This window comes from Streptomyces sp. Je 1-4 4N24 (assembly GCF_026239515.1).
Taxonomy (GTDB): domain Bacteria; phylum Actinomycetota; class Actinomycetes; order Streptomycetales; family Streptomycetaceae; genus Streptomyces; species Streptomyces nigrescens.
In genome coordinates this window covers 459,195-574,537 of record NZ_CP110836.1, presented here as the reverse complement: position 1 = coordinate 574,537, position 115,343 = coordinate 459,195, and the positions used below count along the sequence as shown (strand labels likewise).

The 115,343-nt window shown below is 71.5% G+C and carries 58 protein-coding genes and 2 pseudogenes (2 of these 60 cut by a window edge); 40 read left to right on the top strand and 20 right to left on the bottom strand.

Translation table 11 applies throughout. The annotated features are described in order from the left end of the window. The 9 genes from SLV14N_RS02395 to SLV14N_RS02355 all read left to right on the top strand — a co-directional run. Positions 1 to 19,039, top strand: the 3' portion of a protein-coding gene (locus SLV14N_RS02395; protein ID WP_265872753.1) for a type I polyketide synthase. Its footprint begins 6,398 nt before the window's first position; only the last 19,039 of its 25,437 coding nucleotides appear in the window; the start codon falls outside the window, past its left edge; its stop codon occupies positions 19,037 to 19,039. A 69-nt stretch (positions 19,040 to 19,108) separates the two neighbouring features. Then, a complete protein-coding gene (locus SLV14N_RS02390; RefSeq protein WP_369292827.1) occupies positions 19,109 to 34,894 on the top strand; it encodes a type I polyketide synthase in 15,786 nt (5,261 codons plus the stop codon). A gap of 61 nt (positions 34,895 to 34,955) precedes the next feature. Next, positions 34,956 to 45,881: a type I polyketide synthase gene (locus SLV14N_RS02385; protein ID WP_263267803.1), complete on the top strand. Its 10,926-nt coding sequence runs from the start codon at positions 34,956 to 34,958 to the stop codon at positions 45,879 to 45,881. Positions 45,882 to 46,039: 158 nt separating this feature from the next. Continuing rightward, on the top strand, positions 46,040 to 46,243 hold the full coding sequence (locus SLV14N_RS02380) for a ferredoxin (RefSeq protein ID WP_208679499.1): 204 nt from the start codon (positions 46,040 to 46,042) through the stop codon (positions 46,241 to 46,243). Positions 46,244 to 46,415: 172 nt separating this feature from the next. Continuing rightward, positions 46,416 to 47,663 carry an activator-dependent family glycosyltransferase gene (locus SLV14N_RS02375; RefSeq protein WP_208679498.1) on the top strand — a complete coding sequence of 416 codons (1,248 nt, stop codon included), beginning with the start codon at positions 46,416 to 46,418 and terminating at the stop codon, positions 47,661 to 47,663. Between the two features lie 66 nt (positions 47,664 to 47,729). Then, the gene (locus SLV14N_RS02370; protein ID WP_127149272.1) at positions 47,730 to 48,797 is read left to right on the top strand and encodes a glucose-1-phosphate thymidylyltransferase; all 1,068 of its coding nucleotides are present in this window, start codon (positions 47,730 to 47,732) and stop codon (positions 48,795 to 48,797) included. Positions 48,798 to 48,901: 104 nt separating this feature from the next. Continuing rightward, on the top strand, positions 48,902 to 49,903 hold the full coding sequence (gene rfbB / locus SLV14N_RS02365; protein WP_208679497.1) for a dTDP-glucose 4,6-dehydratase: 1,002 nt from the start codon (positions 48,902 to 48,904) through the stop codon (positions 49,901 to 49,903). 14 nt (positions 49,904 to 49,917) lie between these two features. Continuing rightward, on the top strand, positions 49,918 to 51,018 hold the full coding sequence (locus SLV14N_RS02360) for an NAD(P)-dependent oxidoreductase (RefSeq protein ID WP_259670070.1): 1,101 nt from the start codon (positions 49,918 to 49,920) through the stop codon (positions 51,016 to 51,018). Between the two features lie 10 nt (positions 51,019 to 51,028). Then, entirely contained in the window at positions 51,029 to 52,255 is a 1,227-nt protein-coding gene (locus tag SLV14N_RS02355; RefSeq protein ID WP_208679496.1) for a macrolide family glycosyltransferase, read from the top strand. Between the two features lie 85 nt (positions 52,256 to 52,340). On the opposite strand, the gene rfbH is transcribed toward SLV14N_RS02355, so the two are convergent. Further along, positions 52,341 to 53,642, bottom strand: coding sequence for a lipopolysaccharide biosynthesis protein RfbH (gene rfbH, locus SLV14N_RS02350; protein ID WP_208679495.1), 1,302 nt, complete (start codon positions 53,640 to 53,642; stop codon positions 52,341 to 52,343). A gap of 519 nt (positions 53,643 to 54,161) precedes the next feature. Here rfbH and SLV14N_RS02345 point away from each other — a divergent pair. The 5 genes from SLV14N_RS02345 (at position 54,162) to SLV14N_RS02325 (ending at position 62,054) form a co-directional block, all read left to right on the top strand. Further along, complete coding sequence (locus SLV14N_RS02345) at positions 54,162 to 57,491, top strand: SDR family NAD(P)-dependent oxidoreductase (RefSeq protein WP_263267800.1); 3,330 nt, start codon at positions 54,162 to 54,164, stop codon at positions 57,489 to 57,491. 36 nt (positions 57,492 to 57,527) lie between these two features. After that, positions 57,528 to 58,562, top strand: a complete 1,035-nt coding sequence (locus tag SLV14N_RS02340) for a ketoacyl-ACP synthase III family protein (RefSeq protein WP_259670069.1) — start codon at positions 57,528 to 57,530, stop codon at positions 58,560 to 58,562. A gap of 126 nt (positions 58,563 to 58,688) precedes the next feature. Then, entirely contained in the window at positions 58,689 to 59,108 is a 420-nt protein-coding gene (locus SLV14N_RS02335; RefSeq protein WP_259670068.1) for a cold shock domain-containing protein, read from the top strand. 311 nt (positions 59,109 to 59,419) lie between these two features. After that, positions 59,420 to 60,628 carry a macrolide family glycosyltransferase gene (locus SLV14N_RS02330; RefSeq protein WP_263267798.1) on the top strand — a complete coding sequence of 403 codons (1,209 nt, stop codon included), beginning with the start codon at positions 59,420 to 59,422 and terminating at the stop codon, positions 60,626 to 60,628. Positions 60,629 to 61,016: 388 nt separating this feature from the next. Continuing rightward, positions 61,017 to 62,054 (top strand): methyltransferase, encoded by a 1,038-nt coding sequence (locus tag SLV14N_RS02325; RefSeq protein WP_208679490.1) that lies wholly within the window; start codon positions 61,017 to 61,019, stop codon positions 62,052 to 62,054. Between the two features lie 108 nt (positions 62,055 to 62,162). Here SLV14N_RS02325 and SLV14N_RS02320 read toward each other — a convergent pair whose 3' ends face one another. The 7 genes from SLV14N_RS02320 to SLV14N_RS02290 form a co-directional block, all read right to left on the bottom strand. After that, positions 62,163 to 63,197, bottom strand: coding sequence for a ketoacyl-ACP synthase III family protein (locus tag SLV14N_RS02320; protein ID WP_263267797.1), 1,035 nt, complete (start codon positions 63,195 to 63,197; stop codon positions 62,163 to 62,165). A gap of 39 nt (positions 63,198 to 63,236) precedes the next feature. Continuing rightward, positions 63,237 to 70,469, bottom strand: coding sequence for a type I polyketide synthase (locus SLV14N_RS02315; protein ID WP_263267796.1), 7,233 nt, complete (start codon positions 70,467 to 70,469; stop codon positions 63,237 to 63,239). Between the two features lie 219 nt (positions 70,470 to 70,688). Then, positions 70,689 to 71,444 (bottom strand): ABC transporter permease, encoded by a 756-nt coding sequence (locus SLV14N_RS02310; RefSeq protein ID WP_208687647.1) that lies wholly within the window; start codon positions 71,442 to 71,444, stop codon positions 70,689 to 70,691. Positions 71,445 to 71,574: 130 nt separating this feature from the next. Then, entirely contained in the window at positions 71,575 to 72,357 is a 783-nt protein-coding gene (locus SLV14N_RS02305) for an ABC transporter ATP-binding protein (RefSeq protein WP_263267795.1), read from the bottom strand. A 114-nt stretch (positions 72,358 to 72,471) separates the two neighbouring features. Further along, the gene (locus SLV14N_RS02300; protein WP_263267794.1) at positions 72,472 to 73,431 is read right to left on the bottom strand and encodes an NAD(P)-dependent oxidoreductase; all 960 of its coding nucleotides are present in this window, start codon (positions 73,429 to 73,431) and stop codon (positions 72,472 to 72,474) included. Between the two features lie 13 nt (positions 73,432 to 73,444). Next, positions 73,445 to 74,083, bottom strand: coding sequence for a dTDP-4-dehydrorhamnose 3,5-epimerase family protein (locus SLV14N_RS02295; protein WP_263267793.1), 639 nt, complete (start codon positions 74,081 to 74,083; stop codon positions 73,445 to 73,447). A gap of 300 nt (positions 74,084 to 74,383) precedes the next feature. Then, entirely contained in the window at positions 74,384 to 75,616 is a 1,233-nt protein-coding gene (locus tag SLV14N_RS02290; protein ID WP_208679485.1) for a class I SAM-dependent methyltransferase, read from the bottom strand. A 408-nt stretch (positions 75,617 to 76,024) separates the two neighbouring features. On the opposite strand from SLV14N_RS02290, the gene SLV14N_RS02285 reads away from it, so the two are divergent. From SLV14N_RS02285 to mqnC, 4 genes are all read left to right on the top strand, one after another. Further along, on the top strand, positions 76,025 to 76,759 hold the full coding sequence (locus tag SLV14N_RS02285) for a VC0807 family protein (RefSeq protein ID WP_263267791.1): 735 nt from the start codon (positions 76,025 to 76,027) through the stop codon (positions 76,757 to 76,759). 270 nt (positions 76,760 to 77,029) lie between these two features. Continuing rightward, entirely contained in the window at positions 77,030 to 77,800 is a 771-nt protein-coding gene (locus tag SLV14N_RS02280; RefSeq protein WP_263267790.1) for a thioesterase II family protein, read from the top strand. Between the two features lie 47 nt (positions 77,801 to 77,847). Next, positions 77,848 to 78,753, top strand: a complete 906-nt coding sequence (locus SLV14N_RS02275; protein ID WP_263267789.1) for a menaquinone biosynthetic enzyme MqnA/MqnD family protein — start codon at positions 77,848 to 77,850, stop codon at positions 78,751 to 78,753. Between the two features lie 45 nt (positions 78,754 to 78,798). Continuing rightward, a complete protein-coding gene (gene mqnC / locus SLV14N_RS02270; RefSeq protein WP_263267787.1) occupies positions 78,799 to 80,022 on the top strand; it encodes a cyclic dehypoxanthinyl futalosine synthase in 1,224 nt (407 codons plus the stop codon). Positions 80,023 to 80,316: 294 nt separating this feature from the next. Here mqnC and SLV14N_RS02265 read toward each other — a convergent pair whose 3' ends face one another. Together SLV14N_RS02265 and mqnE are read right to left on the bottom strand one after the other, a co-directional pair. Beyond that, positions 80,317 to 80,622 (bottom strand): ferredoxin, encoded by a 306-nt coding sequence (locus SLV14N_RS02265; RefSeq protein ID WP_208679478.1) that lies wholly within the window; start codon positions 80,620 to 80,622, stop codon positions 80,317 to 80,319. A 72-nt stretch (positions 80,623 to 80,694) separates the two neighbouring features. Next, positions 80,695 to 81,858, bottom strand: coding sequence for an aminofutalosine synthase MqnE (mqnE, locus tag SLV14N_RS02260; RefSeq protein WP_263267785.1), 1,164 nt, complete (start codon positions 81,856 to 81,858; stop codon positions 80,695 to 80,697). 367 nt (positions 81,859 to 82,225) lie between these two features. Between mqnE and SLV14N_RS02255 the strand changes: the two genes are divergently transcribed. Continuing rightward, complete coding sequence (locus SLV14N_RS02255; protein WP_263267784.1) at positions 82,226 to 83,101, top strand: menaquinone biosynthesis family protein; 876 nt, start codon at positions 82,226 to 82,228, stop codon at positions 83,099 to 83,101. A 36-nt stretch (positions 83,102 to 83,137) separates the two neighbouring features. Here SLV14N_RS02255 and SLV14N_RS02250 read toward each other — a convergent pair whose 3' ends face one another. From SLV14N_RS02250 to SLV14N_RS02240, 3 genes are all read right to left on the bottom strand, one after another. Further along, complete coding sequence (locus SLV14N_RS02250; protein ID WP_263267782.1) at positions 83,138 to 84,220, bottom strand: Gfo/Idh/MocA family protein; 1,083 nt, start codon at positions 84,218 to 84,220, stop codon at positions 83,138 to 83,140. A gap of 119 nt (positions 84,221 to 84,339) precedes the next feature. Then, positions 84,340 to 85,557: a cytochrome P450 gene (locus SLV14N_RS02245; protein WP_208679476.1), complete on the bottom strand. Its 1,218-nt coding sequence runs from the start codon at positions 85,555 to 85,557 to the stop codon at positions 84,340 to 84,342. A 487-nt stretch (positions 85,558 to 86,044) separates the two neighbouring features. Beyond that, positions 86,045 to 87,031: a class I adenylate-forming enzyme family protein gene (locus SLV14N_RS02240; RefSeq protein WP_263267781.1), complete on the bottom strand. Its 987-nt coding sequence runs from the start codon at positions 87,029 to 87,031 to the stop codon at positions 86,045 to 86,047. A gap of 694 nt (positions 87,032 to 87,725) precedes the next feature. On the opposite strand from SLV14N_RS02240, the gene SLV14N_RS02235 reads away from it, so the two are divergent. The 8 genes from SLV14N_RS02235 to SLV14N_RS02200 all read left to right on the top strand — a co-directional run bounded on the left by SLV14N_RS02235 (position 87,726) and on the right by SLV14N_RS02200 (position 96,915). Continuing rightward, positions 87,726 to 88,508, top strand: coding sequence for a thioesterase II family protein (locus SLV14N_RS02235; protein ID WP_208679474.1), 783 nt, complete (start codon positions 87,726 to 87,728; stop codon positions 88,506 to 88,508). Further along, positions 88,505 to 90,127, top strand: a complete 1,623-nt coding sequence (locus tag SLV14N_RS02230; RefSeq protein WP_259670063.1) for an MFS transporter — start codon at positions 88,505 to 88,507, stop codon at positions 90,125 to 90,127. The genes SLV14N_RS02235 and SLV14N_RS02230 overlap by 4 nt, the downstream gene beginning before the upstream one ends. A gap of 359 nt (positions 90,128 to 90,486) precedes the next feature. Beyond that, positions 90,487 to 90,750, top strand: coding sequence for an acyl carrier protein (locus tag SLV14N_RS02225; RefSeq protein ID WP_208679473.1), 264 nt, complete (start codon positions 90,487 to 90,489; stop codon positions 90,748 to 90,750). After that, complete coding sequence (locus tag SLV14N_RS02220; protein ID WP_263267779.1) at positions 90,750 to 91,979, top strand: beta-ketoacyl synthase; 1,230 nt, start codon at positions 90,750 to 90,752, stop codon at positions 91,977 to 91,979. Before SLV14N_RS02225 ends, SLV14N_RS02220 begins: the two co-directional genes overlap by 1 nt. A 121-nt stretch (positions 91,980 to 92,100) precedes the next feature. Beyond that, positions 92,101 to 93,387: a polyprenyl synthetase family protein gene (locus tag SLV14N_RS02215; protein WP_208679471.1), complete on the top strand. Its 1,287-nt coding sequence runs from the start codon at positions 92,101 to 92,103 to the stop codon at positions 93,385 to 93,387. Then, positions 93,384 to 94,919, top strand: a complete 1,536-nt coding sequence (gene crtI / locus SLV14N_RS02210) for a phytoene desaturase family protein (RefSeq protein WP_263267777.1) — start codon at positions 93,384 to 93,386, stop codon at positions 94,917 to 94,919. The genes SLV14N_RS02215 and crtI overlap by 4 nt, the downstream gene beginning before the upstream one ends. Continuing rightward, entirely contained in the window at positions 94,916 to 95,905 is a 990-nt protein-coding gene (locus SLV14N_RS02205) for a phytoene/squalene synthase family protein (RefSeq protein WP_263267775.1), read from the top strand. The genes crtI and SLV14N_RS02205 overlap by 4 nt, the downstream gene beginning before the upstream one ends. Beyond that, a complete protein-coding gene (locus SLV14N_RS02200) occupies positions 95,902 to 96,915 on the top strand; it encodes a Rieske (2Fe-2S) protein (RefSeq protein WP_263267774.1) in 1,014 nt (337 codons plus the stop codon). Before SLV14N_RS02205 ends, SLV14N_RS02200 begins: the two co-directional genes overlap by 4 nt. A gap of 54 nt (positions 96,916 to 96,969) precedes the next feature. Here SLV14N_RS02200 and SLV14N_RS02195 read toward each other — a convergent pair whose 3' ends face one another. From SLV14N_RS02195 to SLV14N_RS02185, 3 genes are read right to left on the bottom strand one after another with little or no spacing between them, the layout of a single operon-like run. After that, positions 96,970 to 98,529, bottom strand: a complete 1,560-nt coding sequence (locus tag SLV14N_RS02195) for an NAD(P)/FAD-dependent oxidoreductase (protein ID WP_263267772.1) — start codon at positions 98,527 to 98,529, stop codon at positions 96,970 to 96,972. Further along, a complete protein-coding gene (locus SLV14N_RS02190; protein ID WP_263267771.1) occupies positions 98,526 to 99,254 on the bottom strand; it encodes a class I SAM-dependent methyltransferase in 729 nt (242 codons plus the stop codon). Before SLV14N_RS02190 ends, SLV14N_RS02195 begins: the two co-directional genes overlap by 4 nt. Before the next feature lie 41 nt (positions 99,255 to 99,295). After that, positions 99,296 to 100,486, bottom strand: coding sequence for a lycopene cyclase family protein (locus SLV14N_RS02185; protein WP_263267769.1), 1,191 nt, complete (start codon positions 100,484 to 100,486; stop codon positions 99,296 to 99,298). Positions 100,487 to 100,712: 226 nt separating this feature from the next. Here SLV14N_RS02185 and sigK point away from each other — a divergent pair, with 226 nt between their 5' ends. The 7 genes and pseudogenes from sigK (at position 100,713) to tgmB (ending at position 104,923) form a co-directional block, all read left to right on the top strand. After that, entirely contained in the window at positions 100,713 to 101,300 is a 588-nt protein-coding gene (gene sigK, locus SLV14N_RS02180; RefSeq protein ID WP_208679464.1) for an ECF RNA polymerase sigma factor SigK, read from the top strand. Then, positions 101,297 to 102,049, top strand: coding sequence for an anti-sigma factor (locus SLV14N_RS02175; RefSeq protein ID WP_208679463.1), 753 nt, complete (start codon positions 101,297 to 101,299; stop codon positions 102,047 to 102,049). Before sigK ends, SLV14N_RS02175 begins: the two co-directional genes overlap by 4 nt. 232 nt (positions 102,050 to 102,281) lie before the next feature. Continuing rightward, positions 102,282 to 102,467: pseudogene (locus SLV14N_RS02170) on the top strand (amine oxidase); the annotation flags it as partial. Positions 102,468 to 102,470: 3 nt separating this feature from the next. After that, positions 102,471 to 102,818, top strand: a pseudogene (locus SLV14N_RS02165) (DUF1295 domain-containing protein); the annotation flags it as partial. Further along, positions 102,815 to 103,525 (top strand): alpha/beta hydrolase, encoded by a 711-nt coding sequence (locus SLV14N_RS02160; protein ID WP_263267767.1) that lies wholly within the window; start codon positions 102,815 to 102,817, stop codon positions 103,523 to 103,525. The pseudogene SLV14N_RS02165 and the gene SLV14N_RS02160, both read left to right, overlap by 4 nt. A gap of 277 nt (positions 103,526 to 103,802) precedes the next feature. Beyond that, the gene (tgmA, locus tag SLV14N_RS02155) at positions 103,803 to 103,994 is read left to right on the top strand and encodes a putative ATP-grasp-modified RiPP (RefSeq protein ID WP_026169961.1); all 192 of its coding nucleotides are present in this window, start codon (positions 103,803 to 103,805) and stop codon (positions 103,992 to 103,994) included. 5 nt (positions 103,995 to 103,999) lie between these two features. Beyond that, a complete protein-coding gene (gene tgmB / locus SLV14N_RS02150; protein WP_208679461.1) occupies positions 104,000 to 104,923 on the top strand; it encodes an ATP-grasp ribosomal peptide maturase in 924 nt (307 codons plus the stop codon). Between the two features lie 49 nt (positions 104,924 to 104,972). Here tgmB and SLV14N_RS02145 read toward each other — a convergent pair whose 3' ends face one another. The 3 genes from SLV14N_RS02145 to SLV14N_RS02135 all read right to left on the bottom strand — a co-directional run bounded on the left by SLV14N_RS02145 (position 104,973) and on the right by SLV14N_RS02135 (position 107,657). After that, entirely contained in the window at positions 104,973 to 105,440 is a 468-nt protein-coding gene (locus SLV14N_RS02145; protein ID WP_208679460.1) for a hypothetical protein, read from the bottom strand. Positions 105,441 to 105,671: 231 nt separating this feature from the next. After that, positions 105,672 to 107,027 (bottom strand): acyl-CoA dehydrogenase, encoded by a 1,356-nt coding sequence (locus tag SLV14N_RS02140; RefSeq protein WP_263267765.1) that lies wholly within the window; start codon positions 107,025 to 107,027, stop codon positions 105,672 to 105,674. A gap of 171 nt (positions 107,028 to 107,198) precedes the next feature. After that, the gene (locus SLV14N_RS02135) at positions 107,199 to 107,657 is read right to left on the bottom strand and encodes an Rrf2 family transcriptional regulator (protein ID WP_208679458.1); all 459 of its coding nucleotides are present in this window, start codon (positions 107,655 to 107,657) and stop codon (positions 107,199 to 107,201) included. Between the two features lie 144 nt (positions 107,658 to 107,801). Here SLV14N_RS02135 and SLV14N_RS02130 point away from each other — a divergent pair, with 144 nt between their 5' ends. Genes SLV14N_RS02130 through SLV14N_RS02115 form a run of 4 tightly spaced genes read left to right on the top strand, consistent with a single transcriptional unit; the run spans position 107,802 to position 112,282 of the window. Continuing rightward, positions 107,802 to 108,338: a (2Fe-2S)-binding protein gene (locus SLV14N_RS02130; protein ID WP_263267764.1), complete on the top strand. Its 537-nt coding sequence runs from the start codon at positions 107,802 to 107,804 to the stop codon at positions 108,336 to 108,338. Position 108,339: 1 nt separating this feature from the next. Next, a complete protein-coding gene (locus SLV14N_RS02125) occupies positions 108,340 to 109,338 on the top strand; it encodes a xanthine dehydrogenase family protein subunit M (protein WP_263267763.1) in 999 nt (332 codons plus the stop codon). Then, positions 109,335 to 111,584: a xanthine dehydrogenase family protein molybdopterin-binding subunit gene (locus SLV14N_RS02120; RefSeq protein WP_263267762.1), complete on the top strand. Its 2,250-nt coding sequence runs from the start codon at positions 109,335 to 109,337 to the stop codon at positions 111,582 to 111,584. Before SLV14N_RS02125 ends, SLV14N_RS02120 begins: the two co-directional genes overlap by 4 nt. A 38-nt stretch (positions 111,585 to 111,622) precedes the next feature. Then, complete coding sequence (locus SLV14N_RS02115) at positions 111,623 to 112,282, top strand: NADPH-dependent FMN reductase (protein WP_263267760.1); 660 nt, start codon at positions 111,623 to 111,625, stop codon at positions 112,280 to 112,282. Positions 112,283 to 112,425: 143 nt separating this feature from the next. On the opposite strand, the gene SLV14N_RS02110 is transcribed toward SLV14N_RS02115, so the two are convergent. Further along, on the bottom strand, positions 112,426 to 112,683 hold the full coding sequence (locus SLV14N_RS02110; RefSeq protein ID WP_018091550.1) for a WhiB family transcriptional regulator: 258 nt from the start codon (positions 112,681 to 112,683) through the stop codon (positions 112,426 to 112,428). Positions 112,684 to 113,030: 347 nt separating this feature from the next. Between SLV14N_RS02110 and SLV14N_RS02105 the strand changes: the two genes are divergently transcribed. Further along, positions 113,031 to 114,359, top strand: coding sequence for a serine hydrolase (locus SLV14N_RS02105; RefSeq protein WP_263267758.1), 1,329 nt, complete (start codon positions 113,031 to 113,033; stop codon positions 114,357 to 114,359). 181 nt (positions 114,360 to 114,540) lie between these two features. Continuing rightward, a protein-coding gene (locus SLV14N_RS02100) for an ornithine cyclodeaminase family protein (RefSeq protein ID WP_208679452.1) crosses the window boundary here: on the top strand, positions 114,541 to 115,343 show its 5' portion. 187 nt of this gene lie beyond the right edge of the window; the window shows 803 of its 990 coding nt (coding positions 1-803); it begins with the start codon at positions 114,541 to 114,543; the stop codon falls past the right edge of the window.

Genomic DNA, 115,343 nt, shown 5'->3' with positions numbered 1-115,343 from the left:
GGAGTCTTCGCTGCGGGGTGTGGTGTTCGGTGACGAGGCGCTTGCAGAGGCGGATTCGGATGCGGAGGCCCTGAACCGGACCGGTTTCACTCAGCCGGCGTTGTTTGCGGTGGAGGTGGCGCTGTTCCGGCTCGTCGAGTCCTTCGGCATCCGTCCCGACTACCTCATGGGCCATTCCATTGGTGAGTTGGTGGCTGCGTATGTGGCGGGGGTGTGGTCGCTGGAGGATGCGTGTCGTTTGGTGGCGGCGCGTGGGCGGTTGATGCAGGCGTTGCCGGCGGGTGGGGCGATGGTGTCGCTTCAGGCGTCGGAGGACGAGGTGTTGCCGCTGTTGGAGGGCCAGGAGCAGCGGGTGAGTATCGCCGCGGTGAACGGTCCGCGCTCGGTCGTGGTCTCCGGTGAGGAATCCGCCGTGGCGGAGATCGCGGGGCGTTTCGAGTCCGAGGGCCGGAAGGTGAAGCCGCTGCAGGTGAGTCATGCTTTCCATTCGCCGTTGATGGAGCCGATGTTGGACGAGTTCCGGGCGGTTGCGGAGAGCGTGGTGTACGCGGAGCCGCGTATCCCCGTGGTCTCGAATGTGACCGGTGAGTTCGCTGCGGCGGAGGAATTGACGTCCCCTGATTACTGGGTGCGGCATGTGCGTGAGGCCGTCCGTTTCGCTGACGGTGTGCGGTGGTTGGAGGTGCACGGGGCGACCCGGTTCCTGGAAATGGGCCCGGACGGCACCCTGACCGCCATGGCAGATCTCTGCCTCTCGGCACCTGATCTCTCTCTGCTTCCCGCGATGCGTAAGGACCGCTCCGAGGCCGAGGCCCTGCTGACCGCTGTATCGCATGCGTTCGTGCTCGGCATGGATGTGGATTGGCGTATGTGCTTCCCCGCCGCCCGGCGAGTGGATCTGCCCACGTACGCGTTCCAGCGCGAGCGCTACTGGCCGACGCCTGCACCTGGTTCCGACCCGAGTGAGAACTGGCGGTATCGGGTGGAGTGGAAGCCGCTCGCTGCGCAGTCCGGTGGGGTGCCGGATGGTCGCTGGCTTGCGGTGGTGGCAGCGGGGGATCCGTACGCCGAGGCTGTGGTGGAGGGGTTGGCGGCGTGTGGTGTAACGGTTGAGCGGGTGGAGTGTGCCGCGGGGGAGTGGGACCGGAGGCTGTTGGCTGAGCGTGTGGGTGAGGTGGCCGGTGCGGAGCCGGTTGCTGGTGTGCTGGTGGTGGGTGCGGCGGATGTGGTGCGTACTGCGGTGGTGGTGCAGGCGTTGGGTGATGCGTGTGTGGGTGGGCGTGTGTGGGTGGTGACGCGGGGGGCTGTTGCCACCGGCCAGTTCGATGGTGGTCCGGATCCGGCGGGGGCGGCGGTGTGGGGTTTGGGTCGGGTGGCGGCTTTGGAGTTGCCGGATCGTTGGGGCGGTTTGGTGGATCTTCCGGAGGCTGTGGACCGTGGGGTGCTCTACCGCCTGGTCGGGGTTCTCGCTGATGGTGGTGAGGATCAGGTGGCGGTGCGGGCGTCCGGTGTCTTCGGGCGGAGGCTGGCGCACGCCCCGGCTCCTGCTGGGGATGCGGCTGATGGTTGGCGGCCGCGGGGGACGGTGTTGATTACGGGTGGTACGGGTGCGTTGGGTGCGCGTGTGGCGCGCTGGGTGGCCGAACGCGGTGCCGAGCATGTGATCCTCACCAGCCGTCGGGGCCTGGAGGCCCCTGGCGCGTCGGAGTTGGAGTTGGAGCTGTCTGCCCTTGGGGTTCGGGTGACGGTGGCGGCCTGCGATGTGGCGGACCGGGATGCGGTTGAGGAGTTGTTGTCGGGCTGTGCGGCGGTGGATGCCGTGGTTCATGCGGCGGGTGTGGTGGATTCCGTGTCGTTGGGGGAGGCGGATGCGGAGCATTTTGGTGAGGTGATGGGGGCGAAGGTTACCGGTGCTGTGGTGCTGGATGAGGTGCTGCGGGATCGGGTGCTGGATGCGTTTGTGGTGTTTTCGTCGGTTGCTGGTGTGTGGGGGAGTGGTGGTCAGGGGGCGTATGCGGCGGGGAACGCCTTTGTGGAGGGGTTGGTTGAGGCGCGTCGTGCGCGGGGTGTGGTGGGTTGTGCGGTGGCGTGGGGTCCGTGGGCCGGTGGCGGTATGGCTGGTGTGGAGGGTGCGGAGGAGCATCTGCTGCGGCGTGGGTTGAGGGCGTTGGATCCGGCGTTGGCGGTGTCGGCGTTGGAGGCGGCGGTTGGTGCGGGTGAGGGTTCGGTGGTGGTGGCGGATGTGGAGTGGGAACGCTTCGCTCCGGCGTTCACCAGTGCCCGTCCGAGTCCGTTGCTGGAGGATCTGCCGGAGGTGCGGACGGCGTTGGCTGCCGGGGCCACTGGTGAGGGTTCTGGTGTAGTGCGGGGGCGGTTGGCGGGGCTGTCGGTTGTGGAGCGGGAGCGGGCGCTGCTGGAGCTGGTGCGTACTCACGCCGCGGCAGTCCTCGGCTACGCCAAATCCATGGATCTCGAAATCGGCGCATTCCGGGACTTGGGGTTCGACTCGCTCACTGCCGTCGAGCTGCGCAACGCGCTGAATGCCGAGACCGGCCTTCGGCTGCCCGCCACTTTGGTCTTCGACTATCCGACGCCGGCTGACCTGGCGCGTTTCTTGGACGGTGAGCTGTTCGGGACCAGGACGGACGTGGTATCTGGTTTGCCGGCGCCGGCGTCCACCTCGGACGATCCGGTGGTCATCGTTGGGATGAGCTGCAGGCTTCCCGGTGGGGTGGCAAGTCCTGAGGACCTGTGGCGGCTGGTGGCCGGAGCCGAGGACGCGATCTCCGGATTCCCGACGGATCGTGGCTGGGACCTCGATGCCCTCTTCGGGAACGACACCGGCCAGGCAGGTGCGAGCCGAACGCGCTCGGGCGGTTTCCTGCATGATGCCGCCCAGTTCGATCCGGCGTTCTTCGGTATCAGTCCGCGTGAAGCCGTCGCGATCGACCCGCAGCAGCGGCTGCTGCTGGAAACCTCCTGGGAAGCCCTCGAACGCTCGGGCGTCAGCCCCACTTCGGCCAAGGGCAGCCGTACCGGTGTCTTCGTTGGTGCCAGCAGTTCGGGCTACGGGTCCGGGCTGCGGGAGGCTCCGGAAGGGCTCGGGGGGCACTTGCTCACCGGAAGCTCGGGCGCTGTGGTGTCGGGTCGCGTGTCGTATGCGCTGGGTCTGGAGGGGCCGGCGGTGACGGTGGACACGGCGTGTTCGTCGTCGCTGGTTGCCTTGCATCTGGCGGTGCAGTCCCTGCGCTCGGGCGAATGCGACCTTGCCCTCGCCGGTGGTGTGACGGTCATGGGCAACCCTGGAGCCTTTGTCGAGTTCAGTCTTCAGGGCGGTCTTGCCGCTGATGGTCGGTGCAAGGCGTTTTCGGATGCTGCGGATGGCACCGGTTGGGCTGAGGGCGCCGGTGTGCTGGTGGTGGAGCGGCTGTCGGATGCGCGGCGGAATGGTCATCGGGTGTTGGCGGTGGTGCGTGGCAGTGCGGTGAATCAGGATGGTGCGTCGAATGGTCTGACGGCGCCGAATGGTCCCTCCCAACAGCGGGTGATCCGCCAGGCGCTGGCGGGTGCGGGACTCTCGCCGTCGGATGTGGATGTGGTCGAGGCGCACGGTACGGGGACGTCCCTGGGTGACCCGATCGAGGCACAGGCGCTGCTGGCGACGTACGGCCAGGACCGCCCGGCTGACCGGCCGTTGTGGCTGGGTTCGGTGAAGTCGAACATCGGGCATACGCAGGCGGCTGCGGGTGCGGCGGGTGTCATCAAGATGGTGCTGGCGTTGCAGCACGGCATCCTTCCGCAGACTCTTCACGCTGATGAGCCGTCGTCGCATGTGGACTGGTCGGCCGGCAACGTGCGTCTGCTGACCGAAGCCGTGGGATGGCCGGACAGCGGTCGACCGGGGCGGGGTGCAGTTTCTGCCTTTGGCGTCAGTGGGACCAATGCGCATGTGGTGATCGAGCAGGCTCCGGTGGAGGAGGGCTCGGAGGCCGGGCCGGTGGGTGTGGTCGGGGGCGTGGTGCCGTGGGTGGTGTCGGCGCGGAGTCGGGAGGGGCTGCGGGCGCAGGCGCAGCGGTTGTTGGCGCATGTGGAGGCCCGGCCTGAACTCGGCGCGCCCGAGGTGGGGTTTGCCCTGGCCACGACACGTGCGGCGTTTGAACACCGAGCCGTCGTCCTCGGCACCGAGCGCGCGGCACTCCTCGAAGGCCTTACCGCTGTGGCAGAGGGACCTGCTGCGGTCCATGCGGTAACGGGTGCGGTGAACACCGGAGGCCGGCTGGCCCTGCTCTTCACGGGGCAGGGTGCGCAGCGGCTGGGGATGGGCCGGGAGCTGTATGACGCGTTCCCGGTGTTCGCGGACGCCTTTGATGCGGTGTGTGCGCACTTCGACGGTGAGTTGGCGTCGCCGTTGCGGGGTGTGGTGTTCGGTACGGATGAGGACGCGGATGCGGAGCGGCTGAACCAGACTGGTTTCACTCAGCCGGCGTTGTTTGCGGTGGAGGTGGCGCTGTTCCGGCTCGTCGAGTCTTTCGGGGTTCGCCCCGACTACCTCATGGGTCATTCCATTGGTGAGTTGGTGGCTGCCCATGTGGCGGGCGTCCTGTCGCTGGAGGATGCCTGTCGTCTGGTGGAGGCGCGCGGCCGGTTGATGCAGGCGTTGCCGGCGGGTGGGGCGATGGTGTCTCTCCAGGCCACCGAGGCCGAGGTGGTGCCGCTGCTGGAAGGCCGTGAGCGGTGGGTGAGTATTGCCGCGGTGAACGGCCCGAACTCGCTCGTCATAGCCGGTGAGGAGTCCGCGGTGGCGGACATCGCCGGGCGTTTCGAGTCCGAGGGGCGGAAGGTGAAGCGGCTGCGGGTGAGCCATGCCTTCCACTCGCCGCTGATGGAGCCGATGCTCGACGATTTCCGGGCGGTGGCGGAGAGCGTCACGTACGAGCAGCCACGTATTCCGGTGGTCTCGAACGTCACCGGCGCTCTCGCCACGCCGCAGGAGTTGACGTCTCCCGACTACTGGGTACGACATGTCCGTGAGGCCGTCCGCTTCGCCGATGGTGTCCGGTGGCTGGAGGAGCACGAGGTCACGCGGTTCCTGGAGATCGGGCCCGACGGCACCCTGACCGCCATGGCGCAGGGGTGCCTCGACGGTGACGTGGATGCGGATCAGGTCCTTATTCCTGTTCTTCGTGGCGATGACCGCGGTGAGGTGTCCGCGGTGCTGTCGGCCGCCGGGCGGGCGTTCGTCCACGGCATCGGCATCGACTGGCAGACGTTCTTCACTGCCACTGCCACTGCCACTGCCACTGCCACTGCCACTGCCACTGCCACTGCCACTGCCACCACCCCCGCCCACACGCCCGTCGACCTGCCCACCTACGCCTTCCAACACCAGCGCTACTGGCTGGAGATACCGCCCACCACCGCGGACGCCTCGTCGATCGGCCTTGCCGCCGCCGGACACCCGCTCCTGGGCGCGACGGTGTCTCTGGCCGGTGGCCATGAGGTGGTGCTGACCGGGCGGCTCTCCGCCCGGACGCAGCCGTGGCTTGCCGAGCACCGCGTGGCGGGCGCGATCGTCGTACCGAGTACGGCTTTCCTGGAGCTCGCGGTGCGTGCGGGGGATGAGGTCGGCTGCTCCCACATCAGGGAACTCGCCCTCGAAGCACCGCTTGTGCTCACCGAGGACGGTGCGGTGCAGTTGCAGCTGCGTATCGAGGACCCGGATGCCTCCGGTGACCGGGCACTTGGCGTGTATGCGCGTCCTGCGGTGGCGTCGGCCGATGTGCCGTGGACGCGGCATGCGAGCGGCGTCCTGGCGGAGAGCGGTTCGTCGCAGCCCTTCGACTTTGCGGTATGGCCGCCCGCCGGCGCGGAGCCCGTGGACATCGACGACTTGTACGACGGGCTGGCGGCAGCCGGATTCGACTACGGCTCAGCCTTCCGCGGCGTGCGAAACGTCTGGCAGGCCGCCGACGGTGTGTATGCCGAGGCCGAGCTGCCGGAGTCCGGAGCCGAGGGATTCTCTCTGCATCCGGCGCTGTTGGACGCGGCGCTCCATCCCCTCGGCCTCGGTGTCCTGGACGGTGTGGCGACGGAGGCCATGCTGTTCGCGTGGCGTGGTGTGTCCTTGCAGGCGACCGGCGCGACCGCACTGCGCATCCGGCTGACCCGCCGCGGGCCTGACGAGGTGTCCCTCCAGGCGGCTGATGGCTCCGGGCAGCCGGTGGTCGCGGTCGATTCGATGCTGATGCGCAAGACCGGCGAGCTGCCGGACGACCGTACGCCTGCGCTGCCGGCTTCGCTGCTCCGTCTCCACTGGGCACCGATCGCCGTGGAAGCCGTGGAAGCCGTGGAAGCCGTGAAAGCCCTGGAAGGGGCCGTGGACTCGGACATGGTCCGGGACCTGGCAGCGGATGCCCCTGCGCCGCGGCTAACCGTAGTGGGGAGCGACCGCTGGGGCTTGGCCGAAGCACTGGGCACCAACACAGCCGAGGCCGCCGATTCCACGACTGCCGACACGGTGTTCGTGACCGGTGTCGTCACTGCGGCCGAAGCGCACACCACCCTCATGGCGCTGGGCGAACGGCTGGTCCAGGAGCCGGCGGCCCGTCTGGTGTGCGTCACCCGAGGTGCCGTCGCCATCGGTGACGGGGCACCGGACGCCGAGGCCGCCGCCCTCTGGGACGAGCTCCGCGTTGTCCAGGCCGAACACCCGGGCCGCATGGTGCTCGTGGACATCGACAATGACCTCGACAACGACCTCGACAACGACCTCGACTCCCTCCGTGTCCTGCCCGCCGCGGTTGCCACGGGCGAGTCCGAGATCGCTGTTCGTGGGGGTGAGGTGTCGGCGCCGCGACTGGTGAGGTGCGCGCCGACCGCCCTCACCGTGCTGGATGTGGATCCCGCCGGAACGGTCCTGGTCACCGGACCGTTCGCCGAGCAGGTCGCCGGTGCCCTTGAGGTCCAGGCGCAGGTGGAGACCGTTGCGTACCAGGACCAGGACCAGGACCAGGACCAGGAAGACGGGGAAGACGGGGAAGACGGGGACGGGGAAGGGGGCCGGGGCCCGGATGTCCTGGAGGCGGCGATTGCCGCGATCCAGGCGGCCGCACGACCGGTCAGTGCGGTCGTGCACACCGCCGATCTCGGCCGGAGCCGCGACATCGATACGGCACGGCGCCTGGACGAGCTGACCCGCGGGACCGACGGGGACGGTGCGCCGTCCGCGTTCGTCCTCATCGGCATCGGTCCGGCCAACGCTCCGGGGTGCGGGCAGCTGGCCGCGCTCGCTCACCGGCGTGCCGCCGCCGGCCTGCCCGCCCTGGCACTGCTCCCGCCGCCCGGTGCCGGTACCCCGGGGCTTTCCGCGGTGCCGGTGGAGGAGACTGCGGCGCTGGTGGGCGCCGCTCGGGCGACGGGCCGGAGCGTGCTGCTTCCCGCGCGGGTGGACCGCGCCGCACTGCGCAGCTCCGCGGCCCCGCTGCCGGCGGTCCTCAGCACCTTGGTGCAGGGCTCCGGGCGACGGATCGCCACACGCGAGCAGGCGACGGCGGCCTCCCGCATGGCGCGGCAGCTCGCCGGGAAGGGGACGGCCGAGCGCGGCCGAGTGCTGCTGACTCTCGTCCGTACCCGGATCGCCCATGTCCTCGGCTATGCCGGCCCCGACGAGGTCGAGCCCTCCCGGAGCTTCACCGAACTCGGATTCACCTCCCTCACCGCCGTCGAGCTGCGCAACCAGCTCAGGGAAGCGACGGGTATGGCGTTGCCCGCCACGCTCGTGTTCGACTACCCGACCCCGGTGGCACTCGCCCGCTACATGGACGGTGAACTCACCGGAGAAACGGGCGTCTTGGCACCCACGCCGTCCGGTGCGCCCCTCGGCAACGACCCGGTTGTCATCGTCGGGATGAGCTGTCGCTACCCGGGCGGAATTCGCACCCCCGAGGAGTTGTGGGAGCTGGTCGCCGCGGGTGGCGACGGGATCTCCCCGTTCCCCGACGACCGTGGCTGGGACCTCGGCGGCCTGTACCACCCGGACCCGGATCACCCGGGCACGTGCTACACCCGCGAAGGCGGTTTCCTGCACGACGCCGGCCACTTCGACCCGGGCTTCTTCGGCATCAGCCCCCGCGAGGCGCTGTCGATGGACCCGCAGCAGCGGCTGCTCCTCGAAGCGTCGTGGGAGGCCCTGGAACGCTCCGGGATCGACCCCGCGGCCGCGCGCGGCACCCTCACCGGCGTCTTCGCGGGCGTCACCTACCAGGACTACATCGGCATCCTCGGCGGAGCGCAGGAGAGCTTCGAGGGATACGTCGGCACCGGCAACTCGCCCAGTGTGCTGTCCGGGCGGATCGCCTACACCCTCGGCCTCGAAGGGCCGGCGGTGAGCGTCGACACCGCCTGCTCGTCATCCCTGGTCGCCCTGCATCTGGCCGTCCAGTCGCTCCGTCAGGGCGAGTGCGATCTCGCGCTCGCGGGCGGTGTCACGGTGATGTCCACCCCCGGTTCGCTCATCGAGTTCAGCAGGCAGCGGGCGCTCGCCGAGGACGGCCGGTGCAAGCCGTTCTCGGCCGGTGCCGACGGCGCGAGCTGGGCCGAGGGTGTCGGCATGGTGGCCGTCGAGCGGCTGTCCGACGCCCGGCGCAACGGGCATCCCGTACTGGCCGTCATCCGCGGCAGCGCCCTCAACCAGGACGGTGCCTCCAACGGCCTCACCGCCCCCAACGGCCCCTCCCAGCAGCGGGTCATCCGCCGGGCACTGGCCGCCGCCGGCCTCGGCCCGCAGCAGGTGGACGCCGTCGAGGCGCACGGCACGGGCACCACCCTCGGCGACCCGATCGAAGCCCAGGCCCTGATCGCTGCCTACGGACAGGACCGCGACGACGACCGCCCGCTGTGGCTCGGCTCGCTCAAGTCGAACATCGGACACAGCCAGGCCGCCGCCGGCGTGGGCGGCGTCATCAAGATGGTGATGGCGCTGCGCAACCGACTGCTGCCCCGGACGCTGCATGCCGACGAGCCCAGCCCGCACGTCGACTGGACGGCAGGCAACGTACGGCTGCTCACCGACGCCGTCGCATGGCCGGACGGGAACGAGCCCCGCCGGGCCGGTGTCTCCTCGTTCGGAATGAGTGGCACCAACGCGCATGTCATCGTCGAGGAGGCACCCCGGCAGCGGACACAGCCGGAAACCTCCGCGGAAACCGCTCTCCCCGTTGTGCCGGTGCCCTTGTCGGCGCGTACCGAGGATGCGCTGCGCGACCAGGCCGCACGTCTGCGTTCCCACCTGCTCGCCCGGCCGGACGAGTGCGACCTCACCCGGGTCGGCTTCTCGCTCGCCACCACGCGCTCCGCCTTCGAGCACCGGGCGGTGCTCGTCGTGGCCGACCGGGAGGACCTCGACCGGGGCCTGCGGGAGATCGCCGAGGGCGCGATGGTCTCCGACGTGCCCCGGGGCGTCGCCCGCGACGGAAGCGCCCGCCCCGTCCTGGTCTTCCCCGGCCAGGGCAGCCAGTGGGCGGGCATGGCACGCGAACTGCTCGACAGCTCACCGGTGTTCGCCGATCGACTGGCCGACTGCGCACGCGCCCTTGCCCCCTTCGTCGACTGGTCACTGACGGCCGTCCTGCGCGGTGACGCCGATGCACCGGACCTCGAACGGGTCGACGTCATCCAGCCCGCACTGTGGGCCGTCATGGTGTCGCTCGCCGAGCTGTGGCGCTCGTACGGAGTGGAGCCCGACGCGGTCGTCGGACACAGCCAGGGGGAGATCGCCGCCGCCTGTGTCGCCGGGGCGCTGACCCTGGACGACGGGGCGCGTGTGGTGGCCCTGCGCAGCCGGGCACTGACCGCCCTCACGGGAAGCGGCGGCATGGTCTCCGTCCAACTGCCCGCCGGGACGGTGCGTGAGCGCATCGAGCCATGGGGCGAGCGGCTGTCCGTCGCCGCCGTGAACGGCCCCGCCTCCGTCGTGGTCTCCGGCGCCGCGGACGCGCTCGACGAGCTGTTCGCCGTGCTGATCGCGGACGGCGTACAGGCCCGCAAGGTCTCCGTCGACTACGGCTCCCACTCGGCGCAGGTCGAGCCGGTGCGGGCCCAGGTGCTCGACGCACTCGACGGCATCAGCCCGGCCGCCGCCACCATCCCCTTCTTCTCGACCGTCACCGGCCAGTGGCAGGACACCACCGGCCTCGACCCCGACTACTGGTACACGAACCTGCGGCAGACCGTGCGGTTCGAGGACGCCATCCGCGGTCTGGTGGCCGCAGGACACCGTGCCTTCATCGAGGTCAGCCCGCACCCCGTGCTGTCCGGCGGGGTCCGCGACTGCGTCGACTCACTCGGCACGGACGCCGCCGTGCTCGGCACCCTGCGCCGGGACGCGGGCGGCCTCGGCCGGCTCCTCACCTCCCTCGCCGAAGCACATGCGCAGGGCGTGGCCGTCGACTGGGCCGCCGTCTTCGCGAGCACCGGCGCCCACCGCGTCGACCTGCCGACCTACGCCTTCCAGCGTGCGCGGTACTGGCCCCAGGCACGTGAACTCGCTGCCGCAGACAGCCAGGAGAAGCCGTTGACCGACGCTGTCGAAGCGAAGTTCTGGGAGAGCGTCGAACAGGAAGACCTCCGGGCCCTCGCCGACACCCTCGCCCTGGACGGCAACGAGCCGCTGAGCGCCGTACTGCCCGCGCTGTCGTCGTGGCGCAGGAACAGCCGCGAGAAGTCCACCGTCGACAGCTGGCGGTACACCGTGCGCTGGTCGCCGCTCGCCGAACGCACCGCCGCCGCCCTGCACGGCACCTGGCTGCTGGTCGCCTCGGCGGTGGAAACCGCCGAGGGCCGGGTGGCCGCCGTACAGGAAGCGCTCATCGCACACGGCGCCCGGGTACGCCTCGTGGAGCTGGCCCCCGAGGACGGCTCCGGCCGCGAGCGGACCGCGGGCCGGCTGCGCGAGGCGCTCGGCGGCGACGACCTCACCGGAGTGCTGTCGCTGCTCCCGCTGGACGAGCGCACCCACCCCGCCCACCCCGCCGTTCCCGTAGGACTGGCCGGGACCCTGTCCCTCCTCCAGACACTCGGCGACCTCGGCATCGAGGCGCCCCTGTGGTGCGCCACCCGTGGGGCGGTCGCCATCGGCCGCTCCGAGTCCGTCACCCACGCCCACCAGGCTCTGGTCTGGGGCATGGGCCGCGTCGCCGCCCTGGAACACTCCGACCGCTGGGGAGGCCTCCTCGACCTGCCCGAGGCTCTCGACAAGCGGGCCGCTGACCGGCTCTGTGCCCTGCTCGCGAGCCCGGACGGCGAGGACCAGATCGCCCTGCGCGCCTCCGGAGCCTACGGCCGCCGCCTGGTACGCGCCCCGCTCGCCGGCACACCGGCCCAGCGCACCTGGCGGCCCCGCGGCACCGTCCTCGTCACCGGCGGCACCGGAGCCGTCGGCGGCCACATCGCCCGTTGGCTGGCCCGCCACGGCGCCGAGCATCTGCTGCTCACCAGCCGCCGCGGCTCCGGGGCACCGGGCGCAGCGGAACTCGAAACCGAACTCACCGCGCTCGGCTCCCGCGTCACCATCGCCGCCTGCGACGTCGCCGACCGCGATGCGCTGCACGACCTGCTGGCAGCCGTTCCCGAGGAGTACCCCCTCGACGCGGTCATGCATGTCGCGGGTTCGCTGGACGACGGCGTGATCGACTCCCTCGACCCCAGCCGTATGGACACCGTGCTGCGCGCCAAGGTCACCGCGGCGCTCAACCTTGATGAGCTGACCCGGGAACGGGAGCTGTCCGCGTTCGTGCTGTTCTCCTCCACCTCCGGCACCATCAGCGGCCCGGGCCTCGGCAACTACGCCCCCGGCAACGCCTTCCTCGACGCACTCGCCGACCGGCGCCGCGCCGAAGGACTCCCCGCCACCGCCGCCGCCTGGGGCCACTGGTCCGGAGACGGTATGGGTGAGGGCGCCGTCGGCGACCGGCTCCGGCGCTACGGCGTCTACGACATGCAGCCCGAACTGGCCTGCGGAGCACTCCAGCAGGCCCTGGACCACGACGAGACATACGTCTCCGTCACCGACCTTGGGTGGGACAAGTTCACCCCCGCCTTCACCGCCTCCCGGCCCAGCGCACTGCTGCGCGACCTGCCGGATGCGCAACGTTTCCTGGACACGGCACAGGAGAGCGACGACACCGGCTCGGACGCCGCCAAGCTGCTCCAGCACCTCGCGGGACTCGCCGAGTCCGAACGCGCCGGCATGATCCTGGACGTCGTCCGCAGCTATGTCGCCACAGTGCTCGGCTACGCCGGTCCCTCGGCGATCGACCCCGAACGGGCCTTCAGCGACCTCGGTTTCGACTCGCTCAGCGCCGTCGAGCTGCGCAACGGCATGAGCGGCATCACCGGTCTGCGGCTGCCCGCGACCCTCGTCTTCGACTACCCGACCTGTGCGGTGCTCGCGGACTTCCTGCTGGCCGAACTGTCCGACACGACAGCCCATGACGCGGCTGCGCCGGCGCCGACCACCGTGCCGGCAGGACAGGCGGAGCATGACGAGCCGGTGGCGATTGTGGCGATGAGCTGTCGGTTCCCTGGTGGTGTGGGGTCGCCGGAGGAGTTGTGGGGGTTGTTGGCTGGGGGTGGGGACGGTGTGGTGCCGTTCCCGGTGGATCGTGGTTGGGATGTTGAGGGGTTGTATGACCCGGTGCCGGGTCGTCCGGGGAAGGTTTCCACGCGTGAGGGTGGGTTCTTGCCGGGGGTGGACGAGTTCGATCCCGGGTTCTTCGGGATTTCGCCGCGTGAGGCGGTGGCGATGGATCCGCAGCAGCGGTTGTTGCTGGAGACGTCATGGGAGGCGTTCGAACGAGCCGGGATCGACCCGGTGTCGCTACGTGGCAGCCGTACCGGCGTCTTCGCCGGCACCAATGGCCAGGACTACACGGGGTTGTTGGTGGCGTCGGGTGAGGAGGATTTGGGGGGTTATATCGGTACGGGTAATGCGGCGAGTGTGGTGTCGGGGCGGTTGTCGTATGTGTTTGGTCTTGAGGGGCCTGCGGTGACGGTGGATACGGCGTGTTCGGCGTCGTTGGTGGCGTTGCATTTGGCGGTGCAGTCGTTGCGTGCGGGTGAGTGTGATCTGGCGTTGGCGGGTGGTGTGACGGTGATGTCGACGCCGGGGTTGTTTGTGGATTTCAGTCGGCAGCGGGGGTTGGCTGCTGATGGTCGGTGCAAGGCGTTTTCGGATGCTGCGGATGGTGCGGGGTTTTCCGAGGGTGTGGGTGTGCTGGTGGTGGAGCGCCTTTCGGATGCGCGGCGGAACGGGCACCGGGTGTTGGCGGTGGTGCGTGGCAGTGCGGTGAATCAGGATGGTGCGTCAAATGGTTTGACGGCGCCGAATGGTCCCTCCCAGCAGCGGGTGATCCGTCAGGCGCTCGGGGCGGCGGGACTGTCGCCCTCCGACGTGGATGTGGTCGAGGCGCACGGTACGGGGACGGCACTGGGCGATCCGATCGAGGCGCAGGCGCTGCTCGCCACCTACGGTCAGGACCGCGAGCCGGACCGGCCGTTGTGGCTGGGTTCGGTGAAGTCGAACCTCGGGCATACGCAGGCGGCCGCGGGTGCGGCGGGTGTGATCAAGATGGTGCTGGCGTTGCAGCACGGCGTCCTTCCGCGGACTCTGCACGTCGATGAGCCGTCGTCGCATGTGGAGTGGTCGGCGGGGGAGGTGCGGCTGCTGACGGAGGCGGTCAAGTGGCCGGAGTCGGATCGGCCGCGGCGGGCCGGTGTGTCCTCGTTCGGCATCAGCGGCACCAACGCCCACACCATCCTGGAGGAAGCCCCGTCCGCGGAATCCGAGGCCTCATCCGCACCTGCGGAAGAGGTCGGCGAGGGAGCCCGGACACCTGCGGAGTCCTCCCCCGTCCCCTGGGTGATCACCGGCAAGACCAGGTCCGCGCTCCGCGCACAGGCCGCACGGCTGCTCGCACATGTGGAGATCTTCCCGGCTCTGCGCACTGCCGACGTGGGCCTGTCGCTGGCCACCACGCGCTCGGTCATGGAGCACCGGGCCGTGGTTCTCGGTTCGGATCGGAACGAGCTGCTCCGCGGCCTGGCTGCCGTGGCGGCTGAGGACCCCTCTCCGCACGCCGTCACCGGGTCCGCAAGGACGGACGGCCGGCTGGCTCTGCTGTTCACGGGGCAGGGCGCACAACGGTCGGGGATGGGACGGGAGTTGTACGAGGCGTTCCCGGTGTTCGCGGACGCCTTTGATGCGGTGTGTGCGCACTTCGACGGTGAGTTGGCGTCGCCGTTGCGGGGTGTGGTGTTCGGTACGGATGAGGACGCGGGTGCGGAGCGGCTGAACCAGACTGGTTTCACTCAGCCGGCGTTGTTTGCGGTGGGGGTGGCGCTGTTCCGGCTCGTCGAGTCCTTCGGGGTTCGCCCCGACTACCTCATGGGTCATTCCATTGGTGAGTTGGTGGCTGCCCATGTGGCGGGCGTCCTGTCGCTGGAGGATGCCTGTCGTCTGGTGGCCGCCCGTGGCCGGTTGATGCAGGCTCTCCCGGCCGGCGGCGCCATGGTCTCCCTCCAGGCCACCGAGGCCGAGGTGTTGCCGCTGCTGGAAGGCCGTGAGCGGCGGGTGAGTATCGCCGCGGTGAACGGCCCGAACTCGATCGTCATAGCCGGTGAGGAGTCCGCGGTCGCGGAGATCGCCGGGCGTTTCGAGTCCGAGGGGCGGAAGGTAAAGCGGCTCCAGGTCAGCCATGCCTTCCACTCCCCGCTGATGGAGCCGATGCTCGCGGAATTCCGGACGATCGCCGAGAACGTCACGTACGAGCAGCCCTGCATCCCGGTGGTTTCGAACGTGACCGGCGCTCTCGCCACGCCGCAGGAGTTGACGTCTCCCGACTACTGGGTGCGTCATGTCCGTGAGGCCGTCCGTTTCGCGGATGGTGTCCGGTGGCTGGAGGAGCACGAGGTCACGCGGTTCCTGGAGATCGGGCCGGACGGCACCCTGACCGCCATGGTGCAGGGGTGTCTCGACGAGCCCGGCCACCTCCTCGTCCCCGCGTTGCGGAAGGACCGTGCGGAGGCGTCCGGCCTGCTCACCGCCCTCGCCCAGGTGTTCGCCGCCGGGACACCGCTGACTTGGGAGGCCGCCTTCGCAGGGCGCGATGCTCGCCGGGTCGGCCTGCCGACCTACGCCTTCCAGCGGCACCGTTACTGGCCCAAGCCCCCCGTCATACCGACCGGGGACATCAGCTCGGCGGGTCTCGGTTCGGCGGACCATCCCCTGCTCGGTGCGGCGGTCGAGGTGGCCGGTTCCGATGCCTTCCTCTTCACCGGGAGGTTGTCGCTGCGCACCCACCCGTGGCTCGCGGACCACGCGGTGACCGGTACCGTCCTGTTCCCCGGTACGGGCTTCCTCGAACTGGCCGTACGCGCGGCCGACGAGGTGGGCTGCGACCGGGTGGAGGAGTTCACGATCGCGGCGCCGCTGGTCCTGCCGGAGCGCGGGGCGGTGCAACTGCAGCTGGCGGTGGAGGCGCCGGACGCTTCCGGGCGGCGGACGCTGAACCTGTACTCCCGGCAGGAGGACGACCTTGGTGAACAGCCGTGGGTGCGCAACGCCAGCGGTGTGGTGTCCTCCGGGGCGGCCGCGGACCAGGGCGAGCCGTACGACTTCACGGTCTGGCCCCCGCACGGTGCCGAGGCCACCTCGGTCGACGACTTCTACGGTCGGTTCGCCGAGGCCGGATTCGCCTATGGCCCGGTCTTCCGCGGGCTGAAGGCCGTCTGGCAGCGCGGCGACGAGATCTTCGCCGAGGTCGGACTGCCGGAGGAGCACGACGGGCCGGCCGGAGCGTTCGGGCTGCATCCCGCGCTGCTCGACTCCGCACTGCACGCGATGATGTTTGTGTCCATGGAGGATGTCGGCCGGGGACGGCTGCCGTTCTCCTGGAACGGCGTCTCCCTGCGCGCCGCCGGAGCCACCGCTCTGCGGGTCCGCCTGGTCCAGGCCGGGCCCGAGTCGGTCTCTCTCGAACTGGCCGACCCCACAGGGGGTGCGGTCGCCTCCATCGAATCACTGACGCTCCGTCAGGTCTCTGGTGAGCAGATGATGAGCGGCAGCGCCCCCTACCACGAGGCGCTGTTCCAGGTGGACTGGGTCACCGCGCCCGTGCCCTCCGTACAGTCCGACGAGTCATGGGCGGTCGTCGGGGACATGGCACTGGCCGTGGCCCTGGACGGCACCGGCGTACGAGTGGAGGCAACGGACAGCCTGAACGAACTCGCCGACGAGGCACCCGCCGTGGTGCTGGTCAGTTGCGCGAGCGCGGCGCACCCGCCCGGGACGGCCGCCGGTGCACACACCGCCGTCAACGAGACGCTCGCTCTGCTGCAGAGCTGGCTGGCGGATGCGCGCTTCGACGGCTCCCGGCTGGTGCTTCTCACGCACGGTGCCGTGAGCACCTCGGACGCGGACCACCCGGACCCCGCGCAGGCCGCAGTCTGGGGCCTGGTCCGGGCAGCCGGAGTCGAGAACCCCGGCCGGTTCACGCTCATCGACCTCGACGGGAGGGCCGAGTCGACAGCTGCTGTGCCCGGTGTGCTGGCGAGCGGCGAGCCCGAGGCCGCGGTCCGGGCGGGAGCAGTGCACATACCGAGGCTGGCCCGGGTCGCGTCCGCGGAGGCGCTGCGCCGGCCCGACTCCGACGGGGACGCCTGGCGGCTGGACATCGCCGACAAGGGCACCCTGGAGAATCTGCGCCTGGCCGAATGCCCGGAGGTGAACGCCGAGTTGGGCGCCGGACAGGTACGCATCGGCGTGCGTGCGGCCGGGGTCAACTTCCGCGATGTGCTCAATGCGCTGGGGATGTACCCCGGTGAGGCCGGTGCGCTCGGGAGTGAGGGCGCCGGAGTGGTGCTGGAGGTCGGCGCCGGCGTGCATGACCTGCAGCCCGGTGACCGGGTGATGGGGATGTTCTTCGGCGCCTTCGGCCCCGTCGCGGTGGCGGACCGCCGCCTGCTGGCCCGCATACCCGACGGCTGGTCGTTCGCGCAGGCGGCGTCCGTCCCGGTCGTGTTCCTGACGGCGTACTACGCGCTGGTGGAACTGGCCGAGGTGCAGGCGGGCGAGTCGGTGCTGGTGCACTCCGCCGCGGGCGGCGTCGGTATGGCCGCGGTGCAGCTGGCCCGGCATCTGGGCGCGGAGGTGTTCGGCACCGCGAGTCCCGGAAAGTGGGAGACCCTGCGGAGTTCGGGGCTGGACGAGACCCATCTCGCCTCGTCCCGTGACCTGGACTTCGAGCGGTCCTTCCTGGCGACCACCGCCGGCCGGGGCGTGGATGTCGTGCTGGACTCCCTGGCACGGGAGTTCGTGGACGCCTCGCTGCGGCTGCTGCCGAGGGGCGGACGCTTCCTGGAGATGGGCAAGACCGATGTCCGGGACGCGCAGGAGATCGCGGCCGAGCACGCGGGTGTCCGGTACCGGGCGTTCGACCTGTGGGACGCCGGTCCCGAGCGGATCGGGCAGATGCTGACCGCGCTCCTCGACCTCTTCGACCGGGGTGCGCTGGAACCGTTGCCGGTGACGGCATGGGAGGTGCGCAGAGCCCCGGAGGCCTTCCGTTACCTCAGCCAGGCCCGGCACATCGGCAAGGTCGTGCTCACCATGCCGGTGCCCCTCGACCCCCAGGGCACGGCCCTGGTGACCGGCGGCACCGGTGGTCTGGGCGCGTTGGTGGCCCGGCATCTGGTGGCCGAGCACGGAGTGCGCCACCTGCTCCTGGCCAGCCGGCGCGGACCACAGGCCCCGGGCGTCGATGCGCTGCGTGCAGAGCTCGCGGCCCTCGGTGCCGAGGTCACCGTCGCCGCATGCGACAGCGCCGACCGCGAGGCGCTGCGCGGGCTGCTGGACTCCGTCCCGAAGCAGCACCCCCTCACCGCGGTCGTGCACACGGCCGGGGTGCTCGATGACGGAGTTCTGTCCGCCCTGACGCCGCAGCGGCTGGACAAGGTGCTCGCACCGAAGGTGGACGCGGTCAGCCACCTGCACGAGCTGACCCGGGACGAGGATCTGGCGGCGTTCGTCGTCTTCTCCTCGGTCGCGGGGACGTTCGGCAGTGCGGGGCAGGCCAACTACGCGGCGGCGAACGCGTTCGTGGACGCGCTCGCGTGCCGGCGCGGTGGACTGGGGCTTCCCGCACAGTCGCTGGCGTGGGGCGCCTGGGCTCCCGGCGTCGGCATGACGGGCGAACTGAGCGAGGCGGATCTGCAGCGCATGGCGCGCGGGGGCATGCTTCCCCTCACCCCGGAACAGGGCCTCGCCCTGCTCGACACCGCACGGGACCTGGCCCGCCCCCTGCTGCTGCCGATGAACCTCGATACGGCACCGCTGCGTGCACACCCCGAGGCCGTACCGCCGCTGCTGCGCGGTCTGGTCCGGGCACCCGCCCGCCGCGGTACCGCGACCTCCGCCGCGGCGAAGGGAGCGGCAACACCGCAGGATCTCGCGGAGCGGCTGGGCGCACTGCCCCCGGCGGACCGCGAACAGTATCTGCTCGACCTGGTCTGCACCCAGGTGGCGATCGTCCTCGGACACGGATCCGCCGAGGACATCGAACCCGATCAGGCATTCAAGGAGCTGGGCTTCGACTCGCTGACGGCGGTGGAGCTCCGTAACCACCTCAACGCGGCGACTCACCTCAGGCTGCCCGCCACCCTCGTCTTCGACCATCCGACACCGCTCGTCCTGGTCCGCCATGTCCTGGACGAAATCGACCTGCCCCAGACCTCGGGCGCGCAGCCGGTCCTCGGCGAGCTCACCCGGCTGGAGGCGGCGCTTGCCGGAGCCACGGTCGATGACGAGGAACGGGCCCAAGTCACCGAGCGGCTGCGGGCGCTGACCGAGCAATGGCAGGGCAGCGGCAGGCAGGAGCGAGGCGCGGATCCGTACACGGAAAACGATGAGGAAGACGGCGAGCTGGAGTCGGCCGCGACCGCCGGCGAGCTGTTCGACCTCATCGACAAGGAACTGGGAACGTCGTGACCGGACGCGGGGAACCGCTCGGCTTTGCTCGAGGATGTGACGTTGGTGGCTGCTGACGACGAGAAGTACATGGAGTACCTGAAGCGGGTGACGACCGAGCTTCGGCAGACCCGTCGCCAGCTTCGCGAGGCCGAGGGCAGGGACCAGGAACCCCTCGCCATCGTCGCGATGAGCTGCCGCTACCCCGGCAGTGTGCGCACTCCGGAAGACCTGTGGCAGCTGGTCGCCGAGGGGGGAGACGCCGTCTCCGACTTCCCGGTCGACCGGGGCTGGGACGTGGACGCGGCCTACGACCCGGACCCGGGAAAGCCCGGCTCGATCTCCGTGCGCGAAGGCGGCTTCCTGCACGACGCGGGGTACTTCGACCCGGCGTTCTTCGGCATGAGCCCGCGCGAGGCGCTGGCCACCGACCCACAGCAACGCCTGCTCCTCGAAGTGGCCTGGGAAGCCTTCGAACGCGCGGGCATCGACCCCGCCTCGGTGCGCGGCGCCAACGGCGGAGTGTTCGTCGGCGCCGCCACCTCCGGGTACGGCGTCGGCGTGTCCGACCTCCCTGAAGGCGTACAAGGGCTGCTCCTCGCCGGCAACGCCACGTCCGTGGCCTCCGGTCGGATCGCCTACACCCTCGGCCTGGAGGGCCCGGCCGTCACGGTCGACACGGCGTGCTCTTCGTCGCTGGTCGCCCTGCACTGGGCCTGTCATGCGCTGCGTCGCGGCGAATGCGATCTGGCGCTGGCCGGCGGGGTCGCCGTGATGTGCACCCCGGCCATGTTCTTCGAGTTCAGCAGGCAGCGAGGCCTCGCGGCGGACGGCCGTTGCAAGCCGTTTTCCGACGATGCGGACGGTACCGGATGGTCGGAGGGCGCCGGCATGCTGCTCGTCGAGCGGCTCTCCGACGCGCGGAAGAACGGCCATCCGGTACTGGCCGTCGTCCGGGGTACGGCCATCAACTCCGACGGTGCGTCCAACGGCCTGACCGCACCCAACGGTCCCTCGCAGCAGCGGGTGATCCGGTCCGCGCTGTCCCGGGCCGGACTGACGCCGAGCGAGGTCGACGCCGTCGACGCCCACGGGACGGGTACCTCGCTGGGTGACCCCATCGAGGCCCAGGCCCTGCTCGCCACATACGGAAAGGACCGGGCGGGCAACGGGCCGCTCAGGCTCGGCTCGCTCAAGTCCAACATCGGCCACACCCAGTCGGCGGCCGGCGTCGGCAGTGTCATCAAGATGGTCATGGCCATGCACCACGGCACACTGCCCAAAACCCTGCACATCACCGAGCCGTCCCGGCACATCGAGTGGACGGCCGGAGACGTCGAGGTGCTGACCGAGGCGATGCCCTGGGCGCCGGACGGACACCCGCGCCGCGCCGGGGTCTCCTCGTTCGGCATCAGCGGAACCAACGCCCACGCCATCATCGAGGAGGCACCGGCGGCCGAGGACACCCCGGCACCGGAGGAGGACGGCGAGCCTGTCCGGTCACTCCCCCTCGTGCCCTGGGTGGTGTCCGCCCGTAGCGCGAACGCTCTGCGTGCACAGGCGGCGCAACTGCTGGCACGGGTCACGAAGGACGAGCTGGACCTGACCGATGTCGGTCACTCCCTGACGACCACCCGGACCGCGTTCGAACACCGCGCCGTGGTCCTCGCGGAGGACCGGGCCGCGGCCCTGCGTGGCCTGGAGGAACTAGCCACCCACGGCCCCGACGGTGCGAGTGCCGACGTGGTACGCGGCCGCACGACGCGAGGCGCCACTGCCTTCCTCTTCACCGGACAGGGCACCCAACGCGCCACTATGGGACGGGAGTTGTACGCGGCATACCCCGCGTTCGCCGCGGCGTTCGACGAGACCTGCGCACTCCTCGACACTCACCTGGAACGACCGCTGCAGGACATCCTCTTCAGCGAGGAAACCGACGCCGACACCGACACCGACGCCGACACCGACACCGACGCTCTGCACCGGACCGCATTCACCCAGCCCGCGCTCTTCGCCGTGGAAGTGGCGCTCTGTCGCCTGGTCGAATCCTGGGGGATCAAGCCCAAGTATCTGGTTGGCCATTCCGTCGGTGAGTTGGTGGCTGCGTATGTGGCGGGGGTGTGGTCGCTGGAGGATGCGTGCCGTCTGGTGGCGGCGCGTGGGCGGTTGATGCAGGCGTTGCCGGCGGGTGGGGCGATGGTATCTCTCCAGGCCACCGAGGCCGAGGTGTTGCCGCTGCTGGAAGGCCGTGAGCGGCGGGTGAGTATTGCCGCGGTGAACGGTCCGAACTCGCTCGTCATAGCCGGTGAGGAGTCCGCGGTCGCGGACATCGCCGGGCGTTTCGAGTCCGAGGGGCGGAAGGTCAAGCGGCTCCAGGTCAGCCATGCCTTCCACTCGCCATTGATGGAGCCGATGCTCGACGAGTTCCGCGCGGTCGCGGAGAGCGTCGTGTACGAGCAGCCGCGTCTTGCGGTGGTCTCCAATGTGACCGGTGAACTCGCCACGGCGGAGGAGCTGACGTCTCCTGACTACTGGGTGCGGCATGTCCGTGAGGCCGTCCGCTTCGCCGATGGAGTCCGCTGGCTCGCAGAACACGGTGTGACGCGGTTCCTGGAACTGGGGCCGGGGGGCACGCTCACCGCGATGACACAAGCCTGCCTCGCGGACTCGGACGACGAGGAAACGGAGCGGGTGTGCCTCGCCTCCATGCGGGCGGACCGGCCGGAGACCACCTCTCTGATGTCGGCGGTGGCCGGCGCCTTCGCGACAGGCACACCGCTCGACTGGGCTGCGTTCTTCGCCGGTACCGGGGCACGCCGGGTGGATCTGCCCACGTACGCGTTCCAGCGCGAGCACTACTGGTTGGAATCCACGGCCGCGGCGACCGAGCGGCCCGCGCGGTCGGTGGTGGACGGCTGGCGGTATCGGGTGGAGTGGAAGCCGCTGGTGGCGGAGTCGAGTGGGGTGCCGGCTGGGCGTTGGCTTGCGGTGGTGGTAGCTGGGGACGTGTGGTCCGAGGCTGTGGTGGAGGGGCTTTCGGGGTGTGGTGTGCGGGTTGAGCGGGTGGAGTGTGCCGTGGACCTGGAGCGTGGTGGGTTGGCTGCGCGGTTGGGTGCGGTGGCTGGGGCGGCCGGTGGGGAGCCGGTTGCTGGTGTGTTGGTGGTGGGTGCGGCGGATGTGGTGCGTACTGCGGTGGTGGTGCAGGCGTTGGGTGATGCGGGTGTGGGTGGGCGTGTGTGGGTGGTGACGCGGGGGGCTGTTGCGGTGGGTCGGTCGGATGGTGGTCCGGATCCGGCGGGGTCGGCGGTGTGGGGTTTGGGTCGGGTGGCGGCTTTGGAGTTGCCGGATCGTTGGGGTGGTCTGGTGGATCTTCCGGAGTTGGTGGATGGCGGGGTGTCGGGCCGGCTAGCTGGTGTGCTGGCGCATGGTGTTGAGGACCAGGTGGCGGTGCGGGCGTCGAGTGTGTTCGGGCGGAGGTTGGCGCACGCCCCGGCTCCCGGCGAACCGGCTGATGGTTGGCGGCCGCGGGGGACGGTGTTGATTACGGGTGGTACCGGCGCGCTGGGTGCCCATGTGGCGCGTTGGGCGGCTGAACGCGGTGCCGAGCATGTGATCCTCACCAGTCGTCGGGGCCTGGAGGCCCCTGGCGCGTCGGAGTTGGAGTCGGAGCTGTCCGCGCTCGGGGTTCGGGTGACGGTGGCGGCCTGCGACATCGCGGATCGGAACGCAGTCCAGGAGTTGCTGTCCGGGTGTGTGGTGGATGCCGTGGTTCATGCGGCGGGTGTGGTGGATTCCGTGTCGTTGGGTGAGGCGGATGCGGAGCATTTTGGTGAGGTGATGGGGGCGAAGGTTAACGGTGCTGTGGTGCTGGACGAGGCCCTGCGCGATCGGGTGCTGGATGCGTTTGTGGTGTTCTCGTCGGTTGCTGGTGTGTGGGGGAGTGGTGGTCAGGGGGCGTATGCGGCGGGGAACGCCTTTGTGGAGGGGTTGGTTGAGGCGCGTCGTGCGCGGGGTGTGGTGGGTTGTGCGGTGGCGTGGGGTCCGTGGGCCGGTGGCGGTATGGCTGGTGTGGAGGGTGCGGAGGAGCATCTGCTGCGTCGTGGGTTGAAGGCGTTGGATCCGGCGTTGGCGGTGTCGGCGTTGGAGGCGGCGGTTGGTGCGGGTGAGGGTTCGGTGGTGGTGGCGGATGTGGAGTGGGAACGGTTCGCTCCGGCGTTCACCAGTGCCCGTCCGAGTCCGTTGCTGGAGGATCTGCCGGAGGTGCGGGCGGCGTTGGCTGCCGGCGCCGCTGGTGAGGGTTCTGGTGTAGTGCGGGGGCGGTTGGCGGGGCTGTCGGTTGTGGAGCGGGAGCGGGCGCTGCTGGAGCTGGTGCGTACTCACGCCGCAGCGGTCCTCGGCTACCACAAGCCGGAATCGCTGGAAGCGCGGTGCGCCTTCCGGGACTTGGGCTTCGACTCGCTGACCGCCGTGGAGTTGCGGGGCCGGTTGAACACCGAGACCGGCCTGCGGCTCCCTGCCACGGTCGTCTTCGACTATCCGACGCCGGTCGATCTGGCGCGTTACTTGGGCAATGAGCTGTTCGGGACCGGGACGGACGCGGCATCTGATCTGCCGGTGATGGCATCCACCGCGGACGATCCGGTGGTCATCGTCGGGATGAGCTGCAGGCTTCCCGGTGGCGTGGCAAGCCCTGAGGACCTGTGGCGGCTGGTGGCCGGGGCGGAGGACGCAATCTCCGAGCTTCCTCATGACCGTGGCTGGGACCTCGATGCTCTCTATGACCCGACCCCGGGACAGCCCGGGAAGAGCTACTCGCGCCATGGCGGATTCGTCAGCGGGGTTGACCGGTTCGACCCGGCGTTCTTCGGTATCAGCCCACGTGAAGCGGTCGCGATCGACCCGCAGCAGCGGCTGCTGCTGGAGACCTCCTGGGAGGCGCTTGAGCGTTCCGGCATTGATCCGCAGACGTTGCGGGGGAGCCGGGCCGGGGTCTTCGTCGGTTCCAACGGCCAGGACTACCCCGCCCTGCTGCTGAGCACACCAGAAGGTCAGGACGGCTATCTCGGTACCGGGAATGCGGCAGCTGTGGTGTCGGGTCGGGTGTCGTATGCGCTGGGTCTTGAGGGGCCGGCGGTGACGGTGGACACGGCGTGTTCGTCGTCGCTGGTCGCCTTGCATCTGGCGGTGCAGTCCCTGCGCTCGGGCGAATGTGATCTGGCGCTGGCCGGCGGTGTGACCGTGATGTCGACGCCGGGGGCGTTCATCGAATTCAGCCGGCAGCGCGGCCTTGCTGCTGATGGCCGCTGCAAGGCGTTTTCGGACGCTGCGGATGGCACTGGTTGGGCCGAGGGCGCTGGTGTGCTGGTGGTGGAGCGGCTGTCGGATGCCCGGCGTAACGGGCACCGGGTGTTGGCGGTGGTGCGTGGCAGTGCGGTGAATCAGGATGGTGCGTCGAATGGTCTGACGGCGCCGAATGGTCCTTCGCAGCAGCGGGTGATCCGTCAGGCGCTGGCCGGTGCGGGACTCTCGCCGTCGGATGTGGACGCGGTCGAGGCACATGGCACGGGGACGTCGCTGGGCGATCCGATCGAGGCGCAGGCGCTGCTGGCGACGTACGGTCAGGACCGCGAGCCGGACCGGCCGTTGTGGCTGGGGTCGGTGAAGTCGAACATCGGTCATACGCAGGCGGCCGCGGGCGCGGCCGGTGTCATCAAGATGGTGCTGGCGTTGCAGCACGGCATCCTGCCGCAGACTCTTCACGCTGATGAGCCGTCGTCGCATGTGGACTGGTCGGCCGGCAACGTGCGGCTGCTCACCGAGGCTGTGGCGTGGCCGGAGGGGGAGCGGCTGCGTCGGGCCGGGGTGTCGGCGTTCGGTGTGAGCGGCACCAACGCGCATGTGGTGATCGAGCAGGCTCCGGTGGAGGAGAGCGCGCAAGCCCGGCCGGTGGGCGGTGTGGGTGTGGTGCCGTGGGTGGTGTCGGCGCGGAGTCGGGAGGGGCTGCGGGCGCAGGCGCAGCGGTTGTTGGCGCATGTGGAGGCGCGGCCTGAACTCGGCGCGCCGGAGGTGGGGTTTGCCCTGGCCACGACGCGTTCGGCGTTTGAACACCGGGCCGTCGTCCTCGGCGCCGAGCGCAGTGCGCTGGTTGACGGACTCAGGGCCCTGGCCACAGGGGGCGAAGCCGCTTCCGTGGTGAGCGCCCTGGCCGCGCCCGAAGCGCGACTGGCTCTGCTGTTCACCGGGCAGGGTGCGCAGCGGTTGGGGATGGGCCGGGAGCTGTATGACGCCTTCCCGGTGTTCTCCGATGCTTTTGACTCCGTCTGTGCGTACTTCGACGGCGAGTTGGCGACTCCGTTGCAGGACGTGGTGTTCGGTGACGAGGTCGAACCGCTCAATCGGACGGGGTTCACTCAGCCGGCGTTGTTCGCGGTGGAGGTGGCGCTGTTCCGGCTCGTCGAGTCGTTCGGCATCCGTCCCGACTACCTCATGGGTCATTCCATCGGTGAGTTGGTGGCCGCTTATGTGGCGGGCGTGCTGTCGCTGGAAGACGCGTGCCGGCTCGTGGCGGCCCGTGGCCGGTTGATGCAGGCGTTGCCGGTGGGTGGGGCGATGGTGTCGCTTCAGGCGTCGGAGGGCGAGGTGTTGCCGCTGTTGGAGGGCCAGGAGCAGCGGGTGAGTGTCGCCGCGGTGAACGGTCCGCGGTCGGTCGTGGTCTCTGGTGAGGAATCCGCGGTGGCGGAGATCGCCGGGCGTTTTGAGTCCGAGGGCCGGAAGGTGAAGCGGCTCCAGGTGAGTCATGCCTTCCATTCCCCGCTGATGGAGCCGATGCTCGACGAGTTCCGTGCCGTCGCGGAAAGCGTGTCGTACGGGGAACCCCGTATCCCGGTGGTGTCGAATCTGACCGGCGAACTCGCCGCACCACAAGAACTGACGTCCCCTGACTACTGGGTGCGGCACGTCCGGGAAGCGGTCCGCTTCGCCGACGGAGTGCGGCGGCTGGAGCAGCAGGGCGTGACCCGGTTCCTGGAGATCGGGCCGGACGGCACTCTCACCGTCATGGCACAGGGCTGCGTCGACGGTGACATGGATGCGGATCCGGACGCGGGCCATGTCCTCATCCCCACCCTGCGCGGCGACGATCGCGGGGAGATATCCGCGGTGCTCTCCGCCGCCGGGCGAGCATTCGCCCACGGCATCGCCATCAACTGGCAGACCGTCTTCCCCACCCCCACCCCCACTCCCACTCCCGCCCCCACCCCCGTCACCCCCGTCACCCCCGTCGACCTCCCCACCTACGCCTTCCAGCACCAGCGCTACTGGCCCCGGTTCACGGGCCTGCCGGCCGGGGATTTCGGTTCTGCCGGGCTGGTGTCCGCGCGGCACCCCTTGCTGGGTGCTGCCGTCTCCCTGGCCGGCAGCGTGGGCGGCACGGGCGGTACGGACGGCTTGGACAGCGTGTACGGGTCGGCCGAGGGCGGCGCCGTGGTGTTCACGGGGCGGGTCTCCGCAGCGGCCCAGCCCTGGCTCGCCGAACATGTCGTCTCGGGATCGATCCTGCTCCCCGGCACCGCCTTCCTGGAGCTGGCCGTCCGTGCCGGGGATCAGGTCGGCTGCGGGCAGGTGGAGGAATTGACGCTGCAGGCGCCGCTGGTCCTGCCGGAGCGGGGTGCCGTACAGCTCCAGGTGGCCGTCGGGGCCGCGGACGAGACCGGGCGCCGGACGCTGAACGTCTACTCCCGGCCGCAGGATGCGCAGGCCGACCAGCCATGGGTACGCCATGCCGTCGGCGTACTCGCCATGGACGGCGCGGCGCCCGGGGCGGACCAGTCCCAGTGGCCGCCCGCCGGTGCGGAGCCCGTCTCCGTCGACGGGCTGTATGAGGGGCTGGCGGCAGCGGGGTTCGGCTATGGGCCGGTCTTCCGTGGTCTGTGTCAGGTATGGAGCCGCGGTGACGAGTTGTTCGCCTCGGTCGAACTTCCGGAGAGCGCCGCCCCCGAGGCGGCCGGCTTCGGGCTGCACCCGGCGCTGCTGGATGCGGTGCTGCACGCACTCGGACTCGTGGAGTCGGACCGGGCGGACGAGGGCCGGACGGACGAGAGCCAAGGCAGGCTGCCCTTCTCCTGGTCGGGGGTGACCCTGCACGCGTCCGGGGCGTCGGTGCTGCGTGCCCGGCTGTCCGTGAACGGTCCCGACTCGGTCGCCCTGGAGCTGTCCGACGCCTCGGGCGGACCCGTCGCGACGATCGACTCCCTGGTCCTGCGGCCGGTGTCGGCCGACGGGATCGCCCAGGCCAGGGCGGGCGGGCAGGACACCGCGCTGCACACGATGGACTGGATCCCGCTGCCGGAGCGTTCCGGGGCCGGCGGGCCCACTGTGCCCGCGGTATCCGTTGATGCGGTCGTCGACGTCTGCGACGGCGTCGGCGGCCGGCTCGACGGGTCCGCGATCGGCGCGCCCGTATACCCGGACCTCGTGTCGCTTCCCCGGGACGGGGTGCCTTCCCACGTCCTGCTGCGGCTGGACGCTCCTGATGGTGACCCGGCCGCCGCAGCGCACACCGCGACCCATCGGGCGCTCGCGCTGCTCCACACATGGCTGGCCGAGGAGCGGTTCGCCGCGGCCCGGCTGGTCGTCGTCACCCAGGGCGCGGTCACCGTGGACGAACGGCGACCGGACCCGGCGCTGGCCGCCGTGTGGGGGCTCGTCCGGGCGGCGCGTTCGGAGCACCCGGACCGCTTCACGCTGGTCGATCTGGACGGGGCGGGCGAGTCCCTCGCCGTGCTCCCCGCCGCACTCGCCTGCGACGAGCCCGAACTGGCGGTACGCGCCGGGCAGGTGTACGTCCCGAGGTTCAGCAGGCACGTACGGCCGGATGCGCTGCCGGTGCCCGGGGAGAGCGGGGCGTGGTGCCTGGACATCGCGGAGAAGGGCACGCTGGCGAACCTGCACCTCGCCGAAGTGCCCGCAGCACAGGCCGAGTTGGGTGCGGGGCAGGTGCGGATCGCGGTGCGTGCCGCCGGTCTGAACTTCCGGGATGTACTGAACGCACTCGGTATGTACCCGGGTGACGCCGTGGCGCTGGGGATCGAGGGCGCCGGAGTGGTCACCGAGGTCGGTCCGGGAGCGACCGGGTTCTCCCCGGGCGACCGGGTCATGGGGCTGTTCACCCGGTCCTTCGGTCCGCTCGCGGTGGCCGATGCGCGCACCCTCGCCCGCATACCCGAGGGCTGGTCGTTCGCGCAGGCGGCGTCGGTTCCGGTGGTGTTCCTGACGGCCTACTACGCCTTGGTGGACCTGGGGGAGCTCCGGGCGGGCGAGTCCGTGCTGGTGCATGCCGCCGCGGGCGGTGTGGGGATGGCCGCGGTGCAGCTGGCGCGGCACCTGGGTGCGGAGGTGTTCGGTACCGCGAGTCCGGGGAAGTGGGGGACGCTGCGCGGCTCGGGTCTGGATGAGGCGCATATCGCCTCCTCGCGTGAGCTGGACTTCGAGCGGTCGTTCCTGGAGACGACCGGTGGCCGGGGTGTGGATGTGGTGCTGGACTCCCTGGCGCGGGAGTTCGTGGACGCCTCGCTGCGGCTGCTGCCGCGGGGCGGGCGGTTCCTGGAGATGGGCAAGACCGACGTTCGTGACGCACAGGAGGTCGCGGCCGCGCACGAGGGCGTGCGCTACCAGGCCTTCGATCTGTTTGACGCCGGTCCGGAGCGGATCGGGGAGATGCTGACGGCACTCGTCGGCCTCTTCGAGCAGGGCGTGCTGCGGCCCCTGCCGCTCACCGCGTGGGACGTACGGAAGGCCCCCGAGGCATTCCGCCACCTCAGCCAGGCCAAGAACGTCGGCAAGGTCGTGCTGACCATGCCGGTGCCCCTCGATCCGGAGGGAACGGTCCTGGTCACGGGCGGGACGGGTGGTCTGGGCGCGCTGGTGGCCCGGCATCTGGTGGCCGAGCACGGGGTCCGCCATCTGGTGCTGTCCAGTCGCCGGGGTCCGCGGGCTCCGGGCGCCGCCGCGCTGCGCGACGAACTCACCGCCCTCGGCGCCGAGGTCACCGTCGCTGCCTGCGACACCGCTGATCGCGAGGCGCTGCGCGGGCTGCTCGGCTCCGTACCGGTGCAGCATCCGCTCACCGCGGTCGTGCACACGGCCGGGGTGCTCGATGACGGTGTGCTGTCCTCGCTGACGCCCGAGCGGCTGGATACCGTGCTCGCGCCGAAGGCGGACGCGGTGAGCGCACTGCAGGAGCTGACCCGGGACGAGGACCTGGCCGCGTTCGTCGTCTTCTCCTCCGTCGCCGGAATGTTCGGCGGCTCGGGGCAGGGCAACTACGCGGCGGCGAACGCCTTCCTGGACGCGTTCGCCCAGGCCCGGCACGGCATCGGCCTGCCTGCCACCTCACTCGCGTGGGGTCCGTGGGCGCCCGGTGCGGGGATGACCGGCGAGCTGACGGATGCCGATCTGCAGCGCATGGCGCGTGGTGGCATGGTGCCGTTCACGGTCGAGCAGGGCATGGCGGCGTTCGACGCCGCATTCCGTACGGCTGAACCGGTGTACGCCCCCGTGCGGCTCGACCACGCGGCGCTGCGGGCACCGCACTCCGCGCCGCCGGCCCTCCTGCGTGGTCTGGTGACCGGGTCCGCCCGGCGCTCGGCTGCGTCGGCTGCCGCCGGTGACGCGGCGGAGAGCCTGCGGACCGGGCTGGCCGCGCTGCCGGCCGCCGAGCGGGAGCCGGCGGTAGTGGAACTCGTCCGTGCGCAGGTAGCGCTGGTGCTCGGGCACACCGGCCCCGACGCCGTCGAGCCCGCACGGGACTTCCGCGGTCTGGGCATCGACTCGCTCACCGCCGTCGAGCTGCGCAACCGGCTGGGCGCCGCGACCGGTCTGCGGCTGCCGGCGACGCTCGTCTTCGACTACCCGTCGCCGGTGGCGCTGGCCCGCCATGTGTGCACCGAGCTCTTCGGAGCCGGCGAGGCGGCTGCCGCCCCGGTCGCCGTGGCAGGGCAGCCGGCAACCGGGGAGGAGCAGCTCGCCATCGTCGCCATGAGCTGCCGGTTCCCAGGAGGGGCGGGCAGCCCGGAGGAGTTCTGGCGGCTGCTGGCCGACGGCGTGGACGCGCTGTCGCCCCTGCCGGCCGACCGGGGCTGGCAGACCGGTGACGACGCGGCCTGCGTCGAGGGCGGATTCCTCCACGACAGCGGTGACTTCGACGCGGACTTCTTCGGCATCTCACCGCGTGAGGCGGCCACCATGGACCCGCAGCAGCGCCTGCTGCTCGAAATCTCATGGGAGGCACTGGAGCGGGCCGGCATCGACCCGGCGGCGCTGCGCGGCAGCCGCACCGGGGTGTTCGCGGGGACGAACTACCAGGGCTACGGCTCGGCCGCACACACCCTGCCCGAGGGCAGCGAGGGCCAGTTGCTCACCGGCCATGCCACCAGTGTGACGTCCGGCCGGGTCTCCTACGCCTTCGGCCTCGAAGGCCCCGCCGTCACCGTCGACACGGCGTGCTCGTCGTCGCTGGTGGCGCTGCATCTGGCCGCACAGGCCCTGCGGCTCGGGGAGTGCGATCTCGCCTTCGCGGGCGGGGTGACCGTGATGGCCACTCCGGGGGCCTTCGTGGAATTCGGCCGGCAAGGGGGGCTGGCGGGCGATGGGCGGTGCAAGGCATTCGCCGACGACGCGGACGGCACCGGCTGGGGCGAGGGCGCGGGAATCGTCCTCGTCGAGCGGCTCTCGGACGCGCGGCGCAACGGACACCCGGTGCTCGCCGTGCTCCGCGGGTCCGCGGTCAACCAGGACGGGGCGTCCAACGGTCTGACCGCCCCCAATGGCCCCTCCCAGCAGCGGGTCATCCGGGCGGCACTGGCCAACGCCGGACTCGATGCCCATGAGGTGGACGCGGTCGAGGCACACGGCACCGGGACGTCGCTGGGCGATCCGATCGAGGCACAGGCGCTGATCGCCACCTACGGCCAGGACCGCGAGCCGGACCGGCCGTTGTGGCTGGGTTCGGTGAAGTCGAACATCGGGCACACACAGGCGGCCGCGGGTGTGGCGGGTGTGATCAAGATGGTGCTGGCGCTCCAGAAGGGCGTACTGCCGCGCACGCTGCATGTCACCGAGCCCTCTTCCCACGTCGACTGGTCGGCCGGCGAGGTGCGGCTGCTGACCCGGCCCGTGGAGTGGCCGCAGCGCGAACTGCCGCGCCGGGCCGCCGTGTCCTCGTTCGGGATCAGCGGCACCAACGCGCATGTGGTGCTCGAACAGTACGGGGCGGCAGACGGTGGACCCGCCGAGGGAACCTCTCCCGACAGCGGTCGGGCCGACACCGCCCGCGCCGGACAGGACGGGCCCGGCGGTCAGCCGGGGCCTGTCGTCTGGCCGCTGTCCGCCCGGTCCGCCGCCGCACTCCGCGACCAGGCGAAGCGGCTGCGCGCCCACCTCACCGACCGCCCGGACCTGCCGGTACACGATGTCGGGTACGCGCTCGCCACCACCCGGGCCGCCTTCGACCACCGGGCGGCGCTGATCGCCGAGGACCGGGAGGCGTTCCTGAAGGGCCTGGCCGCGCTCGCCCGCGGGGAGGACTCGGCGGAGCTGGTGCGCGGGCGGGCGGACACCGGCGGAAAGCTCGCCTTCCTGTTCAGCGGCCAGGGATCCCAGCGCGCCGGCATGGGACGCGAGCTCTACGAGCGGTTCCCCGCCTATGCGACGGCGTTCGACGAGGTCTGCGCGGAGTTCGACCGCCACCTCGAACGGCCGCTGCGCGACCTCGTCTTCGCGGACGAGGGCACGCCCGAGGCCGCGCTGCTCGACCGCACCGCCTACACCCAGCCCGCACTGTTCGCCGTGGGGACGGCACTTCACGCGCTCGTCGGATCGTGGGGGATCAGGCCCGATGCCCTGATCGGCCACTCCATCGGAGAGCTGACCGCCGCGCATGCGGCCGGGGTGCTGACCCTGCGGGACGCGTGCCGGCTGATCGCTGCCCGCGGGCGGCTGATGGAGGCACTGCCGGAGGGCGGCGCCATGATCGCCGTACAGGCCGCCGAGGAAGAGGTGCTGCCCCTGCTGGAGGGCCGGGCGGACCGGGCGGGGATCGCCGCGGTGAACGGGCCGTCGGCCGTCGTCGTCTCCGGCGCCGAGGACGTGGTCACCGAGATCGCCGGAGAGCTGGCCGAGCGGGGACGAAAGACTAGGCGTTTGCGGGTCAGCCATGCGTTTCACTCTCCCTTGATGGAAGCGATGCTGGAGGAGTTCGGCGAGATCGCGCGGGGTGTGCGCTATGCACCGCCGCGTCTGCCCGTCGTCTCCAACCTCACCGGGGAACCGGCGGCCGACGCCGACCTGACCTCGCCCGCGTACTGGGTGCGGCAGGTGCGGGAGGCCGTCCGCTTCGGTGACGGCATCCGCCGCCTGGAGGCCGAGGGAGTACGGACGTATCTGGAGCTGGGGCCCGACGGCGCCCTGGCGGCCCTGGCATGGGAGAGCCTGCGCGAGCCCGATGAGGACACCGCCGCACTCCCCGTCCTGCGGCGCGAACGGCCCGAGGCACACAGCGCCCTGCAGGCCGCGGCACGATTGCAGGTGCGCGGTCTCGGGACCGGGCCCGCCGCGCTGTACGGCGAGGGGGCGCGCCCTGTCGAGCTGCCCACCTACGCCTTCCAGCGCCGCCGGTACTGGCTGGAGCCGGCCGGTCCGCAGACCGGGACGGTCCCGGCGCGGACGGTGGACGACCAGTTCTGGACCGCGGTGGAAAACGCCGACCCGGGCGAACTGGCCAAGCGTCTCCACCTGGCCGGTGACGCCCCGCTGAGCGACGTACTGCCCGCGCTGTCCTCGTGGCGCGCTGAGCAGCGCGAACGCACCGTCGCCGACGGCTGGGAATACCGGGTCACCTGGCGGCCGGCCGCCGATGCCCCGGCTCCCGTGCTGTCCGGCACCTGGCTGCTCGCCTTCCCCGCGGGCCGCGGCGGCCGTGCCTGGGAGACGGCGCTCGCGGCCGGGCTCACCGCCCATGGTGCGGCCGCGGTCATCCCGGTCGAGATCGACTGCGGCCACGCCGACCGCAGGTCGCTCGGCGACCAACTGGGCACACTGCTGGGCGAGTCCGGCCCGGTGGACGGGGTGCTGTCACTGCTGGCCACCGACGAGGAGCCGCATCCGAGCCGGTCCGCCACGCCCGGCGGACTCGCCGCGACGCTGGCCCTGGTCCAGGCCCTCGATGACCTGGGCTCCGCCGCACCGCTGTGGTGCGCCACCACCGGCGCCGTGGCGGTGCGGGAGCGCGAGGCCGTGCCGTGCCCCGTACAGGCCGCGGTCTGGGGCTTCGGGCGGGTCGCCGCGCTGGAGCAGCCGCAGAGCTGGGGCGGTCTGGTCGATCTGCCCGCGGAGCCCGATGAGCGGGCCGTGGAGCGGCTCTGCGCGGTACTGGAAGCCGGTCCGGGCGAGGACCAGGTCGCCGTACGCGGCTCGGGTGTGTTCGTCCGGCGGCTGGTCCGGGCCCGGACCGGGGGCACCGGACCCGGCACCGAGGAGCCGTGGGCGTGTGCCGGGACCGTCCTGGTCACCGGAGGCACCGGTGCGCTCGGCGCACACATCGCCCGCCGGCTGGCCGACCGGGGCGCCGAGCACCTGATCCTGGCGGGCCGACGCGGCCCGCAGGCCCCGGGCGCGGCCGAACTGCGAGCCGAACTCACCGCCCGCGGAACCCGGATGACGGTGGTCGCCTGCGATGCCGCCGACCGTGAGGCGCTGGCACGGCTGCTGGCCGAGCATCCCGTCGATGCCGTGTTCCACGCCGCGGGTGTGCTCGACGACGGGCTGATCGCCGGGCTCGACGGTACGCGCCTGGACGCCGTGCTGCGGTCCAAGATGGCAGCCGCGACACACCTGCACGAACTGGCCGACGAACGGACGCCGTTGGTGCTGTTCTCGTCCTTCGCCGGTACGACGGGGGCGACCGGCCAGGCCAACTACGCCGCCGCCAACGCCTATCTGGACGCCCTCGCCCAGCACCGGCACGCCCTCGGCCTGCCGGCCACCTCCCTCGCCTGGGGGCCGTGGGCCGGCGCCGGCATGGCGGCCGGAACCGCAGGTGACGAGCGACTGGCAGAGCGCCTCACCCGGGGCGGTATGAGCCCGCTCGACCCGCGGCTCGCGGTCGACGCGCTGGAGCGGGCACTCACCCGCGGCGACACCACGCTGACCGTTGCCGATGTGGACTGGGCGCGGTTCGTACCCGGCTTCACGTCGGTGCGGCCCAGCGCGCTGTTCTCCGACCTGCCGGAGGCCCGGTGGGCAGTCCCGGAAAGCGAGTCCGCTGACAGTGACCGGCCGGGCGGTCTCCAGGCACTGCGCGCGCAGTTGGCCGGGCGGAGCGAGGCGGACCAGGAACGCGTCCTTGCCACCCTTGTCCGCACCCATGTCGCCGGCGTCCTCGGGCATGACTCGGTGGACGCGATCGACCCGAAGCGGGCGTTCAGCGAGCTGGGCTTCGACTCGCTCATGGCCGTCGAGCTGCGCAACCGGCTCGGTCTCGCCACCGGCACCCAGCTGCCCGCCACGCTGCTGTTCGACCATCCGACCGCTGCGGCCCTCGCCCGCCATCTGCGGACGCAGGTCGCGGCGGGGGGCACGGCCGGGGCGCTGCCCGCGCTCGCCGAGCTGGACCGGTTGGAGGACGTGCTGGCCGACGTGGCGCAGGACGATCCGCAGCGGGCCAGGATCGCCTCCCGGCTGCAGTTGCTGCTCGCGAAGTGGCACGAGCAGGAGGACGCCGACGCGGCGGCGACGGACGACGCCGGGGTGAGCGACCGGATCAACTCCGCCACCGCGGACGAGATCTTCGACTTCATCGACAACGACCTCGGCATGTCATGACTCGGCATGTCATGAGACGCCGGCCGCGGAACAACCGGAACCACCACGTGGATGAGGGTGCATGAACGACCAGAAGCTCCTCGAGTACCTCAAGAAGGTCACCAACGACCTCCACCAGACCCGCCGGCGCCTGCAGGAAGTCGAGGCCGGGCGCCAGGAGCCGGTGGCGATCGTGGCGATGAGCTGCCGCTTCCCCGGTGGGGTGGGTTCGCCGGAGGAGTTGTGGCGGCTCGTTGCGGGCGGGGTGGACGCGATCGGTGAGTGGCCGGCCGACCGTGGCTGGGACGTGGAGGCGCTGTACGACCCGGAGCCGGGTGTACCCGGCCGCAGTTACACGCGTGCCGGTGGTTTCCTGGACGATGTCGGCGGCTTCGACGCGGGCTTCTTCGGGATCTCGCCACGCGAGGCACTGTCCATGGATCCGCAGCAGCGGTTGCTGCTGGAGACGTCGTGGGAGGCGTTCGAGCGGGCCGGAATCGACCCGGTGTCGCTGCGCGGCAGCCGCACCGGCGTCTTCGCCGGCACCAACGGGCAGGACTACACCCCGCTGCTGCTCGGTGCCCCGGAAGTGCTGGAAGGCCAAATCGGCACCGGCAACGCCGCCAGCGTGGTGTCCGGCCGGGTTTCCTACGCGCTGGGCCTGGAGGGGCCCGCGGTCACCGTCGACACCGCCTGCTCGGCCTCGCTCGTCGCCCTCCATCTGGCGGCGCAGGCGCTCAGGTCGGGGGAGTGTGACCTCGCGCTGGCGGGCGGAGTCACCGTGATGTCCACCCCCGGCCTGTTCCTGGAGTTCAGCCGGCAGCGCGGACTGGCCGCCGACGGCCGGTGCAAGGCGTTCGCGGATGCGGCCGACGGCACCGCCTGGGGCGAGGGAGCCGGCATGCTCCTGGTCGAGCGGCTCTCCGACGCCCGGCGGCACGGACACCCCGTCCTTGCCGTCCTGCGCGGCTCCGCGGTCAATCAGGACGGGGCGTCGAACGGTCTGACGGCCCCCAACGGCCCTTCCCAGCAACGCGTCATCTGGCAGGCACTGTCCGGGGCGGGCCTGTCCACGGCGGACATCGACATGGTGGAGGCACACGGCACCGGCACGACGCTCGGCGACCCCATCGAGGCCCAGGCGCTCCTGGCGACGTACGGGCAGGACCGGGACGCGGAGCAGCCGCTGTGGCTCGGCTCCGTGAAGTCGAACATCGGGCACACCCAGGCAGCCGCCGGAGCGGCCGGCGTCATCAAGGCCGTGCTCGCCCTCCACGAAGGGCTGATGCCCCAGACCCTGCACATCGACCGGCCCTCCTCGCACGTCGACTGGTCGGCGGGGAACGTCTCGCTGCTCGCCGATGCCACACCATGGCCCGACCGCGGGCGGCCCCGCCGGGCCGCGGTCTCCTCCTTCGGCGTCAGCGGCACCAACGCCCATGTCATTCTCGAACAGGCCCCGGCCCCGGACCCCGCCCCCGGGACGGCCGGCGGTGCCCCCGAGGCGGACGATGCCTCCCGGCACCTCGTCTTCCCCGTCTCCGCGCGGACCGCGGACTCGCTGCGCACGCTCGGCGCCCGGCTGCGCGAGCGGCTGTCCGGGCAGCCGACGCCGCCGCTGCGTGACATCGCCTGGTCGCTGACCACCACACGCACGGAGTTCGAGCACCGGGCCGCCGTGATCGCCGACGGCCACGACGAGCTGCTCCGCGGCCTGGACCTGCTCGCCCGCGACGCCCCGGCCCCCGGAGTGGTACGCGGCACGAGCGGAGCGGACGGCCGTACCGCTTTCGTCTTCCCCGGCCAGGGCTCCCAGTGGGCCGGAATGGCCACCGAACTGCTCGATACCGAACCGGAGTTCCGTGCCCGCTTCACCGAGTGCGCACAGGCCGTGGAACGGTTCTCCGGATGGTCCCTCGACGAGGTGCTGCGCGGCGCCGAGGGGGCACCGTCCCTCGACCGTGCGGATGTCGTCCAGCCCGCCCTGTTCGCCGTGAAGGTCGCACTGGCGGGGCTCTGGCGCGCCCGGGGCGTGGAGCCCGACGCCGTCGTGGGGCACAGCCAGGGCGAGATCGCCGCGGCCTGTGTCGCCGGGGCACTGACCCTGGAGGACGCCGCCCGGGTCGTCGTCCTGCGCGGCCGGGCACTGACCGCACTCGCGGGGCGGGGCGGCATGCTGTCCGTCCCGCTGCCGCTGCCCGAGGTGGAGGAGCGCCTCGCCGCTTGGGGCGACCGCATCTCGGTCGCCGCCGTCAACGGCCCCCAGTCCGTGGCCGTCTCCGGCGACACGCACGCACTCGACGAGCTGTTCGCCGCGCTGCAGGCCGACGGCGCCCGGGTGCGCCGGATACCGATCGACTATGCGTCCCACTCCGCGCAGGTCGAGGAGGTCCGCGAGCAGATGCTCGCCGACCTCGCGCCGATCAGCCCGCGCACCGGCGCGACACCGTTCTTCTCGACGGTGACCGGCGACTGGATCGACACCGGCCTGCTGGACGCCGAGTACTGGTACCAGAACCTGCGCCGGACCGTACGCTTCGGACACGCCGTCCGTTCCCTGGCCGAACAGGGCTACCGCGCCTTCGTCGAGACCTCACCGCACCCCGTGGTGACGACCGCCGTACGGGAGACGCTCGACGCGCTCGACCTCGCGGACGCCGCCGTGGTCGGCACCCTGCGTAAGGGGGAGGGCGGCCGCCGGCGCTTCCTCACCTCACTCGCCGAACTGTCCGTCGCCGGCGGGCCTGTCACATGGCGTACGGTCCTCGACCCCACCGGGGAGGGCGGCGGCGCCCGGCGGATCGCCCTGCCGACCTATCCCTTCCAGCGCTCCCGCTACTGGCCCCGGCCCGCCCCCGAACTGCGCGGCAGCTCCGGCGAAGCGACCGAGTCCGGCTTCTGGGAGGCCGTCGCGACCGGCGATGCCGACACGCTCGGCGCAGCCCTGAACGTGGACCCGGCCGCCCTCGATGCGCTGCTGCCCGCACTGTCCGACTACCGCCGGCGCCACCGCGAGGCAGCCCAGGCCGACTCATGGCGCTACCGCATCACCTGGAAGCCCGTCCCCGCCGGCGGCGCGCCCGCCACCCTCCGTGGCACCTGGCTGGTGGTCACCACCGGCGACGATGCCCTGGCCGGCGGCCTGGCCGAGGCATTCTCGGCGGCCGGAGCGCACCCCGTCACCGTGCCGGTGGACCCGGAAGAGGACCGGGCCGCACTCGCCGGAACGATCGAGGCGGCGCTGCGTGACACGGGTTCCCCGGACGCACCACTGCCCCCGGTCACGGGCATCGTCTCCCTGCTGGCCCTGGAGGAGGACGACCACCCCGCCCACCCCGGCCTGCCCCGGGGCTTCGCCGCCACCGTCGCCCTCGTCCAGGCACTCGACGACATCGGCGTCGAGGCCCCGCTGTGGTTCGCCACCCGGGGCGCCGTGGCCACCGACCCGCTGCGGGGCGTCACCGCACCGCGTCAGTCCCTGGTGTGGGGCTTCGGCCGAGTGGTCGCCCTGGAGGCGCCGGAGCGCTGGGGCGGACTGCTCGATCTGCCCGAAACCCTGGACCCGGCCGCGGCCGGCGCCGTAATCCGGGCGCTCGCCGGGATCGGCGACGAGGACCAGATCGCGATACGGCCGAACGGAGTCCTCGCCCGGCGACTGGTCCGCGCCGCGACCGGCGAGCTCGACACCACACGCCGGTGGACGCCCCGGGGCACCGTCCTGGTCACCGGCGGAACCGGCGCCCTGGGGCGGCATGTGGCCCGCTGGCTCGCCCGAAGTGGCGCGCCGCATCTGCTGCTCGTCAGCCGGCGCGGTGCCGATTCCCCGGGAGCCGCCGAACTCGCCGCCGAACTGGCGGAGTTCGGCACCCAGGCCGAATTCGCCGGGTGCGACATCGCCGACCGGGACGCGCTCGCCGCCCTGCTCGACACGATTCCCGCCGACCGGCCGCTCACCGCGGTCCTGCACACCGCCGCCGTACTCGACGACGGGACGATCAACTCCCTGACCCCCGCCCAACTGGCCGGGGTGCTCCGGGTGAAAGCCGGCGGCGCACGCAACCTCGACGAACTGACCAGACGGCATGACCTGTCCGCCTTTGTGCTGTTCTCCTCCACCGCCGGCACCATCGGTGCGCCGGGACACGCCAACTACGCCCCCGGCAATGCCTACCTCGACGCCCTCGCCCAGCAGCGCAGGGCAGCCGGGCACCGGGCCACCTCCCTTGCCTGGGGGCCTTGGGCGGAAGGCGGTATGGCAGAAGGAGCCGTGGGCGAGCGACTGCACCGGCACGGGGTACGCGCCATGGACCCGTGGTCGGCCGTCGCCGCGCTGCAACGTGCCCTCGACCACGACGACACCGCACTGGCCGTCACCGACATCGACTGGGACACCTTCGCGCGTGCCTACACCACGGCCCGTCCCCGGCCCCTGATCGCCGACCTTCCCGACGCCCAGCGGGCACTCGCCACCGCCGGACCGACGACGGAGGAGACGGTCGAAGGCCCCGTACTCGCCCGGCAGCTTGCCGCCCTCGACATGGCGGAGCAGCGCAAGGCCCTGTCGGAACTCGTCCGCGCCCATGTCGCCGCCGTCCTCAACCACACCGGTCCCGACGAGGTCGCCCCCCACCGGGCCTTCCGCGAGCTGGGCTTCGACTCCCTCATGGCGGTCGAACTCCGCAATGCCCTCAGCGTGGCCATCGGCAAGCGGCTCCCGGCCACGCTCATCTTCGACCACCCGACCCCGGCGGCGCTGGCCGCCCGGCTGCGCACCGAGCTGGATCTCGACGAGGCGCCGGCTCCGGCCGCGCCGACGCCCGCCGGACCGGCGGACCACGGGGCCGACCCCGTCGCCATCGTGGCGATGAGCTGCCGTTTCCCCGGTGGGGTGGGTTCGCCGGAGGAGTTGTGGCGGCTTGTTGCGGGCGGGGTGGATGCGATCGGTGAGTGGCCGGCCGACCGCGGCTGGGATGTGGAGGCGCTGTACGACCCGGAGCGGGGTGTTCCTGGCCGCAGTTACACGCGTGCCGGTGGTTTCCTGGAGGATGTCGGCGGCTTCGATGCGGGCTTCTTCGGGATTTCGCCGCGGGAGGCGGTGGCGATGGATCCGCAGCAGCGGTTGCTGCTGGAGACGTCGTGGGAGGCCTTCGAGCGGGCCGGGATCGACCCGGTGTCGCTGCGCGGCAGCCGCACCGGCGTCTTCGCCGGCACCAACTACCAGGACTACACCTCCCGTTCCCTGGCCCCGGCACCGGACGCCGAGGCCCATCTGGGCACCGGCAACTCGGCGAGCGTGATGTCCGGGCGGCTCTCCTACACCTTCGGCCTGGAGGGGCCCGCGGTCACCGTCGACACCGCCTGCTCGGCCTCGCTCGTCGCCCTCCATCTGGCGGCGCAGGCGCTCAGGTCGGGGGAGTGTGACCTCGCACTGGCCGGCGGCGTCACCATCATGTCCACCCCTGGGCTCTTCCTGGACTTCAGCCGCCAGCAGGGTCTGGCCGCCGACGGCCGCTGCAAGGCGTTCGCCGACCGGACCGACGGCACCGGCTTCTCCGAGGGCGTCGGTATCGTGCTGGTCGAGCGGCTCTCCGACGCGCAGCGCAACGGGCACCCGGTGCTGGCGCTGCTCCGCGGCTCCGCGGTCAACCAGGACGGCGCCTCGAACGGGCTCACCGCCCCCAACGGCCCCTCGCAGCAACGGGTGATCCGCGAGGCCCTGGCCGACGCCGGCCTGTCCGTCGCGGAGGTCGACGCCGTCGAGGCCCATGGCACCGGCACGGCACTCGGCGACCCCATCGAGGCCCAGGCGCTGCTGGCGACATACGGGCAGGAACGGGCGGCCGACCGGCCGCTCTGGCTGGGTTCGGTCAAGTCCAACATCGGGCACACCCAGGCCGCCGCCGGTGTGGCGGGCCTGATCAAGATGGTGCTGGCGCTCCAGCACGGCGTCCTTCCGCCCACCTTGCACATCGACCGGCCGTCGACACATGTGGACTGGTCGGAAGGGAACGTACAGCTGCTCACGGACACCGTGGAGTGGCCCGAGACCGACCGGCCGCGACGGGCAGGCGTGTCCTCCTTCGGCATCAGCGGCACCAACGTGCACGCCATCCTCGAACAGGCCCCCGCCACCACCACCCCGCCTCCGGGCGGCACACCGGCCGTCCCCGCCCCCTGGGTCCTCAGCGGCACCACCCGCGACGCGCTCCGGGCACAGGCCCGCAGGCTGCTCGCGCATGTCGAGGACCGGCCCGAACTCGGCCTGCCGGACGTGGCACTGTCCCTGGCCACGACCCGGTCCGCCTTCGAGCACCGCGCCGCACTCATGGGCGCCGGCCGTGACGAACTGCTGAGTGGTCTGCGTGCTCTCGCGACCGGCGAGACCTCCGCGCATGTCCTTACCGGGGTGGCACGGGGCGAAGGCGGAACCGCCGTGCTGTTCACGGGCCAGGGCGCCCAACGCACGGGAATGGGAAGGGAGTTGTACGAGGCCTTTCCGGTCTTTGCGGAGGCGTTCGATGCGGTGTGCGCGCACTTCGACGGTGAGTTGGCATCGCCGCTGCGGAATGTGGTGTTCGCCGCCGACGGAGCCGCGGAGGCGCTGCATCGGACGGAGTTCACCCAGCCGGCGTTGTTCGCCGTTGAGGTGGCGTTGTTCCGGCTCGTCGAGTCCTTCGGAGTCCGTCCCGACTACCTCATGGGTCATTCCATCGGTGAGTTGGTGGCTGCGTATGTGGCGGGGGTGTGGTCGCTGGAGGACGCCTGCCGTCTGGTGGCGGCGCGCGGTCGGTTGATGCAGGCGCTGCCGGCGGGTGGGGCGATGGTGTCTCTCCAGGCCACCGAGGACGAGGTACTTCCACTGCTGGAAGGTCATGAGCAGCGGGTGAGTATCGCCGCGGTGAACGGCCCGAACTCGCTCGTCATAGCCGGTGAGGAGTCCGTGGTCGCGGAGATCGCCGGGCGTTTCGAGTCGGAGGGCCGGAAGGTGAAGCGGCTCCAGGTCAGCCATGCCTTCCACTCCCCGCTGATGGAGCCGATGCTCGCGGAATTCCGGACGGTCGCCGAAAGGGTGGCGTACGAGGAGCCCCGTATCCCGGTGGTCTCGAACGTGACCGGCGCTCTCGCCACACCGCAGCAACTGACGTCCCCCGACTACTGGGTGCGTCACGTCCGTGAAGCCGTCCGCTTCGCCGACGGTGTCCGGTGGCTGGAGGAGCACAAGGTCACCCGGTTCCTGGAGATCGGCCCGGACGGCACCCTGACCGCCATGGCCCAGGGATGCCTCGACGGTGACCGGGCGCTGATCCCCGTGCTGCGCAAGGACCGGTCCGAGACACCCGGCGTCATGGCCGCGGTCGGCGCGCTCCACACCTCGGGCGCCGGCCTCGACTGGTCCGTGCTGTGCCCCGGCGCCCGCCGCGTCGACCTGCCGACCTACGCCTTCCAACGGCGGCGCTACTGGTGGGAGGCCGTGGCCGGGGCCGGGGACCTCGAAGCCGTGGGGCTGCGTGCGGCCGAGCACCCGCTGCTCGGCGCGGCGGTCACCGTGGCCGGTTCGGAATCCGTGGTCTTCACGGGGCGGCTGTCCCTGGCCACCCATGCGTGGCTCGCCGATCATGCGGTGCTGGGCAGGGTGATCCTGCCGGCCACGGCCTACCTTGACCTGGCCGTCAGCGCCGGTGACCGCACCGGATGCGACCATCTAACCGAACTCACCCTGGAGACGCCGCTCGTGCTGCCACGGCAGGGCGCCGTCCAGCTTCAGGTCGAGGTGAGCGCACCCGACGACGCCGGGTGCCGCTCGTTCACCGTGCACTCCCGGCCCGTGGAAGAGGGCGACGCCGCGCCGTGGGCCCGGCACGCACAAGGCACCTTGAGCACCGCTCCGCCGAACGAGCCGGAGACTCTGAGCAGTTGGCCGCCCGAGGGCGCCGAGCCCGTCGGGGCGGGGGAGTGGTACGACGCCTTCGCGGAAGCCGGGTTCACCTACGGGCCCGCGTTCCAGGGGCTCGGGCCCGTGTGGCGGCGCGGTGACGAGCTGTTCGCCGAGGCCGCACTGCCCGAGCCGCACCGGGCCGACGCCACGCGGTTCACGGTGCACCCCGCGCTGCTCGACGCGGCCGTGCAGACACTGCTCGTCGGCGGCCGGGACGCCGGCGGCACGGGCGACGGCGGGGCGATGCTGCCGTTCGCCTGGAGCGGGGTGACCTTCCATGCCGAGGGGGCCGACGCGCTGCGGGTACGTCTGAGGCCCGCCGAGGGCCGGGCCGATGCCTTCTCGGTGCTGGTCACGGACGCCTCCGGCCGGCCCGTCGCCGTCGCCGATGCGCTGACCCTGCGCACGGTGACTCCTGACCAGCTGCCGGCCTTCCCGCAGGCCGGGCCGGATGTGCCGCTGCGCCTCGACTGGCAGGCCACCACCCTGCCCCCGCGTTCCGGGGCCGCACGGTGGGTCGTGCTCGGCAGTCCGGTCGGCACCGCTTCCGGCGGACCGGCGGGTGCCGGGATTGCCGAGGTGCTGGACGGCGCGGGCGTGCACGCGGAGTCGTACGCCGACCTCGAAGCCCTGTCAGCCGCCGTGGCCACGGGGATGACGATGCCCGACACCGTGCTGCTGGAGTGCGCACCGCAGGCCGGTGCGGACACCCCGGACATCCGGGAACTACTCCTCACCACCCTCGCCGTCGCCCGTCACTGGCTCGCCGAGGAGCGGTTCGCCGGCTCCCGGCTGGTGATCGTCACCCGGGGCGCCATCGCCGCCGAGCCCGGAGAGGACGTCAGCGATCTCGCCGGAGCGGCGCTGTGGGGGCTGGTCCGCTCCGCACAGCTGGAACACCCCGGACGGTTGTGGCTGCTCGACCTCGACCACCACGAGGCGTCCCGCAGCGTGCTCGCGGACGCGGTGGCTGCCGCGCACCCGCAGATGGTGCTGCGCGCGGGCGAGTTGCGGCTGCCGCAACTCGCCCGCGTCGAGCCTCCCGAGGCCCTTGAGTCCCCGTTCGACCCGGACGGCACGGTGCTGGTCACCGGGGCCACCGGCGCGTTGGGCAAGCTCCTGACGCGCCATCTCGTCACCCGTCACGGTGTACGGCACCTCCTGCTGGCCAGCCGCGGCGGGTCCGCAGCCGAGGGAGCGGCGCAGTGGTGCGCCGAGCTGGCAGAGGAGGGGGCGACAGCCTCTCTGGTGGCCTGCGATGTCGCCGAGCGTGCAGAGGTGGAGCGGCTGCTCGACTCGGTCCCGGCGGACCACCCGCTGACCGCCGTCGTACATCTCGCCGGGGTCGTCGACGACGGTGTGCTCACCGCGCTCGGCGAAGAGCGGATCGACCGGACACTGCGGCCGAAGGCCGACGCCGCCTGGCTGCTGCACGAGCTGACGAAGGACCGGAAGCTCACGGCCTTCGTGCTCTTCTCCTCCGCGGCAGGCACCTTCGGTTCGGCGGGGCAGGCCAACTACGCGGCCGCCAACGCCTTCCTGGACGGTCTGGCCCGGCACCGGGCGGCCCAGGGGCTGCCGGCCACCTCGCTGGCATGGGGGCTGTGGGCCGAAGACAGCGGCATGACGGCCGGGCTCGCCGACACCGACCGGCGGCGGATGGCCCGTGGCGGTATGCGGCCGCTCTCCGCCGGCGACGGGCTCGCACTGTTCGACGCCGCACTGGCGACAGGTGAGAACGCCCTGGTCACCGTGGGCCTCGGCACGGGGGGACGCACGGCGCTGCCGGGCGGCGCGTCCCCCGGCCGGGCCCGGCGTCCGGTCGCCGCGTCCGGAACGGACAAGCACGATCTGCTCGCACGGCTGGCGGACGCCGGCCCCGACGGACGGAACGCGCTCCTGCTGGACCTGGTACGGCGTCAGATCGCGGCGGTCCTCGGTCACGGATCGCCCGAGGAGGTCGAACCGGACCGTGGATTCGCCGAGTTGGGCTTCGACTCGCTGACCGCCGTGGAACTGCGCAACCAGCTCGGCACCGTCACCGGCCTGCGGCTCCCGCCCACGCTCGTGTTCGACTTCGCCACCCCCGAGGAGCTCGCCGGCCGGCTGGGAGAGGAGCTCACCGCGGGTACCCTCCCGCAGCCCGGCTCGGCAGGACCCGACGACCGCCCTTCCGCGACGGGACGGGAGCAGGACACCATCGGAGCCCTCTTCCGGGAGGCCAGCGAGTCGGGACGGGTGGCGGAGGGATTCGGGCTGCTGCAGGCGGCCGCCCGCCTTCGGCCGACGTTCGACGCGCCGGAGGAGTTCGCAAGCGCCTTCGCGCCCGTGCGGCTCGCGCGTGGCGGCGCCTCCCCGGACGCGGCCGAGCCGACGCTGATCTGCTTCAGCTCGTACGTCGCGCTCGCCGGTGTGCACCAGTACGCCCGGTTCGCCGCCGTCCACCGGAACTCGCGCGACGTATGGGCGCTGCCGACCCCGGGCTTCGGCCGGGGAGAGCGCCTGCCCGCCTCCCTCGACGCGGTCGTACGGCTGCAGTCCGAGGCGGTGCTGCGGTGTGCGGACGGCGGCCCGGTGGTGCTGCTCGGCTCGTCGTCCGGCGGCATCCTGGCCCTCGCCGTGGCGCACCATCTGCAGAAGGCGGGGACACCGCCCGCCGGTGTCGCGCTGCTGGACACCTACCTGCCGCGCGAGGACTCGCCCTTCACCCGGTTCGCCGGAGAGATGATCGGCGGGATGTTCGACCGCGAGTCCCTGTTCGCGCACATGGACGCAGGCCGGCTCACCGCGATGAGCTGGTACCTCCACATCGTCGGCGCATGGTCGCCGGACCCGCTCTCCTGCCCCGTGCTGCTCGTGCGCTCCAGTGAGCCGCCGGTCACCGGCGAGCAGGAGGGACCGCTCACACCGGAGGAATGGCAGGCGTCCTGGGACGGCGCGGACACCGTGACCGACGTGCCCGGCAACCACTTCACGATGATGGAGGACCACGCGGGCTCCACCGCGAAGACCGTCGCCGCCTGGATGGCGGCCCTGCCGGGTCAGCGGCCGACGGGCCGCACACCGCGATGAGCGGCGGGTAAACGCAGGGGCCGCCCGGACCGTGCCCGCGGGGGCGCAGGGCCCCGGCCCATTGTCTGGGCGATTCACCAGACCCTGCCGGCGACGGTCGGCGGCGCGCCGCACAGCCGACACCATGGTCGAAAGCTCACGAAACGAGAGAAGACACCATGAAGATCACGGTTGATCAGGACCGGTGTGTCGGTGCCGGAATGTGCGCGATGACCGCGGGCGAGGTCTTCGCACAGCACGAGGACGACGGCCTCGTCGTGCTGCGGATGACCGAGCCGCCCGAGCAGCTGGCGGACCACGTGGAAGAGGCAGAGCAGCTCTGCCCCTCCCGCGCCATCACGGTGGACCTCGCTGCCCCCTGACCGCCGGTGAGGAGCCATTGTCTGGAGGAATCCCCAGACCCCGGCGGCGCGGCACCGCACGGCACTGCCGGAGACCACAGGATGAGACCGACACCATCCGCCTTGGCCGTGAACGCGTGCCTCGCGGCCATGTCGAGGCCACCCGACTACGCGCGACCGAGAGGGGATCCCCATGCGCGTGCTGTTCGCCGCACTGTCCGAGAGGTCGCATCTGTATCCCATGGTGCCGCTCGCTTGGGCGATGACCGCGGCAGGGCACGAGGTGCGTATGGTCAACGCCCCGTCCCTCACCGGCCTCGTCACCGGCACCGGTCTGGTCTCGGCTCCAGTGGGCCGCGACCACGGACTGCACCAGGCCATGAAACTGGCCCCCGAGACACAGGACCAGGACTTCGCCAACTGGAGCCGGCTGGGACCGGGGGAGGTGGACTGGCCCGCCATCCGCGACCGCTACGAGTCCAGCGTCCGCTACGGCTTCTCGCCGTACAACGATCCGGTGGTGGACGACATGGCCGCGCTGGCACAGAGCTGGCAGCCACATCTGGTCGTCCGGGACCCGCTCTGCTACGCCGGAGCCATCGCCGCCCGTGCCTGCGATGCCCTCCATGTCCGACTGCTGTGGTGCGCCGATGTCTACGGCAGGGCACGTCAGACCTATCTCGGCCTGAGGGACCAGGTCCCGCCCGAAGAGCGGGCGGACCCGCTCGCCGACTGGCTCGACGAGCGTGGCGCACCCTTCGGCGTCTCCTGTGACGAAGAGCTGATCCACGGCCAGTACACCCTCGACACCACGCCGCCGAGCCTGCGGCCGCCCACCACGCTGCCGTCCCTGTCCATGCGCTATGTGCCGTACAACGGGGACGCGGTGTGGTGGCCGTGGCTGCGCGAGACCCCCGAGCGCCCGCGCGTCTGTCTGACCCTCGGCACGAGCAACACCGAGGCGTACGGCGGTGACTATGTCTCCGTCTCCGACATCCTCGGAGCGCTGGCTCCGCTCGACATCGAGGTGGTCGCCGCTCTCCTTCCGCAGCAACGGGAGGCGCTCGTCGACCTCCCCGCCAATGTGCGCGCCGTGGACGACGTGGCGCTGCACACCCTGCTGCCCAGCTGCTCGGCCGTCATCCACCACGGCGGCTGGGGGACCTACGCCACCGCCCTGATCAACGCCGTGCCGCAACTCACCCTCTGCACCTCTGTCGCCGACCTGGAGTGGCGGGGCCGGTCCCTGGAGCGCGCCGGCGCGGGGATCTTCGCCCACCACAGCGAGGTCACCGCCGACCTGGTGCTCCGTCACACCCTGCAGATCCTCGACGATCCGGGCTTCGCCTCCGCCGCGCAGCGCCTGCGCGACGCGTCGGCGGAGATGCCCAGCCCGCGCGACATGGTCGCCACGCTGGAGCAACTGGTCGCGGAGCGCTGACCGGGCCGCGTCGGCCGGCGACCGACAGGCCCTCCCCCTGACACCACTCGCCCCTGGATGGAAACCGTGAAGGCTCTTGTGCTCTCGGGAGGCGCTGGTACGCGCCTGCGGCCCATAACCCACACCTCCGCCAAACAACTCGTCCCGGTCGCCAACAAGCCGATCCTCTTCTACGTGCTGGAGGCCATCGCCGAAACCGGCATCATCGAGGTCGGCATGATCGTCGGTGACACCGGACCGGAGATCCGCGAGGCGGTCGGCGACGGCTCACAGTTCGGCCTCCAGGTGACCTACATTCCGCAGAGCGCCCCGCTCGGCCTCGCCCACGCCGTCCTCATCGCCCGCGACTTCCTGGGCGACGACGACTTCCTGATGTATCTGGGGGACAACTTCATCTCCGGCGGTATCACCGATCTGGTCGAGGGTTTCCGCAAGGAGCGTCCCGACGCCCAGCTCGTGCTCAGCCGGGTCCCGGATCCCACTGCGTTCGGGGTGGCGGAGCTGGACGCCACGGGCCGGGTGACGGGGCTGGAGGAGAAGCCGCAGCACCCCAAGAGCGATCTGGCGCTGGTCGGTGTCTATCTGTTCACCCCCGCGGTGCACGAGGCGGTACGGGCCATCCGGCCGTCCGCGCGCGGCGAACTGGAGATCACCGACGCCGTGCAGTGGATGGTCGAGGCGGGCCAGGACATCCGTTCCGGTGAGCTGTCCGGCTACTGGCGGGACACCGGCAGCGTCGTCGACATGCTGGAGGTCAACCGCATGCTGCTGGAGAGCCAGGAACGCTGTATCGAGGGCTCTGTGGACGGTGCGAGCGAGATCCTCGGCCGGGTGCGCATCTGCCCCGGCGCGACGGTCCGCGCCTCACGGATCGTCGGACCCGCCGTGATCGGCTCCGGCACCGTCGTCACCGAGTCCTACATCGGTCCGTCCACCTCCATCGCGGAGGACTGCCGCATCCACGACAGCGAACTGGCCTCCTCGATCGTGCTGCGCGGTTCGTCGTTCGAGAGCGTGCGCCGGGTGGAGGCATCGCTGGTCGGACGCAACGCCCATGTGGCGCTCGCACCACAGCGTCCGGTGGCCCACCGGCTGGTCATCGGCGACCACGCCAAGGTGCACATCCAGTCCTGACGCCGCCCACACGGCAGGCCGACCCACTCACCCGCACCGAACAACGGAAGGGGGAAGGCGCTCCCCACCGGCCTGGAACCCCAGGCCCTCGCGCCACAACCTCGATGAGCCCCACGAGAATCCTGGTGACCGGCGGCGCCGGCTTCATCGGGTCGCACTACGTCCGCACGCTCCTGGGGCCCTTCGGGCCGGGCGGCGTCCACATCACCGTGCTCGACAGCCTCACCTACGCGGCCAGCATGGCCAACCTGGACGAGGTCCGGCACCTGGAAAGCTTCCGCTTCTTCGCCGGCGACATCTGCGACGAGACACTCGTCGACAAGCTGATCGCCGCACACGACCAGGTCGTCCACTTCGCGGCCGAGTCGCATGTCGACCGCTCCATAGTCAGCTCCGCGGCGTTCGTCCGCACCAACGTCCTGGGCACCCAGGTCCTGCTCGATGCCGCGCTCCGGCACGGGCTGCGGACCTTCATCCATGTCTCGACCGACGAGGTCTACGGATCGATCGCCACCGGGTCCTCCTCGGAGACCCATCCGGTCAGCCCCAACTCGCCGTACGCGGCCTCCAAGGCCTCCAGCGATCTGATCGCCCTCGCCTACCACCGCACCCACGGCCTCGATGTGCGGGTCACGCGCTGCTCCAACAACTACGGGCACCGCCAGTTCCCGGAGAAGGTCATCCCGCTGTTCGTCACCAACCTCCTGGACGGCAAGAAGGTCCCGCTGTACGGCGACGGCCTGCACGTCCGCGACTGGCTGCACATCGACGACCATGTCCAGGGCATCGAACTGGTCCGCACCGGCGGCCGCCCGGGCGAGGTCTACAACATCGGCGGAGGCACCGAACTGAGCAACCGGGAGCTGACCGATCTGCTGCTGGAGAGCTGCGGGGCAGCGCCGGAGATGATCGAGTACGTCGTCGACCGCAAGGGACACGACCGGCGCTACTCGGTGGACTGGAGCAAGATCCAGACCGAGCTGGGCTACAAGCCGGGCAAGGACTTCGCCGACGGCCTGGCCGAGGCGGTCGCCTGGTACCGCGACAACCGTGACTGGTGGGAGCCGCTCAAGGAACGCGCCGAGCTGCTCGCCGAGACATGCTGAGCAAGGACGCCACCGTGAGCGGGGCAAAAGCCCCGGACGGCACGCACCGACGGGTGATCGTCCTGGGCGCGACCGGAGCCTTCGGCCGCCATGTCTCCGCGGCGGTCGCCGCCGCCGGCGAGGAAGTGCTGAGGGTGGCGCGCCGGCCGGGCACCGCGACCGGGGCAGGGCGGTTCTTCCCGATGGACCTGATCGGCGGGGGACCGGACGGCCTGGCCCGCCTCATCGACGCCGAGCGGCCCTACGCCGTGGTGAACGCCGCCGGCGCCGTATGGCTGTGTTCGCCGGAGGCCATGCAGCAGGCCAACCATGCCCTGGTCGACACGGTGCTGACGGCCATGGCAGCCGCGTCCTGGCGTCCCCGGCTGGTCCACGTGGGCTCGGTGCACGAGTACACCCCGCAGCCGCCGGGCACCTCGCTGGACGAGCGGACGCCGACCCGGCCGACCACGCTGTACGGACGGACGAAGCTACAGGGGACCGAAGCGGTCCTCACGGCCTCCGCGGCCGGGCAGGTGGAGGCGGTCGTACTGCGGGTGTCGAACGCGATCGGCGCCGGCACCTCACCGGGCAGCCTGCTGGGGCGGGTCGCGGCGCAACTGCGTGCCGCGGAGGCGGACCGCGAGGCGGTGGTACGGGTCAGCCCGCTGAGGGCGAGCCGGGACTTCGTCGATGCCCGCGACGCCGCGGACGCGGTGCTGGCGGCGGCAGCCCTGCCGGTCGGCGGAGAGCTCATCAACATCGGACGGGGCGAGGCCATCCCGGTACGGACCATGGTGGAGAGGCTGATCACCGCCAGCGGACAGCGGGCACGGATCGTCGAGGAGGCGGAGCCCGGTGCGCGGGCCGCCACCGAGCAGGACTGGATGCGGGTGGAGACCAGCAGGGCCAGGCGGCTGCTCCACTGGACGGTGCGCCGCAGCATCGACAGTTCGGCACGCGACCTGTGGGAGGCCACCGCCCCCGGGGCCGGGCCGTCGCCCCCGGACCACCCGGCAGCCACGGTGCCGGTCCCGCCCCGACCGCAGACCGCGGACCACCGTCCCCGCGGTGGCAGCACGAGAACCACGAGGTCCTGGCCTCCGCAGACCCGCCCCGTACAGCAGCCCGAGTGAAGGTGTCGACGTGTCAGCATTCGCAGCCACCCCCCAGCGGCATGTTGCCGTGTTCCTGTTCGCCGACTTCGGGCACATCAGCCCGACGCTCGGCCTGACCCGTGAACTCATCCGCCGCGGCCACCGGGTGACGTACTTCGTCGACCACCAGTACAGCGAGGTGGTCGAGCGGACCGGCGCCCGGACCGTGGGCTACAAGTCCCGGCGCGGTGCGTTCGTCAAGGTGCCCCAGGCCGGCGCGGCCCGCCTGGCCGCCGAAGGGTATGAACTGCTGGTCGAGTCGATGCAGACGGTCTATCCGCTTGCGCTCTCCACCCTGGCGGCCGACCCGCCGGACATCGTGCTCTACGACTTCGAGTCGTTCCCGGCCGCGCGGATGACCGCGCACACCCTCGGCTGCGCCACCACCGTGCAACTGGGCATCAGCCACGCGTCGAACGAGGCATTCTCCATGCGGGTGCTGATGTTCGACCCCGACGACCCGTCGCTGCGCAAGGGCGGGGCGGCACTGACGCGGTTCGCCCGGGACAACGGCCTCCCCCCGGACGGGCTGGGCCGCTTCCTGCGCGAGTGGGACGAACGCAACCTGGCCTTCCTGCCGAGGGAGTTCCAGATCAAGGGCACCACGTTCGACGAGCGCTTCGCCTTCGTGGGGCCCACGGTTGCCGAGCCCGAGGGGGACGTGCCGTGGTCGCCGCCGGCTGACGGCAGGCGGCTGGCGCTGGTCTCGCTGGGCACCGAGTCCAACCAGCAGCGTGACTTCTTCCGTACGTGTGTAAACGCCTTCGACGGCGATGACTGGCATGTGGTGATGACGCTCGGCCGTGACGCGGACCTCGCCGGCCTCGGCGACCTCCCGCCGCATGTGGAGGCCCACCGGTGGCTGCCGCACCCGGCGGTCCTGCCGCACGCCGATGTCCTGGTCTGCCATGGGGGTATGAGCTGCCTCATGGAGGCGCTGTACTTCGCCACACCGGCGATCGTGGTGCCCCAGGCCTTCGAACACGTCCTGACCGCACGGCGCGTGGACGAGCTGGGCCTGGGCCGGATGATCGACCGCGACCGGCTGACCGCGGACACCCTCGGCGCGGCCGTGGACGACCTGGTGGCCGACCCGGAGAGCCCGGAGCTGATGGCGTGGATGCGCGCGAGCGTCCAGGGGGCCGGCGGCGCGCCCCGGGCCGCCGGCCTGTTGGAGCAGTGGGCCGGCCGGCCCGCCTCGACCCCGGCGGCCTGACCCCCGGCCACGCGCCCCGCACGGCCGGCCGGCGGACGGTGCCCGACGCACCCCAGGTGAGCGGGCACCGTCCGCCCGGGCCGTGTCAGGTGCGGGAGAGGACGAACTCGGTGACGCTGCGGATGCTGTGGTCGATCATCTCGTCGGTCAGCCCGGGGAACACCCCGATCCAGAAGGTGCGTTCGGTGATGATGTCGCTGTTGGTCAGCGACCCGCTCACCCGGAACTCCCGCTCCAGGTAGGCCGGGTGGCGGGTGAGGTTGCCGGCGAAGAAGCGGCGGGTGGCCACCCGCCGGGACTCCAGGTGGTCGATCAGTTCGGCGGTCGAGAAGGGCGCGCCCTCCCGAACGGTGATCACGAAGCCGAACCAGCTCGGGTCACTGTCCGGCGTGGGCTCGGGAAGCAGGAGGTGGGGCAGGCCGTCCAGCCCGGCGCGGAGCCGGGCCCAGTTGTGCTGCCGGGTGGCACCGAACTCGTCGATCCTCCCGATCTGGGTGAGCCCGAGCGCGGCCTGCAGGTCGGTCGACTTCAGGTTGTACCCGACGTGCGAGAAGATGTACTTGTGGTCGTAGCCGTACGGCAGGGTGCCCATCTGCTGCTCGAACCGCTTGAAGCAGCGATTGTCCTCACCGGGCTCGCACCAGCAGTCGCGACCCCAGTCCCGCAGCGACTCCACGATCCGGGCCAGCACCATGTTGTCCGTCACCACACACCCACCCTCGCCCATGGTGATGTGGTGGGCCGGATAGAAGCTCTCCGTCGCCAGGTCCCCGAAGGTCCCCGTCAGCCTGCCGCGGTACGTACTGCCCATCGCATCGCAGTTGTCCTCGATGAGGAACATCCCCCGGTCGTTGGCGATCTCCGCGACCTCCTCGACAGCGAACGGGTTGCCGAGCGCATGGGCGATCATGATGGCCCGGGTGCGCGGGCCGATGGCCTCCTCGATGCGGTCGGGGGAGGTGTTGTACGTGCCGAGCTCGACATCGACGAAGACCGGCACCAGACCGTTCTGAATGATCGGGTTCACCGTCGTGGGGAAACCGGCTGCCACCGTGACCACCTCGTCCCCCGGCACCAGCCGCAGATCCTCCAACTGGGGTGAGGTCAGCGCACTGAGCGCCAGCAGGTTGGCCGACGAGCCGGAGTTGGTCAGATGTGCCTTCCGCAGCCCGAAGTACTTGGCGAGGGCGCGCTCGAACCTGCGGGAACTGGTCCCGGCCGCGATCTTCAGGTCCAGGGCCGCTGCGACAAGGGCGACCCGGTCGTCCTCGTCGAGGACCGCGCCCGAAGCCGCCACCGGCGTCACCCCTGGCACGAATCCGGACGTGACGTCCTCCTGGTGGTACTTGCGTACCAGCTCCAGAATGTCACTCTTGATGTACCCCATCGGATGCCGCCTCCTGTGAGTGTCCTGCCCGATGTTCCGTCGCGCTGCCGCGGGGTGCGATCCGCGGAGCGCGTGGCGCGGAGCTCGACTGGCTGCCACGCGGCACACCGGTGTTGCGTATCCGGTCGGCTGATCGGGGAAGTTCACTTCAGCACGCTGCTCCGGCAGGAGCCAGGTCGGCCGGTGAAGTCTAGGAATTGCCATAGAGCCCGGGCTGTGACCCGTCACCCCCGCCCGGAAACACCGGCTGAGCACACTGGACGAGCCATGCCATCGTCTAGGGAATCTCCCACCATCGGACTGCACATACTGATGCCGGACAGGGGCGGCGTTGCGCGCGGCCAGGTGCCGGCGGCGTATGTCTCCGCCCGGCGGACGCGATGACGTTCCACCGGGCCGCGAGCCGTGCCCAGCACCGGAGGAGCGGGAATGTGCCGGGGTGCCCGGACGGCCCGTGTCTCCCCGATGCCAGAACCCCATTCCCGAACGTGTTGGGAGCGCCTGAGAGTGAGTGCCACGATGCGCACTGAACTGATGCGGCCGCTGGACGAGTTGCTCATCCGGCACGCCGGTCGATGCGCCGACGAGATCGCTTTCTCCGACGCCCGCCGCGGTGTGACCTACGCTGCGCTGGAACAGCGCACCGCGCGGCTGGCCGGCCACCTGGCGGACCTGGGGCTGGACCGTGGGGGCCGCGCCGCCCTCTATCTGGACGACGGCGTCGAGATGAGGGAGGGCTCTCTGGCGGTCCTCCGGGCCGCGGCCGTCGGCGTGCCGCTCACGCCGGACGTGACGGACGCGGAACTGGGCCACCTGCTCGACGACAGCGGCGCCGACGTGCTGATCACCGCACCGGCCCTGGTCGACCAGGTGCTGCGCGTACTGCCGCAGCGCCCGGGGTGCACCGTCGTGGTCACCGGGGAGGGCGCTGCGCCCGACGGCACCGAGCGGTACGAGACCCTGGCCGCCACCGACCCCGCCGCACCGGTACGCGACGGCCTCGGCCTGGACGAGCCGGCGTGGATGCTCTACACCTCGGGGACCACCGGGCGGCCCGAGGGCGTGCCGGCGACCCAGCGCACCTGCCTGTGGTCGACGGCGGCGGGCACCGCACCGATCCTGGGCCCCTCGGCCCTCGACCGGGCGCTCTGGCCACTGCCGCTGTTCCACGGGCTGTCGCACAGCATCTGCCTGGTGGGTGTGCAGGCCGCCGGCGCCACGGCGCACCCTCTCATGGCCGGGCCGGCGTCCGACGATGTGCAGGAGGCTCCGCGGGCGGCCGCCGCCGTGGGGGCCGCTGCCACCGAGCACCCCCTGCTGGGCGCGGCCGTGGAGCTCCCGGACTCCGAGGCGGTGCTGTTCACCGGGCGGCTGTCGGCACGGACCCACGACTGGCTGACCCACCACCGGGTGGCGGACAGCACCGTCGTTCCGGGCTCGGCGCTGGTCGAGCTGGCGGTCCGCGCGGGTGACGAGGTGGGCTGCGGTCTGGTGGAAGCGCTGTCTCTGGGGGCGCCGCTGGTCCTGCCGGAGCAGGGCGCCGTCCAGCTCCGGGTCATGGTCGGTACACCGGACGAGACGGGCCGCCGGCCGGTCACCGTCCACGCGCGACGCGACGACGGGGGCACCGGACGGCCGTGGACCTGCCACGCCGCCGGGACTCTCGCCGCGAGCGGTCCCGCCCCGTCGTGGCGCCTCGACGTGTGGCCCCCGGCCGAGGCCACCACGGTGGAGACCACCGAGCTGTACCCCGCACTGGCCGCCGCCGGCCATGTGTACGGGCCCCCCTTCCAGGGGGTGCGGGCGGTGTGGCGGCGCGGCGACGACCTCTTCGCCGAGATCGCCCTGCCCGACGAACGGCGTGCGGAAGCCGCCGCGTTCGGCCTCCACCCCGCCCTGCTGGACGCGGCGCTGCACCCGCTGTGGGCGGAGGGCGGCGACGACGACGCGCGACCGGCGAGGCAGCCGGGCCGGTGGCGTGGGGTGTGCCTGCACACCGCGGCTGCGTCGGTCCTCCGCGTGCGGATCACCCGGGCGGCGTCGGGGGAGTGCACCGTCGTCGCCGCCGATGCGACCGGCAGGCCGGTGCTCACCGTCGAGCACCTCGAACCGCGAGCGGTGTCCTCCCATGAGCTCAGGAGTGCCGGCGCGGCCCAACAGGACAGCCTGTTCCGGGTGGAGTGGACCGATGTGCCGAGCGCGTCGATCGCGGTGGACGTACCCCGGTCGTGGGCCATCGTGGGCGACGACCCGCTCCGGGCGCGGTCCGGGCTGATGAAGGCCGGACAGTACGCCGAGCGGTACCCGTCGCTGGAAGCCCTGGCCAAGGAGGTCGACGGCGGCGCGTCCGTACCGGACGTCGTGGTGGTCACCGTCGGCACGGACACCGCAAGCACAGCCCCCGGCGGCGTCGGCGGCGCGGATGCCGTCCACCGGCTGACCCGGCAGGCGCTGTCGTGGGCCCAGGAGTGGCTGCGGACCCCGGCCTTCACCGCCTCCACCCTGCTCGTCCTCACCCGCGGCGCGGTGGCTGCCTGGGACGGGACCACCGCACGGGACCTGGGCGCGGCCGCCGTGTGGGGGCTGGTCGGCTCGGCGCAGACCGAGGCGCCCGGCCGCTTCAGCCTCGTCGACACCGACGCGAGCAGAGCCGCCTGGCGTACCCTGCTCACCGTCGCCGGGTCCGAGGAGCCCCAACTTGCCCTGCGCAAGGGTGCGTTGCGGGTACCTCGGCTGGTCCGGTGCGCCGCCCCGGCCGGGCGCCCACCGCTGTTCGACGGTCCGCCCGGCACTGTCCTCCTCACCGGCGGCACCGGCCTGCTGGGCGCCGCCCTCGCCCGCCACCTGATCACCGAACACGGCGTACGCGACCTGCTGCTGACCAGCCGCCGGGGCCCCGACGCCCCGGGCGCCACGGAGCTCTGTGCCGAGCTGACCGCGCTGGGCGCCCACGTGAGACTCGCGGCGTGTGACGTGGCCGACCGCGGCGCGGTGGACGCGCTGCTGGCGACGCTGCCCGCCGACCGTCCGCTCACCGCCGTGGTGCACATGGCAGGCGTCACCGACAACGGGATCGTGCTGTCCCTGACGCCCGGCCGGCTGGAGACGGTGCTGCGGCCCAAGGTGGATGCCGCGCTCGTCCTGCACGAGGCGACCAAGGGCCTGGACCTGTCGGCGTTCGTCATGTTCTCGTCGGTCGCGGGCGTCTTCGGCGGCGCGGGACAGGGCAACTACGCCGCTGCCAACCTCTTCCTGGACGCCCTCGCCCAGCACCGCCGCGCGCAGGGCGCCGCGGCGCAGTCCATCGCCTGGGGTCTGTGGGCCGGCCGGGACGTCCTGGCGCCGGGTACCGCCCGCCTGCCGGTGCAACCACTCCCCATGGCCGAGGGTCTGGAACTCTTCGACGCGGTGTGCGGCCTGGACGAGGGCCATGTGGTCGCGGCACGGCTGGACAGCGTCGAACTCCGCGTCCGGGCCGCGTCCGCCGGCCTCCCGCCGCTGCTGCGCGGACTGGTGCCCAGGCTTGCCCGGCCGTCGGCGCAGGACGCGCCGGCGGAGGCGTCCGCGCTGAGGCACCGTCTGGCCGCGATGACCGATGCCGAGCGGGACGAGACGCTCCTCGCACTGGTACGCCGGCACGTTGCCGCCGGCCTGGGCCAGGTCTCCCCCGAGGCGATCGGACCGGAGCACGCGTTCCAGGACCTCGGCTTCGACTCGCTGACGGCCCTGACGGTCCGCAATGCGCTGAACGCGGCCACCCAGCTCACCCTGCCCCCTGCGGTGGTGTTCGACTTCGCCGGCCCGCAAGCGCTGGTGCAGCACCTCAAGCGAGAACTGCTCGGATGCTGACCGGCCTCGGCTCCACACGGAATGAGGAGATTGTTCGTGAAGGTGGATGACGTCTACATCGACTCCCTGGGAGTGTTCCTCCCTGAATGGCTGAGCGTGGAGCAGGCGGTCGCCGACGGCATCCTGGATCCGGAGATCCCCAAGACCAACGGCTTGACCGGCACCCATGCCGCGGGGGACATACCGGCGATGGACATGGCGGTCAGCGCCGCCCGGGCCGCCCTGGAGCGCTCGAAGCTGGACGTCGACGCCATCGACGGACTCGTCCACAGTGCGGTCAACTACCAGGGGCCCGAGGGGTGTTATCCGCCGGGCTACATCATGCGTGAGCTCGGCATCGGGAAGGTCCCGGCGCAGTACCTCCGGCAGGGGTGCAACGGCATGCTGGGGGCCCTGGAGGTGGCCATCGGGCAGATGACGGGTGCCGCGGAAGCCGAGGCGGTACTGCTGACCTCGGGAGAGAACTTCACCGCGCCGGGAGTCGACCGCTGGAACGACGGCTTCGGCCAGTCGCACTTCTTCTCCGACGGCGGCATGGCGGTTCTGCTCAGCGCCGACGAGGGGTTCGCCCAGGTCCATTCATTGAGTTCCGGCGTCCTGAGCCCACTCGAAAAGTGGCACCGGGGCAACGGGCCGCTGTTGGAGGGGAATCCTGACGAAACGCCGAGCATGCCCGAGCGGGCCCAGCAGTTCAATGACACCGAGATGCCGCTGTCCGAGGCCCTGGAGAAACTCACGCTCTTCAACCTCGACGTCATTCACCAGTCCCTGGTGGACGCGGATCTCAACGCCTCCGACCTCGCCAAGGTCGTCATGATCAATATGGATGGGCGGATGCTGGAGTACGGGACCATGATGCCGCTCGGCCTCCCCATGGAACGGTCGAGCTTCGATTACGGCAGGTCGGTCGGGCACGTGGGAGGAGCCGATGTCTTCATTTCGCTGGAGCATCTGGTCCGTACGGGTGAGGTGGGTGCGGGTGATAATGTCCTGCTGTTTTCCCAGGCGCCCGGATGGCTCTGCACGGCGAGCGTGGTGACCGTGCTGAATCCGCCTTCGTGGGCCGTGTGACACCCCGGTGAACGACCGCCCGAGCGGCGGGGGTTGACCCGGAGCCCGGGCTCCGGGGTGGTGTGTGACGGTGAAAATGTGCAGTGGTAGAGGTGAGGGAACGCTGTGGTCGCTACAGGTACAGTGGTGCGATTTGACGAGGTGCGCGGATACGGCTTCATCGCCCCCGACGCCGGCGGCGAGGACGTCTTCGTCCATGTCAACGACTTGAGGGACGACAAGCACCTGTTCGACAGCGGGCTGAGGGTCGAGTACACCACCGAGGTCGGGGAGCGAGGGCTCAAGGCCGGCGACGTCAAGCTGCTGGGGCCCGCGCGCCCGGCCGCGGTGCGGCGGCAGGCCCCGGTGGGCGGCGGGCCGGCACGGACGGGGAGCGCGGAGTCCGACGAGGACCTGATGTGCGATGTCCTGTCCCACGCCGAATTCCGCAGCGAACTGACCGAGGCGCTGCTCGATGCGGCTCCCTCGCTCACCGCGGCGCAGCTCGTTCAGGTACGCAAGCGCGTCATGGAACTGGTCCAGGCGCACAACTGGACCGAAGCCTGATCCACCGCCCTCGTGACGGGGGCGGAAAGGGCAGGGCGGAGGAATCAGTGCCATCCGGGTGCCGCGGGCCCCGGACACTCTGACTCCTCCGCCTTTTTCTTTCTCTCCGTCTTGTGCGTGACATCCGGCGCCGGGTGACCGCTTGCGAAATCCCATGAATCAACTAGTCATTGAGCACCCGTCGTTGACACCGGATTCAGTGGCGCCGCACCCTCGCAAGGAAACCCGCATCCGGGGAGCGGAGCCTGCCGGGCTGTCCGTGCTCAGCCGGAGTTCCCTACGGTCCTGCACTCAAGAGGAGAACCGTCGCCGTGTCCAGCCATATTGCCGTTCTCTGCATTCCCGCTCACGGGCATATGCGTCCCGCCTTGGCAGTTACCGAGGAGCTTGTGCGCCGCGGTCACCGCGTCAGCTTCCTCACGCCGGACGGATTCACCCTGGCCGTCCGGCAAACCGGGGCGAGCGTGGTGCCTTACGCCTCGCCGCTGGCCGAGGCGTTTGCCGCCGGGCAGAGCGTAGATCTCCCCCCTGACCAGATGGCCTGGTCACTGGTCATGGTCCAGTACGAGAGCGAGGCGCTGATCCGGGCGGCCGAGGAGCACTTCACCGACGGTCCGCCCGATCTCCTCTTCCATGACACGTCCCTGGCCTTCGCGGGCCGGACCCTGGGGTCGCTCTGGAACCGCCCCGTCGTACAGTCCGCCCCCACCATGGCGTCCAACGCCCACTACTCGGACCTCGACACCATGTTCGCCATGATCGGCGTCCCCGAGGACCACCCGGCGATACCCGAACTCTTCCGCCGCGCCGGAGAGGTCGCCGGGGAATACGGGCTCTCCGTTCCCACCGAGGAACTGCTGGGCTGGCACCGGCCCGTGGAGAGTGTGGTCTACGCACCCCGGGTGTTCCAGACCGCCCAGGAGACGTTCGGGGACGAAACCGCCTTCGTCGGACCGTGTTTCCTCACCGAGGACCTCACCGCCACCTGGGACACACCGCAGGACGACACCCCCCTGGTCGTGATCTCCATGGGAACCATGTCCCAGGCGCAGACGGAGTTCTTCCGCACCTGCGTGCGTGCGCTCAGCGGTCAGCCCTGGCGCGCCGTCCTCACGGTCGGCAACGGCTTCGACATCACCACGCTGGGGAACGTACCGCCCAACATCGAGGTGCATCCGTGGATCCCCCAGGTCGCCGTCCTGGAACACGCCGATGTCTTCGTCACCTCCGGCGGCCTGGGCAGCCTCATGGGCGCGGTGCACACCGGCACCCCGATGCTCATGGCACCGCACCTGCCGGAGCACCAGGTCACCTGCGTACGCGCGGAGGAACTGGGGCTCGGTGTGCTGCTCGACCCCCAGGAGGCCACCGAGGAGCAGATCCTCGCCACTCTGCAGCACCTGATCGCCGATGAGGCCACGCGGACCCAGCTGAGCCGTGTCCGCGAGCTGACGGAGGCCGCCGGCGGGGTGACCCGGGCGGCGGACATGCTGGAATCACGGATCCGGGTGTCCGGCTGAGGCATCTGCCACCGAGGTGTGGCCCGGGGCGGGAGACCCACCCGCCGACGGCCGTTGGGGAATTCCCTACAGAAGTCATCACCGCTTCGACGGCCGGCATCGACGGAATAGGGTGGCGTCAGGTGCGCCAACGCGGAGTCGCGCACAACGGAATGCCGGATCGTCTGCACGGCCGCCCATAAGGCCACGTTGACCGTTCCTCTCCGCGGGCCTTTTTCCTGGGCCGCGCCGAGGCGAGCCGTGCACGTGTCCGTGACCGTCCGCTTGAAATTCTGCTTGACGATTCCTGTTTCCGATGTCAGACGGGCACGCCACCCCTTCGCCCACTGCCTCCCCTTCATGGGCGGGCGACGGATGTGGCCCGTTACCCACCCCAGGAGCATTGCGAATGACAGAGCTGAAGAAACCGGACGAGGTAGCGCTTCGTCCGTATTACAAGGCGCACTATCACTTCCAGTTCCTCAGCGCCGCCTTCCGGTTCGGACTCTTCGACATACTGGAGAAGGAGCCGGGAACAACCCTCACCGGCATATCCGAACGGCTGGGACTCGAACAGCAGCCGACTCGCATCCTGCTCCTGGGCTGCACGGCCACGGGCCTGGTACGCAAGGAAGGGGACGGCTACCACAACACCCCGCTCACCCAGCCGCTCGGGGAGCGCCCCGACCATGTGCCGGCCACCTACATCCCCTGGGAGACGCACGGCATCTACCGTGCCATCAGCTGGTTCTACGAGTCGCTGCAGGAGAACTCCAACGTCGGCCTGCAGCGCGAGATCCCCGGCACTGCGCCCACGCTCTATGGCCGGCTGGCGGAGAACCCGGAACTGGAGTCCACCTTCCACACCATGATGAGCGCGGTGACCCAGCTCGTTGCCGAGGAGGTCGCCACCGAGCTCGACCTGTCGGAGTACCGGCACCTCCTCGATGTCGGTGGCGGCGCCGCGATGAACGCGGTGCATTTGGCGCAGGCATGGCCCGATCTGGAGATCACGATCGGCGACCTGCCGTCGATCGCCCCCCAGGCGAACGACAGGGTCGCAGCACAGGGCCTGAGCCACCGGGTACGCGCGGTCAGCCTCGACGCCTTCCACGACGAGTTCCCCGTCGGCCATGACGCGGTGTTCTTCGCGCACTTCCTCGAGATCTGGTCCTCCGACCGCATCCGCGCGCTGCTGGCGAAGGCGTCCCGCGCGCTCCCTCCCGGCGGCGGTGTCTTCGTGGTGACTCCCTACCAACACGACGACGAAACCGGACCGGAGCGCTCGGCCTACCTATCCGCGTACTTCCACACGATCGCTTCCGGCGAGGGCATGGTGTACACGCCGAAAGAGTACGAGCAGTGGTTCGACGAGGCGGGAATCGAGCCCGCCAAGCCGGTGCTGCTCGGCCCGGACACCGTGGTGATCCGCGGCCGGAAGCGCTAGCAGAGCCCCGGCGTCCGCGGGGCCGACCTGCCGGCGGTCAACAACGTCGTCCCCTCGAAGGCCGGAGCGCCGGGGCGGGCCCGTGGCGGGCTCGCCCCGACGCTCGCGTCATACCGTCCAGGCCGGGAGATCCCTGATGGTGACGACACACGCGGTGCAGATCCAGCCGGGGCCCTGGGAGACCAGCAGGACGTGGTCGCCCGGGCCGGCCTCTCCCGTGCGGACCAGGTGCTCCAGCGTGAGGAAGACATCCGCACCGCCGATATGACCGACGCCCCTGCCGAAGTCGAAGGACGACTTCGACATGGGCAACCCGAGCGGCGCCATGACCGAGTACTCGATCATCCGGCCGTCCGTATGAATCGGCACGACCTTGGCGAGATCGGATGCGTTCAGGTCGGCGTCGACCAGGGCCCGGTGGATGATGCCCAGGTTGAAGACGCTCAGTTTCTCCAGCGTCTCCGACAGCGACAGCTCGGTCTCGGCGAACTGTTCCGCCCGCTCCGCCATGTCTGCCATCGAGCCGGGCTCCCCGCGCAGCACCATTGGGCCGTCGCCGCGGTGCCACTTCTCCAGTGCGGGCAGCAGCCCGGCGTGCAGCGACCGCACCTCGGCGAAACCCTCCTCCGCGCTGAGCAGCGCGGCGGCGCCCCCGTCTCCGAGGAAGTACGACTGGCCGTAGCCCGTCCACCGGTCGATGTCCGGGGAGGAGAAGTTCTCCCCCGTCGTCAGCAGCACGGCCTCCGTCTGCGCGGCGCCGGTCAGCTGGCCGATGGCCACCTCCAAGGTGCCCAGCATGCCGTTGCAGCCCTGCTGGAGGTAGAGCGCGGAGACACCGTCCAGGCCCAGCTCCCGCTGGATGTACCCGGGCGGATAGGAGCCCGCGGGCCCTTGGTAGAAGACCGCGCTGTGGAGATGCGACGCTATCTCGTCGCGATCGAGCTTCGCACGCTCCAGGGCGGTCCGGGCAGCTGACACCGCGAGGTCGACGGCCGGCACGTCACCGGACACATGGGTTCCGGTGAGTCCGTTCGCCGCCGTCACCTCCGGGCCGAGGAGGCCGTCGGCCACCGCCTGGTCCGCGCTCACCCACTCGTGCAGAGCGACTCCCAGTGAGTTGATGTGGACGTTCTCTACCCTCATGCGGGATGTCTCCGTTTCCGTCCGGCACCGGTGCCGGGCTCAGGCGAGCAGCTGTTCCTTGATGTGCTGGGCCAGTTCGACGGGTGTTGTGAACTCGAAGGCCACGCCGGGCGGCAGGGTGAGCTTGGTGGCGCGGTTCAGGGCGTTGCGGAGCGTGAGTGAGGTCAGGGAGTCGAAGCCGAGCCCGTTCAGTTCCGCCGTCGCGGTCACCGAGTCCGCGGACGAGTGCCCCAACACGGCGGCGATCTGCTCCCGCACGAGATCGGTCAGCGTCGTGTCGCGTTCCGCGGCGGTCATCGAAGCCAGCAGGTGCCGCAATTCCGATGCCTGCGCCGGGGTGTCCTGCGCCGCCCGGCGGGCCGGGGCCGGCAGCAGGGAACGGAGCAGCGCAGGTGCCTCCCCGGCCCTGGCCCGCTCGTGCAGCACACCGAAGTCCAGCCGGGCCGCGATGGTGAGCCCGTGCCCCAGCCCGCGCGCCGCGTCGAACAGCTGGAGGCCGTGCGCCGGGGGGAGTTCCCCCACTCCCGGCAGTGCCAGTCGTGCCGTGCCCGCGGTGACCAGGTCGCGACCACCCCAGATGCCCCAGGCGATCGACGTCGCGGGGACTCCCTGGGAGCGTGCCTCGTAGGCGAACGTGTCGAGAAAGGCGTTGGCCGCCGCGTAGTTGCCCTGTGCCGCGCCGCCGAAGACGCCCGCGACCGACGAGAACATGACGAACGCCGACAGGTCCGCGTCCCGCGTCGCCTCCCGCAGCGCGAGCACCGCGTCCACCTTGGGCCGAAGCACCGCGCTCAGCCGGTCGGGCGTCAGGGACGGAAGGACACCGTCGTCGAGCATGCCGGCGGTGTGCACCACGGCCCGGAGCGGGCGGTCGGCCGGGAGACCCGCCAGCAGTTCCCCCAATGCCTGATGATCCGTCACATCACAGTCGGCCATGCTCACCCGGGCGCCCAACGCGGCCAGCTCCTCCTGGAGTTCGGCCGCGCCCGGCGCGCCGGGACCCTGCCGGCTCATCAGCAGCAAGTTCCGTACGCCGTGTTCCACGACCAGGTGACGGGCGACCGCGGTTCCCAGCATGCCGGTACCGCCGGTGACCAGCACCGTGCCCTCGACGCCATCGGGAAGCACCGTCGCACCGACATCGCTCCCGGGGGAGCGGCGGACCAGTCGCGGCACCCGTACCGCTCGCTTGCGCAGGGCCCATTGCGGCTCGCCGGAACCCACGGCCTTCAGCAGCGCACGCCAGGCCGGCTTGCCGCCGTCCGTATCCACCAGCAGGAAGCGGCCGGGGAATTCGGTCTGCGCCGAGCGCACCAGTCCCCACACCGCGGCGGCCGTGAGGTCGAGCCGACCGCTCACCCCGCCGCCGTCCCAGGCGGGCACCGCACCCCGGGTGAGGAACACCAGCCGGGACCGGTCGAACGCGGGCGTCGTCACCCAGGACCGTGCCCACTCCAGCGCCCGGCGCGTGGTGTCGTGGACGGCGCCCGCGAGCTCCGCACCGGTCCGCTCCACGGACGCGTCGGACGCGCAGGTCACCACCACCACCTCGGGCGCACCGGAGGAGTCGCCGACGGCCGCGGCCAGCGCCTCGGGATCGGGATATGCCTCGGCGTACTGGCCCGCCGACATCAGCCCCGAGCGCACCCCCAGTGCGTCCTCGCCGACGACCGCCCACTTCGCGGGCACCTCGCCGGCTACCGACGCGAGGTCCCTGTCGGTCCACTCCACGCCGAACAGCCCGTCCTGCTGGGCGGCGCCCGCCGTCCGGACTCCGCTGCGGGAAACCGCCCGCGGTGTCAGGGACTCCACCGTCAGCACCGGAGCTCCGGTGGCATCCGCCGCCCGTACCGAGAAGGAGCCGTCGGGGAGCGGGCTGATGTGCACCCGCAGTACACAGGCGCCGGAGGCATGCAGGGAAACGCCCTGCCAGGCCCCTGTCCGCCACGGCCCCGCGGGCTCTTGCAGCACGCCGTCGATCCGCAGTGGCTCCAGCGCCGCGTCGGCCAGGACCGGGTGCAGTCCGAACTCCGCTGCCTCCGGCCGCAGCCGCTCGGGCAGGGCGACCTCCGCGAAGAGCTCGTCACCGCGTCGCCACACGGCGTGCGTGACCGACGCGAAGTCACCACGGCCGTCCGCCGCTTCCTGGCCGTACGGCACTTCTTCGGCCTCGGCAGGGGGCCACGCCGCCAGGTCCCAACAGGGTGCCGAACCCTCCTCGGCCAGCGATCCCGTCGCATGGCACGTCCACGGCCGTCCGACGCCGTCGTCGCCCCGCCGTGAGTGCACGGACACCGGACGCCTCCCCGTCTCCCCGGGCTCACCGACCGTGACCCGGAGCTGGACGGCCCCGGACTCCGGCAGCACCAGGGGGCTCTGCACCATCAGCTCCGCCAGCTTCCCGAAGCCCACCTGGTCACCGGCCCTGACGGCCAGTTCGACCAGCACCGGATCGGGCGCCAGCGGGGCACCGCCGACGTCGCACCGGGCGAGCCAGCCGTACGCAGCCGTCGAGAGCCGTCCCGTGAACAACACCGTGTCAGAGTCGGGGAGTTCGACGGCTGCCCGCAGAAGCGGGTGCTCCGCGCGCACTGCGCCGATGCCCGAGTCACCGCGGGGCCCCCCGGGGGCCGCCTTCAGCCAGTGGTGGTGGCCTTGGAAGGGGTAGGTGGGGAGGTCGGGGTGGGGCGGGGCCGTGGTGGGGGCGTGGAGGGGGATGCCGTGGGTGTAGGCGGTGGCGGTGGCGGTGAGCAGGTCGTGGTGGGTGGCGTGGTTGCGGTGGAGGGTGGGGAGGACGGCGTGTGGGGTGGTGTGGGGGAGGTTTTGTTGGAGTGTTTGTTGGAGGGGGAGGGTGAGGACGGGGTGGGGGCTGATTTCGAGGAAGGTGTGGTGGTTGTCGGCGAGGAGGGTTTTGGCGGCGGTGTGGAAGTCGACGGTGTGGCGGAGGTTTTGGTACCAGTACTCGGCGTCGAGCTCGGTGCCTTGGAGGTGGGTGCCGGTGAGGGAGGAGTAGTAGGGGATGGTGGCGGGGTGTGGGGTGATGGGTGCGAGGTCGTGGAGGAGTTTGTCGTGGAGTTGCTCCATTTGGGGTGAGTGGGAGGCGTAGTCGACGGGGATGCGGCGGGCGCGGATGCGGTGTTGGTCGCAGTGGTGTTGGAGTTGGTCGAGGGCGTGGGGTGTGCCGGAGATGACGGTGTGGGTGGGGCTGTTGACGGCAGCGATGTGGGCGTCGAGGTGGAGGGTGTTGATGAGCTTGTGGGCGGTGTCGGGGTCGGTGGCCAGGGAGGTCATGGCGCCGTTTCCGGCGAGCGTGGTGAGGAGTTGGGAGCGGAGCGCGGTGATGCGGGCGGCGTCGTGGAGGGTGAGTGCGCCGGCGACGGTGGCGGCGGCGATTTCGCCTTGGGAGTGGCCGAGGACTGCGGCGGGCCGGATGCCGAGGGTTCGCCAGGTGGCGGCGAGGGCGACCATGACGGCCCAGAGGGCGGGTTGGACGACATCGACGCGGTCGAGGGTGGGCTGCTCGGGTGCGCTGTGGAGGACGCCGGTGAGTGACCAGTTGGTGTAGGGGGTGAGGGCTTGTTCGCAGGTGTGGAGGTGGTGGGCGAAGGTGTCGTTGGTGGCGAGGAGGTCGGTGGCCATGCCTTGCCATTGGGAGCCCTGTCCGGGGAAGACGAAGACGGGGTCGGTGAGGGCGGGGCCGGTGTGGGTGAGGGCGGGCCCGGTGAGGGTCGGTGTCTCGGGGAGGGCGCGTAGGGCGGTGGCCAGTTCGGTGTGGGTGGTGCCGATGATGGCTGCGCGGTGGTCGAAGACGGTTCGGGAGGCGAGGGTGCGGGTGAGGTGCGGGAGGGGGGTCCGGGGGTGTTGTTCGAGGAAGGTGGCCAGGCGTTCGCCTTGTGCGTGCAGTGCTTGTTGATCGCGGGCTGACAGGACCAGGGGCAGGACACCGGTATCGCCACCACCCCCGTCCAGCGGCAGCGTGCCGTCGTCCGTGTCCGCACCGTCCGGCACCGCCGCGGGCCCGTCCGGCGCCTCCTCCAGCACCAGATGGGCATTGGTCCCGCTGATGCCGAAGGCGGACACCCCGGCCCGGCGGCGTCCGTGCGCATCCGGCCAGGGCCCCTGCTCGGTGAGCAGTTCCACGGCGCCGGTGGTCCAGTCGACGTGGGGGGACGGCTCGTCGACGTGGAGGGTGCGGGGGAGGACGCCGTGGCGCATGGCCTGCACCATCTTGATCACTCCGGCCGCCCCGGCCGCGGCCTGGGTGTGTCCGATGTTCGACTTCACCGAACCCAGCCACAGTGGCCGGTCCTCCGGCCGGTCCTGGCCGTACGTCGCCAGCAGGGCCCGGGCCTCGATCGGGTCACCCAGCGTCGTCCCCGTCCCGTGCGCCTCGACCGCGTCGACGTCGGTGGCCGACAGACCGGCGTGGGCCAGGGCGGCGCGGATGACGCGCTGCTGGGCAAGGCCGTTCGGGGCGGTCAGACCGTTGGAGGCGCCGTCCTGATTGACCGCGGAACCGCGGATGACCGCCAGCACCGGGTGCCCGTTGCGCCGTGCGTCGGACAACCGCTCCAGCAGCATCAACCCCACGCCCTCGCCCCAGCCGGTGCCGTCCGCCGCCGCGGCGAACGGCTTGCACCGGCCGTCGGGGGCCATGGCGCGCTGCGTGCTGAACGCGGTGAAGGTACCCGGAGTCGCGATGACGGTCACACCGCCGGCCAGTGCCAGGGTGCACTCACCCTGCCGCAGCGACTGCGCCGCAAGGTGCAGGGCGACCAGGGAGGACGAGCACGCCGTGTCCACCGTAATTGCGGGACCCTGCAGTCCCAGGAAGTAGGACAACCGGCCCGAGACCACGCTGAGCGCGTTGCCCGTCAACAGCACGCCGTCCAGGCCCTCCGGCGCCTCGTGCAGCAGGGTGGAGCCGTACTCCTGCGCCAGCGCCCCGACGAACACACCGGTCGTGCTGCCCTTCAGGGACGTCGGCTCGACGCCCGCGCGTTCGAAGGTCTCCCAGGCCGTCTCCAGCAGCAGCCGCTGCTGCGGGTCCATCGCCGGCGCCTCCCTCGGAGAGATCCCGAAGAACGCCGCGTCGAACCGGCCTGCCTCGTCCAGGAACGCGCCCTCCCGCGCGTAGGAGGTACCGGGCTTGTCGGGGTCCGGGTCGTACAGCGCGTCCAGGTCCCAGCCCCGGTCGGAGGGGAAGCCGGTCACGGCGTCGGTCTCCGAGGCCACCAGGTCCCACAGCTCCTGCGGCGAGGTGACGCCTCCGGGATAGCGGCAGCCCATCGCGACGATGGCCACGGGCTCATCCGGAGCGGCGGGCCCGACATGCGCGGTGTCGTCGGCCGGTGGCGCGGTGTTCAGCAGTTCGCCCTCAAGATAGGAGGCCAGGGCGGTCGCCGTCGGATAGTCGTAGGCGATCGCGGCCGACAGCTGCCGACCGGTGGCGGCGGACAGCCGGTCGCGCAGGGCCACCGCGGCCAGCGAGGTGAAACCGAGCTCGTGCAGCGGCCGGTCCGCCGCCACCTCCTGGGCGGAGCCGAGCCCGAGGACCTCGGTGACGGCGGAGCGCACGAGGTCGAGCAGCCCCCGGCCGCCGACCGGGGCTCCGTCGTCCGCGGGGGCGAGCGCCGTGGCGGAGCCCTCCGGCGCGCTGATGCCGTCCGTGGAAGAGGGCGGGTCCGGACGGAGACCGACCGGGGGACGGACGCTGAGCAGGGCGCCGGGACGTTCCGCCAGGCGCCGACGGACGATCTTTCCCGCCGCGTTGCGGGGGATCTCGGCGACGCTGCGGAACTCGTCGGGCACCTTGAAATAGGACAGCTCCCGTCGGCAAGCCTCCAGGAGCGGCCCCGCGTCGATGCCTTCGGGCCCCGGGACGACATAAGCGACGGGCACTTCGCCGAGCACGTCGTGCGGCCGACCGGCCACCGCGGCGTCGTGCACTCCGGGCACCCGCGTCAGGACCTCTTCGATCTCCCGCGGATGGATGTTCTCGCCGCCTCGGATGATGAGTTCCCTGACCCGGCCGGTGAGGGTGAGGAAGCCCGCCGAGTCCTGGCGAGCGAGGTCTCCGGTGCGGTACCAGTCGCCGGAGAGCACCGCCCGGGTCTCCTCCGGCTGGTTGTGGTAGCCGAGCATGAGCGCCGGGCTGCTGACCCACACCTCGCCCTCTTCGCCCGCGGCGACCTCCGCGCCGGTCCGGGGATCCGTCAGCCGCACGGTGAGTCCGGGCACCGGCTGCCCGCAGGAGCCCGGCACCTTGGGGCCGCCCGGGACGTGCGTGGTGATCGCACCGCCGGTCTCGGTGCTTCCGTAGCTGTCGAGCAGACGGATGCCGAAGGTGTCCTCGAAGGCCTCGTGCAGACCGGCCGGGCAGGCCGAACCGGCCGCCAAACAGAATCGCAGGTACGGGAGTTCGGCACCTTTCTCCCGCCCGACCTCCAGCATGCGGTGGAACAGGGTCGGCACGGCCACCAGGAAGGTGGACCGGTCCTCCTGTGCTGCCCGCAGGATCTCGTCGGCCGCCGCGCCCACCATGAAGTGTGCCGTGGCGCCGACGGCCAGCACGCCCAGGAATCCGACGCTGTGGGACACGGCGTGGAACAACGGCATCGGCCACAGCACCCGGTCCTCCGGGCCCAGGCCGAACAGGGGCACGGTGCAGGACTCCGTGGCCCACAGCGAGGCCTGCTGCGTCGACACCACACCCTTGGGACGCCCCGTGGTGCCCGAGGTGTAGAGCATCCAGGCCGGCTCGTCCAGGCCGAGGTCGTCGCGCGCCGCGCTCTCCGGCTCGGTGAGCGCGAGCGTCTCGAACCGCACTGCTCCGTCCGGCACTTCGGGGGCCGCTCCGACCACCACGACGGTACCGGCCGACGCCGTCAGCCCGGTGACTTTGAGCACCTGCTCCGCCTGGGCGGCACCGCTGATGACCAGGACGGCCCCGCTGTCGTCGAGATGATGGGCGAACTCGGCATCCGTCGACTGCGGATCGAGCGGTACGCCGACGGCACCGGCCCGGGCCACGGCCGCGTAACTCTCCACCATCTCCACGCGGTTGCCCATCCGCAGCAGCACCCGGTCGCCGCGTGCCACTCCCAGGTCCGCGAGGTGTCCGGCCAGTTTGCGCGTGCGCTCTTCCAGGTCCCGGTAGGTCACCGACCGGTGTGCGTCCCGGAACGCGGTCTTCTCCGGAAAACGACGGGCGTTGCGTGAAAGCAGCTCATGCAGCGGCCGGATCAGCTCATTGCGCAACGTGTCACTCACGCTTCTCGGATTCCAATCACATGGGGAACGGAGACGCGGCACCGCTGACAACCAGGCGGAGCCGCTCCAGGCGCTGCGATCGCCGCTCGGGCCTGTGCACCCGAAAGTGCGGAAACCTGCCGGCGGGGGGCCAGTATGACCAGATCCCCTCTAGGGGAATCCCTCGCGATACCCACGGAGGCGGTGCGCGGTGCGGACCGGCGTCAGCCACGTCCAGCCCTAAGCACCGGTCTTGCGGAACACCCGTGCGCCGAGGAAGACCGAGACCGCGGCGAGTGCCGCCGCCATCAGGGCGCCGCGGATCATCGCGGTGCTGCCGTACTGGCCGAGGAATGCGGCCCGGACTGCTTCCACCAGGTAGCGCAGCGGCACGAACCGCGAGATCACGTCCAGCCATCGGGGTGCGAGCGCCATCGGCAGCAGGATGCCGGAGAGCAGCATGACCGGCAGGTTGACGGTGTTGATCACGGGAGCGAACCCTTCGGGGGACTCCAGCCGCATGGCCAGCGCATAGGACAGCGAAGCCAGCGCCACCGTGAGGACGGCGACGAACAGAAAGGCGATGAGGACACCGAGCACCGGGGCGCGCAGCCCCATCGTCACGCCCGCGAGCACCAGGAGCAGTGACTGGGCGAGCAACTTCACCACATCGCACAGCACCCGCCCCATCAGCAGCGCCAGCCGGCTGACCGGGGTGACCTGCATCCGCTCGATCACACCGTTCTGCTTCTCGATCAGAATGCTGAAGCCGGCGAAGGCCGCGCTGAACAAGCCGAGTTGCACCAGAAGTCCCGGCACCAGCGTCTGCCAGGCGTCACCGCCGGTACCGAGCGGTATCTGCGTCAGCAGTGGACCGAAGAAGAACAGCATGAGCAGTGGCATGAGGACGCCCACCACCAGGCTGATCTTGGCGCGCATCGTCTCCCGCAGATAGCGCCCGAAGATCAGGCGGGTGTCGGCGGCGAGGCCGGCCAGGCCGGAAGTCCTCTTTCTCGTCCTGGCCGCGTGGCGTCGGGACGTTACCTCCGTGGACTCGGATGCCGTCCTCACCGAGGACGTGGTGGGGGACGGGTGCGACACGTCAGCCTCCGTGGGGAGCGGGCGGTCAGACAGCGACCGGGACGTCGGGAGCGAGGGGGTGGTGGCCCGTGATGGCGAGGAAGGCTTCGCGGAGGCTGGCCGCCTCCGAGCCCGTGTAACGCAGTTTCAGATCCTGCGGGGTGCCCTCGGCGGCGACCCGGCCGCCGTCGACGATGACGAGCCGGTCGGAGAGGACGTCCGCCTCGTCGAGATAGTGCGTGGTCAGGAAGACCGTGGTGCCCTCGGTACGGATGCGCTGCACCAGATCCCATACGTCGGAGCGGCTTCCGGGGTCGAGCCCGGTCGTCGGCTCGTCGAGGAACAGCAGCGTGGGCCGGTGGGTCAGGCCCAGAGCGATGTCGAGGCGGCGGCGCTGGCCACCGGAGAGTGACCGGGTGGGCCGGTCGAGGAGATCGGCAAGATCGAGATCCTCGGCGAGTTCCCGGGCACGGTCCTTGGCCTCGGTCTTGCCGAGTCTGTACAGCCGGCCCTGGGTGACCAGTTCCTCCCGCACACTGATGGCCGGGTCGACCCCACTCGCCTGGGCGACATAGCCGATGCGCCTGCGCACCCCGCCCGGGTCGCCGGCCAGATCGTGCCCGGCGACGGTGGCACTCCCCCCGGTGGGGGGCAGCAACGTGGTGAGCATGCGCATCGTGGTGGTCTTGCCGGCGCCGTTGGGGCCGAGAAAGCCGAGGATCTCGCCTGCGGACACGGTGAGGTCGATGCCGCGCACCGCCTCGACCGGACCCTTCTTGGTCGTGAAGGTGCGGGCGAGCCCCTTGGCGTTGATGATCGGAGTCGTCATGGCGGCCTCCTGCCTAGCGGATGTGTGTCTCGTCCGGTGCCCCGCGCACCCCTGTGATCCCCCGGCCGCGGCCGTATCCCGACGGGGTCACCGGAAGCGGCGCGGGCTCCGGGGTCAGTCGGCGTTCCGGGCCGGGAGCGACTGATCCGCGGTCACGGTGTCCCACATGGCCCGCATCGACTCCCCGATGGTGAACCGGGGGTGCCAGCCGAGGAGTCGGGCCGCGCGGGAGATGTCGACCCGGACCCAGTCGGCACCCCTGCTGTGTACCTCACCCCGCTGCTCACGGACCGTCTCCGCCGGCAACCCGGCGGCCGTGACGAGCTCGTCCACCAGCTTCCGTACGCCCATCGCCTGGCCGCAGCCGATGTTGACCAGTGGGTCGGCGCGTGTGATCCGGGCCGCCCTGACCACGGCGTCCGCGGCGTCCCGGACATCGACGTAGTCTCGCTGGGCATCGGCGATGGTCAACTCGATGCCCGCGGCCACGTCGACACCGCGGAGCCGGACCGCCAGGGAACCGAAGAAGCTCTCCAGCGCGGGGTGCGGCCCAAGAGTGTTGGCCACCCGCAGAACCACGCCGTCGAGTGTGCCGTTCCGGACGGCGTCGAGGACCATCTGCGAGGCGGTGAGCTTCGTCGTGCCGTAGGGATTCGCCGGATCCGGCGTGACACCCTCGTGTATCGACGTGCCGAAGGGGACCGGGCCGTACTCGTGGATGGTGCCCAGGTGGACCAGCCGCGGAGGGAACTGCAGCAGCGACAGCGCGCCGATCAGCCGTTCCACCAACTGCACGTTGGTGTAGTGCAGTTCGTCCCCCCAGCCGAGGGTGGCATTGACCACTACGTCGATGTTCTCCTCGGCCAGCACCCGGGCGAGCTCCTCGCTCGTGCTGCCCGCGACATCGAGGGATCGGAACCGGTGGGCAGCGATACGCGGCGCATACCGCCGGGCGATCGCGATGACTTCGCTCCCCTCGGCCGTGAAGGCGGCACAGATGTGCCGGCCCATACACCCGGTGGCCCCCAGCACTGCGACACGGAAGGAACCAGGGGGCGGCATCAGGGGTGCCACGGTGTTTTCCTCATCAGTCACGGAGCGCGACCCCCGACTGGTCGGGGCACACCGCCGGTTCGGCGGCCGGCCCGGTCGGCAGACAGTCGGCGTACCTCGGGAGCAGGCCCTGGGCCTCGGCCTCCGCCAGACTGGGCGCGCTGGTGTCCCGCCCGGACAGGCGGTACTCCACATTGTGCGGCCAGGGCAGCCCGATCGCGGGGTCGAACGGATCGATCGCGTGCTCCAGCTCGGCCCGGTAAGCACTGCTCACGAGGTACGACATGACGGTGTCGTCCTCCAGCGCCAGGAAGGCGTGGGCGAGCCCGTCGGGGATGTACACGGCCCGGCAGGACTCCGAGTCCAGCGTGACGAGGTCCCACTGGCCGAAGGTGGGCGACCCCACCCGGATGTCCACGACGGCGTCCAGCGCCTGCCCCCGTGCGCAGTAGACGTACTTGACCTGACCCGGGGGAGTGGCCGTGAAGTGGAGCCCGCGCAGCACACCTTTGGCCGACCTGCTGTGGTTGGTCTGTGCCACGGGGAACCGGTGGCCGACCGCCGCGACGAACGCCTCGTCCTGCAACGGCGAGAAGAACAGCCCGCGGTGGTCGAGGTGGATGTCGGGGGTGAACTCGAATCCGCCGCCGACGGCGAGCTTTCGGGTACGCATCACGGATCACCTGCCCGCCGCGTCGTGCGCGGACAGCGCCGCGGGCCGCGTCCCGGGCCGCCGCTGCCGGATCGGTTCGGTGCGCCTCATGTCACTCACGTTTTCGCGCTCCCACCACGTTCGGAAACAAGTTCTTGCTTGCGGAGGCAGGCACAGCTCGTCGCGTACAGGGCACGGCCGTGTGTTCCGACCGGAGGACGGGCTGATCCCGGCTGTGTCTGCCTCAGTATGGTCCGCACCCATGTGGAAGATTCCCTAGTGCCGGAGCCGGAGGACCCCTGCCTGACGGCGGCCGCACGGTCAGACGACGGAGAGCTCGGGCAGCGGGAAGACCAGCTTGCCGCCGCCGGCCAGGAAGGCGCTCTCCCGCTCGATGAAGCCTTCCCGGTAGATCCAGGGGAGCACCAGCAGTTGGTCGGGGCGCCGGGACTTGGCCTCCTCCTCCGAGACGATGGGGATCCCCGTACCGGGCGTGAAGCAGCCGGACTTGTCCGCGTTGGGCTCGCCGATGCAGGGCAGATCGTCCTCGGTGAGCCCGCAGAACTGCAGGATGACATTGCCTTTGGTCGAAGCGCCGTACCCGAGGGTCACCTTGCCCGCCTTGCGCGAGTCGTCGAGGAAGTCACGAAGGCGGTCGCGATAGTCATGGACGCGCTTGGCGAACGCTTCGAACGGCGCCATGGTGTCCAGCCCGAGGGCGGTCTCCCTGGCGCGGACGGCAGCCAGCCCCGCCTCGTCGACGGGGTAGCGGCCGGGCCGCTTGGCGAGGGTCACACAGAGGCTGCCGCCGTACACCTCGGTGAGCTCGGCCTTGAGGACGGTGAATCCGACGCGCTCGGCCATCCACTCGATCTGCCGCAGCGCGTAGTACTCCAGGTGCTCATGGCACACCACGTCGTAGGCGGTGCCTTCGAGCATCGCCGGCAGATAGCTCTGCTCCATCACCCAGACGCCGTCGTCGTCGAGGACGTCGTACACGTCCTGCATGAACGCCATCGGCCGCGGCAGGTCGTAGAACATCGCGATGGAGGTGACGACCTTCGCACGGCGCGAGCCGAACCGTTCGGTGAACTGGTCTCGGGAGAAGAAGTCGGGGATCAGTTCGGCGTGCGGCGGGTAGTACTCGCGGAACTTCGGCCCGGTCGGGTCGATGCCGACCAGTGTCGGGCCGGGGGTCGGGTAGCCGCGCAGCAGCGTGGAGTCATTGCTGCCGATGTCCACCACCAGATCGCCGGGACCGGGGCCGACCAGGTCGGTGATCGCCGCGACCTTGTGGTGGAGATGCTGGACCATGAACGGGCGTATGCCGGAGCGGTAGCCGTAGTTGTCCCCGTACATCAGCCCGAAGTCGGCGGTGTGGCGGAGCTGGACGAGGCCGCAGCCGTCCGGTGAGCACGTGACCAGTTCCAGGGGGACCGTGGGCACCGCCTCGTCCCGGGTACGGGGAAAGGTGCCGGTGAGAGCCTGTGGGCCCAGGTCGAGAACCGGCAGCAGGGTGCGGTTGCCGCAGACACGGCAGTCATCGATGATCATGGATTCTCCAGGTCGCGTTCCACCATCGGCTGGACCGGATCGGAACCGGCGCCGTGATCCCACGCCAGGCGCGGTGAGCCCCGCCAGGTATCTGCCGGCGACCTTAATGCCGACGTCCCGGGGCACCGCGACTCCGGATCACAATTCTGGGAAATGCTCCAGAACCCGCGTGCCGGGGCCACTGTGCCGACGGGCCGGGTGGCAAGCGCTGCGTCCCTGGTCAGCCCCGGCTGTGCCGCCGCTGCCACTGCGGGGACGGGGCGCCTTGTCCGCTGGTCCGTGCGAGCTGTTGCTTGACTGTGCAACTCGGTAGGTATCAGGGTCGGTCGAGCTCCAGAGGCGCGGACTCCTCGGAGAGCTACCCGATCCGGCACGGGCGGGCGGCAACAGACGACTCAAGGAGCAGCGGTGGCTGCACTGCCTGAAGAGACCGAGTTGGCACAAGACAGCAATCGGAGGGAGGAGACCGCGGCCCGCCGGCAGTTCGCGTTGACGTTGCTCTGTGATGTCGTTCTTCCCGTGGGGCTCTACTACGTACTGCGCAGCGCGGGCTCCAGCGAACTGGTGTCGCTGCTGATCAGCGCCGCCGCGCCGGCACTCAGCACCGGATACTCCATCGTCAGACAGCGCAGGGTCGACAGCGTCGGCGTCTTCGTGCTCGCCATCCTCGTGCTCGCCGGGCTGGGTTCCCTCCTTTCCGGCAGCCCGCGCCTGGCCTTGGCCAGAGGCGGCTGGTTCACCGGACTGATCGCGCTGTGGATCCTCGCGACCCTGTACACCTCCCGTCCGTTCGCCTACCGGGCACTCAAGAGCTTGCTCCCGGGCAAGTCGGGGAAGCTGGAAGGGTATTGGCACGCCGATCCGCAATTCCGCCGTGTCTGGCGCGGTCTGACGGTGCTGTGGGGATGCGGGCTGCTGGTCGACGCGGCGCTCCGGGTGATCATGGCGTACGCCCTGCCCGTCGATTCGGTGCCGGCGCTCGACGGTGTGCTGTATTTCGTGACCTACATCGTGCTGCAGGTGATCACGCACATCATCCTGCACAGGACCGGTGTGTTTCGCCTGCTCTTCCCCGGACGGGGGAAGGGGAAGCCGGCCAGATCAGGGGCAGCCGCGGAGACGAAGGACAACGGGACGGCCTGAGAGGAGCAGGCGCCCGGCCGGTGACCGGTCACAGCGCACCGCGCCGCGTGACCGCGCAGGCCCCGGGGCGCTCTGCTGCGCCACCGGTCCGGTTCCCCCACAGCTGAGAACCGGGGAAACGCCCAGACTTCCGCCGCATCGGGCCGACAGGCCTTGTGCTGGTGGTCCGGGCCCACTGGATAGTGGCGGCAGCAAGTGTTTCCCGGTCCGCTCGGACGACGGTGCCGGCCGTGGCGCGGCCGGACCGGTCCACCGGAAAGGATCAGAACGATGAGTTCACCCACTGCGGACGATGGCCTGTGGTGCCGGCGCTTCCACCCCGCCCCGGACGCGGGCCGGCGCCTGGTGTGTTTCCCGCACGCCGGCGGTTCCGCGAGTTTCTACCACCCCGTCTCGGCCGCGCTCAGCCCCGGCGTGGACGTGATCGCCGTGCAGTACCCCGGGCGGCAGGACCGCCGCCGGGAACCGGCGATCGACGACATCCGCCTCCTGGCGGACCGGATCGCCGATGCGCTGGGAGCCTGGTCCGACCGGCCGTTGACCTTCTTCGGCCACAGCATGGGCGCGCTGGTGGCCTTCGAGGTGGCACGGCGGCTGGAACGCCACGGGGACGGCCCCCTGCGGCTGTTCGCCTCCGGGCGCAGGGCGCCGTCCATGTACCGCGATGAGCAGGTGCACCGGCGGGACGACGACGGCATCGTCGCCGAGCTGCGGGCGATGAGCGGAACCGACTCGCGGGTCCTCGACGACGACGAGATGCTGCGGATGGTGCTGCCCGCGCTCCGCAGCGACTACAAGGCCGTCGAGACCTACCGGAGCGAGCCCGCGGCCGTCGTGCGCTGCCCAGTCACCGTGCTCGTCGGGGACGACGACCCCAAGACATCCCTCGACGAAGCCCGGTCCTGGGACGCGCACACCACCGGCGACTTCGAAGTGCGGGTCTTTCCCGGCGGGCACTTCTACCTGGCCGACCGGCCGGAAGAGGTGATGACCGTGCTCAGCGACCACTTCACCTCTGCGGCTCTCCCCCACCATGCGTAGGGGCCGCCGCGCTGCCCCGACCGAGCCACCCTGGAGCCCTGACAGACATGTCTGAACCGCTACTCACCGCGTCGGCCACGCCCGCACCGCGCACCGGGCGACGGCCCAGGGTCGGTCATATCGACTTCCTCAACTGCCTGCCGCTGTTCTGGGGGCTGGCCAGAAGCGGCGGTCTGCTCGACCTGGACCTGAGGAAGGACAGCCCGGATGCCCTGAGCGACGCACTCGTCGCCGGCACGCTCGACATCGGGCCGATCAGCCTCCTCGAATTCCTCAAGCACGCCGATGATCTGGTGGCGCTGCCGGACATCGCCGTGGGCAGCGACGGCCCCGTGGAGTCCTGCCTGATCGTCAGCCAGGTCCCGCTGGACCAGCTGGACGGCGAACCCGTCGCCCTCGGATCCACCAGCCGGACCTCGGTCCGCCTCGCCGAGTTGCTGTTCGCGGAGTCGGTCGGCGTCCGGCCCGAGTACTTCGTCTGCCCTCCGGACCTCGCGGCAATGATGCAGCAGGCACGAGCGGCCGTCGTCATCGGTGACGCCGCCCTGCGGGCCTCCCTGCACGACGCACCCCGGCTCGGTCTGCAGGTGCACGACCTGGGGCGGATGTGGCGCGACCTGACCGGACTGCCCTTCGTCTTCGCCGTCTTCGCCGCCCGCAAGGACTTCCTCGCCAGGGAGCCGGAGACCGTCCACCGCGTACACGCCGACCTGCTGGCGTCCCGCGATCTGTCCCTCGCCGAGGTCAAGGAGGTCTGCGAACAGGCCGCCCGGTGGGAGGCGTTCGACGCACGGACGCTGGAGCACTACTACACCACCGCCCTCGACTTCAGCCTCGGTGAGCGGCAGCTCGCCGGAATCGCGGAATTCGCCCGCAGGGTGGGCGGCGGACTGGCCGGCTTCCCGCCGGACGTCCGCGTCCGGCTGCTGGGCAGCGAAGCAATCAGCATGTGACATCACCAGCAACAAGCCCGAAGCACACCCGGAAAGGCCGTCGACATGCCCCGACCGTCCGAAGCCACCGAGCGTGGCCTCCAGTCCGTACTGGACCGTGCCGCCAAGGGCGGCAGGGTGACCCCCGAAGAGGCGCTGGACCTCTACCGCTCCGCTCCGCTGCACGCGCTGGGCAAGGCCGCCGACGCCGTGCGCCGCCGTCGCTACGCCGGTACCGAGCACATCGCGACGTACATCATCGAACGCAACATCAACTACACCAATGTGTGCGTGACGGCCTGCAGGTTCTGTGCCTTCTACGCCGCGCCCAAGGACACCGCCAAGGGCTGGACGCGCGACCTCGACGACATCCTGCGCCGCTGCGCGGAGACCGTCGAACTGGGCGGCACCCAGATCATGTTCCAGGGCGGCCACCACCCCGACTACGGCGTCGAGTACTACGAGGAGCACTTCTCCGCCATCAAGAAGGCCTTCCCGCAGCTGGTCATCCACTCCCTCGGCGCCTCCGAGGTCGAGCACATGGCCCGGATCTCCAAGGTGTCCGTCGAGGAGGCGATCCAGCGCATCCACGCCGCCGGCCTCGACTCCTTCGCGGGCGCCGGTGCCGAGCTGCTGCCGGCGCGCCCCCGTAAGGCCATCGCTCCGCTGAAGGAGTCCGGTGAGCGCTGGCTGGAGATCATGGAGGCGGCCCATGAGCTGGGTGTGGAGTCGACCTCCACGATGCTGATGGGCACCGGCGAGACCAACGCCGAGCGGATCGAGCACATCCGCATGATCCGCGACGTCCAGGACCGTACGGGCGGCTTCCGCGCCTTCATCCCGTACACCTACCAGCCGGAGAACAACCACCTGAAGGGCCAGACCCAGGCGACGGTCTTCGAGTATCTGCGCATGCTCGCCATTGCGCGGATCTTCCTGGACAACGTCCCGCACATCCAGGGGTCCTGGCTGACCACAGGTAAGGAGGCCGGACAGCTTTCCCTGCACTACGGCGCCGACGACCTCGGCTCGGTGATGCTAGAGGAGAACGTGGTCTCCTCGGCCGGCGCCAAGCACCGCTCGGACCGTATGGAACTGCTGCAGCTGATCCGGTCGGCCGAACGGGTCCCGGCGCAGCGCGACACGACCTACCAGCACCTGGTCGTGCACGACGACCCGGCCAACGACCCGGTCGACGACCATGTCGTCTCCCACTTGTCCTCGACAGCCCTGGACGGCCCGGACGACGCGAGGAGCCATCCCGAGCTGAAGGTGATCGGGGCGAGCTGACCGGCTCAGCTTTCCTCGCCACTCGTCCCGTAGCCCCCTCCCACGCGGTGACCGGATCACTCGGCTGATCCGGTCACCGCCGTGCTGTGTCCAGGCCGGCGGACGCCCCATGCCATCGGATCGCCGCGTCAGAGCGGCAGACCGGACACTCCGGCGGCGCGGCCCACGCCGAAGGGCCATCCACCCACCCCGGCCGACCGGACCCATGCCGACAGGCCGGTTCCCGAAAGCACCTTCCGGGAACCAGCCTGTTCGCTGCGTGTCCTGCGTGTCCTGCGGGCCCGCCGGCCCCGGTCAGGCCGACTCGGCCTCCGGCCCGTAGACCTCCACCGCGTCCTTGACACGCCGTACGTGAATGCACTCGCCCGGACATTCCTTGGCCGAGTCCGCGACATCCCGGATCAGATCCAGGGGCAGCGGCACGGTCGCCCGGGGCTCCTGGCGCAACTCGTCGTCCTCACCCTTCACATAGGCGAGACCGTCGATGTCCAGCTCGAAGACCTCCGGCACGTACTCCACGCAGATGCCGTCTCCGGTGCACAGGTCCTGGTCGATCCAGACCTCGAGTTTGTCGTCGTTCACGTTCGCGTTGGTGGACATACCGCCTGCCTGCCGATCGTGGTCTTGGTCTTGGTCTTCGTCTGTGGTTTCGGGCGCTCGGGCCGGCGGGCCTCAGACCCGCATGGGCTGCGGCGACTCGCGGCGGTCCGGGTCCGGGCCCGGGTACTCGCGGATGGTCTCGTAGCGGGTGTTGCGCTCGACGGGGCGGAAGCCGGCGTCCCGGATCAGTTCGAGAATGTCCTCGCGGGTCAGCTTGTCCGGTGTGCCGAAGTCATCCGCGTCGTGCGTGATCTTGTACTCGACCACCGAGCCGTCCATATCGTCCGCCCCGTGGTTCAGAGCCAGTTGGGCCGTGGATACCCCGTGCATGACCCAGAAGACCTTGACGTGCGGGACGTTGTCGAAGAGGAGGCGGGAGACCGCGAAGGTCTTCAGGGCCTCCGCGCCCGATGCCATGGTGGTCCGGGCCTGGAGCTTGTTGCGGACCTTGCCGTCCTGCATGTCCACGAAGTCGTGCTGGTAGCGCAGCGGGATGAAGACCTGGAAGCCGCCGGTCTCGTCCTGGAGCTCACGCAGCCGCAGCACGTGGTCGACACGGTGGCGGGGCTCCTCGATGTGCCCGTAGAGCATCGTCGAGGGGGTCTTGAGGCCCTTTTCGTGGGCGAGGCGGTGGATGCGCGACCAGTCTTCCCAGTGGGTGCGGTGGTCGACGATGTGCTGCCGGACCTCCCAGTCGAAGATCTCGGCGCCGCCGCCGGTCAGCGACTCCAGGCCGGCGTCGATCAGCTCGTCGAGGATCTCGGAGGCGGAGAGCCCGGAGATGGTCTCGAAGTGGTGGATCTCGGTGGCGGTGAAGGCCTTGAGGGAGACGTGCGGCAGCGCCTTCTTCAGCTCACTGAGCGAGCGCGGGTAGTAGCGCCACGGCAGGGTCGGGTGCAGGCCGTTGACGATGTGCAGTTCGGTGAGGTTGTCGTTCTCCATCGCCTTGGCGAGGCGGACGGCCTCCTCGATGCGCATCGTGTACGCGTCCTTCTCGCCCGGCTTGCGCTGGAAGGAGCAGTAGGCGCACGACGCGGTGCACACATTGGTCATGTTGAGATGACGGTTGACGTTGAAGTGCACGACATCGCCGTTCTTGCGCGTCCGCACCTCATGAGCCAGCCCGCCCAGCCATGCCAGGTCGTCGCACCCGTAGAGGGCGATACCGTCCTCGCGGGACAGCCGCTCTCCCGCACCGACCTTCTCCTCCAGCTCACGCTTGAGTCCTGCGTCCATCCCCAACTACCTTCCTCAGTGCTTGACCCTGGCTGAAAAGTGCTCTCAGGCGCTGATGGCATCGCCTCAGTGGATTCCTTCGGGAGCCGCCCGGGAGACCTGCAACGTCTGCACATTCGCCACTCCGTCGCAGGGCCGGCCGGACGAGGTGAAGGAAGGCGCACGCGGATCTGCGGGAGCCGGTCTGCCGCCCGTGTCACCCCGCCGGACCGGCACAGGGGTGACAGTCCGACACGGCAACGCCGACGGCCCCTCTCATACTCGCCGAGGCCACTATGGGGAAATCCCCATACCTACAACGGGTTTGCTGGTAGGCACGGCGCCGGAACCCCGCGCCGACAGCCCGAACGAGCCCCGGAGCGGACCCATGACCCAGCGGCTGACGATCGCGCACTCACCGTGCCCCAATGACACCTTCGCGTTCCACGCCTGGACACACGGGTTGCTTCCGGAGGCTCCCGGACTCGCGGTGACCCTCGCGGACATCGACGTCACCAACGGCCTCGCGGAACGCGGCGGTGCGGATCTGCTCAAGATCTCCTACGCGGCCCTGCCGTATGTGCTGGACGAGTATGTGCTGCTGCCGTGCGGCGGCGCGCTGGGCCATGGCTGCGGGCCACTGGTCCTCACCCGGTCCGAGGACGGCCCGGCCGGCTCCGGCCCGGAGTGGCTGGCGGGGCGGCGCGTGGCGGTGCCCGGCGTGCGCTCGACCGCGTATCTGCTGTTCCGCCTGTGGGCGGCGCGGGCCGTGCCGGGCGGAGTGGGGGACATCGTGGTGATGCCCTTCGACGAGATCATGCCCGCGGTCCGGGACGGCCGGGCCGACGCGGGGCTCGTCATCCACGAGGCCCGCTTCACCTTCCGGCAATACGGGCTGCACCGCCTCGCCGACATGGGCGAGGAGTGGGAGACCGGCACCGGCCGGCCGATCCCGCTCGGGGCGATCGTCGCCAGAAGGGACCTCGGAGAGGAACAGCTGAGGGCGGTGGCCCACGCTGCCGCCGACTCCGTCCGCTTCGCTTGGGACAACCCGTCGGCATCCCGTCCCTATGTCCTTGAGCATGCCCAGGAGATGGCCCCGGACGTGATCGAGCAGCACATCGGGCTGTATGTGAACGACTACACCGCCGACCTCGGCGAGGACGGATACGCGGCGGTGCGGGAGTTGCTCGGCAGGGCCGCCGCCGAGGGCCTCGTCCCGGCCGTCACCCCCGGCGCACTGGACTTCCCGGGCGCCGGCTAAGGGCCTGGCGTCACACCGGGGCCCCTGCCCGGTCCGCTACCCCTCGACGGTCACCGGCACGGCCTGCGCGCGGACCGCATCGACGAGTTCCATCGTGGCGACCGCGTCCTGCCGCCACCGGGCCTCCCGGGGCGAGGCCGCAGCGCCACCGGCGGCCACGGCAGCGGCGAACCCGGCGAGCGACCCGTTCAGCTGGTCCGCCGGCGGGAGCGTGAATTTCTCGACATGGTCCTGTTCCTCCAGCACCAGCACCGGCTGGTACCCGGCCGGCGGGGTGAACGCCCGGCCCACCGTGAGCTTCGCCGCCTCGCCCCACAGGGAATAGGACGAACCGTAGGCGTGCTCGAAGCCGAACTCGACGCTCGCCAGCACGCCGGACGGTGACACCAGCAGCGCCTGGCCGGACAGATCGAGCCCGTCGGACTGCCGCACCCGCGCCGTGGCGCCCGCCACCCGCAGCCCGGGACCCAGCAGCATCGCGGCCGCCCGCAGCGGATACACCCCCGCATCGAGGAGCGCCCCGCCACCGAGACCGGGCACATACCGGATGTCCTCCGTGGGCAGCGGTGGGAAGCAGAAGGCACCGCGGAAGGAGCGCAGTCCTCCGAGCCGCCCTTCGGCGATCAGGGCCGCGACCGCGTCATGCTGCGGATGGTGCAGGAACATGAAGTTCTCCCGCAGCACCAGGTCACGGTCCTCGGCCAGCGTCACCACGGCACGGGCCTCGGCGGCCGTTGTGGCGATCGGCTTCTCGACCAGTACGTGCTTGCCCGCGTGCAGCGCCCGGGCCGCCCATTCGCCGTGCAGTGACGGCGGCAGGGAGATGTAGACGGCGTCGATGTCGTCGCGTTCCAGGAGTGCTGTCAGGGAGGAGCCGGCGCAGCCGAACCGGTCGGCGAACCGCCGCGAGCGCTCCGGGCTGCGGCCGCCCACCGCGACCAGTTCGGTCTGCGGGCAGGCCGCCATCGCCGGCAGCACACGTCGCCATCCGAAGGACGAGGTACCCAACGCGCCGAAGCGCACCGGTCTCGCCGCGGCAGTGTCCACGGCCTCACGACCGGGATCCTGGCCGGTATGTGCGGACAGCGGCTGTGGGGGAGTGCTTCGCTGGGCGGTCACGGAGTCATCCAATGGAATTCCTCGGATACGGAGGCGGGGCGGTCTGCGCCACGCCGGTGATCGATGGGCGGTCTGTGGCCACGGGACGGCGGGCCTGCCCGACCAGCCGGCCCGGGGAATCAGCCCCAGGTCACGGGCAGTTCGTACACGCCGTAGTGCATCGCGGTCTCCCGCAGCGGCACCTGCTCGGCGGGCATCGCGAGTCGCAGGTCCGGGAAGCGGTCGAACAGCTTCTGGAAGCCGATGCGCAGCGAGGCCCTCGCGAGGTGCTGCCCTAGACACTGGTGGATCCCGAAGCCGAAGGCCAGATGCCGGCGCGACGGGCGGTCGATGTCGAAGGCGTCCGCGTTCTCGAAGTAGCGCGGATCGCGGTTGGCCGACGGCAGCGACAGCACCACCGTCTGGCCGGCCTTGATGGTCCTGCCGTCGATCTCGACATCCTCCAGCGCCACCCGGCTCGCCCCGAAGTGAGAGATCGTCAGATAGCGCAGCAGCTCCTCGACGGTGTTCTCCATCAGCTCCGGCCGCTCCCGCACCTTCGCCAGCTGCTCGGGGTGCTCCAGCAGCGCGAAGGTGCCCAGCGCGAACATGTTGGGAGTGGTGTCCAGCGCACCGCCGATGGCGATCCAGGCGATGTTGAACATCTCCTGTTCGGTGAGCTCCCCGGTCGCGATGAGCTGACCGAGCAGGTCAGCACTCGGATCGCCGGCGAACCGCTCGGCCATCATCCGCTCCAGCGTCGCATTGAGCGCGGAGTTGTGATGGATGAACTCGTCGAGGGTGTAGTTGATCCCCATGATGACGGAGAAGTGCTCCGCCAGGGCTGCCAGATCGCTCTCCGCCACCCCCATGATGGAGCAGGTGGACCTGGCGGAGATCTGCTCCGCGAAGACCTTCACCAGGTCCACCGGGGGCTCCATCGCGGCCATTTCGTCGAGTACACCGTCGATGATCCGTGCCAGCGTGGGCTCGTACTGCTGGATCTTGCGTACGGTGAAGAAGCCGGTCAGCAGCCGGCGGTACCGGGTGTGTTCCGGAGCGTCCATCCGCACGAAGTTGCCCGGCGCGGACGGCTCGGGGGAGTAGTCCTCCACGGGGAACGGCGGCGAGTGCACCAGCGCCAGCAGCTCGCTGCGGTGGCTGAAGCGCGGGTCCGTCATGATCTGGCGGATGTGATCATGCCGGGTGACCAGCCAGCCGTTCTTCTCGCGCGGCGCCAGCTCGAAGGTCACCGGGCTGATCGGGTCCTCCTCGCGCAGCCGGGCGTATTCGGCTGCCGGATCGAAAGGGCAGGTGCGTTTGTACGGGATCACCGGCGCGTTCGGCTCGTAAACCATGACTCCTCCGTTGCTGTTGGTGGCCACTGGGGCGCCGCGCTCGGAGCCCGTGCGCAGCGGGGGCCGCACCGGACAGGGCGGCCGTCGCAGACCGAAGACTTCGGTCCGGTCCGGTCCGGTGCGGGAAGCGGGAAGCGGGAAGCGGGACGCTCGGCGCCGTGCCACACGGCGGGCGGTGGCCGGTCGAGCATGCGGTCGAGGGCAGGTCCGCACTACGAGGCGTGCGAGCGGCGCCCCAGGGCAGTGGTGAATGCCATGGCGACTCCCCTTTCGGTGTGGCCCGAGCCCGATGACAGCCACAGCCCAGCACGGACCGGTGAGAGGGAGCCAGCCCGGTGGGGGAACTCTAGGGAATTGCCGGTCAGGGGCGGTCTGGTGGAACGGCGCCGGGAGGGTGCCTTGGCGGCCCAGTCGGCCGGGCGATCCCCCGGACCCGCCGGAGCACTCCGGCGACGCCGGCCGGTTCCCGTGCATGCTCCGTCCGCACCTACGGGTTCCGGGGCCGTGCGGCGGATGGCGGCACTGTGGACGGATCGCAGAATTCCAGCGTGCCGTTGTGTCTCCAGCGTCCGAGCCTGCCGGAAGCCAGCACCGGCGCAGTGTCCTCGGCCAGGCACGCCCCGTCTGCGCTGCGAATGCTGCCGTAGGGCAAGGACGGCCCCGTGGCACGGACTTTGCCTCCGCAGGCGAACGCCCACCACATCGCGGGCAGTGTCGTCGTGCGGACGGGAGGATGGTGCACGATCACCCCGTCGTGCGCACCGCCGACCCGGCGGATCCTTGCGGACAGCGTCTGCTGCCATGCGCGATGGTCGGTCAGATAGCCGCTGACCCCCTGGCGGTCCGCATCGGAGACCAGCAGGTAGGCGGCTTCGGTGTGTCCGGAACGCGGCAGCGAGGGGTCCGGCCGCTGGGCGGTGATCTTGCTCCAGGTGGCCGGGTCGTCCAGTACCCAGGACATGAGGCGGTAGCTCCACAGCGGGCGGGTCACGGTGCTGCACAGCACCACCCGGGCCCCGCTGACCTCTGTGATCCGGTCGAGCCGCGCACCGCGCAACGCCGAGGGGAGGGGGACGCACACCCCTCCGGCCTTCAGCACCGCAAGCTGGGCCACCACCGCCTGCCGGTGGCCGGCGCAGTGGACGATCACCGGGTCGCCCAACTGCACTCCGCCGCGTACCAGCGCCGACGCCAACTGTGCGGCCCGGTTTTCGGCTTCGCCGTAGGACAGGTGGTGGTGCCCTTCCTGGACGGCTCTGGCCATCGGGAACCTGCGGGCAGTGCTGGTGAACAGGTCGTCAAGGGTGAGCGGCAGGGGCTGCGGAAGGCGCCGCCGGGACGCCCCCGGCTGCAGGTGTCCGGCCCTGCTGCCGTCGGACAGTGTCTGTTGAGCGACCACTTCGTCCCTCTTTCGTGTCGGCCCCACGAAGAACATCCGAGTGACCTCCGCGCGGAAATCCTGGTGCGCAGTCATGGCCCGACCCGGTCACATACCTCCACAGCAGAGGCCGGGAGGGGGAGCTGCTGTCGGCCGCGGTGGAAACGGACGGGCCGGCGCGAGCGCGGACGATCGGCCTTCCGGACATCGGGGCTGCGGTGCCCGCGTCAGCGGCAGCCTTCCCACCGGGACGAACCCTCGCCCGACCGACAGCTTCACCGCACCGTTGGAGGCCGACAAGGCCGAGGGGACGGAACTAGGAGAATTGCCGGTAGTCCGGCCACGCCGGAGCCCATCGGGGTGTCGGCCGGTTCCGAGCAGGAGTGAGGACGCCCGACACGCACCCTCGCCACGGCCGCCGCGCGACCGGCCGGTCTCGCGGCATTCCGTGACCGGGGTCCCGTCGCACTCGACAGACGCCGCGGGGCGGGCGGGAGTTTGACGACCGGGCCCGGCTGCCGCCGTTGGTGTCAGAGGGGGGCGGCGCCTTGCGTGGTGTGTGGAGTGAGAGGGCGGGGGAGGGCAGGGTCGGCGTGGGCACCGGTCCTGTGTCCGGCCGGAGGTTTCCGTACCCCGTCGGCCGGCCGCTCGGCCGGGACGCCCCGGGCGCGAACGGCTGCACGCGGCCCGTTCGGGGCGGCCGGCTGTGCCAGGGCGGAGCCTGAACCAGTGGAGCGCGAGGCGAAGGGCGTGGGTCGTGGGTGTCGGTTTCACAGAAGGGTCGACGTCGGTGACGGTAGCGGCGTCGGCGGTGCCGGAGCGTGTCGTGCTGGCTGCCCGTCCGCAGGCGGCGCTGCGCCTGTATTGTGTGCCGCCCGCCGGGGCCGGCCCGGACTGCTATCTGCGCTGGGCGCCGTTGCTGCCGCCCTGGGTCGAGCCGTGTTCCGTGGCGCTGCCCGGCCGTGGCACACGCGCCGCGGAACCCTCGCTGACCGACCCCGCGTATCTGAGCGCCCGGCTTGCCGCGGTACTCGACGACTGGACCGACCCCCGCCCGTTCGCGGTCTTCGGACACAGCGCGGGCGCGCTGCTGGCCTACGAGGCGACCCGCCATCTGCGGCGCACCCACGGCCGGCTGCCCTCGCTGCTGGCGATGTCCTCACTGTCGGCCCCGCATATCGACGCCTACAGCGCGGGCCTGCCGCCGCGGCTGACCGCCGGGCTGGAAGGCATCCGCGAACTCGTCGGCCCGATCCCCGACCAACTGCTCGCCGACGCCCGCCTGATGGCCGCTGCCTGCACCCCGCTGCTGGCCGACTGTCTGCTGCTCCTGCACTACCGGCACCGCCCCGAGCCGCCCCTCGACGTGCCCTTGGCCCTCTACGGCGGTGAACACGACCCCGTCACCAGCGTGCAGGACCTCCAGGCATGGAACGACCTGGTCACCACACCGGCCCCGACCCAGCTCTTCCCCGGCGGGCACACCTACCTGCAGACGGAGACGAAAGCACTGGTCGGCCATCTCGCCGGCACTCTCGACGCCGCCCTCAACCGCCCCGTGGCGACGGCATGACGGCCGACGCGCCGGACCGCACGCCGGACCGCACGCCGGTCGCACCCGGGCGCCGCGTGGGAGCGGCCGCCGTGGTGTGCCTGGGCCTGTTCATGCTCGGCCTGGATCTGACGGTCCTCAATGTCGCGGTGCCCGACCTGCAGGGCGGACTCAACACCTCCACCGCGCAGGTCCAGTGGATCGTCGACGGCTACGCCCTGGTCCTGGGCGGAACGGTGCTGGCCGTGGGGGCCTTCACCGACGCCTGGGGCCGACGGCGTTCCTTCGTCTGCGGTGTGGCGGTCTGTGCGGGGGCCTCGCTGGGCGGCGCGGTGGCCGCGCAGCCCTGGCAGGTGATCGCCGCGCGCTGCACCATGGGGGCCGGGGCCGCGTTGCTGATGCCGGCGACGCTGGCGGTCCTCCACCATCTGTTCCCCGAGGCCCAGTTGCGCAGCCGGGCGATCGCCGCGTGGGCAGCGGTCGGCGGCATGGGCGGCCTGTGCGGTCCGGTCATCGGTGGCTGGCTGGTGGAGCACTTCTCCTGGCGCGCCGCCTTCTGGATCAATCTGCCGCCGGCCGCCGTCATCATCGTCCTGGCCCTGCTCCTGGTGCCCGAGTCCCATGCGCGGCGGCGGGCCGGCTTCGATGTGCCCGGTGCCGCCCTGTCCGCCGCGGGGCTGCTGGTCCTGGTGTGGTCGATCACCGAGAGCCCGCACCGCGGCTGGACCAGCCCGGCCGCCCTGACCGGATTCGCCGCCGCCGCCCTGCTGCTCGCCGCCTTCGTCCGCCGGCAGCTGCACGCGCCCGCACCGATGCTCCCGTTGTCCCTGCTGCGGGTGCCGGCCATCGGGGTGGCCGCGGCGGCCCTGGCGCTGATGTCCTTCGCCATGTTCGGGGCGCTGTTCGTGCTGACCCTCTACCTCCAGGGGGTGCTGGGCTTCAGCCCCTGGCAGGCCGGAGTGCGGACGCTGCCCCTGCCCGCCGGACTGGCCCTCGGCGCGGTGTGTGCCGTACCCGTACGGGCACGGCTGGGCGGCCGGATCCCCGTCGTGGGCGGTCTGGCCCTGGTGTCGGCCGGTTTCGCCATCCTGGCGACCACCACCCCCGACTCCGACTACCCGCACTGCGCGGCCTTCCAGCTGGTGGCGGGCGTCGGCGCCGGACTGGTGGCGGCAGCGGCCACCGAATCGGTGATGGGCTCGGTCGCCACCGAAAGAGCCGGACTCGGCTCGGCCATCAACGACGCCACCCGCCAGGTCGGCTCCGCCCTCGGGGTGGCGGTCCAGGGCTCCCTGCTCGCGGCCGTCTTCACCTCCCGGCTCTCCACCTCCCTCACCGATCTGCACGCCCCTGCGCCGGTGGCCGCGGCGGCCCGGCACAGCATGCTGTCCGTCCCCGCACAGGCCATGCGCCTGCCCGGCCCGTTGCGCAGCAGCGTGCTGTCCGCCGCACGAAGAGCCTTCACGGACGCCATGACGCTGACCGCCATCGTCGCCGGAGTCGTCACCCTGCTCACCGCCGCGGCCGCCGCCCGCTGGCTCGGCCGGCCGGACCGCCCCCACGGTGCGTCATCCGACGGCCGTGCCCGGCTCCGTGGACCGCAGCCGACGCCCAGGGAAGAAGAGCGTCCGGCGCTATAGAGCGATAAGTCACTCGTTCGGAGGTGCCTTCATGACCCTGGCCCGGGGACACGGTCGGCGACAGTAGAGCGCGAGAACGACCCCTGCGCACCGGCCCCCGGTGCCGGCCGCCCCCGCCCGCCTGGAGCCACGATGAACGCCCCGTCCGCACCCGCACATCCCACGGTGCCCCGGGCTCCTGCGGCGCGGACCCGCGGTTCCTGTCCGCGGTCCCTGGAGGGTGTCCGCAAAGTCCCGTCTGGCTCGCGACGCTCCCCCAGCTCCGCTGGGAGGTGCACCCAGGCAGGCACGCTCGCGCCCGGACAGCGCCCCGCCCACGGCGGCGGCCGGCACCACCACCCCAACCGAAGGAGTCACCCGTGCCCACCAGTGCAGAGCTGATCACCAGCACCCTCACCGAGACCTTCGACCTCGACCCCGCCGAGGTCACCCCCGAGCGCACCTTCGAGGACCTGGGCCTGGACTCCCTCGCGCTCGTCGAGATGGGCCTGATGCTGCAGGAGCGCACCGGGATCTCCCTGGACGACGTTCCGCTGCGGACGACCATCGGCGAACTCGCCGCGCTGATGGACAGCGGTACGGCCGACAAGGCCCTGACCACCGCGCCGAACAGCAGCAGCTGATGCCCGGTCAGTGCCGTGAGGTCGCCGTCACCGGGCTGGGCATCATCAGCCCGGCCGGGATCGGCGCACGGGCCACCTGGGACACCCTGCTCACCGGCCGGTCCACCGCCACCCGGGACCCGGGGCTCGTGGGGCTGCCGGTGGACATCTCCTGCCAGGTGCCCGACTTCGACACCGCACGCCTGGTCGGCCGGAAAGCCGCCTGGCGGCTGGACCGGTTCGTCGCCATGGCCCTCCTCGCCGCCCGGCACGCCGTCGCCGACGCCGGCCTCAACCCCACCGAGTGGGACGCCTCGCGCGTCGGAGTGGTCATGGGTACGGGCACCGGAAGCATGGAACGCTATGTCACCGAGTTCGCCAAGCTCGCGGCCGGCCGCCCGCTGGACATCTCGCCCCTCGCCATCACCCGCAGCGTGCCCAACATGGCGGCCGCCGAGATCGCCCTCGACCTGACGGCCACCGGGCCCAACTTCGCGGTCTCCACCGCCTGCGCCTCCGGCAGCAGCGCCCTCGGCATCGCCCGCGACCTGCTGCGCGCCGGAACCTGCGACCTCGTGCTGGCCGGCGGCGCGGAATCCGCCCGCCACCCCATCCCCGCGGCCTGCTTCCACCGCATGGGCGCACTGTCCCGGCGTACGGAGGACCCGGCGGGCGCCGGCCGGCCCTTCGACGCCGCACGCGACGGTTTCGTCCTCTCCGAAGGCGCCGCCGTCCTGGTGCTGGAACGCCCCGAGCACGCCCGCGCCCGCGGTGCGAGTCCGCGCGCGCAGCTGGTCGGTTACGGGGCGAGCTGCGACGCGTTCCACTACGCCGCTCCCGACCCCGAGGGCCGGGGCGCCGCGGCCGCCCTCACCGCCGCCCTGGCCGACGCAGGCCTGGCGCCCGGGGACATCGACCACATCAATGCGCACGGCACCGGAACCCGCCTGAACGACCTGGCGGAAGCCAGGGCCCTGCACACCGTCTTCGCCGAGCCCCCCGCCGTCACCTCCCTCAAGGGCGCGCTCGGCCACGCCATCGGCGCGGCGGGCGCCATCGAGGCGGCCGTCACGGTCATGAGCCTCCAACAGGACACCATCCCGCCCACCGCCAACCACGAGGACCCCGACCTCGATATCGACCTGGACATCGTGGCCAAGGCACCCCGCCAGACGCCCCTGTCCGCCGCCGCCAGCACGTCCTTCGGCTTCGGCGGCCAGAACGCCGCCCTTGTCTTCCGGTCCGCCTGACCCGCGGGCCGGGCCGTGTACGGCCGCAGTGACCGGGCACCACGAGCCCGCCGAGCGTCGCCGACGGACCTCCGCGGGCCGCTCCGACCTCCGCCGACCGACGCGGACGAGAGGAATCACGATGCGCCGTCGTACCGGGGCAACCGCCCCCCTCGCGCTGCGCGATGCCGGCCCGCCGCCGTCCGGCTGCCCGTCCGGGAACGTCCTTCCGGGCCGTGCCGACATCTGCTCAGGCGGCCTCGGGCCGGACACCGTCGATGCGGATGTGCCGGCCGCCGTGGGCCGGATGCTCGTCGGCGTCCTCGGGGAGCAGGTCGCGCGGGCGGCCGAGATCGAGGGCACCTTCGCACGGGATGTGGCCGCGCGGGTCGCGCGCTTCACCCTGGAAGGGGGCAAGCGCACCCGCTCCCAGTTCCTGTGGTGGGGGCTTCGGTCCTGCGAGGACCGGCCGGGCGCCTGTGCCGTGGAGCCGGCACTCCGGGTGTCCGCCGCCGTCGAACTCATCCAGACCTGTGCGCTCATCCACGACGACGCGATGGACCGGTCACCGCTGCGCCGCGGCAGACCCGCGGTCCACGCCGAATTCGCCGGCCAGTACGCGACGCCGGGCACCGCGGAAGCGGCCGGGCGGTTCGGCACCTCCGCCGCCGTACTCGCCGGTGATCTCGCCCTCGCCTGGGCGGATGACACGGTCGCCGGTGCGGAACTCGGCGCGGAGACCGGTCCGCGAGTGCGGAACATCTGGCGGGCGATGCGGATGGAAATGGTGGCCGGCCAGTATCTCGACCTGTACGGCCAGATCGCCGGCTCCCGTTCCGCGGCGCTGGCCGTCCGTACCGCGTACCTCAAGAGCGCGCGCTACTCGGTGGAGCGGCCGCTCGCGCTCGGCGCGGCCCTGGCCGGTGCTGATGAGGACACCACCCGGGCCCTGTGTGCTGCCGGCCGCTGTGCCGGGGTCGCCTTCCAGTTCCAGGACGACCTGTTGGGGGTGTTCGGGGACCAGGACCGGACCGGCAAACCGTCCGGCGGCGACATCCGGGAGGGCAAGCTCACCTATCTGCTGGCGGTCGGCCGGGCCCGCGCCATGGAGTGCGGTGACCGGGCCGCCCTCAAGCTCCTCGACCGCTGTGTCGGCGACAGCGAACTGGACGCCGCGGATCTGGAGCGGGTACGCGCCGTCCTCGTCGCCACCGGTGCCCTCGACCTCGTCGAACTGCGCATCCACCGGCTGGTCGCGCGCAGCATCCGCCATCTGGCCGCGGCCGCCCTGGAACCCACCGCGGCCGCCCGGCTGCGCAGCCTCTTCGCTTCCGTCGCCGGCCTCCGCACCGCCACCGTCCGGCGCCCGGCACCCGACGGAGTCACCTCGTCCGTACCCGCCGGGGTGGCCGAAAGGGGCACCGTATGAGAACCGTCAAGGGCCCCACCGACCACGTGGTGGTGGTCGGCGCCGGTCTCTCCGGGCTGTCCGCCGCGCTGCATCTGCTCGGCGCCGGCCGGCGGGTGACGGTCGTCGAGCGTGCGACGCTGCCCGGCGGCCGGGCCGGCCGGATCGAGAGCCACGGCTACCGCATCGACACCGGCCCGACCGTGCTGACCATGCCGGACCTCATCGATGAGGCGTTCGCCGCGGTCGGCGAACGGCTCACCGACCGGCTGGAGCTGCGGGCCCTGCACCCGGCGTACCGCGCCCAGTTCGCCGACGGCAGCGAGCTGGACGTCCACACCGACGCGGAGGCCATGGAGGCCGAGGTCGAACGGTTCGCCGGGCCCCGGGCCGCCGACGGCTACCGGCGGCTGCGCCGCTGGCTGCAGCAGCTGTACGCGGTCCAGCGCCACCGCTTCATCGACACCAACTTCGACTCACCGCTGCAGCTGATGCACCCGGACCTGGTCCGCCTCGCCGCACTCGGCGGATTCGGCCGGCTCGACGACCGGATCGGCCGCTTCCTGCCCGACGCCCGGCTGCGCCGGGTCTTCTCCTTCCAGGCGCTGTATGCCGGGGTCCCGCCCGCGCGCGCCCTGGCCGCCTACGCCGTCATCGCCTACATGGACACCGTCGCCGGGGTGTACTTCCCCCGCGGCGGCATGTACGCCCTGCCCCGGGCGATGGCGGACGCGGCCGCCGACGCCGGTGCCGCCTTCCGCTACGGCCACCACGTCACCCGGCTGGAACGCACCGGCGACCGGATCACGGCGGTGGTCACCGCGCACGAGCGCATCCCCTGTGACGCGGTGGTGCTCACCCCCGACCTGCCGGTCGTCCACCGGCTGCTCGGCCGGCGGCCCCGCCGCCCGGTCCGGCTCCGCCATGCGCCGTCCGCGGTGATCCTGCACGCCGGCACCGACCGGACCTGGCCGCGTCTGGCGCACCACACGATCTCCTTCGGCGCCGCCTGGGAGCGGACCTTCGAGGAACTCACCCGCACCGGTCAGCTGATGAGCGACCCCTCCCTGCTGCTCACCCGCCCCACCGCGTCCGACCCGCAACTCGCGCCGCCGGGGCGCCACTTGCACTACATCCTGGCGCCCTGCCCCAACACCGACACCGGCCCCGGGGCGGGGGAGTGGCGCGACCTCGCCCCCCGGTACCGCGACAGCCTGCTCGCCGTCCTCGAACGCCGGGGCCTCACCGGCATCGGCGCCGCCATCGAGGAGTACCGCATGGTCACCCCGGCCGACTGGACCGCACAGGGGCTCGCCGCCGGGACGCCGTTCTCGGCCGCACACACCTTTGCGCAGACCGGTCCCTTCCGCCCCCGCAACCTCGTACGCGGCACGGAGAACGCCGTACTGGCGGGCTGTGGCACCACCCCGGGCGTCGGCGTCCCCACCGTCCTGATCTCCGGCAAGCTCGCCGCGGCCCGGATCACCGGCCTGCGGTCCCCTCGCTCCACCGCCGGTTCGTCCCGCCCCGCCACGAGAGGCATCCCGGCATGACCGCACGCGAACTGGACGCCGCAGGCGTCACCGACCCCCGGCTCCGCGAGGCCTACGCCCACTGCCGCCGGCTCAACGCCCGGCACGGCAAGACCTACTTCCTCGCCACCCGGCTGCTGCCCGCGGGACGCCGGCCGGCCGTACACGCCCTGTACGGCTTCGCCCGCTGGGCCGACGACATCGTCGACGACCCCGCCACCGGTCACACCACCGCGGACCGCGCACGCGCGCTCGACGCCCTCCAGCACTGCCTCGACGACGGCTTGCGGGGTGGCGCGAGCGCCGAGCCGGTGGTGCGCGCGGTGGCACACACCGCCGCCGTGTACGGCATCGACCACCGGCACTTCGCGGACTTCATGACGTCCATGCGCAGCGATCTGACGGTGACGGACTATCCGACCTACGCGGATCTGCGGCGCTATATGCACGGCTCCGCCGCGGTGATGGGGCTGCAGATGCTGCCGGTGCTCGGCACCGTCGTACCGCAGGAGGAAGCCGTGCCGCACGCCGCGGCCCTCGGTATCGCCTTCCAGCTCACCAACTTCCTGCGCGATGTCGGCGAAGACCTCGACCGGGGCCGCGTCTACCTCCCTGCCGACCTGCTCGCGGCGCACGGCGTCGACCGCGCACTGCTCCGGTGGAGCCGCGACACCGGCCTCCCTGACCCGCGGATCACCGCGGCCCTGGCGGCGGCCGCCGAGCTCACCCGCGGTGTCTACCGCGAGGCGGCACCCGGCCTCGCCATGCTCGACCCGGTCTCTCGCCCGTGCATCCGCACCGCGTTCGTCCTCTACGGCGCCATCCTCGACGCCGTGCGCGACGACGGGTACGCCGTGCTGCACCGCCGCGCCGTGGTCTCCCGCCGGCGCCGCGCGGCCACCGCCCTCGGCGGACTGGCCCGTCTCGCCGCCGCTCACGCCACCGCCCGGCCGCCCGGTGTGCGGCGTGGCGGAGTGCCGCACTGTGCGCAGGAGGAAACACCGTGACCCAGGAGGCCCGCCGTCCCCCGCGCCTTCCGCTCCGGCTGCGCCGCAGACCCGAGCCCTGGGATCACCAGCGCCCCACCTGGCGCGACGCAAAACCCGCGCGCATCGCCGAGGCCGTCAAGGCCGCACTCGCGCGGCCGTCCGGCAACTGGTTCGTCCTCGGCGCGGCCCGCGACATCGGCGCGGACCGTGCCGTCGGCCGTACCGTCGCCGGGGTCGAGGTGGTCGCCTGGCGGGACGCCGCAGGGCGCCTGGTCGCCGGCCCCGGGGCGTGCCCGCACCTCGGCGCGCCCCTCGCTCAGGGGCCCGTGCGCTGTGGCATCCTCCGCTGCCGGTGGCACGGACTCGCCCTGGACGGTGCCCCGTTCGCCGGCTGGGAGCCCTTCCCTGCCCACGACGACGGACTGCTGGCCTGGGTACGGCTCGACGAGGCGGGCGGCGAACGTCCGCTGCCACAGCCCCTGCTCCCCGCCCGGCCGAAGGCGGCGGGAGCCGTCGCCACCGTCTACACCGCCACCGGCGGCTGTGAACCCGAGGACGTGGTGGCCAACCGCCTCGATCCCTGGCACGGTGCCTGGTTCCACCCCTACTCCTTCGTCGACCTCACCGTGCTCGACACCCCGGCGGAGCACGGGGGGAAACCGTCCGACGGCCTCACCGTCGAGGTCTCCTTCAAGGTCGCCGGACGCGCGGTGGTGCCGGTCACGGCGCTGTTCACCGCCCCCGGGCCCCGTACGGTGGTGATGCGCATCCTGGCAGGCGAGGGGCAGGGGTCCGTGGTGGAAACCCATGCCACGCCCCTGGGCCCGGACGACCGGGGTCGCCCGCGCACCGCGGTCGTCGAAGCGATCGTCGCCACCTCCCGGCGCCCCGGATTCGCCCTGGCGCGTGCGGCCGCGCCCGCCCTGCGTCCGCTGATGCGTGCCGCCGCGCGACGGCTGTGGCGGGACGATCTGGCCTATGCCGAGCGCCGCTGGGAACTGCGCAGCAGCGGACGCCATCCGGGATGACACGGGCCGGCGGCCGGGGGTCGTGCCGGTGGGGGGCCGGGTGGCGCGCCCCGGTCACCACTCGGCCCGCCGGGCCGCCCACCGCAGGGCCGCCGACCGCCCCCGGTCCGGCACGGTCCACAAAGTCTGGCCGCGTACGCCCCAGCGCGCCAGCAGCGCATTGGCCGCGAGGAACCCGGTCGTCGCGGCCCGCTCCATCAGCGCCACCGGGAACGAGGTCCGCACCGTGTCGCCCGCGACCACCACCCGGGGGTCGGGGGTGTACACGGTGGGCCGGTCGTCGAAGCCGCCCACCGGGAACAGCGGACAGTCCGCGCGCCACTCATGACGCCGGTCGATGATCCTGACGCCACGGGTCTCCGGGTAGACGGCGCTCAACTGGCTTACGAGACGGCCCTGTTCGCGCTCCCGATCGGCTCCCGGGGCGACGGCGTAGGCGTGCAGTTCGAGCACCGAGCCGCCGTTGCGGGCGGACCAGCGGGCCGCCTCGCCTTCCCAGCGCTCCAGCACGCTGACATTGTCCAGTGAGCCGAATCCGCTGGTGCCCAGGAAGCCGGGCCGGTCGGCGCAGACCCGCCGCTCCAGCCAGAGCCGGGACACCAGAAAGGGCGGCGCGGTCCGCAGCCGCCCGATCCGCGCCCGCCAGGCCGCGTCCCCCAACTCGGGTGAGGCGGTGACGAGACGGCGCAGTCCGCCCGGGTCAAGCGCGAGCACCACCGCGTCGAACCGGCGGTCCGCGCCCTCCCCGGCGACGTGTACCCCACCGCCCGCCACCGGCTCGACCTGCGTCACCTCCGTGTCCGTGCACAGGTGGACGCCGTGCCCCGCGAGATACCGGCCGAGGGGGTGCCACAGCGCCTGCGGGAACGGCTCGTCGGGCACATCGAACAGCAGCCCTTCACTGGAGCCGAGGAAATAGATGTGGAACATCAGCACCAGCTCCGCGGCGGACAGTTCCCGCGGGTCCGCGAAGAAGCTCCGGGAGAACACCTCGAACGCGAGATGACGCGCGGCCTCGGGAAAGCGGATACGGGAGAGGAAGTCCCAGGCGCTGATGCGGTCCAGCCGCTGATAGACCTGCGGCACCCGTACGTCCAGCAGGGGCAGGGCGGCGCCGGGGCGCATCCGCACCAGGTCCCGCCAGGTGAAGGTGGGGCTGAGCGCCACAAAGCCCAGTGCGCTCCAGGGCGGTGTCCGGGGCACCCGCGCGAAGCTGTCCCGCATGCCCGACCGGTGGTGCAGCGGGTAGTCGGGCAGCCGTCTGAGCATCCCCAGCCCCGGGTCGACCCGGCGCAGCAGCCCCCGCAGGTTGTAGTACTGCGGAAAGAACGCATGGAACCCGCGGCTCATGGTCGCCGTCGAGCCGTCGGCGAGCCGCACGGGCCAGCCCGCCAGCCGTCCGCCGAGGACCCCGGCACGTTCGTACAGGGTCACCCGCACCCCGCGCTCGGCCAGCGCGGTCGCGGCGGAGAGGCCCGCGATACCGCCGCCGATCACCGCCACCTCCGGACCGCCGTCCGCCGCCCGCTCCCGCCCCGGCGGCCCCGGCACCGTCCGGGCCCGCCGGTCGCGTCCGCGCCGCGCGGCCCCGCCGCTGTCGCGTCGAGGTGTCACGCCCCCTCCTCAAAGGCGCCGGCCGTGGCCGCGACGAAGGTGTGGGTGATGCCGGTCTGCCAGCCGGGCAGCGGCAGGGCCCGCACCTGCCGGAAGCCCGCCCGGCGCAGCCGCCCGGTGAACTCCGCGGCGGTGTCGAACGCGAGGACACTGCGCCACAGATGGCGGTACAGCCCGGCGTCCCCCACGAGCCGCCCGGCCGGCCGCAGGATTCCGGTACACACCGCCGCCCACACGGCACGCGGCACCGCACCGCCGGTCAGGGTGTACTCATGAACCGCCAGCCGCCCGCCCGGCGTCAGCGCCTCCCGTACCGCCCCCAGGACCGCATCCGGGTCCGTGACATTGCGGAAGAGGTACGCGGCGAAGACGGCGTCGAAGCCACCGGTCACCCCGGCGTCGGCCAGTCGTTCCACCGGCGCGTGCACGAAGGAGACCCCGCGCGGCCAGGGCTTGGCGGCGGCGCGCGCCAGCATGCCGGCCGAGGCGTCGACGGCGACGATCTCGGCGTGCGGTGCGAGGGCGAGCAGCGCCGCCGTCGAGGCGCCGGTGCCGCACCCGAGATCCAGCACGCGCAGTCCACGGCCTTCATCGGGAAGCCCCAACCGCCCGACGGAGCGGCGTAGTTGGCCGTGGTAGCCGGGGTTCACCGCGACCAGCCGGTCATAGGTGCGGGACGCGTGGTCGAAGGCGGCGGACAGCTCGCCGTCGTGCAGCAGTGCCATGGATGTCTCTCCTCCGGTCCGGGGCGGATGAGCGGGCGGGGTCACCGCACGGCGGTGCGGCGTGGCAGCAGCGGGAGTTCGGCGACGGTGCGGAGCATGGGCAGCACCGGGGTGCGCAGACCGATGGTGACGTCCTCCCACAGACGGGAGCGGCCGTCGAGAAACCGCAGCAGCCGCTCCATCGGCACCGTGCGGAACAGCCCGGTGAAGAACTCGGCGCCGTCCACCCGGCCGCTGTCCAGCGCACGCAGCAGCACGGCGTCCATGGCCCGGTGCCAGGCGGTGTGCGGGGGAGGCGTGACCGGTGGCCGGCCGGCCAGCAGCGCGGCCGCGATGAGCGCGGTCTGCCGTTGTACGGAAGCGAAGGTGTATCCGGTCGACGGACGGGTGGCGCCCCCCGCGGTCCCGATGCGGAACACCGCGCGGCCCGCCCGGCGCGGAAAGCGGCCGTCGGTCATCGGGATCGCGCCCTGCTCGGCGGCGGTGATGCGGAACGCGCCCAGCCGCAGCACCTGCCCGGTGTAGTGGCGCAAGGCCCGTTCGTAGACGGCGGTGTCCACGGTCCGGCGGGAGAACTCCGTGTACTCCACCAGCGCGGCACAGTCGCTGAGCGGCAGGACGTACCCGAAGGACAGGCCGTGGCCGGGCTGCGGGGTACGGAAGTCCATCAGATCCGCGGTCGTGGGATCGAACTCCGGGCGCCGGGTGCGGACGAACCAGCCGCGGAAGTGCTGCTGGAGGGTGGTCCGCGCCGGAGGGAGCCGCCCTGCCGGCCGGGAGTCGAAGACCCAGCGGGCCCGGAGGGCCACCGGCCGCCCCGTCGCGTCGCGCCCCCGCACCTCGGCCCCGCCGGACACGTCCCGTACGGACTCCACCGTCGCCTCGGCCCGGACCACGGCATCCTGTCCCGCGAGCCGGGCGTCCACCAGCGCCTCGAAGTCACGCGACCGCAGCATCTTGTACCGGAAGGGCTCGGGCCGCCCCGCCGTCGCCTCACCGCCGGGCCCGTGCACCCGCAGCCTTTCCCATGACGCGGTCAGGGCGTCGTCGAACGCGCCGCCCGGTGCCTCCCAGTAACACCAGGTCCGCTCCTGGGGGGTGAGCGGTCCGGGCGGTGCGCCGACGAGCACCACCCGCAGCGGCCGCCCGTCGGCAGCCGGTGCACACAGCCGGTAGGCGAGCGACAGCCCGGCCGCACCCGCGCCCACGATGACGGCATCCGCGTCCAGCACGCCCAGTCCTCTCGCTGCCTCGATGCCCCCGCGGTGATCCTTGCGCAGTCCCGGCCCGTCAGGCGGTATCCGACGCGCGGGAATCGGGGGTCCCGTGGCGTACGAACCGGGGTGGCCGACCCGGGTGCGGTGCCCGACGGGGTGTCCGCGAGAATCCTCTCCCGACCAATCCAGGTGTCGCACGGCGCCGAATCACGGATGACCACGTCACAGTCCGGAGGTGTCCATGCCCGTCGCAGCCCGCGGCGACCGGTCCCCAGCGCCCCATACCGGTGCTCTGGAATCACTGCTCGACCGCGTCTCCCGCGGCGACCAGTACGCGTTCGAGCATCTCTACACGGCGGTGGCCGGCTCCGTACTGGGCCTGGTGCGCCGGGTGGTACGGGATCCGGCGCAGTCCGAGGAGGTCGCGCAGGAGGTGCTGATCGAGGTGTGGCGGTCCGCGGCCCGCTTCGACGCACGGCAGGGCAGTGCCATGGCCTGGATCATGACGCTGGCGCACCGTCGCGCGGTGGACCGGGTGCGCTCCGTCCAGGCGGCGGCCGACCGTGACCAGCGGGCCGGGGTGGGGGCCTACACCGCCCCCTTCGACGAGGTCAGCGAGCAGGTCGAGCGGCGCCTGGAGCGTGAGCAGGTGCGCCGCTGTCTGGCGCAACTGACCGATCTGCAACGGGAGTCGGTGACCCTCGCCTACTACCGCGGCTACACCTACCGGGAGACCGCCGACCTGTTGGGCGCGGCGCTGGGCACGGTCAAGACACGACTGCGGGACGGTCTCATCCGGCTCCGCGACTGCCTGGGGGTGTCGGCATGAGCACCGTCGATCTGCACACACTGACCGGCGCCTACGCACTGGGCGCGCTGTCCGAGCAGGAGTCCGCCGAGTTCACCCGCCACCTGGCGCAGTGTCAGGCCTGCACCTGGGAGGTGCGGGAACTGCAGGAGACCGCGGCCCGGCTGGCCCTGGCCGTGGCCGAGGTGCCCCCGGCCGGTCTGCGCACCCGGGTGATGGCCGCCCTGCCCGAGGTCCGGCAGCTGCCGCCGAGGGGGCGCCATGCGACCGCGACCGTGGTTCCGCTGCGCCGGGGACTGCGGCACCGGCTGCCCTATCTCGCGGCCGCCGCCTGCCTGGTCGTCGCCGCGATCGCCGGCGGACTGGCCGTCACCGCCCGGAACGATGCCGCCCAGCAGCGGGACCGTACGGCCCGCGCCGAGCAGCAAGCGGCCGCGGTCAGCGCCCTGATGGCCGCCCCGGACGCCACCTTCCACACCACGGCGCTCAAGGGCGGCGGCAGCGGAACGGTCGTCGCCTCCAAGCGGAGGGGGCAGACCGCCTTCCTCTACCACGGCCTGCCGAAGCTGTCCGGTCAGCGGGTGTACGAACTCTGGTACAGCCGCAACGGCGCCATGGAGCCCGCCGGGCTCGTCGAGACCGGCAGCTCCTCCGGCGCGATGCTGCTGACCGGCGGGCCCGAGGGCGCGGACGGGGTCGGTGTCACGGCGGAACCCGCGGGCGGCTCCAGCCGGCCCACCACCCCGCCGCTGGCCGTCCTCCGGGTCTGATCCCCGGCACCCACCGCGGCTGACACCGCCGGCCGCCGGCCCCACCACGGGCCGGCGGCCGGCTCGGCATACCCGGGCACCGGAGCCCACCGCCCCGCATTGCGGTTCGGAACATCACGACCAATCCGCGCCGCCCCGGGCACCGAATCCCTCCTGAGCGGGCCGCCGCAACCGCAACGCGGCCCGCCCCGACGCGAGGAGGGACATGACCGTGGAGCGTCGACGGATCAACGACGAACGGCAGGTCCTGAGCGCGTTCCCCTACTCGCGCAACACCACCGTGCTCCACAGCGACACCGCCCTGCTGCCGCGGGCCCGCGGGGCGCGCGCCTCGTGGAACTACCTGATGGCCTCCTGCACCGCTCCGGCGGACGAGGTGCAGGTCAGCTACCACATGAACCGGCTGCAACGGCTGGACACCCAGAGCCTCGGGGACTTCCAGCTCGCCCGCTTCAAGGCCGATCCGGCGCACCGCGGCCGGGTCATGGACCGCGGACTGTGGGGCTGGACCCGGCACCCCAACTATTTCGGTGACTTCCTCGTGTGGTGGGGACTGTTCCTGCTGGCCTGCGGCACCGCGCAGAGCGCCGCGCTTGCCGTGGTCTCACTACTGGTGATGTCCTTGCTGCTGATGTACGGCAGTGGCAAACGGCTGCTGGAGAACCATCTGGCCGACCGCCCCGGCTACGCCGCCTACCGGGCCCGCACCAGCGGTTTCGTGCCGCTGCCACCCCGTCGACGCCCCCACACGGAGGACCCCCGCCCATGACGACAGGACCGGCCCGGACCATCGGCCCCGGCAGCGGCGGACGACGGGTCCCGCACCGGGCGCTGGTGGTCCACCGCGGCCCGGACACTCCGCGGGCGGCGGTGCTCCTGCTGCACGGAGGGCGGGCCGACGGTCCCGGCCCGCCGCCGCGGCTCAACCTCCCCGCGCTGCGGATGCGGCCCTTCGGATCCGCGGTGTCCCGGGCCCTGCGCGGGCGGGAGGTGCTGCTCGCGTCGGTGCGCTACCGCTGCCGGGGGTGGAACGGGCCGCGGGCGGACGCCGCCTTGGACGCCCGTCAGGCCCTCGACGAGCTGGCCGCGCGGGCCGCGGACCTACCGGTCGTGCTCGTCGGCCACTCCATGGGCGGCCGGGCCGCCCTGCTCACCGGCGGCCATCCGGCGGTCCGCGGCATCGTCGCCCTCGCCCCGTGGTGCCCGCCCGACGAACCCGTCGCCCATCTGCGCGACCGGACCCTGGTGCTGCTGCACGACGCGGACGACCGGGTCACCGACGCCGAAGGCTCCTGGCTCCTCGCCGACCGCGCCCGGCAGGCGGGGGCCCGGGCCCACACCGTCGCCATGCCGCGCGGCGGACACACCATGCTGCGTGGCGCTCGTCACTGGCACCGGCTGACCGTGGACCTCGTCGCCGCCCTCCTGGACGGCACGCCCTTGCCCGAAGCGGCCGACGGGATGCGCCCGGCGTAAGCCGCCCGGACGGCACACAGGTCCCATGACGTGCTGTCAGCCCCGCCCGTTCGGGCGGGGCATGAGGCGTTTCCGGGCCCGTTTGCCTACTCGGTGGCACAAGACGGAGACAGTGCGTACGCGCTCACCGCTTTTCAGTCAAGAGGAACACTGGAAACGAGCAAAAGAGGCAACTAACTGACCAGATTGTCGCGTCTTCCGTGCAGAGTCATAAGTAGGGGCTTTCCACCCTTGCCCCGTGCCAAGGGCTCGGAAACCGGTCTTTGAAGGAGATGGAATGCGACCGTTTGCGTTGAGCTACGCCCGTCCGGCGGCGAAGTCATCGACCAGTACGCCGTACAGCTACGACGCCACGCGGCAACTCAACGTCCTGCCGGACGGGCGACCGGCGACCTGCAGCCGGGCCGTACTGCTCGCCACTGGCACCACCGCCTCCACCGCCGGCTCCAAGACCCACTTCGACGACTGAACGCCATGACCGTCCTGGTCCTGACCTGCGAGGAAGATTTGACGGCGGACATCGTGGTGTCGACGCTGCAGGACCTCGGTGTCCCGCTCGTCCGCCTCGACCCCGCCGACCTGCCCGGGAGGGTCTCCCTGTCGGCGGAGTACACGGGGGGCGACTTCCACGGATACCTGAAATCCGGCGAACGCATGGTGAGCCTGAGCAGTCTGCGCTCGGTATGGGTCCGCCGGCCCGGTACCCCCGGGGCACGCACCGCGGAACAGTCCGCCTGGATCACCATCGAGGCCGAGCAGGCGCTCTACGGCATGCTGACCTCCACTCAGGCGCGCTGGATGAACCATCCCGTGGCGTCCGCGCAGGCGCGCTACAAACCCTGGCAGCTCCGTCTCGCCCACCGGAGCGGCTTTCTCGTGCCCGCCACCCTGCTCACCACGTTCCCGTCGATGGCCCGGCAGTTCGCCGCCGCCCATCAGGACCTGGTGGTGAAATCGGTGAGCGGAAAGCACCCCGGCGATCCTCCGATGGTGCTGCCCACCACCCGTATCAGCCCGGACACGGACTTCTCGGGGGTGGCGGCCGGGCCGACCCTGCTCCAGCAGCACATCCCCAAGGAGGCCGATATCCGGCTCACCTGCGTCGGTGACCACCTCTTCGCCGCCCGTAAGAAAGCCGACCCGGAAGAAGTGGACAGCCGCTTCACCCACCACGGCACCTGGGAGCCCGTCGAGGTGCCCGACGCCATCCACCGAGGCGTGAATTCCTATATGAGTGCCGCTCAACTTGCCTACGGTGCTTTTGATTTCGCCGAAGACCCGGACGGCGCCTGGTGGTTCCTGGAATGCAACCAGGGCGGCCAGTTCGGCTTCGTCCAGTTGGAGACCGACCAGCCCATCGCCCAGGCCATCGCCACCTGGCTCGCCGTGGAACCCTGATCCCGGAGCGGCGGTCGGCCGGCACCCCCGTACTTCTGCCGCCTTCCGGCTATTTGCTCAACACGTTCGCGATCACGATGAGCAGACCGATCAGCACATCCACAGCACCGACCCGAAAGGACGCCCCCCAGCGCCGCTCCGCAACGCGGGCCGCCCATACCCCCCAAGCGAACAGTGCCACCAGATTGAGGGCCAGCGCGACCTCGATCGCGCTCTCCTCGCCCCACCACTCCAGGTGTGCGCCGAACAGCGCGGCCATGGTGGGCAGCATCGCGGCCACCAGCGGCCACTCCGACAGCATCGAGCGCACCGCGCTCGCGGTGACCTGTGTGTCGTCGCTCGTCCGGTGCGCGATGGAGTGCGCGTAGCCGTGTGCCGCGGCCGATGCCACGGCCGTAAGCGCCACCCACAGCGCGTCGTAGCCGGGGTCCGGCGGCCTGCCTTCATGGCCCAGCGCCGCCGCCAGAGCGCTGGCGAGCACCGAGCCGTACACCCCGCCGAACAGCAGTCGCTGCAACGGCTCCCCTCGTCGGGCAGGCGGCTGCACGGGTACGCTGCGGCTTTCTGACAAGGCGCCACCTCACAGGACCGACGGGGGCTTCCCCGCTACGGGATGAACACCCGAGATGTAGCAGCCCCTGGTGCCGATCCGCCCTAAGCTACGCCGACAGGCCCGGCGATTTACCTCCGCGCGACGCGCCGCACCGCCGCACTGCCGCGCCGCACCGCCGCGCCGTACGAGCCGCGGTCAGGCGTGCAGCGTCAGAGCCGGGTGCGTCCCGTTCAGGTAGTGGTCACCGATGTCACGGAGCCGGTGGGTGGGGGAGGCCTGCGCCGTCAGCACGCGTGTGTTGCGCCAGAACCTGTCGAACCCCAAGGGGTCGGCCGCGGAGTCGGCGCCCTGGGTGAGTTCCAGGATGCGGGTGGTGAGGTGCATCGCGGAGCGGCTGGTGACGGCCTCGGCGGCGGCGACCAGAACCGCGATCTCGGCGCGCTGGTCGACCCCGAGCTCCGGCCCCGCGAGCAGCCCCCTCGCCAGGGCCTCCGACGCCGACTCGACCACGGCCGCGGCGGTGTGGGCCTCGGTCACCAATTCCCCGTACGCGAGGAGGAGATAGGGGTCCGCACCCGGGCGGTCCGGGTAGGCACCGTCGTCCCGCTCGGTGACCGGCCGGCTGCGCGGTGCGGCTCGGGTGATGTCCCGCGCCTCGGCCAGCGCTCCTTCGGCGATCCCCAGGCTGACGTGGACGAGGGCGAGCCGGAGCACCAGCGGGGCGAGCGTGCTGAACGGCGCCAGCGCATGCTCATCGTGCGGGACCGCGCCGAGCACCTGGTCCGCGGGGACCGGGACACCGTCGAAGCTGATCCGGCCGGCCGCGGAGAGCCGCTGGCCGAGGCGGTCGTTCTCGGGGTCGGCCGCCACGCCCGGGTGGGCCGGGTCGACGCAGACCACCAGCGACTCGCCGGTATCGGTGCACACCGCGCCGAGCACCAGCCGGTCGGCGACGGCCACGCCCGCGGCGAAGGACTGGCATCCGTTGAGGAGGTATCCGCCTCCGGACGGGGTGAGGGTGAGATCGGGGCCGGTCGCCGGCTCCGTGTCCGGCAGGTCGATTCCGCCGCCCCAGAGCCACTGCTCCGCGCTCGCCCGGCGTTCGAGCCCGTCGGCCCGTTCCGGCGTGCCGAAGAACCGTGCGCTCCACGACAACGCATAGTGGCGGCCCAGCAGTTCGCCGATGGAACCGTCCGCTGCTGAGATCTCCCGGATGACCGCGCAGGCGGTGCGCCAGTCGGTGCCCCGCCGGGCGGGGCCGGGGGGTGTCAGCAGCGCGGGCAGCCCCGCCTCGCGCAGCCGGGCCAGCTCATCGAACGGGGGCTTGCCCGCCCGGTCCCGGGCGAGGGCGTCGACCGCGAGATCATCGGCGACCTCATGGGTGACGCGCCGCCAGATCTCCTCGTCGGCACCGGGCTTGACCTGCGGGGAAGCGAGCTGCGCGGGGGGCTTCTCGGGCGTGGTGGCCTGGCCCGTCCGGTCGGCTGCGTCCGGTGCGGGGGTGGACAACGGGCCACCGGCCGACGGGACGGAACGCGTCGGTGTGCGCACGCCGACCTCCTGGCTTCCCTAGTTTTCCCACTGGATTGATAGGGAAGAGAATGCTTCCGGACTGCGGGCGGATCAAGGGGCGTTCAAGGGGCGGACAGCCTCGTCTTGGCATCCGGACCGTCGTCGCCCCGGGGGGGAGTGGCCCGACGGCCCGCCACGACCCCTGGGACCCTACGGATTCGTCCAGGAATCGGGGTTCTCGGTCAGCTCCGCCACCTGCGGCGGCAGCTCGGCGGAGGCGACATCGGCCAGTGACACGCCGTCGAGGATCTCGCGGACGTTCGCCCGCAGCGCGATCCACAGCGGCAGCAGTGACCGGGCGGGACCGGTGTAGGACAGCTCCGGCGGCCGGACCCCGCGTACCGACACCAGCGGCCCGTCCACGACCCGGATGACATCCGCGATGCTGATCGCCTCCGCGGGCTTGGCCAGCCGGTATCCGCCGTTGCCGCCCCGCCGGCTCTGCACCAGCCCGCCCCGGCGCATGTCGTTGAGGATGCCTTCGAGGAATTTATGCGGAATGTCCTGGGCCTGGGCGATGGCCTCTGCCTTGAGCGGCGCCGCATCCCGGGCACCAGCGAGTTGCAGCGCGGCACGCACGGCATAGTCCGCTCTGGCTGAGATCCGCATGCCCCGCATTATCCCGTAAGGAACACGGTGCGGATCCGCCGGGTGCACCGGCGTCCGTCGCCCGGCACTCCTCAGCCGTCCGGTTGCGAGCCCGGACGACCGGACGGACGCTCGACATACGGCATCGACTCCGAGGTGAGTGTCGTGGCAGACAAAGGCGCGCCGATATCCGTCACCCAGCCCTCCACCCTGGAGACGCGCGGGCCAGGCAGCGTGAACGTGGCCCTCGACATCAATGGCGTCTCCCGGGTCCTGAACCTGGAGCCACGGGTGAGCCTGCTGGACGCGCTGCGTGAGCAAATGGCCCTCACCGGTTCCAAAAAGGGCTGTGACCAGGGAACCTGCGGGGCGTGCACGGTCTGGGTCGACGGGCGCAGAGTGCTGTCCTGCCTGACCCTGGCCATCAGCTGCGAAGGCCGGGAAGTGACCACCATCGAGGGCCTCGCCGAGGGCGATGAGCTGCACCCGATGCAACGCGCCTTCCTCGAACACGACGCCTTCCAGTGTGGGTACTGCACACCCGGACAGATCATGTCGGCCGTGGCGCTGCTGAAGGAAGGGCATGCCGGGACCGACGGCGAGATCGCCGAGTGGATGAGCGGCAACATCTGCCGATGCGCGGCTTATCCCCATATCCGCTCCGCGATTCGCGAGATGCGGGACCGGAAGACAGGACAGTGATGTGCGTGCCATCAGCTACACCCGCGCGACGGACGTGCACAGCGCCGTCGCGGCCGTGACGAGTGACCCCGGTAGTTCCTTCCTCGCGGGCGGCACCACGGAAGTCGATCTGCTGCGGCTGGATGTGTTGCGACCGCATCGGCTGGTGGACATCAACCGGCTTCCGCTGACCGGCGTCGAGGACCGTTCCGACGGGGGGCTGCTCATCGGTGCGCTGGCAAGGATGAGCGAGGTCGCGGAGGACCGCGCGGTCGTGGAGCGCTTCCCGATGCTGTCCCAGGCACTGCTGCTCGGGGCCTCCGCCCAGTTGCGGCACATGGCCTCGATGGGCGGGAACCTGATGCAGCGGGTGCGGTGCGCCTACTACCGCGACCCCGAATCCGCGTGCAACAAGCGCGTTCCGGGGAGCGGCTGTTCCGCTCTGGACGGTGTCAACCGCGGTCATGCCGTCCTCGGCACGAGCGAGCACTGTATTGCCACCCATCCCTCGGACGTGGCGGTCGCCCTCGTCGCCCTGGATGCCGTGGTGCACGTGGAAGGCATGGACGGCAGCCGCACCATCCCGGTCGATGACTTCTTCCTGCTCCCCGGCGATACGCCCGAGCGGGAGCATCCGCTCACACCCGGCGAACTCATCACCGCGATCGAGGTGCCCGCACTCCCCATGGCGCGCGGATCGCTGTACCTCAAGGTGCGGGACCGCGAGTCCTACGAGTTCGCCCTCGCCTCGGCTGCGGCGGCGATGGCGCTGGAGAACGGAGTGATCCGCGAGGCCCGGCTCGCCCTCGGCGGGGTGGCAACCAAACCGTGGCGCGCCCGCCGGGCCGAGGACCTCTTGGTGGGGCAGCGCGCCGACGAGGGCACGTTCACACGGGCCGCTGCCGCCGAACTGACCCCCGCCGTCACCCGGCCGATGAACGCGTTCAAGGCGGAACTCGCCCGGCGGATCCTGGTCCGTGCCCTGCGGACCGCTGCCACGACGGGAGGCGGGACGGTATGACCACGAGCGCCACACTCGAAGCCGTCGGCCGGCCCGTCGACCGCGTCGACGGCCCCGCCAAAGTCACCGGACGCGGCCGCTACTCCGCGGAGATCACCCTGCCCAACACCGCGTACGCCGCCCTGGTCGGCGCCCGCACCGCCAGCGGGCGGATCACCGGAATCCGCACGGATGCCGCGGAGCGCGCCGACGGTGTGCTCGCCGTGCTGACCCACCAGAACCTGCCGAAGATCCCCGGCCGGCCGTCCCTGCTGCCGTCCCTGGCCGGTCACGCCGCCCCGGGGGAGAGCTTCTTCCCGCTGCAGGACGACATCGTCCACTACTTCGGCCAGCCCGTGGCGATGGTGATCGCGGACTCGCTCGAACGCGCCCAGTTCGCGGCCCGGCAGCTCCATGTCGACTACGACCGGAGCGCCTCCGTCACCACCCTGGACGAGGGCAGGGACCAGGCCTATGAACCCGAGGCGATCTTCGCCGGGTTCCTTCCCGCACGCACCGTCCGCGGTGATGTCGAGGCCGGCTTCAAGGCCGCGACCCAACGCCTGGATGCCACCTACCATTTCGCAGCAAACCATCACAACCCCATCGAGCCCTCGGCCACCACAGCCGTCTGGGACGGCGACCGGCTCACCCTCTACGACGCCACCCAGGGCATCGTGGCGACCCAGAGCACCGTGGCGGCACTGCTGGGCATCCCGCCGTCGAAGGTGCGGGTCCGGGCGTCCTTCGTCGGCGGGGGATTTGGCTGCAAGGCCATGATCTGGCCGCATGTGACCCTGGCGGCCCTGGCCGCACGGCAGGTGGGCCGACCGGTCAAGCTGGCGCTCACCCGGGAGCAGATGTTCACCTCCTGCGGCCACCGCGAGGAGCAGGAACAACGCATCGAACTCGGGGCGACCGACGACGGCCGTCTCACCGCACTGCGCCACCACAAGCTCTCGCTGACCTCGCCCTTCGACGAGTGGGCCGAACCCTCGCTCGGTATGGCCTCGCAGGCCTACGCCTGCCCCCACTACGAGGGCGTCTACCGGCTGATCCGCAGCAACACCATGACGCCCACCTTCACCCGCGGCCCCGGCGAGACCACGGGCATGTGCGCCCTGGAATGCCTGATGGACGAGCTGGCCCACCAAATCGGCGTCGACCCGGTGCAGTTGCGGCTGCGCAACCACGCGGAGGCCGACCCGAACACCGGCCACCCCTGGTCGAGTGACGGCGCGGAGGAGTGCTACCGCCGCGGTGCGGCCCGCTTCGACTGGCAGTCGCGCAACCCCGAACCCCGCTCCGAGCGGGACGGCAACTGGCTCATCGGCAAAGGCATGGCCACCGCCGGCTACCCCGTGCTCTTCCCCATGCAACCGCAGCGGGCCCGCGCCCGGCTCTACGCCGACGGCACCGCGGTGGTGCAGGCCGGCACCCAGGAGTTCGGCACCGGAGTGGGTACCGCCATGACCCAGGTCGCCGCCGACGGGCTGGGCGTCGCCCTGCGGAACATCCGGTTCGAGTACGGCGACACCGACCTGCCGAACGTCGCGGCCGCGGTCGGCTCGGCAGGCGCCGGAATGATCAGCGCCGCGGTGTACACGGCCGCCACCACGCTCCGCGACCAGATGATCGAGCAGGCGATCGCCGACCCCGGCTCCCCGCTGCACCAGGCGGACCCCGCCACCGTCGTCGTCCGCGAGGGACGGATGCAGCTCCGGGACCGGCCCGACACCGGCGAGACCTACAGCGCCCTGATGCAGCGTCACTTCATGACCGACCAGGAGGCGCTCGGCAGCTGGAGCCCGCCACCACAGAACCTGCCGTACGGGCTCGCCACCTTCGGCGCCCAGTTCGCCGAGGTCGCCGTCGACCCGGACCTCGGCACGGTCCGGGTGCGCCGCATGGTCGGCACCTTCGCTCCCGGCCGGGTCCTCAACGCCAAGACCGCCCACAGTCAGGCCGTCGGCGGCATGCTCTGGGGCCTCGGCCAGGCGCTGCTCGAAGGCAGTCTGGCCGACACCCGCGACGGCCGCTGGGCGAACGCGAGCCTCGGCGAATACCTGGTGCCGGTCAACGCCGACGCCCCCGACGTCGCCGTCGAGTTCGTGGAAGTGCCGGACACGGTCGTCAACCCGCTCGGCGTCAAGGGACTCGGCGAAGTCGGCATGGTCGGCGCCGCGGCGGCCATCGCCAACGCCGTCTTCCATGCGACCGGATACCGCGCACGGGAACTGCCGATCAGAATCGAGCACCTGCTGTAGGCGAGACCCGTCCCGCCCGGCGACGGAAGGACATCACCATGCCCACGGATGCACACCCCGGCCCGCTGCGCGTACTCGTTCTCGGGGCTTCGCTGCGGGCCGGATCGACCAATGCCCGTCTGGCCTCCCTCGTGGGCCGCATGCTGACCACTGCCGACACGATCGTGGATGTCGCCAGGATGCGGGAATTCAGCATGCCGATGTACGACGGTGATGTGGAGGAGACGCAGGGGCTGCCGGACGGCGCGCTGGCGCTTCGCGACCGGCTCGAATGGTGCGACGCCTTTGTGCTCTCCTCACCCGAGTACAACGCCTCCGTGCCGGGCGTGGTGAAGAACGCGATCGACTGGGTCTCACGGGTCCGGCCGCAACCGTTCAAGACCAAGCATGCGCTGCTGGTCTCCGCCTCCCCGTCCCTGGTCGGCGGCAACCGGGGACTGTGGGCGCTGAGGGTTTCGCTGGAGCATCTCGGCACCCGTGTCTACCCGGACATGTTCAGTCTTGCCGCGGCCCACCAGGGCTTCACCGAGGACGGGCAGCTGACCGACGCAGGGCTGCAGCAGCGCCTGGAGGAGACCGTCACCGCGTTCCTCCGTCTCGTCGAGGCCGATGCGCACTATGTCTGTCTGCAGCGCCGGTGGTACGAGTTCCCGGGGGACCGCACCGGGGCCCCGGTCACCCAGCGGGCGGAGGACTGAGCCGGTGTCCGGCGGCGGCCCTGCCGCCCGGTGCCGGAGCCGTCAGGGGCGGTAGCGGACCTCGTTCCGCTACCGCCCCTGTCATGTACGGGGATGCTGTACCGGTGCGGCACCCGTGGGAACGAGCGCCGGAACGGCTGCCCCTAAGCGGAGGCAAGGCGAGCCCGGTGCCGAGCGGCCCGACGCCGCATGGCACGCCGCTCGTCTTCACTCATACCGCCCCAGACACCCGAGTCCTGACGGGATTCGAGCGCCCACTGGAGACACTGCCCCATCACCGGGCAGCGGCGGCAGACGGCCTTGGCCTCCTCGATCTGCAGAAGCGCGGGGCCGGTGTTGCCGACGGGAAAGAAAAGTTCCGGGTCCGCTTCGCGGCACACCGCGTCGTGACGCCAGTCCATGAATGCCTCCGTTCTCCGCGGCGGGGCGCGGTAGATGTCCAGTGCGGCACAGCGCCGGGGCGGCCGGCTGCTGCGGCAGCCTCCTGGCCCGGACGCCTGCTGTCCTCGCGTGCCCGATCCTGCGCCCACAATGCGCAGCCGTCCCCAACGAACACATTCCTCCCCGAACCGATCACATTTCGGTCCGGCACGGCCACGACGGCGGACCGTTCCCGGGCACGCGCCGGAACGGAACGAGGCCGGGCGGACCACGGCCAACGCGGCCTGCGACCAGGCACTTTGCTCCTTGACTCCCGTGAACAGCCGTGAAGTGATGTGGGAACGCATACGACGGGGAGGGGCGCGACATGCTGGACGGGCTGAGCGAGTACTGCACCGGGATGCTGGCGGAGCACGGGTGTCCGTCGGTCTCCGTCGCGGTGGCCGAGCGTGGTGAGGTGGTCCTCGCCGCGGCCTACGGGTCGGCCGATGTCGCCACCGGCCGGCCGGCCACGCCGGACACGGTGTACGGGCTGGCTTCCGTCACCAAGCCGATGACCGCGACCGCCGTCTGCCATGCGGCCGACGAAGGACTCCTGGACCTGGACGCCCCCGTCCCGCTGCCGGGCGCCGACCGGTGGCCGGCCCCGACCGTACGCCAACTGCTCCAGCACAGGGGCGGCTTGGGGCCGTACTACGACTGGGACTACGGCGACGGTGAGCGGGTGCGCGACCCGGACCGCTACGCCGTGCCCTACCGCGCACCGGGTACCGGCTTCGGCTACGCCAACCTCGGCTACCGCCTCCTCGGCCGCCTCCTGGAGCAGGCCACCGGCCAGGACCTGGGCGTCTGCGTCCGCTCACGGGTCTTCGAGCCGCTCGGGCTCACCGGCTGCCACCTCGGGCCGGTACCCCCGGCCCCGGCACCGTCGGCGCTCCGCTACACGTCCGACGGCCGTGCCTACCCCGATTACGACTGCGGCCACCCGGGCGCGACCCTCGGCTGGGCCCCGGCCGGTGAGCTGGCGCTGTTCGCCCAGTCGTACGACCGTCTGCTGAAGCCGGAGACCGCGGCGGCCGTACGGCACGCACTGCCGGTCAACGAGCATCTGGGATACGGGCTCGGCTGGTGCCTGTCCTCGGGCGACGGTCCGCTGGTGCAGAGCCACGGCGGTGGCGGGCCCGGAGTGGCCGCGATGGCCGTCGCGCTACCCGAGCGACGGCTCTCCGTCGCGGTGCTCACCAACTCCACGAACAAGGCGGCCCGCGACGCGATCCTCCGGTACGTGCTGGGCGAACTGGTCCCGGACTGGACCGCCGAGTCGATCACGCCCGTGATCGCCGATCCGCCGCGCCCGATGATGCTGCCGGAGGGCGAATGGACGGGCCGGATCAGCGCGCCCGAGCGGGAGGTGCCGGTTTCCCTCCGGGTGCTGCCGGGCCGGCAGATCGAACTGCGGCTGGCCGGCGCGAGCGTCACCGTCCCGGCGAGCGCCTCGGCGGCCTGGGACCTGCACGCCTCCCTCCCGTTGCAGCTCCCGACCGCGGACGCCCGGATCAACAGCCCGGAGCTGGGACTCGGCCTCCGGCTCGAAGCGGGCGCGCTGACCGGTGAGGCGCACGCCTACAAGAACGGCGATACCGAGGGCCGGCTCGGCAACTACCTGAGCCACCCCTGCACCCTGGACCCGGTCTGAGCGGCCGCCCCGCAGGCGTCAACCACTGGTGGTGGCCGGGCAACCGGCAACGGTGCGCCCCGGAAGCCGCACCGGCCGCTCGTCAGGAACCAGGGGAGACGGGAACGCACGGAGGGGGTTACGGTCGACTCCTCGGCCGGCGCGGGCCGGCCGGGCAGCTCTGAGCAGGAGGTTGAGGCGGATGCTGGTTCTCGGGCGTTCGCAGGTCGAGGCACTGCTCGACCTGGATGCGCTGATCGACGCCCTGGCGTCGGCGATGACGGATCTCAGCGCGGGCCGGGCGTCCGCCCCGGACCGTGTCGCCGCGCTGGTGCCGGAACGGGACGGCTTCCTGGCGGCCATGCCGGGCTTCGTGCCGTCGGCCGGGGTGCTCATGAGCAAGCTGGTCTCCGTCTTCCCTCACAACGGCGGCACCCCTGTGCCGACCCACCAGGCCCTGATCGTCGCCTTCGATCCGCACACCGGTGAGCCCACGGCGTTGTTGGACGGTACGGCGATCACCGCGGCGCGGACCGCTGCCGGCTCGGCGCTCTCGGCGCGTCTGCTGGCCCGTGAGGACGCCTCGGTGCTGGCCGTTCTGGGCACCGGGGCGCAGGCCCGGTCGCATGCCCAAGCGATGTGCCGGGTGCGCCCGATCCGGCAGATCCGGGTGGCCGGCCGTGACCGGGCGAAGGCGACCGCCCTGGCCGACGAACTGTCCGCCGCGCTCCAGGTACCCGTCGAGGCGGCAGCCACCTACGCCGAGGCACTCGACGGCGCCGATATCGCCGCCGCGGCCACCCACGCCGTCGACCCCGTGATCCGCCGTTCCTGGCTGACACCAGGAGTGCATGTGACCTCGGTGGGCTTCAACCCGGCCGGCCGGGAGGTCGACGACGCCACGGTCGCCGAAGCGTTGGTGTGCGTCGAGTCGCGGCAGGCCGCGCTGGCCCCCTTCCCCGCGGGCAGCAACGATCTGCTGAGCCCTCTCCGCGACGGCATCAT

Bases quoted from the DNA above. Each gene is read 5' to 3' on its own strand.
- SLV14N_RS02390 (WP_369292827.1), top strand. From the start codon at position 19,109: ATGGAGTACCTGAAGCGGGTGACGACCGAGCTTCGGCAGACCCGTCGC.
- SLV14N_RS02385 (WP_263267803.1), top strand. From the start codon at position 34,956: ATGAACGACCAGAAGCTCCTCGAGTACCTCAAGAAGGTCACCAACGAC.
- SLV14N_RS02380 (WP_208679499.1), top strand. From the start codon at position 46,040: ATGAAGATCACGGTTGATCAGGACCGGTGTGTCGGTGCCGGAATGTGC.
- SLV14N_RS02375 (WP_208679498.1), top strand. From the start codon at position 46,416: ATGCGCGTGCTGTTCGCCGCACTGTCCGAGAGGTCGCATCTGTATCCC.
- rfbB (WP_208679497.1), top strand. From the start codon at position 48,902: ATGAGCCCCACGAGAATCCTGGTGACCGGCGGCGCCGGCTTCATCGGG.
- rfbH (WP_208679495.1), bottom strand. From the start codon at position 53,642: ATGGGGTACATCAAGAGTGACATTCTGGAGCTGGTACGCAAGTACCAC.
- SLV14N_RS02345 (WP_263267800.1), top strand. From the start codon at position 54,162: ATGCGCACTGAACTGATGCGGCCGCTGGACGAGTTGCTCATCCGGCAC.
- SLV14N_RS02325 (WP_208679490.1), top strand. From the start codon at position 61,017: ATGACAGAGCTGAAGAAACCGGACGAGGTAGCGCTTCGTCCGTATTAC.
- SLV14N_RS02320 (WP_263267797.1), bottom strand. From the start codon at position 63,197: ATGAGGGTAGAGAACGTCCACATCAACTCACTGGGAGTCGCTCTGCAC.
- SLV14N_RS02305 (WP_263267795.1), bottom strand. From the start codon at position 72,357: ATGACGACTCCGATCATCAACGCCAAGGGGCTCGCCCGCACCTTCACG.
- SLV14N_RS02295 (WP_263267793.1), bottom strand. From the start codon at position 74,083: ATGCGTACCCGAAAGCTCGCCGTCGGCGGCGGATTCGAGTTCACCCCC.
- SLV14N_RS02290 (WP_208679485.1), bottom strand. From the start codon at position 75,616: ATGATCATCGATGACTGCCGTGTCTGCGGCAACCGCACCCTGCTGCCG.
- SLV14N_RS02280 (WP_263267790.1), top strand. From the start codon at position 77,030: ATGAGTTCACCCACTGCGGACGATGGCCTGTGGTGCCGGCGCTTCCAC.
- SLV14N_RS02275 (WP_263267789.1), top strand. From the start codon at position 77,848: ATGTCTGAACCGCTACTCACCGCGTCGGCCACGCCCGCACCGCGCACC.
- mqnC (WP_263267787.1), top strand. From the start codon at position 78,799: ATGCCCCGACCGTCCGAAGCCACCGAGCGTGGCCTCCAGTCCGTACTG.
- SLV14N_RS02265 (WP_208679478.1), bottom strand. From the start codon at position 80,622: ATGTCCACCAACGCGAACGTGAACGACGACAAACTCGAGGTCTGGATC.
- mqnE (WP_263267785.1), bottom strand. From the start codon at position 81,858: ATGGACGCAGGACTCAAGCGTGAGCTGGAGGAGAAGGTCGGTGCGGGA.
- SLV14N_RS02255 (WP_263267784.1), top strand. From the start codon at position 82,226: ATGACCCAGCGGCTGACGATCGCGCACTCACCGTGCCCCAATGACACC.
- SLV14N_RS02245 (WP_208679476.1), bottom strand. From the start codon at position 85,557: ATGGTTTACGAGCCGAACGCGCCGGTGATCCCGTACAAACGCACCTGC.
- SLV14N_RS02240 (WP_263267781.1), bottom strand. From the start codon at position 87,031: ATGACTGCGCACCAGGATTTCCGCGCGGAGGTCACTCGGATGTTCTTC.
- SLV14N_RS02230 (WP_259670063.1), top strand. From the start codon at position 88,505: ATGACGGCCGACGCGCCGGACCGCACGCCGGACCGCACGCCGGTCGCA.
- SLV14N_RS02220 (WP_263267779.1), top strand. From the start codon at position 90,750: ATGCCCGGTCAGTGCCGTGAGGTCGCCGTCACCGGGCTGGGCATCATC.
- SLV14N_RS02215 (WP_208679471.1), top strand. From the start codon at position 92,101: ATGCGCCGTCGTACCGGGGCAACCGCCCCCCTCGCGCTGCGCGATGCC.
- crtI (WP_263267777.1), top strand. From the start codon at position 93,384: ATGAGAACCGTCAAGGGCCCCACCGACCACGTGGTGGTGGTCGGCGCC.
- SLV14N_RS02205 (WP_263267775.1), top strand. From the start codon at position 94,916: ATGACCGCACGCGAACTGGACGCCGCAGGCGTCACCGACCCCCGGCTC.
- SLV14N_RS02190 (WP_263267771.1), bottom strand. From the start codon at position 99,254: ATGGCACTGCTGCACGACGGCGAGCTGTCCGCCGCCTTCGACCACGCG.
- sigK (WP_208679464.1), top strand. From the start codon at position 100,713: ATGCCCGTCGCAGCCCGCGGCGACCGGTCCCCAGCGCCCCATACCGGT.
- SLV14N_RS02175 (WP_208679463.1), top strand. From the start codon at position 101,297: ATGAGCACCGTCGATCTGCACACACTGACCGGCGCCTACGCACTGGGC.
- SLV14N_RS02160 (WP_263267767.1), top strand. From the start codon at position 102,815: ATGACGACAGGACCGGCCCGGACCATCGGCCCCGGCAGCGGCGGACGA.
- tgmA (WP_026169961.1), top strand. From the start codon at position 103,803: ATGCGACCGTTTGCGTTGAGCTACGCCCGTCCGGCGGCGAAGTCATCG.
- tgmB (WP_208679461.1), top strand. From the start codon at position 104,000: ATGACCGTCCTGGTCCTGACCTGCGAGGAAGATTTGACGGCGGACATC.
- SLV14N_RS02135 (WP_208679458.1), bottom strand. From the start codon at position 107,657: ATGCGGATCTCAGCCAGAGCGGACTATGCCGTGCGTGCCGCGCTGCAA.
- SLV14N_RS02120 (WP_263267762.1), top strand. From the start codon at position 109,335: ATGACCACGAGCGCCACACTCGAAGCCGTCGGCCGGCCCGTCGACCGC.
- SLV14N_RS02115 (WP_263267760.1), top strand. From the start codon at position 111,623: ATGCCCACGGATGCACACCCCGGCCCGCTGCGCGTACTCGTTCTCGGG.
- SLV14N_RS02110 (WP_018091550.1), bottom strand. From the start codon at position 112,683: ATGGACTGGCGTCACGACGCGGTGTGCCGCGAAGCGGACCCGGAACTT.
- SLV14N_RS02105 (WP_263267758.1), top strand. From the start codon at position 113,031: ATGCTGGACGGGCTGAGCGAGTACTGCACCGGGATGCTGGCGGAGCAC.